The organism is Haloferax sp. Atlit-10N (assembly GCF_003586325.1).
Taxonomy (GTDB): Archaea; Halobacteriota; Halobacteria; order Halobacteriales; family Haloferacaceae; genus Haloferax; species Haloferax prahovense.
This window is the reverse complement of the sequence record NZ_PSYX01000004.1, coordinates 54,255-160,857: the sequence shown is the minus strand read 5'-3', so window position 1 is coordinate 160,857 and position 106,603 is coordinate 54,255. Positions and strand designations below refer to the sequence as shown.

Sequence of the window (106,603 nt, the reverse complement as noted above, 5' to 3'; positions counted from 1 at the left end):
GGTCGCTATTCGAGGTAGCCGAGGTCGCGCAGGCGGTCCTGCGTCTCGTCGTCCATCTGGTCCACTGAATCGTCCGATACGTCGGTATCGAGCGCGTCGGTCCACGCGCCGCCGATGGCGTCTTCGAACTCCGCGAGGGCGGCCTCCGTCTCGGCGACCGCCTCGTCGTCCGAATCGGCGACGTTCTCGGTCTCCTCGGGGTCGACGTCGATTCGGTAGGCCTCGTCGGGTATGCGGTCGATTCGGACGTACTTGGCGTCGGTCCGCCGCGCCGCCCGCATCCGCGAGTAGAACCGCGAGTCCTTGGGGAGTTCGATGCCGGCGCCCGCGGCCTTCTCCTCTAACTGCTTGAGTTCGACCACGGGACGAGAGTACTCGACGAAGGCGTACTCGCCGTCTCGCCGCTGGCCGGGGTCGTCGTTCGACGCCCGCGCGAACTCCCGGTAGTCGGCCGACAGGAGCGAGCGCGTACGGTCGAGGCCGACCGCGTCGTCGCCGGGGCTCGCGGGTTCGCCGCCCTCGACGCCGAGCGAGTCGAGGACCGTGTGATAGAGGTCGACCAGTTCGACCTGGTCGTCGCGTCGGTCCGCGCCGAGGTCGGGGTGTTTGACCATGAGCGGGACGTTGATGAGCGGGTCGTACAGGCAGAACTCGTGGCCGTAGAGGCCGTGTTCGCCGTGGAGTTCGCCGTGGTCGGCGCAGACGACGACCATGGTGTCGTCCCAGCGGCCGGTCTCTTTCAGGTGGTCGAACAGCCGGGTGAGTTGGTCGTCGATGTGGGCGATTTCGGCGTCGTAGAGCCCGCGGATGTCCTCCCACTCGTCGTCGTCGATCTCGTAGGCTCCGGCGTTGTACTCCTTGGAGTTCTGGCAGACCTCGGTCGAATCGACGCCGGGCGCGAAGCGCTCTTTGTACTCCTCGGGCGGGTGGTACGGCAGATGGGCGTCCATGAGGTTGACGAACGCGAAGAACTCCTCGGAGTCGTCGATGAAGTCGATGGTCTGGTCGATGACCGCGGGCGTCTTCGAGTCCGCGCCCTCGCCGCCGGCGAGGTACTCGTGGGCGGTGTTGCCGAGGCTGACGAGCTTATCGGCGAGCGTCCGGAGCGCGTCGCTGTCGTTCATCGTCTTCCACGCCTTCGCCAGCGGGCCAGACAGGAACTCGCCGGGCATGACTTCGAAGAAGTTGTCCTGGTCGGCGAAGCCGTCGGTCAGATGCGTGTACGGCGTTATCCACGCGTTCGAGGAGTAACAGGCGGTGTCGTAGCCGGCCGCCGAGAGCGTCTCGGCGAGGGTCGTTGCGCCTTCGAGGTAGGGGTTCTCCTGGTCGGCCCCGTGTTGGCTCGGGTACATCCCGGTGAAAAGCGAGGCGTGGACCGGGAGCGTCCACGGTGCGGGCGCGACGGCCTGCTCGAAGACGGTCGCCTCGTCGGCGAATCGGTCGAGCCCCGGCGTCGTCGGGCGGTCGTAGCCGTACGGCGTGAGGTGGTCCTTCCGGACCGTGTCCATGACGACGAAGAGGACGTTCTCGGGCGACTCGGCAGTCATACCCGAGGGTGGGGAGTAGTCGCCGATAAAACTCCTGTTCTCGGCCGACGACGGGACGAAAACGTCCGAAACGCCGACTTAGAACGGGGCCTGCGGGCCCTGGTCGTCTTCGATGTCGGTCGTGTCGTCGCTGGTGTCGCCGGGGAACGACGGACTGCCGCCGCGGCTGTCGCCGCCCATGCCGCCGTCGTCGCCCATGCCGGTGTCGGCGTGGACTTCGTTGATCTCGGGAATCTCCTTGACCATGCGGGTCTTGATGGCCTGGATGGTCATCGGGGAGATACCGCACCCGGAGCAAGCGCCACCGAGGAGAACGGTGACCTCGCCGGTCTCGCGGTTGAGGTCGCGGATGGCCGCGCTGCCGCCGTGCATCTGGATCTGCGGGAAGTTCCGACGGAGGAAGTTCACGACACGCTCTTTGAGGTCGTCCTCGCCGTCCTGCGTCTCCGTGCTCATGCACGCGGCTTCGAGGTGAACGTGCTTAGGCCTTTGGTTCGGGGTTACGCCTCGACGCCGAAGACCCGCCGAAGCTCGCCTTCTATCTCGTCGACGTAGCGGTCGAGGACGGCGTCGAGTTCGTCGTCGTCGATTTCGACCGCCGTCAGTCGCTCGGCGGGGTTCTCGGGGAGCCGCACGGAGAAGTCGCCGTCCTCGTAGAACGGCTCGGATTCGTTGAGAATCTGCTGGTCGACCCCGTGGATGAGCGACGAGTCGAACTCGTCGTTCATCGTCTCGAAGGCGTTCTTGTACGCGCGCTGGAGTTCGGGGAAGTAGTTGGCGTACTTGTCCTCGAACTTCTCGGGGTCGAAGTCGGTCATACCCGGAGCTTTCGGGCTCCCGGCAAAAAATCGGACGGTTGTTCGCTGGTGTTTCAGATTCTATATAGCAGAGTGTGATTTATCACGGGTAGTCTCTCGAACAGCGATTCCGCTCTCTGTGCGTCTCAAATGCGGAAAATCGAGCGACGCGGGGCGTCACTCGATGAGCGGGCTGTCCACGCGCGCGGCGGAGAGTTCGCTCGCCGCGAAGATGGACACGAGCTCGGTTATCAGTTCGTCGTACGACTCGTCGTCCTCGCGCAGCGCGTCGAGTCGCTCGACGGTTCGACGGTCCAGTTCGACCATCTCTGTCTGTACCTCCGGTTCGTAGCCGACCGGGTAGTCGTATTCGGCCTCGTTTGAGTTGGCAGTCGCCATCGTTCACCCCACTCCGGCATGCGTGCCGGTGCCATGTCATACACAAGCATCCGATATGAGGATTTCGTGGATTTCGTGCCCGAAACCGAACGCGAATCCGGTTTGGCGTCGGTTCGTCACTCTCCGATTCCGAGATGTAAATCATATTCTGCTATATCGAATAGTGTTCGAGAGCGAATCAGGGAGTCATAGCCAGAATATTGGGTTGTTTAAGGACAAACGGTTTTATACCCGAACGGTTGTCGAACACTAGATACATGGCCGAATATACACTCAAACACGAGTCAAATTTCTCCAAACGTGGACAGACTAGTAACTCTTCACTGTCGAGACGCCCGATTCGTCGCGATTGCGGGCCGCACGAGCCAGATCGGTCGCGCTCCCACGAGGTGTCCGCGCCCCCGTGACGTACGACCGCCGCATTCTCATCGACGCGCTGGCGCACAGGCCGTTGCTCCGGCGGATGGTCCGGCCGCTCGTCGCAGTCGCGGCGTTCGTCGTCGCCGGCGTCGGCGGATTCAGCGCCCTCGCCGGCGCGTCCCTCGTCGACGCGGCGTTCTGGCTTCTCGACCCGACCAGCATCGAACTCCACTACCAGACGCACGAGGGGCCGGCGACGCTGGTCAAGGCGTACGCCATCGTGATTCTCACCGGCCTCATTGGAACCGGACTGTGGGCCGGCGAGACGTTCGTCTCCGCGGCCTTCGGCGGGCAGATACGCGAGGAACTCGACCAGATGAAACTCCAACGAGAGATAGCGGAACTCGAATCGCACGTGGTCGTCTGCGGCTACGGAACCTTCGGTAAGACGGTGGCGGCGCGGCTCCGCGAGATGGGGCGCGACGTGGTCGTCGTCGAGAGCAAGGAGGCGCAGTACCAGCGCGCGCTCGACGCGGACCTGCTCGCGGTCGAAGGCGACGCCCGCCGCGAGGACAGGCTCATCGACGCGGGCGTCGAACGCGCCGCGACGGTCGTCGGGGCGATCGACGACTCCAAGGTGAACATCCAAATCGCCATCGCGGCGAGCCGGTTGTCCCCCGACGCCAAACTCGTCGTCCGCGCGGGCGACCAGATGGACGAGGCGCTCGCGCGCCGCGCCGGTGCCGACGAAGTCGTCGTCCCGGAGATCGTGAGCGGCGAGCAGGTCTGTTCGGACCTCTGAACCGCCGCGCCGACCCCATCTCTCCGCCTGCTATTTGTTCACAGCGCACGCAGTTCGCCTATGCCCACCGACAAACCTCGCTACAACGACGAGGGCGTCCTGAAGAAGAAACAGTACAAACGCGAGTTGAACCGCCTGCAGGAAGAACTGGTGAAACTCCAGTACTGGATAAAGGAACACGACCTCAGGGTCTGCGTCGTCTTCGAGGGGCGGGACGCCGCGGGCAAAGGTGGCGTCATCAAGCGCATCACCCGCCGGCTCAACCCGCGGGTGGCGCGGGTCGTCGCGCTCGGCAAACCCACGGAGCGAGAGCGCGGCCAGTGGTACTTCCAGCGGTACGTCGAACAGCTTCCGACCGAGGGCGAGATGGTGCTTTTCGACCGGAGTTGGTACAACCGCGCGGGCGTCGAGCGGGTGATGGGCTTCTGTACCGACGAGGAGTACGAGGAGTTCCTGCGAACCTGTCCCGAGTTCGAGCGGATGCTCGTCCGGTCGGGCATCGTCCTCGTCAAGTACTGGTTCTCCATCAGCGACGAGGAACAGGAACGGCGGTTCCAGAAGCGAAACGAGGACCCGAAGCGCCGCTGGAAGCTCAGTCCGATGGACCTCGAAGCGCGCTCGCGGTGGGCCGACTACTCGGAGGCCAAAGACCGGATGTTCGAACACACCGATACCGACGACGCTCCGTGGCACGTCGTCAACGCGGACGTGAAGCGCCACGCGCGACTCAACTGCATCTCGCACCTGCTGGAGCAAATCGACTACGAGGACCTCACGCCCGACCCCATCGAACTCCCGTCCCGACAGGACGACACCGGTCACGAGCGCCCGCCAATCGACAGTCAAAACTGGGTTCCGGCGAGGTTCGGGTCGAATCCGGTCGACGACTGAGCGCCGTCTTCCGTCGCCGGTGGGAGATTTTGTTTCAGTCGTCGCTGTCGTCGCTATCGGCGTCTCCCAACTGCTCGCCGACGATGCGGTCCGCCTCGGCGATGAACGCCTCGACTTTGCCCTTCGGAATCGTCGCGCCCGCGGCCACGTCGTGGCCGCCGCCGTCGCCGCCGACCGATCGAGACGCCTCGCGCATGACCGCCGAGAGGTCCAACCCGTCTCGGACCATCACGTACGACCCGCGCGAGGAGACTTTCACCTCGCCTTCCTCGGTGTCGGCGAACGCGAGGACCGGAATCCCGTTTCGGGTCGCGCCGGTGCCGACGGCCATCCCGGCGACGATGCCGACGATGGTTTCGCGTATCTCGTCGCCCGCGTCGAACCACTGGAGGTTGTCTTCGACGTGGACGCCGTGTTCTTTCACCCACTGGAGGCCGTTCGAGAGGTTCTTTCGGTGGTTCCGAAGGAGCCTGCGCGCCCGGTCGAGCGCCGCGTCGCGCTCGCCGAGACAGACCGCGAGGCCCACGTCGGCGCGGTCGTAGCGCGCGGTCGCGTTCAGGAGCGTCGAGAACTCGCTCACGTCGCGGAGTTCGGTTCCTTCTTGCTCCCGAGAGAGCACGTAGGTCGTCCCCACGAGGTCGTCGATGCGGGACGCGGGCACGCCGCTGGCGATGGCGCGGCGAATCAGGGCGCTGGCGAGCGTCTGGCGCTCGTCGCCGGTGAGGTCGACCCACCGCTTCCACTCGCCGTCGTCGTCGCGGCAGGCCACGTCGAGTTCGGTGAGGAACTCGATGGCTCCGGCCTCGTTGTTCGAGATGCCGGGGATGCGAACGTCGGTCGCGTACTGGAGGAGTTTGGGGAGCGCGCGGGTCTGGCGGCCGTAGATGCGGAGGTCGGTGCCCTCCTCGACGACGCCGGCCTCGACGCCCTCGTCGACGATGCCCGCGTTGGCCCCGCGGAGTTCGCCGTTCGTGTCCTGCATGTCGCCGACCGCGCCGACGACGGCGAGGGCGGCGAGGTCGCGGTTGTCGACGCCCTCGGGTTCGAGCGCCCGCGCGAGGACGTAGCTCGCGCCCGCGCCGGAGAGTTCGCTCGCGCCGTTGAGGCCGAACCGGAGCGGGTTGAGGTGGTGGTCGGTCTCGACGCCCTCGGCGGGCTGGTGGTGGTCGGCGATGACGGGGTGGAAGTCGCCCGCCGCCTCGTACTCGGCGACGATGTCGAGTTGGCCGCTCCCGAAGTCCGTGAACAGCACGGTGTCGTAGTCGGTCGCCGCGATATCGGCGACGGCGGCCTCGTCGAGTTGGCGGTAGAACACCGTCTCGAAGGGGATTTCGGTGCGTTCGAGTGCGGTCGAGGCGATGCCGGCGCTCGTCAACCCGTCGGCGTCGATGTGCGAGGCGAGGAGCACCCGGTCGGCGTCGCGGAGGCGGGCCGCGCAGGCCGCCGCGTGCTCGGCGAGTTCGGGGACGGGTCCGTCCATTGGTGTGGTACTCACGCCCTCTCCGGCATAAACGCTGGTAGTTCGGGCACGGAACCCCTTCGTTTCCACTCCAGTTCGGCGGCGAACATGTGTCGTGGTTGCCGCGGTTCGGTATAAGAAGCCTCGCCCGCGGGGCGGGGGATTGGTCGACCGCGACGCCGGTCAGATTCGCCGTCTGACGACGAACAGGAGGACGGTCGCGAGCACCGTCGAGCCGGCGACCAGCGCCCAGCCGGCCCCGTATCCCGTCGATTCCACGACGAAGCCGAAAAGCGGCGGGGCGACGAGGCCGCCGACGTTGAGCGCGGTCTGGCCGCCGGCGGTCGCCGCGCCGATGTCGCTGTCGTCGACGACGCCGCTCAGACAGGAGTAGAAGACGCCGGTCGAGCCGTGGATGGTGAGGCCGAGCGCGACGAAGACGGCGATGGTGAGCGCGAACGAGCCGCCGGTTCCGACGAGGAGCGAAAAGAGCGCGACCGCGCCGGCCAGTTGGACGAGCGCGACGGTGGCCGCGCCGCGGGCCCCGCCGAGTCGGTCCGCGAGGCTCCCCGCGCCGATGCGGCCGGCGCTTCCGGTCACCTGCGTCGCCGCGAGGACGCCCCCGGCGAGGGCGGGGCCGGTTCCGACCACGTCCTGCACGTACAGGACGGTGTAGCCGAGCATCGAGAAGATGGACGCGCCGATGAACAGTCCGGCGGCGACGAGCGCGACGTAGGCGCGGTTGTCGCCGAGGCCGGCGAGCCGGGGTCGTTCGAGCCGGCCGGTTCCCGGGTTCCCGCGGTAGCGCGTCGCGAAGACGAGCGCGTAGCCGGCGGCGAAGACGCCGATTGCCCAGAACCCCACCTGCCACGCCGCGACGACGGCGACGCCGGTGACGACGAGCGACGACGCTCCGCTACCGAGGGTGACGCCGACCTGTTTCAGCCCCATGGCGAGGTTCTTGCTCCCGGCGGGCGCGGCCGCGACGATGCCGCGGTTCGACGCCGGCATCGCGGTCGAGTACGCTGCCCCGAGGAGCGCTACCGTCACCAACAACAGGAGGTACGACGGCGGCGCGAACGTGACGCCGACCAGCGCGACTGCGAGCGCCAGCAGGCCGACGACCATGACGGGCTTTTCGCCGTAGCCGTCGACGGCCGCGCCGCTGGGGAAGAGAAACACCGTGTAGCCGAGCAGGCCGGCGGTCAGAAAGAGACCGACGAGCGACTCGGAGACCGAAAACGCCTCGCGGACGAAGCCGGTCGCCGCGAAGATGGCGTAGTAACAGAGGCTCGCGGCGGTCTGCCAGCCGGCGACCGAGCCGACGGCGCGCCACGAGCCGTCTCTCGTCTCGGCTCCCGCCTCGGTTCCCGTCACGTCACTCGTGATACGTCGGCGCGGCCGTCTCGACCGCGGCCACCGCGAGTGACTCGAACGTCGCCTCGTCGGGGACGACGGTCACGTCGATGCCGTGGGACGCCGCGGTGTCGCGGGTCGGCGGCCCGATTGTGCCGACGACGGCGTCGTTCAGGCCGGCGATGGCCTCCTCTCGGATACCCCGCTCCGCGGCGGCGTCGAGGAAGTGTTCGACCGTGAGCGACGAGGTAAAGAGGGCGGCTTCGAGGTCGCCGGCCGCGGCCAGTTCGGCCGACTTTCCCGCTCCCTCGGGGCGGACGAGGCGGTAGAGCACCGTTTCGTGGACGTCCGCGCCCGCGTCGCGCAGGCCGTCGGTGAGGACGGGACTGCCGTGGTCGCTCCGGGCGACTTCGACCGTCGCGCCGTCCACGTCGGGCGCGAGGTGGTCGACCAGTCCCGCCGAGGTGTACTCGTCGGGGACGCGGTCGACCGTCCAACCCGCGTCGCGGGCGGCGTCGGCGGTCGCGGGGCCGATGCAGCACAGCACCGCGTCGCCGGGTTCCCAGCCGTCGGCGGTGAGGAGTTCGACGCCGGTCTTGCTCGTTAGGACGACGAACTCGCCGGCCTCGGGCGTCGCGCCGGTCGGTTCGATTGCGAGCATCGGGTCGGGGACCGGGGTCGCGCCGAGCGAGTCGAGGAGTTCGACGGCGCGCTCGATGCGGTCGTCGTCGGGGCGGAAGACGGCCGCGCGGACCTGCTGGCTCATTCGTCTCCTCCCGAACCTCCCGCGGTCGCGTCAGTCTCGGCGATGGCGTCCGCGCCGCCGCCCTGCAGGAACTGCTTCACGCGGTCGCGAGTCGCGGCGACCTCGCCGATGACGGTGATTGCGGGCGGTTCGATGTCGGCCTCGTCGCGCACGTCGACGATGGTGTCGAGGGTGCCGGTGGCGACGCGCATGTCGGGCCACGTGGCCCGCTCGATGAGGGCGACGGGCGTGTCGCCGTCCATCTCCGCCTCGCGGAGTTCGGCGGTGTACAGCGGGAGTTTGCCGACGCCCATGAGCACGACGAGCGTCCCGCCGGTCGCGGCGAGCGCGTCCCAATCGACCGCTGACTCGTCTTTCGTCGGGTCCTCGTGGCCGGTGACGAACGACACCGACGAGACGTGGTCGCGATGGGTGACGGGGATACCCGCCGCACCGGCCCCGGCGACCGCCGAGGTGATGCCCGGCACGACTTCGAAGGGAATCCCGTTGTCGGCGAGGTGTTCCATCTCCTCGCCGCCGCGGCCGAAGACGAACGGGTCGCCGCCCTTCAGGCGCACCACGTCCTTGCCCTCGCGGGCGAGTTCGACCAGTCGGTTGTTCGTGTACTCCTGCGGGGTCCACTCGCCGCCGGCGCGCTTGCCCACGTCCTCGCGCTTGTCGGCCGGAATCATCCCGAGAATCTCCGGGCCGGGAAGCTTGTCGTGGAGGACCACGTCAGCCTCGTCGATGAGGCGGGCGGCCTTCATCGTCAGCAGTTCCGGGTCGCCCGGGCCGCTACCGACGAGGTGGACCGTGCCGACGCCGTCGCCGTCGGTCGCGTCGCCGGTCGACCGTTCCTCCGCCGTCCCGGGTTCCGCGTCGTCGGCCGTCATCTCACTCCTCGGCCTCCTCGCGGGCGGCGTCGACTAACTGGCCGGCACCACGGTCGCGCAGGGCCGCCGCGAACTCGCGGGCGGCGTTAGCGTGGTTGCCGACGGGGAGGTCCCGAGAGGTCTTGATGGACTCCGAGCCGTCCGTCGCGAGCACCTGCACGTCGACGTGGACGTGCTCGCCCTGCAGGAGGGCGTGGACCCCGACCGGGGCGATACAGCCGCCGCCGAGTTCGGCGAGAATGGTCCGCTCGACGGTCGTCTCGACGCGGGTCCGCGGGTGGTCGAGTTTGTCGCGGATGAGGTCGATGACCTCCGAGTCCGCGGCGGTCACGGCGATGGCCCCCTGTCCGGGCGCGGGGACGAACGTCGTCCGCGGCAGGCGCTCGTAATTCACCTTCTCCGAGAGCCCGCTGCGCTTGAGTCCCGCCTCTGCGAGGACGATGGCGTCGTACTCGGTTTCGACCTTCCGACCGAGCGCCTGCCGTTCGAGTTCGGTGAGCCCCTCGAACCACTCGTCTGCGGTCTCGTCGAACGCCTCTTCGTGGTCGGTCTTGCCCTTCTTCTCTTGCCGCTCTTTGTCGTTTTCGACGCGGGCCTCGTGTTCGCGCTGGAGGTGCGTCGCCAGCAGTTTCTCGATGCGGGTGTCGACGTTGCCCCGGAGCGGTTCGACTTCGAGGTCGTCGCGGTAGTTCAGCAGTTGGGCCTGCCGGCGGAGCGACGACGTGCCGACGACGGCTCCCTCCGGCAGGTCGTCGATGCCGTGGCCCTCTGCCGTGACGAGCACGTCGCCGGCGGGCGCGCGCTCGGGAACGCCCGCGACGACGAGGTCGGCGGGCTTCTCGGTCGGCATGTCCTTCATCGAGTGGACCGCGGCGTCGACCTCGCCGTCGAGGACGCGCTCGTCGAGCGCGCGGACGAACGCGCCGGTCTTGCCCAGTCGGTGGATGAGTTCGTCCTGAATCCGGTCGCCCGTGGTCTCGACTTCGACGAGTTCGACGTCGAGTCGGCGGCCCGCGAGCGCCCCCTGCACGCTCGCGGCCTGCGCGCGAGCGAGCGCCGACCCTCGCGTCGCCAAGCGAAGTGTTGTAGTCATACGCGTCAGTCCGGCCCCCGCGTTGAAAAGCCCTCCAGTTCGCTCCCGCGCGCCGGGTCGAATCCGAACGGAAGACCGATACAGTCCCCGTGCGACGACCCGGACGATGCCCTCCCTCGATTCGGTCGTCCGGCAGGCCGGCGACCTCGTCGTCGTCGCGCTCCTCCTGTTCGGCCTGACTTCGGTCGTCGCGCCCCTCGACCTGCTCCTCTCGGCGCTCGGCGTCGAACCCCCGTGGTTCGCCGGCCTCGCCGCGGCCGCGCTCGTCGCACTCGCGCTCCTCCTCGCGCGCCCGCTCCGCCTCCGCCTCGTCGCCCGCGTCTGGGGTATCGGCCTCGTCGTGACCGCCGTCTGGATTCCCCTGTTGGTCCTCTTCGAACTCCAGGGGAACCCGGTCGGCATCCTCGTCTCGTGGGCGGTCTGTCTCGGCGTCGGCGTCGCCCTGACCTATCCGCCGCTGTGGCGGGCGGCCGAGGCGCGACTGCGGGCCGAGTGACCGGGTTCGCGCCGGGTCGCAGTCACGGCGAGTGACTCTCGCTCGCACGGCCGAATCGCGCCCGTGTCGAAGTGCCGAACAGTTATGCGCCTCCGCGGCGACGCCTCCGACGTGAACAGGTCCGTCCGTCTCGCGCTCACCTTCGGCGTCGCGTTCGTCGTCGCGCTCCCGCTCGGATTCATCTTCGCGCCGGACCCGACGGGGGTCGTCCCGCTTTTCCTCACCGTCGGACTGGCCGCCGTCTTCGGACTCCCGGCGTACCTCGGGCTCTCTCGGGCGATCGCGTCGTAAAAAAGCTCCTTCGGCGGGTCGCAGGGCGGGACGCGCCTACAGCGCTTGCTTGTACGCTTCCAGCGTCTCCTCGATGTCCTCGTCGGTGTGGGCGTAGGAGACGAACTGCGACTCGAACTGGTTCGCCGTGAGGAACACGCCCTGGTCTTTCATCTCCTGCCAGAAGACGCGCTCCCAGCGGTCGGTCTCCGCTTTCGACACGTCCGCGCCGGTCTTCGGGCAGACGTCGTAGTTGGGACACGACTCGACCTGCGCGCAGCCGTCGGCGCAGGCGTCGGCGCGCTCGGCCGTCCCGTGGCGCGTGAACACCGTCTTGAACATCGAGTCCGTGCCGACGACGGTGTACTCGGGGGCCTGGTCTTCGAGGATGTCCGTGATGCCCGACCGAAGCTTCTCGCCGAGGCGGTCGACGTGTCCGTACACGTCGTTTTCCGCGGCGTACTTCAGGTACTCGTGGCCCGCGGCCATCGTGACCGGATGGCCCGAGAAGGTTCCCGACTGGAACACGTCGCCGCCGGGGGTGAACTGCTCGACGAGTTCGGCCTTCCCGCCGACCGCGCCGACGGGGAAGCCGCCGCCGATAATCTTTCCGAACGTCGTGAGGTCGGGCGTGACGCCGAACTTGCCTTGGGCGCACTGGAGGCCGCCGACGCGGAAGCCGGTGATGACCTCGTCGAAGATGAGGAGCGCGCCGTGCTCTTCGGTGACGTCGCGGAGGGCTTCGAGGTAGCCGTCGACGGGGTGGACGATACCCGTGTTCGCCAGAATCGGCTCGGTCAGCACCGCGGCGATGTCCTCGCCGTGTTCCTCGAACACCTCGCGGACCGTCTCCTCGTCGTTGAACGGGACGGGGATGGTGTGTTCGGCGAACGAGGAGGGGATGCCGGGCGTCGAGGGCTTCGCGTTCCCGGGGCCGCCCTCGACGAGCGTGGACTCCTGTGCGCCGTGGTAGCCGCCCTGCATGACGACGATTTTGTCGCGGCCGGTGACGCCGCGGGCGAGGCGGACCGCCGAGACGGTCGCCTCCGTGCCGGAGTTGACGAACCGCAGCATCTCGACGGAGGGGACGTGTCGCGCGACGAACTCGGCGTGTTCGACCTCGATTTCGGTCGGCGCGCCGTACATCGGCCCGGCCGCGGCGTGCTTCTGGACCGCCGACTGGACGGGTTCGGGGGCGTCGTGGCCGTAGAGGAGCGGCCCGTAGCCCAGCACGTAGTCGATGTAGCGGTTCCCGTCGGCGTCGATGACGTGCGCGCCGTCGCCGCGCTCGACGAAGAACGGGTACGGTTGCGTCGCCCGGACCGAGGAGTTCACGCCGCCCGCGAGCACGGACAGCGCGCGGTCGTACAGCGCCCTTGACTCGTCGTGGTTCATGCGCGCCGGTTCGACCGCTCGCGGGAAAGACCTTACTGGGTCGGCCGCACCTGCCACCGGCGAACCAGTAGACGACACGGCCGGCATGAACTGTCGGGTGTCGGGACTGCGGCGACCACCGAGACCTACCTCGCCGTCCCGTCGGCGGCGGCCTCAGCGCCGTCGGCGTCGTCGGCCTTCTCCACCGACCCGGCCAGGAGCAGTCCGACCGCGTCGTTGAGCGCGTGGATGCAGGCGAGCGCGACCACGTCGCGCACGAGGAGGTACACGACCGTCGTCAGGAGCGCGGGGACGGCGATTCTGGCGACCGCGCCGCGCTCCCAGCCGACGGCGTGGCTCGCGGTGAACGCGGCGAACGAGACGCCGCCCGCGAGAAGCGGGCTGCCGGTGAGTTCGAGGAGCCGCTCGACGGCGTAGCCGTGGAACAGCACTTGCTCCGTGACGCCGGCGGTCCCGGCCACGAAGAGCCGGTGTCTGACCGACAGCGAGGCCAGTCCGGTCATCCCCTCGTCGAGGCCGCCCACGCCGAGTCGGTCGAAGACGGGCGTCGTCACCGCGTTCGCGGCGAACAGGAGGAAGACGCCGCCGCCGACCACCGCGACGAACGCGAGGGGGTCCAGCGAGCGGCCGGTCATCGAGGACAGCGGTCGCCCCTCGACGACGAGGACGTAGCCGCACAGGAGGGCGAAGACGGCCCACTTGTTCGCGTCGCTGACGAGGAGGTCGGCGCGGAGGTCGTCGGGTTCGGAGAGGTACCGGTCAGCGAGCAGTCCGGCGACTGCCATTCCGAACAGCGCGACCGCGAGTCCGCCGAGGACCGCGACAGTCACCACGTGGAGCCACCGCTCATCGTCACGACGCTCGGTGCGGAGCGGAAAAACGGTTTCGCGTGGGTTCGGCTCTCGCCCCGCGAGGGGCCACCGGTACGTTCGACCGAACCGATATAACCCCGTCGCCGGTCGGAGCGACGGGCGTGGGGACGGTACGAGGACCGCCGACAGAGAACGAGCGGCTCAGACCGCGTCGCGTCCGGTCTTGCCGGTGCGGACTTGGACGGCGCTCTCGACGGGGAAGGTGAACACCTTCCCGTCGCCTTTCTCGCCCGTGTGGGCGGCGTCGGCGATGGCGTCGACCACGTCGTCGGCCGGGATGTCGGCGACGACGCACTCGACTTTGACCTTCTGGTGGAGGTCGACGGTGTACTCCTCGCCGCGCCACTGGCTCTTTTTCGCGGGCTGAGAGCCGCGGCCGGAGACGTTGGTGACGGTCAGCGACGGCGCGCCGATTTCGGCGAGCGCGGTCTTCACGTCGGAGAGCTTGTCGGGGCGGATAACGGCCATGACGAGCTTGATGTCGCCGTCGTTCGGAAGGTCGGAATCACTCATAACTCAGTCCTCCCGGCCCGTCGTCATGAATCCATCCCCGCTCGGGACGCCGGAGCCGTCGGTGCGGATGCCGGTGTCGGCGTCGGGCGAACCGAACTCGGGGTAGGTGTCGACGCCGTGTTCGGCGGTGTCGAGCCCCTCGCGTTCGTGGTCCGAGGAGACGCGGACCTGTCCGATGGCCCGGAAGCCGCCGAAGACGACTGCGGTCGCGGCGAACGTCCAGAGGGCGATGACGCCGACGCCGATGACCTGCGGGACGGCGAGCGAGACGAAGGACGCGCCGTCGTGCCACAGCGGGACGGCGAACACGGGGTAGAGGAGCGCACCGAGGATGCCCGCGGAGCCGTGGACGGGGAAGACGGCACACACGTCGTCGATGTGGAGGCGCTTTTCGACGAACTCGAAGACGACCGGGAGCTGTGCGCCGGCGAGGAGGCCGACGGCCAGCGCGCCCGGCCAGACGATGTCGTCCGCGATGGCGGTGACGCCGACGAGCCCGGCGAGGAGGCCGTTTGCGACGTAGAGCGTGTCGACCTTGCCGGTCTTGTACATGGCGACGCCGCCCGCGCCGATTGCGCCGGCGGCCATGCCGAGAGTCGTCACGAGGGCGACGCGGCCGACGTAGGCGAAGGAGCCGAGCGTGACCGCGCCGTCGGCGTACGCGAGGGGCGCGGCGGCGGTGCCGACGTTGAAGCCGTACCAGCCGAACGCGAGGATGAGCGTGCCGAGGACGGCGAACGTGATGGAGTGGCCGGGAATGACGTTCGCCGTGCCGTCGGGCTTGAAGCGGTTCATGCGCGGGCCGATAATCCACGCCGCGGTGAGGCCGGCGATACCGCCCATGCCGTGGACGATCATGCCGCCCGCGAAGTCGTGGAAGCCGAGGGCGTCGAGGAAGCCGCCGCCCCAGGTGAAGCCGACGACGACGGGGTAGATGACGCCCGCGATGAGGATGGTGTACGTGAGGTACGCCCGGAGCCGGGCGCGGCCCGCCACGGCACCGGAGACGATGGTGGCGGCGGTCATGGCGAAGACGGCTCCGAACAGCCAGTCAACCCACGCCGTCGTCGCCGAGGCGTCGGGCGCGTAGAGGCTCATGAACGCCCCAGAAATCGTCGTCGCGGGACCGCCGGTGAAGGCGGCGACGATGGACGACACCGCCGCGCCGAGCAGGAAGAACACGATGACGCCGATACTCCACGTCAGCAGGTTCTTGGTCAGTTGGTTGGCGACGTTCTTCGCGCGGACCTGCCCGGCTTCGAGCATGGCGAAGCCGGCGTGCATGAAGAAGATGAGGAACGTGACCGTGAGGACCCACACGAGGTTCACGCCCTCGACGACCGAAGCGAGGTCGGCCTGCAGGGGTGTCAACATACGATTCCTCCGGCGAACAGTTCGAGCTGTGAAGTTGGACAGTCGTTCATATTGGTGCTCGATTCGCGACCGAATGTCTCGCGAACCATGAGAGATGCTATCTACAGACGTTCATATAACGGTTCGCGTTGACAAATGACCACAAAAAGGCGTTCTGAGAGACGTATGTCCGATATAGGATGAAGTATGTGTTGTATAAGGACGTAAGGCTAGCACTCAGTAAACAAATGTTGCCACGTAATCCGACGAATGTAGTGTAGAATTAGTAATAGGAATAGTTCGGGGGCGTTCATCGAACCCCAGTCGGGTGCGCACTCGCGCGGGCCGCGGCGGGAGTGGCAAACAGAGACGTCGAGCCGGTTTCGGTCGCAGGTGCGCGCTCAGACTGCCGGGTTGCCCTCCTTGCCGGTGCGGACTTGGACGGCGCTCTCGACGGGGAGGACGAACACCTTTCCGTCGCCTTTCTCGCCCGTGTGGGCGGACTCAGCGATGGCCTCGACCACGTCGTCGACGGGAATATCGGCGACGACGCACTCGACTTTGACCTTCTGGTGGAGGTCCACGGTGTACTCCTCGCCGCGCCACTGGCCCTTCTTCGCGGGCTGAGAGCCGCGGCCGGAGACGTTGGTGACGGTCAGCGACGGCGCGCCCGCCTCGGCGAGCGCGGTCTTCACGTCGGAGAGCTTGTCGGGGCGGATGATGGCCATCACCATCTTGATTCCCTGTTCTTCGTCGCTCATTGGCTGTCACCTCCGTTGGCTTCGACAGCTTCGTCTTCCTCGACGCCGCCGTCGGTGCGCACGTCGCTGCCGCCGTCGGTCGCCGTGGGCGAGCCGAGTGCGCCGTCGGGACCGGCGTCGCCGACGAATTCGGGGTAGACCGAGACGCCGTGTTCGCCGACGTCGAGGCCTTCGACTTCCTCTTCTTCCGAGACGCGGAGGCCGAAGGCGGCGTCCGCGATGGCGAAGACGACCGCCGAGGCGAGGATGGTCCACGCGGCGATGACGACCACGCCGATGACCTGCATCGCGAGCTGGGTTCCGGAGAAGCCGCTCACCGCGAAGACGGGAATGAGTGCCGTGCCGACCGCGCCCGCGACGCCGTGGACGGCGAAGACGCCACACACGTCGTCGATTTTGAGCGAGTCGACGGTCCAGCGGTACGCCGGCAGGACGATTGCGCCGCCGAGCGCGCCGAGGATGAGACCGCCCCACCACGTGACGTGGGGGACGGCGCCGGTGACTGCGACGAGACCGGCGAGCAGGCCGTTGGCCATCCAGAGGGGGTCGGGCTTGCCCTGGTAGCTCGTCGAGACGATCATCGCGGCGACCGCGCCGGCGCCCATGCCGAGGGTCGTCACGAGGGCGACGCGACCGAGCGCGGCACCCATGAACTCCAGACCGCCGCTTTCGGTGGTCGCGAGGACCGTCGCCTGCGTGCCGACGTTGAAGCCGTACCAGCCGAACGCGAGGATGAGCGTGCCGAGGACGGCGAGCAGCATCGAGTGGCCCGGGATGGGCTGGCTGTCGCCGTTGGCGTCGAAGCGACCCTTACGCGGGCCGACCATCTTCGCGCCGACAAGGCCGGCGATGCCGCCGCACATGTGGACGACGGTCGCGCCGGCGAAGTCGAGGTAGCCGACGCCGAGGGCGGCACCGATGTAACCGCTCCCCGAGAGGAGGCCACCGGACCACGTCATGCCCTGCACGACGGGGTAGATGAGCCCGGTGATGGTGGCCGCGAAGACGATGTACGCGCGGAAGTCCATGCGTTCTGCGACCGCGCCGGAGACGATGGTGGCGGCGGTCATGGCGAAGACGGCTCCGAAGAGCCAGTCAATCCACGCGCCGGAGTCGCCGATGTACGAGAACGCGGCGGCGACATCGAAGCCGCCAGGCGACGTGAGGCCGCCGACGATTGTCGCGACCCCCGCGCCGACGAGGAAGTAGACGAGCACGCCGAGCGCCCAGTCGGTCATGTTCTTCATCAGTACGTTGCCCACGTTCTTCGCGCGTACCTGCCCTGCCTCTAAGAGCGCGAAGCCCGGCTGCATGAAGAAGATGAGGAACGAGACGACGAGGATCCAGACGTAGTTGACCCCCTGTGCGATAACGCTCGGGTCGACCTGTAGTGGAATCACGACTGCCCACCCCATGCGGCCACGAGTGACCGTTCAGCTACTTTTGCTCCGTATCCGTGTGGATTCTGGTGCTTCATCACGGTTCGGCTTCATGGTGAGTTAGTACATAAAGTGTGGGGTTGATTTTGTCAAATTTAGTGGGGCGTAATACCACAACTGCACAAAATAGGCTAGAATATTACGCATATAAGGTTGTATATCGTCCAAGGATTTTGAGATTCTCGGGTCTTCTGTGGACGAACGTTCAGGAAAATGTTGCCTGACAAGTGTGTTTTGGCCGTGCGCACCGCGGTATCGTGTCACGTAGTTCGGAGTTCGAATTGGCGGGTTCGGGGCGTTCGACTCGGCCGTCGACGCCTCAGTCGAGCTGCCGCGCCACGCGCTCTGCGAAGTACGTGATGATGAGGTCCGCGCCCGCCCGCTTCATCGACAGGAGCGACTCGTGAGCGACCCCGTCGAGGTCCAACCAGCCCTTCTCGGCGGCGGCGTGGAGCATCGCGTACTCGCCGGAGACGTTGTAGGCGGCGACCGGGTGGTCGTAGCCCTCGCGGATGGCGCGGACGATGTCGAGGTACGGCAGGCCCGGCTTGACCATCAGCACGTCCGCGCCCTGTTCCACGTCGAGCGCGACCTCGCGGAGCGCCTCGCGGGCGTTCGCGGGGTCCATCTGGTAGTGCCGCCGGTCGCCGAAGGCCGGCGCGCCGTCGGCCGCGTCGCGGAAGGGACCGTAGAAGGCGCTCTCGTACTTCGCGGCGTAGGACATGATGGGAACCTCGTCGCGGCCGGCGTCGTCGAGGGCGGCCCGAATCGCGCCGACCATCCCGTCCATCGAGGCCGAGGGGGCGACCATGTCAGCGCCCGCTTCGGCGTGGGAGACGGCCGTCTCCGCGAGCAGGTCGAGAGTCGGTCCGTTTTCGACGGTTAACGTCGGGTCGTCCTCGGCGTGGTCCTCCAGGACTCCGCAGTGGCCGTGGTCGGTGTACTCACAGAGACACACGTCGGTGATGACGTAGGCGTCGGTCTCGGCGGTGATGGCTCGAACTGCCTCCTGTACGACTCCGTCTTGCGCGTACGCGCGCGAACCCTCTGCGTCTTTCGACTCGGGGATGCCGAAGACGATGACGGCCTCGACGCCCGCCTCGCGGACCTCGGCGACGCGGTCGGCGGCCTCGTCGACCGGCACGCGCTCGTGACCCGGCATGGACTCGATGGGGACGCGCTCGTCAGTCGTCGCGTCCACGAAGACTGGCGCGACGAGGTCCGTCGCGTCGAGGGTCGTCTCCGAGACGAGCGGGCGAATCCCGTCGGTTCGAAGCCTGCGGGGACGGTCGGTGAACTCCATACACCGGGTTCGGCTGGCGGCGGCAAAATGCCGTCGCTCCCGTCGCTTCGCGCCGCATTATCCACCCCATAATGAACACAGTACCGTTCGAACCGCGCACACGACATGAGCGCCTTCACCGCCCAACTCCCCGACGTCCTTCGGGAGCTCCTCGCTTCCGACCTCGCTCTCGTCGCCCTCTTTTTCGTGTTCGTGCTGGAGGGTGCGATGCTCCTCTACGTCGCGCCGAGCGAACTCCTCGTGCCCGGGGCGCTGGTGCTGGTCGGCGAACGACTGTTGATTCCGATTCTCGCCGTCGCCGTTCTGGGCGCGACGCTCGGTCAGGTCGCGCTGTTCTCGGTCGCCAAACGGGGCGGCCGCGAGTACCTCCTCTCGCGGTCGTGGTTCCGCGTCGGCGAGGACTCGCTCGACCGGTTCGACGGCTGGTTCGACCGCTGGGGGCCGGTCGTCGTCCCGCTGAGCAACGCGATGCTGTTCACGCGCGGGATGCTCACCGTTCCGGCCGGTCTCTCGGATATGTCGACGAAGCGGTTCGTCGCCCTCTCGGCGGCCGGAACCGTCGTGTTCGAGAGCGCGCTCGCGGCGCTGTACGTGTTCGGCGGACAGGTCCTCGCGTAGACGGGTTCTCCGTCGCGGGCAACGCTCGGCGTCGCGGGGTAGGAAGGCGTTAGTGGAGGGACACCTGCTGACCGGCCGCTACTTTGTTCGATTAATGTCGAGTTTTTCCTTCAGGGCGGCGAGTTCCTCGGATTCGGCGAGTTCCTCGACCCGCTTGCGGAAGTGTCGCTCGCAGAGACCGACCTTAATGTGGTCCTTCTCCGCGGCGTATGCGGCCTCACGGTCGCAGTAGTGACACTGCATATCCCCCCTTCAGTTCCGATAGGATTTAACTCTACGCCCCACGGCACATTCGGAGTTATTCACGGACTAACACGGTTAGAGACCGTCTACCGCCGCGGCGAACCGAGCGAAGTCGGCCGCCGGCGGTCCGGCGCGGCCGAGGGTTTCGTCGTGGGCGTCGCTCCCGCCCGTGGCGAACAGGTCGTAGCGTTCGATGGCCTCGTCAACGAGGTCGCGGTCGACTGCGAAGCCGTAGGGGTAGTAGCGTTCCACGGCGTCGAGGTCGGCACAGAGGTCGAGCGCGCCCGCCGGGTCGCGGTAGCGGAACGGGTGCGCGAGGCCGACCACGTCGCAGGCGTCCCGGAGGGCCGCCACGCCATCGTCGAACGTCGGGAGTTCGCGCGGGACGTAACAGGGGCCGTCCGCGCCGATGAGCTCGTCGAACGCCCCTTGGTAGTCGTAGGGAGCGTCGCTGGCGTCGATAGCGCGGGCGACGTGCGGCCGACCGACGCCGTCGTGGATGTCGATGTCGAGGCTGACTCCGATCTCGGCTTCGACCGCCGCGACGATGTCGCTGGCGCGCTCCACGCGGTTCCGCTGGAGGCGCTCGACCGTCTCGACGAGGGCGGGTCGCTCTCTGAGCCCGTAGCCGAGGAGGTCGACCCGACGGTCGCCGGCGTCGACGCGCAGTTCGATGCCCCGAACGATAGTCACGCCGTCGCGTTCGATAACCGGGGCGTCGAGGTCCGGGTGGTAGCGGTCGTGGTCCGTCACGGCCACCACCTCGACCCCGCCCGCGCGGGCCGCGTCGGGGAGCGCGTCGATAGTGAGCCGGCCGTCCGAGGCGGTCGTGTGGAGATGGAGGTCCGCGACCGGCGGGCTGTCGTCCATGCCACGTGGTCGGGGCGAGGGAGGGACAAACGTTGCGCCCAGTATATCATTAAGGACGATTAAGGACTGCAAGGGCACTAATCAAATACATGGAAAATCATTAAGAATGATGACGACCCAGCTGTGGGTGTAATGCGCCTGAACGGACTCGGCGACGCCATCGATCGCCACGAATACCCGATTAGCTCGACCGACTTCGCCCAACGCCACGGCGACGAAGTAATCGAGCTCCAGAACGGTCAGGAGACTGTCGCACAGATCCTGGCCCGTCTCGGCGACGAGACGTACACGTGCCCGCAGGACGTGCGGGACGCCCTCTTCACCGGCGTCGGTCACGAGGCGATCGGTCGTCGATACTACAGCGACCGCGACCCGTCCCCGCTCGGTGAGAACGGGCCCGAGATGGTCTCGTTCTGAGGCAGGCTCTCGTCTCGTCTCGATTTTTTCTTTCTGACTGCGACCCGTGAGCCGTCGGCTCGGGGTCGGGTTCGGCGACTCGACCGCGCGCCCGCGATGCGCTCGGTCCACAACCGGTCAGAACGAACGTCAGTCAGCGAGCCACGGCAGGTCCACCGGGACCGACCCCTTCGAGTAGCCTTCGACCTGTCCCGACGGGCGGAGCCGGAAGACCACCGCGGGTCGGTGCCGCACGTCGGGCTTCTCGCCCATGATGGCGGACCAGTCGTCGTCGGGGAACGACGAGCAGTCGACGAACAGGGTCACGCCGCCGCCGTGTTCGGCGAGTTGGCCCTCGCCGTTAGTCTTGGTCTGTGCCGTGTCCCGAATCGCGGCGATTGGGTTGCTCACGGAGCGTCGGTTCGGCGGGAGCGGCCGCGTCACCTCGATGAGCGCGCCGCCCGCGGGGGTGTTCTCCGCGCGGAAGTCGATGGAGTGGCCGGTCGTCACGGCGATTTCGGGCGTGATGTCGTACCCCGCCTCGTCGAGGAGGTACGCCACGTCGAACTCGCCCATCGCCGCGGCCATCCGTATTGGGTCGAAGTACTCCGAGGTGCCGAGCTTTCCGGCCATGACCTCGCGGTACTCGTCGAGGACGCCCGTGGCGAAGAACGACTCGTAGAACTCCAGGGCCTCCTCACGGGTCGCGTCCGGGAAGCCCGCCGCGTGGTCGTAAAAGAACTCGCGGGTCGTCTCGCGGCCGTCCTTCGAGAGGAACACCGGGAGGAAGAACCACGAGAGGTGCGGATAGGGCTTCAGCCACGGCGACTGGTCGAACAGCTCGGCGATGAGTTCGCGCTGGGCCCACCGAGAAACCTCGAAGGGGGCTTCGTCGAAGCCCTCCTTGTCGGTCCGCCACAGCGAACTCGGCGTCTCGGTGTTGCCTATCCAGTAGGCGTGGTCGTCGGCCCACGCGAAGAGCGCGGTGTCGCCGTTGTCCATGTCGAACCGACGGGCCTCGTACCCCTCGGGCGGTGCGTACCACGGTGCACCCATCTCTGCGCCGAGGTTGGCGTCGAGCGGCTGGAAGATGTCGCGGGTGATGCGCGAGTCGTCCCAGCGTCCGGGGGCGTAACGAAAGCGAAGCGGGCGTGCCACACACGGTGTAGTTCGGCGATTGTTTTTACCCTTTCCTGCCGCGGGGCCTGTTTTCGGCCACTCCCTCCCCCTTCTGCCCTCGGTTACCTCCGGATATCCCCGAGTATCACGATTGTGAATCTCTCCGATAGCTATATGTGGCACACACCCACATGGTAAGTCGAACCATGTCAATGGGGGCATACGACGAAGCCGAACACGAACGCCGCGAGCGGATGACGAGCCAGGTCGAACCCGGGACCGACGACGACCGGAAGACCTACCGCGGGAGCGTCGAGTACGACTCCGGCGACTCGACCGATGCGCTGCTCGAACAGTTCAAGCGGATGAAGTCCGACGACTGACCCGTACCCTCTCTGTTCCTGCGTATCTCACGTCCTCGTCAGCGCCGCCGCCGTCACCGACACGACGGTCACGGCGACGACGTGCCCGCCGACCGCGAACAGGAGCACCGGCTGGTCTGCGACGAACGGCAGCAACAGCATCTGCGCGACCGCGAAGCCGACGTTCAGGAGGTTCACCCGCCTGACCGTCCCGGCGGTCGGACCGTCGAACCGATAGCGGACCGCCCCCCAGAGGCCGACGACGGCCGCCCACCACGACGTGCCGATTCGGTAACAGAGGTCCCAGAGGACGAGCAGCGTCAGGTAGACGACCACGACCGGCGGTTCGGGGCCGAACAGCGTCGTCATGAGCGCCGTCCCCGGCTGTTGCGGGTCGAAGACGAACAGGTGCGTCACGAGCGCGACGAACGCGAGCACGCCGAGGACGACCTCGATGCTCGACCCGAAAAGCAGGCGTCGATAGGGCGCGGGCACCCTCGCGGCGCGGGTCCACTCGCCCATGCGGAGCATCACGACGCTGCCCGCGGCCGCGACGACGATGGCCGCGGTGCCCGCGACCGCCGCGGCCCACAGGTCGTACACCCACGCGAAGACGAGCACGGCGACCTCGAAGACGGCGATTTGGAGTGCGATAGCGCCCGCCTCGCCGATTCTCACGCCCGGGAGCGCGCCGACGATGCTCTCGTACACCCACGTCTCGCCGTACTCCGGGGCGTCGTTCATATCCCGCCCCTACGGCCCCGCGGTATATCAATCGCTGCCGCGCTCGGGGCGCGCAGGCGGGCGGTTCGAGTCCCGTTCACGTCGGGGTCGTCGACGCCGGTTCGGCGGCTCGCTCCCGCAGCTCGCGCTCCTCACGGAGCGCCCGCTCGACCGCGGCGTCGAACGTCGTCTCGTCCACCTCGACGATGTCGCGGATGCGGTCGTCGCCGACGACGACGGGGTTTTTCAGCCCCTCGATGAGCGGTCGGGCGACCCCCGTGTCCACGTCGGTCACGAGGCCGATCCAGTACGACGAGAGCCGCGGCGTCAACACGGGCACGGCGACGATTCGGGGCGCGTGGCCCAACTGCGCGCCGACGCGCTGGAGCATCTCCCGGTAGGTGAGCACGTCCGGACCGCCGATTTCGTAGGTCTCGCCCGCCGTCTCGGGATGGTCGAGGACGCCCGCGAGGTAGGCGACAACGTCGGTGATGGCGATGGGTTGACACCGCGTTTCGACCCACTGCGGCGTCACCATGACCGGGAGGCGCTTGGCGAGTTGGCGCACCATCTCGAAGCTCGCGCTCCCCGCGCCGACGATGATGGCCGCCCGGAGGGTCGTCAGTTCGGGCGACCCCGACGCGAGGATGTGTTCGACCTCGCGGCGCGACCGAAGGTGCGGCGAGAGCTGGTCGCGGTCCTCGCCGAGACCGCCGAGGTAGACGATTCGTCCGACTCCGGCGGACTCGGCGGCGTCGACGAAGTTGCGGGCGGCGAGCCGGTCGCGCGCCTCGAAGTCGCCGCCGGAGTGCATCGAGTGGATGAGGTAGTACGCCGCGTCGACGCCCGCCATCGCGGGGGCGACCGTCGCCGGTTCGAAGATGTCGCCTTCGACCACGTCCACGCCCGGCGGACCGTCGTAGCGCGCCGCGTCACGGACGAAGACGACCACGTCGTGGCCGGCGTCGAGGAGGAGGGGAACGAGGTGCCGACCGACGAACCCGGTCGCACCGGTCACGAGCACTTTCATGATATACGGTAGCGCCGCTCACGATGTTAACGTATCGCTCGTTGACCCGACCGCGGTCCGTCCGCCCCCGTCGCTCGCCACCCGCGGTTCAGTCGTCGCGGCGAACCGCGTCCCAGCCGGGGGTTTCCGGCGCGCCGCGAGCGACTTCGACCTCGTCGGGGTCGGGTGCCTCGTCGGCCGCGCTCCCGAGACGACCAGCGACCGCGTCCCACGCCGCGACGGCTTCGTTCGCCCACGACTCGCTTTCGAGCGTCTTCGCACGCGCTCGCGAGGCGCGGTCGTCGTCGACCTCCGTCGACCCGGGGTGCGACCCGACCGCGACGCCGACGAACTCCGCGCGGTCCTCCGGGGTCAGGTCGCGAGTCTCGAGGTGCTCGATGGTTCCCGCCAACCGCTCGGGCTCCGGGTGGACGAACACCTTCGCGCCGAGGGCGTGTGGGCCGAGGAGCAGGCCGTGAAGGTCGTCCGGGGGTGCGTCGTCGAGCAGACGCTCGCCCCCGTGGTGTCGCTCGACGCGCTCGCACTCGGTCTCCTGTCCGAGGACGAGGTTGTGCCCCGGATACTCGGCGCACTCGTCCGGATAGAGCTCGGTGTCGTGGATGCGGCACTGGAGGGTCTCGGGGTCGAGAAACGCGCAGGCGCGGAGCCACGTCCGCTCCAGACCGAACGGCGCGACGGGCTTCGGCGGCTTGCGCATGCCGACGAAGAACGCCGGCTTCCCGGCGATTGCGGCGACTTCGACGCCGTCGATTTCGACGCCCTCGCCCGGCGACACTTCCCACAGCCGCGGGGTGAGGACGTCGCCCAGTCCGGCCTCGACGAAGTCCCGAATCTCGTCGCGGGTCAGCGGAACGAGGTTGTAGGTGTCGTCGAGCGGCGCGCGCGGCCCGCGGCGCTCGTGGTCGAGCGGGACCGGCGCGACCGGTCGCCAGTCGATACAGCAGCCCGCACAGCCTTCGCAGTCGACGCGCATGCCCCGAAAGTTATACGCCAGCCGACAAGAAGCTCCCGGCGGGTCGGTCGTGTCGGCCGATTACGCGCCCGGCGTCGCGGCGGGGCGCTTTTGCCGCCTCGGGCCCTCGGTTCTTCCATGACCTCCGAACCGTGCGACGCCTGCGGGAAGGGCGTCCGCATCGCCGGCGGCATCGGCGACCTCTGGAACTTCCCCACCTCCTCGTCCGGGGGAATGACGCTGGAACTCGTCGACGGCTCCGAGCACTTCCTCTGTTTCGACTGCATGGAGCGACTGCCGGGCGACCGCGAACCGACCGCTGAGGACGTCGCGGCGCTTTAGACCCGAATTCTACCGGTTTATCGACGCCACGACCGCACCCCGGAGCGGTGGATTTAGGCCCGTCCGAAGACTCCACCAACCGTGGATCCGTCGCGCATCATCGACTCGTTTCCGGCCCCCAGTTTCCGCGGCGCGCAGGAGCAGGCCCTGCGCGACATCCGGGACGCCTTCGCCGACGGCAACGACGTGGTCTTGGTCCGCGCGCCGACCGGGAGCGGCAAGTCGCTGCTCGCCCGCGCCATCGCGGGCTCGGCGGCGACCGTGGACGAGACCTCGCCCGCGCAGGCGACTGACGCCTACTACACGACCCCGCAGGTGTCGCAACTCGACGACGTGGCCGAGGACGACCTGCTTTCGGACCTCAAGATAATCCGCGGCAAGTCCAACTACAACTGCATCATCCGCGGCGAGGAAGACACCCCGGTCGACCGCGCTCCCTGCGCCCGCAAGCGCGGCTTCGACTGCTCGGTCCGGCACCGCTGTCCGTACTTCTCCGACCGCGCCATCGCCTCGAACCGCCAAATCGCGGCGATGACGCTCGCGTACTTCATGCAGACCGCCGGCTCCGACGTATTCAGAAAGCGCGACGTGGTCGTCGTCGACGAGGCCCACGGGCTGGCCGAATGGGCCGAGATGTACGCGACCATCGACCTGAAACCCCGGACCGTCCCGGTGTGGGACGACATCGGCGTGCCGGACGTCGCGGCCACGGGCGACCCCGTCGAGCGCGCCTCGCGCTTCGCGGAGACGCTCGTCGGCGTCTGCAAGCGCGAGAAAGACGAACTGCTCACGCAGTCCGAACTGACGCCCGAGGAGGCCGCCCGCCGCGACCGCCTACAGGAACTCATCGGCGAACTGAAGTGGTTCGTCGAGGACTACCGCGACCCCCAGAGCCCGACGACGTGGGTCGTCGACCAGCACGACGGCGAGGGGTCGCCCATCGCCATCAAGCCGCTCGACCCCGCGAAGTACCTCCAGCACACCGTCTGGGACCGCGGGAATAAGTTCGCGCTCCTGTCGGCGACCATCCTGAACAAGGCGGCGTTCTGCCGCTCTGTCGGCCTCGACCCCTCGAAGGTCGCGCTCGTGGACGTCGAACACACCTTCCCCGTCGAGAACCGACCGCTGTACGACGTGACGCAGGGGAAGATGACCTACGAGCACCGCGACGAGACGCTGCCGAAAATCGCTCGCCTCGCCGTCCGCCTGATGGCGAAACACCCCGACGAGAAGGGCCTGATTCACTGTCACTCCTACGCGATTCAGGCGGAGCTTCGCCGCCGCCTCGCCGAGATGGGCCTCGGCAACCGCGTCCGCGGCCACGACCGCGACGACCGAAACGTGGAACTGGAGACGTGGAAGGCGACCGACCGACCGGAGGTGTTCCTCTCCGTGAAGATGGAGGAGGCGCTGGACCTGAAAGGCGACCTCTGTCGCTGGCAGGTGCTCTGCAAAGCGCCCTATCTCAACACGAACGACTCCAGGGTCGCCCGCCGTCTCGAAGACGGCCAGTGGGCGTGGTACCGCCGCGCCGCCCTCCGGACTGTGATTCAGGCGTGCGGCCGGGTCGTGCGCGCGCCCGACGACTACGGCGACACCTACGTCGCCGACAGCAGCCTGCTCCAACTGTTCGACAAGACGCGGACCGACATGCCCGACTGGTTCGCGGCGCAGGTCGACCGGATGACGAAACCCGACCTCCCGGAGTTCGACCCCGTCGCGGCGGGCGGCCGCGGGGGCAACGCGGGCAACGCGCTCGGTGGGACCGCGAATCTCGGCGGCTCGACGAGTCGGTCGTCCGGAGCGTCAGGTGGTAGCGCTGGCTCGCGGGGCGGTTCGACTCGCGGGTCGGGTTCTTCGGGGAGTCAAGCGGGCGGTTCCGGCGGCACGTCGTCCGGCGGTTCCGGCGGTCGCAAGAGCGGTGGCTCGTCCGGCGGTTCGGACGACGGCGGCCGGAGCAACCACCCGCTTTCCGACGTGTGGGGCGAGTGATTACAGGAAGAGGCTAGCCCCAGAGAGCAGCGCCGACCCAATCATGAGCGCGACGAGCGTCAGTGCGATAACCTGCTGTCGGTCCATGGCTGTGGGTTGGGTGGCCGATAATTAACGCTTCTGCACCGGTTCGCACGAGTGATAACATCGTCTCCCGAGACTGCGCCATCTCGGCGGTGTCATGTCATCTCGTCCCGTTCGAACGGCAAAAATCGCCATAGTGTCCAAGAGAGTCGCCGCCTCCGACACATTTCCTCAATGATTGTTAATGTGTTTGGCCGTTTGGCGAACAAGATGCGGAAATAGAGTGAAGTTTGTAAAGCTATAGTTCTCCTAACTTTGTCTTTGACACGCTTTCTCACGAAATAGTTAACACCAATGCCATTGAATGATGGAGTATCGGCCATGCACACCAACGCACTCGCCACGGCGATGACACTGTATCGTAGTGGGACGCTCACACTCTCGCAGGCGGCCGCCCGCTCCGGCTACTCCGAGGACGACCTGCTCCTCGCTCTCCAGCGCCACGGTGTGCCCGTGCACGAAGACGACGCTCCGGCCGCGTCCCTCTCGACGGACCGGCCGGCCAGCGCCGACTGATTCTGCTCCGTCGTTCGATTATCTCCCGTTCCTGAGCGACCGCTTTTCGTGTTCAATTGCCGGTCGCCGACGATTCGTAAAAACGCAAACGCCGTCGCCACCGCGTTCCGTCTCTCTTCGCTGCGGTCTGCTTACTCCTCGTCCTCGTCGTCGACGGCCTCGTCCGGGAGGATGTGCAGTCCCGACTGGCTCTTGAGGACCGGCACCATCGCGGCGTCGGCGTCGAAGTAGTCCGGCCGAGGGATAGTCTTCGCCTCGTACGTCTCGGGGTCGAGCACCTGCACGGCGTGTTCGTCCTCGACGGTGACGACGGTGGTCTCCGCCGCATCCTCGACGGAGCCGAGGTCCTCGGCTTCGGGCCGCTCGCCCTCCTCGAACTCCGACTCGTAGGGGTCGCCCGAGGTGAGACGCGTCCCCTTGAGCCGACCGCGGTTGCTCCGCACGAGGACCGGCCCGTCGCCGTCTTCGGGGTCGATGACGTCGCCGGCGGTGAACCGCGGCAGGCGGGCGACGAACGTGACGCGGTAGACCTCGTTGCCGTCGCCGTCCTCCGTGACGAGCGTCGGGTGCTCCTCGATGGTGCCGCCGAAGCGCTCGCGAATCTGCTTGGCGACACCGCTTCCCATCTTGTTGGTCGAAATCTTGATGTTCGGGCCGTTGGGCGTCCGTTTGATACTCGAGATGAACGCGTCTCGGTCGCCTTTCTCCTCGCGCTCCGCGATGTAGGACTCGGCGATTTCGATGGCCGTCTCGGCCTCGTCCGTCGTCGGCGTGCGGTCGTCGGCGCGGACCTGCACGAGGCTGGCGAAGTAGCCGCCGGCGATGCGGCCACAGCGCTGGCACGTCTCGCGAGCGATGCTCACCGGGACGACGACGGACTCCTCCAGCGGCGTGCCGCGGACGACGCCCGAAAAGTGGCAGTGCATCCGGATGTTGTTCTCGTCGATCTGCTCGGGTTCGACGCCCCAGCGGACCTCCTCGGCGTTGAGGTGGACGCCGAGCGAGTTCGACACCTCCTCGATGGCGATGTCGGTGTAGTCTCGCGCGCCGACGTCGACCCACCGGTTGCCCCGGTGGATCGCGCCGCACTGCGCGCAGACGCGGACCTGCACCTCGTCGGGTGCGTCCACGAGGTCGAAGTCCTCGAAGTAACACGAGTCGCAGAGCACGTCGTCGCGCTCGCGCGGCATCCCGGGGAGCGGTTCCGGTCGCTCCGGAACCGGGTCACCGCACCGAGGGCAGAAGTCGCGGGATTCGCTCATTGACGGCTCTAGTCCGTTCGACCGCTTAAGTTCGGCGTCACGGCCGCGCCGGTGACTCCCGGCTGTCGTCGATATGTGCCTCGGCAGCCGTGAGCCGTCTCAGTCCCCGTCCGCCCCGTCGCGGAGGTACGACGCGGCCTCCTCGTCGGAGACCTGCGCGAAGTCACGGTAGAACGCGCCGACGGCCCCGAACGCCTCCGGCGACTCGACTGCGACGACCGCGTCGCACTCGGCTTCGAGGTCCGAGAGGGTGTGCGGGGGCCCGACCGGAACCGCGAGGACGACGCGCTCCGCGCCGCCGGCGACGACCTGCCGCAGGCACGCTCGGGCGGTCGCGCCCGTGGCGACGCCGTCGTCGACGACGACGACGCGCTTTCTGGCCACGTCGGGAAGCGGGTCGCCGCCGCGGTACAGCGACACCTTCTCTCTGGCCGCTCCGGCCTCGCGCTCGCGCTCGCGGTCGAGGTAGTCGTCGCCCACGTCGAGATACGAGAGCAGGTCGTCGTTCCACCACGCGCTCCCGTCGCCTGCGACCGCCCCCACGGCGAGTTCGGGGTTGTCGGGCGCGCCGACCTTGGACGCGACCACCACGTCGAGCGGCACTCTGAGGCGGTCTGCGACCTCCCTGCCGACGGGGAGCCCGCCCCGCGGGATGGCCAACACGAGGTCAGCCGCCTCTTCTCGCTCGTCGAGCAGGTCCGCAAGTCGGCGGCCCGCGTCTTCCCTATCGGCGAACATGTCACCCGGGACTACGCGCTCCCGCGGCAAAACGATATGTCCCGATTCTTCACGACCCGGGCGCTCGCGTGCGACACCTTCGCACTCCAACAGCGTTTATTAGCCGGATTACTAATCACGTGGTATGAACTGGAAACCGGACTGGGGACTTCGCGGGCGGATGGCGCTCACGATGTTCCTCCTGTTCGCCCTCTACATCGTCTTCGCGGGGGTGTTGTTCGCCTACTTCCAGAACCTCGCCGTCATGGCCGGGTTCATGGGCGTCTTCCTCTTCGCGCAGTTCTTCTTCAGCGACAAAATCGCGCTGTACAGCATGGGCGCGAGCGTCGTCGACGAGGACGACGGCCCGCAGGCGCGGAAGCTCCACGCGATGGTCGGTCGCCTCTCTCAGCAGGCGGACCTCCCGAAGCCGAAGGTCGCCATCGCAGACACGCGCGTCCCGAACGCCTTCGCGACGGGGCGCTCCCAGAAGAGCTCGGCCGTCTGCGTGACGACCGGCCTGATGGACACCCTCGACGACGACGAGTTAGAGGGCGTCATCGCCCACGAACTCGCGCACGTGAAGAACCGCGACGTGATGGTCATGACCATCGCGTCGTTCCTCTCCAGCATCGCCTTCCTCATCGTCCGCTGGGGCTGGTTCTTCGGCGGCGACGACAACCGACAGAACGCCCCGGTCATCGTCGCCATCCTCGCGTCGCTCGCCGTCTGGATAATCTCGTACCTCCTGATTCGGGCGCTCTCGCGGTACCGCGAGTACGCCGCCGACCGCGGGGCCGCCGTCATCACCGGCCGCCCCTCGGCGCTGGCGTCCGCGCTGCTCAAGATTTCGGGCCGGATGGACAGCGTCCCGAAGCGCGACATGCGCGACACCTCGGAGATGAACGCGTTCTTCATCATCCCCATCAAGTCGGACTTCATCGGTCGCCTGTTCAGCACGCATCCCTCCACCGAGAACCGCGTCGAGCGCCTCCGCGACATGGAGCGCGAGATGGAGACCGTCTAAGCGCCGATGGGACTGTTCGATTCATTCCGCGCCATGCTCGGCATCAGCGCCGAGTCCGATGCGACCACCAAAGCGGACCCCGAGGACCTCTTCGGGATGAGCACCGCCTACCTGACGATGGAGGCGGACCTCCGGTTCGACTCGGCCGACGAGGCGGCGCTGTGTTTCTCTTCCGTCGATAGCACCGACTTCGCCGACACCGTCGACGCCGTGGAGGACATCCTCACCGCCGGGGGCGAAGAGACCGGCACCGAGTTCCGCCGCCACACCGACGGCCACGGCTACAACTGGGTCGTCCTCGCCGACGACGACCCCGAGGACCTCGTGACGAGCGTCCACTTCGCCGCCGACGAGTTCATCGAGCGCGGCTACGGGTCGCGCCTGCTCGCCGCCCTGTTCGGCTTCGAGCGCGACGGCGACCGGGCCTACTGGATTTACTCGTTCCGCCGCGGGGCGTACTACCCCTTCGCCCCGCAGGGCACCTCGACGCGGAACCAGAGTCTGGAGTTCAAGCTCGAATCGGTCCTCGACGGCGAACTGACGATAGAGGACGACGAGAGCTACTGGTACCCGCTGTGGCCGTCGACGCGGAACGGCCACCCGTGGGAGTGACCACGAACTCGCGCTCCTGACTCGCTCCCGACACACTCCCGACCCACTCTTTCGATTCGGTTCTGGTTCTACCTCCGTACGAGCCCGTACTCTCAGTCGACTTTGGAACCCTTCCAGTCTCTCGTCCGTTCGTCTCCGCCTCCGCGACATCGCCCTTGAACCTCCGTGATGACCCGATAGCCGACCCCACCACGCCCCTCGATTTCACTTTCACCCTGCTGTTAACGAGGGTTTATGAGGGTATAGGCGGAACGACTGGGTATGGCAGAAGACGACCTCGAAAGTCTCCCCGGCGTCGGCCCCGCGACGGCCGACAAACTCACAGATACCGGCTACGACACCTACCAGTCCATCGCGGTCGCCAGCCCCGGCGAACTGTCGAACAAGGCCGATATCGGCTCCAGCACGGCCTCCGACATCATCAACGCGGCCCGCGACGCGGCCGACGTGGGCGGCTTCGAGACCGGCTCGATGGTCCTCGAACGACGCCAGCAGATCGGCAAGCTGAGCTGGCAGATCGACGAGGTGGACGAACTCCTCGGCGGCGGCCTCGAAACGCAGTCCATCACCGAGGTGTACGGCGAGTTCGGTGCCGGGAAGTCCCAGATCACCCACCAGCTCGCGGTCAACGTCCAGCTCCCGCCGGAACTCGGCGGCCTCGGTGGCGGCTGTATCTTCATCGACTCCGAGGACACGTTCCGCCCCGAACGTATCGACGACATGGTCCGCGGCCTCGAAGACGAGGCGCTCGAAGCGACGCTCGAGGACCGCGAGATGGAGGGCTCCATCGACGACGAGGAGACCATGAAGGCGCTCGTCGACGACTTCCTCGACAAGATTCACGTTGCGAAGGCGTTCAACTCCAACCACCAGATTCTCCTCGCCGAGAAGGCCAAGGAGCTCGCCGGCGAGCACGAGGACACCGAGTGGCCGGTGCGCCTCCTCTGTGTCGACTCGCTCACCGCTCACTTCCGCGCCGAGTACGTCGGCCGCGGCGAACTCGCGGAGCGCCAGCAGAAGCTCAACAAGCACCTCCACGACCTGATGCGCATCGGCGACCTGTTCAACACGGGCATTCTCGTCACCAACCAGGTCGCGTCGAACCCCGACTCCTACTTCGGCGACCCGACTCAGCCCATCGGTGGCAACATCCTCGGTCACACCTCGACGTTCCGTATCTACCTCCGCAAGTCCAAGGGCGACAAGCGTATCGTCCGCCTCGTGGACGCGCCGAACCTCGCCGACGGCGAGGCCATCATGCGCGTGCAGGACGCCGGTCTCAAGCCCGAGTAAGCCGACGTTAGCCCGCGAAGTTAGCCGGGCGACGTTACACGACTCCACGAACCCCGTTCCCCACACGCTCTCCGTTTTCACCACACTCTCCCTGCCTCCTCACCGCCCCGAGCGGCCGCGCCGTCCCTCGGTTCCCACAATGTTGGAAACAGCTCGCAATACTATCCCGTCGGCGCCCCACCGTTTAGGTAGGTGAACTCCATGACGAACCGAATCGTAGTCGTTGGCGGTGGCACGGGTGGGACGGTGGTTTCGAACCGTCTCGCCGAGGAACTCGCGTCGGAGATAGACGACGGCGACGTGGAGGTATCGCTCGTCTCCGACGACACGAAACACGTCTACAAGCCGGTGTTCTTGTACGTCCCGTTCGGAGCCGCGGAACCGGAGGACGGCGTTCGCGACCTGCGGGACCTCGTCGACGAGCGGGTGAACATCGTCACCAACCGCGTTCGCCGGGTCGACACCGACGAAAAGCGCCTCTACTGTCAGGACGGCGACGAGGTGCTCGACTACGACACGCTCGTCCTCGCGACCGGCGCGAAGCTCGACCCGGACGCAGTCCCCGGCTTTCGGGAGGGCGCACACCACTTCTACAGCGCCGAGGGGGCCGAACGGCTCCGCGACGCCCTCGCCGAGTTCGACGGCGGCCGCCTCGTCTTGAGCGTCGTCGGGACGCCCCACATGTGTCCGGCCGCGCCGCTCGAATTCACGTTCATCGTGGACGACTGGCTCCGGAGCCGGGGACTGCGCGAGGACACCGACCTCGTCTACACGTACCCGATGGCGCGGAGCCACGGGAAGCCCGAGGTCGCCGAGTGGGCCGACCCCATTCTGGCCGAGCGGGGCGTCCGCGTCGAGACCGACTTCGTCGTCGACGCCGTCGACCCGGACGAACGGGTCGTCTCGGCGAAGAACGGCGCGGAAGTGGGCTACGACCTGCTCGTCGGCATCCCGCCACACCGCGGTGATGAGCTAATCATCGATTCCGGCCTCGGCGACGCTGGCTGGGTCGACGTCGACCAGCGGACCCTCCGCGCGACCGCGGCCGAGGACGTGTACGCCATCGGCGACACGGCGGCGCTCCCCATCCCGAAAGCCGGGAGTGCGGCGCACTTCCAGGCGTTCACGGTCGCGGAGCGAATCGCCGCGGAAGTCCGGGGTCGCACGCCGACGAAGCGGTACGACGGCAAGACCGTCTGCTTCGTCGAGACCGGCCTCGACGAGGCGTCGTTCGTCTCGTTCGACTACGAGACGCCCGCGACGATGCGCCAGCCGTCGAAGCCCATCCACTGGGCGAAACACGCGTACAACGAATCGTACTGGCTGACCGCCAGGGGGATGCTCTGAGGTGAGACCAATGCAGGACCACGAATCAACCACAGCGACCGAACAGACGGTGCCCGACGAACTCGTGCGGGCCATCGAGAACAACCCGGAGGAGGTCGCGCTCCTCGTCGAGCGACTCGGCCTCGTCAACGACCTCATCGACGTGCTCGAACTCGGCGTCGGCGCGCTCGACGACGAGATGGTGCGGTCGCTCGCGCGGACCGGGACCTCCCTCGCCGAGGTCGCCGACGACGCCTCCGACCCCGACACCGTCGCCGGAATGAAGCGCCTGCTTCGCGCCGTCGGCGACGCGGAGGACGCGGAGGCGACGCCCGTGGGCGCGGTCGGCCTTCTGCGGGCCACCCGCGACCCCGAGGTCAAAGCGGGGCTCGGCTACCTCGTCGCGCTGGCGGCGGCGCTCGGCGCGGGGACGGACGAAGAATAGCTCGACTCGCGCTCGGTTCGGCGGGTCGCCGATTCACCGCTGGCGGGAGGCGGCTCAGTCGTCGTCGCCTTCGGTCTTCGTCTGCTCGATTTCTATTTCGCCGTCGTGAATCTTCGCGCCGTCCTGTGCGACCTGTCGCGCGAGGACGGCGCACTTGATGCGCATCGGCGAGATGTCGACGCCGAGCATCTCGGTGATGTCGTCGGTGTCCATCGCTTCCAGCTCCGAGAGCGTCGTGCCCGGCAGTCGCTGGGTGAGCATACTCGCGGACGCCTGACTGATGGCGCAGCCATCGCCGGAGAACGCGACGCGCTCTATGGTCTCGCCGTCGTCGGCGAGCTGCACGTCCATCGTAATCGTATCGCCGCAGGAGGGGTTCTCCCCGGTGTGGGTGAACGTCGGCGACTCCAGCCGACCGTGGTTCCGGGGGTTCTTGTAGTGGTCCATTATCTGCTGACGATACATGTCTGAGCCAATGCCCATTGGTGTTCGTCGGGGCTACGCCCGAGCGCCGTAAAAGGATTCCGGGGCCGGCGAATCGGCCGAATTCGTCGCTTACGTCGGACCCGCCGCCGACGCGTCCGCGGCCGCCTCCGCGTCGTACTTCGTCCACTTCTTTTCGACGTCACGATTCGCCACGACGACGGTGTCGCCCTCGTCGTTCTCGAAGCGCGTCTTGCGGAGTTCGATGGAGCTGACCGTCCCCGTCACCGGGTCCGATTTCACGCGGTCGCCGGGGTTGAAATCGGGGTCTCGAAGCAGGTAGACGCCCGCCACCGTGTCGGCTATCATGTTCGACAGCGCGTAGGAGACGCCCAGCGCGATGAAGCCGGTCGCGGTACCGAGGCTCGCCGCGATTTCCGTCATCCCGACGATGTTCAACAGCGCGAGCGCCGCGCCGAACCAGAGGAACACGCCCGCGACGGCGACCCCGAGTTCGACCACGAGGTCCTGCTCTTCGGGGTACAGCCCGTCGAGCACGCCGCGGACGACGAACAGTATCGCCTTGATGCCGACGTAGGCGAGCGCGAGGAAGACGACCGCGGTGAGCACCTTCGGCGCGGCGTCCTGCACCGCGGTCCCGAACTCCGCGACGGTTTCGCGGAGCGTCTCGACGAGGAAGCCGGTCAGCGATTGGAGCATACGCTCCGACGACGTGTCAACGGGACAAATGTATTGGGACGGTCGCGCTCCGACACCGCGAAAAACCGGGTACTCAGGCGAACAGTTCGCGAGCGGCGTCGATAGCGTCGACCAGTTTGTCGACTTCCTCTCTCGTGTTATAGATGTAGAAGGACGCTCGCGTCGAGGCCGCCACCCCGAGTTTGTCGTGGAGCGGCTGCGTACAGTGGTCTCCGGCGCGGATGGCGACGCCCTGCTCGTTGAGGATGCTCGAGAGGTCGTGGGCGTGGACGCTGTCGAGGTTGAACGCGACGAGGCCGCCGCGGTCGTCGCCCGGCGGGCCGTAAATCTCGATATCGTCGAACTCGCTGAGTTGGTCGTAGGCGTACTCCGCGAGCAGTTCCTCGTGGGCCTGGACGTTCTCCATGCCGATGTCGTCGAGGTAGTCCACGGCCGCGGCGAAGCCGACGCCCTGCGCGATGGGCGGCGTGCCCGCCTCGAACTTCCACGGGAGGTCCTCCCACGTGGAGTCCTCGTAGGTGACGCTCCGAATCATCTCGCCGCCGTAGAGATACGGCTGCATCTCCTCGAGGATGTCGCGCTTGCCGTAGAGCGCGCCGATGCCCGTCGGGCCGCACATCTTGTGACCCGAGAAGGCGAAGAAGTCGGCGTCGATGTCTTCCACGTCGACCGGGCGGGTCGGGACCGACTGCGCACCGTCGACGAAGATGTACGAACCGACCTCGTGAGCCATGTCCGCGAGTTCGGAAACCGGGTTGACGGTTCCGAGGGTGTTCGAGACGTGGACGACCGAGACCATCTTCGTGGAGTCGTCGATGAGTTCCTTCGCGTGCTCCATGTCGAGGCGGCCGTCGTCGTCGACGCGGATGTAGCGCACCTCGGCACCGGTCTTCTTGGCGATCTGCTGCCACGTGACCAGCGAGGCGTGGTGTTCCATCTCGGTCATGACGACCGAGTCGCCCGGCCCGAGTTCGTCGAGGCCCCACGCGTAGGCGACGAGGTTCATCGACTCGGTGGTGTTCTTCGTGAAGACGACCTCCTCGCGGCCGCCGGACGCGCCGATGAACTCCGCGACGCGGTCGTGGGCGTTCTCGTAGGCGACGGAGGCCTCCTGGCTCAGGTGGTGGATGCCGCGGTGGACGTTCGAGTTGTAGCCGTGGTAGTAGTCGACGATGGCGTCGACGACCTGCTCCGGCGTGTGGCTCGTCGCGGCGTTGTCGAGGTAGACGAGCGGCGTGTCGTCGTCGTCGTGCTCACCCGGCGTCGAGATGTCGCCGCCGACCTTCCGCTCGAGGATGGGGAAATCCGCGCGGATAGCGTCGACGTCGACGGGGTACGACTCCTGCACTCTCATTGAGTGTGAGTTGCCGCCGTAGGCACAACACGTCTTCGGTCCGCACGCGGCTCTGCAACCGATTTCGGTTTCGTCAGCCGGCAACTGTGGCCGGTGGCGGTGACGCAATCGCGATGCGGTGGCGACGTGTCGCTCACTCGCCCAAACGAATCAAGTAGCTCACGCCCGTTCATCCACCAATGTCGAACGCCACCTCGTCCTCGCTCGCGTTTTCGAGCCTCGACGCGCTTCCGACGCAGCTCGCGATTCTGGACGAGGACGGCGTCATCCTCTACACCAACCGCGCGTGGCGGGAGTTCGGAACCGAACACGACTATCAGGGCGACAGCAGTTCGGTCGGCACGAACTACCTCGGGGTCTGCGACCTCAGCACCACCGACGACGCGACGACGGCCAGCCAGGGTATCCGCGCCGTCATCGACGGCGAGAGAGACGAGTTCTCCTTCGAGTACCCCTGCGAAACGCCCGACGAGCGCCTCTGGTTCACGATGCGAGCGACCCGCTTCGTCGACGACGGCGACACCTACGTCCAGATTGTGCACCTCGACATCACCGACCGAAAGCGCGCGGAACTGGAGGCCGAAGAGAAGGCCGAACGCCTCCAGAACCTCGCCCGGATGCTCTCGCACGACCTCAGAAACCCGCTTTCGGTCGCGGCTGGGTACGTCGAATCGCTCCTCGACGAGACGGCCACCTCCGACCGACTCGAACGCGTCGCGGGCGCGCTCGACCGGATGGACGACATCATCACCGACGCGCTGGTGTTGGCCCGCCACGACACGGTCGAAGGGCTGTCGACTGTCGACCTCGAAACCCGCGCGGCGGCCGCGTGGGAACACGTCGAAACCGGCACGGCCACGCTCGTCGTCGCCGACTCCGTCGAGTTCCGGGCGGACTCGAACCTGCTGGGACACGTGTTCGAGAACCTGTTTCGGAACTCGGTCGAGCACGGCGCGAGCGACGACGACCTGACCGTGACGGTCGGCGCCCTCGATGGCGACGCGGCCGAAGCGGGCTTCTACGTCGAGGACGACGGCGTCGGCATCCCCGTTGAGACGCGCGACGAGGTGTTCGAAGCCGGTTACTCCACGGGTGAGGAGGGGACGGGTCTCGGCCTGTCAATCGTCGCGCAGGCGGTCCGCACCCACGACTGGGACGTCGCCGTCACCGAGGCCGAGGGCGGCGGCGCTCGATTCGAGATTACGGGTGTCGAGCGGCCGGCGTAACAGGCCGGAACCCCGAAGAAACTGGGTTTTCGACGGCGGCTCAGCGGAGCCAGAGCAGTTGCGCGTGGAGCGTGCCGCCGACTTCGAGGACGGCCTCCTCGTCCACGAGGCCGGCGTCGATGGCGACCGAGACGGACTCCTCGCCGACGATGTTGGCGACGGTCGCGCGGGTGAGGCTGTCCACGACGGCGTCTTCGTCGGCGGTCTCGGCCTCGTCGCCGCCGTAGAAGTCCTCCGTCACGTCCAGCGAGACGCCGTCGTCGGTGTAGGTCTCGCCGATGCAGTCGGGGTCGCAGACCGAGACGAGGAGCCCCTCGGGAGTCTCCCGCTCGCGGAGGAGCATCCTAGTACTCCTCGACGAGCTCCGCTTCTGCCTGCTCGCGGAGGTCGTCGGCCTGCTGCTGGGCCTGTTCTGCTTCCTCGTCGCGGCCGAGCTCTTCGAGCGCGCGCGCCTTCTCCTCGTGGACGCCCGGAGTGCGCATCCCGAGGCGGATGGCGTTGTCGAAGGCGTTGACGGCGTCCTCGTTGAGGCCGCGCTCGTGGAGGAAGAAGCCGCGGTTGTACCACGCCTGCGGGAAGCGCGGGTCGAGTTCGACGGCGCGCTCCGCGTGGTCGAGCGCGTCGGCCGTCTGGCCGGCCTCCCAGAGCGCGTACGCGAGGTTGGTGTGGGCCGTCGCGGCGTGCTCGCTGTCGTCGTCGAGTTTGAGCGCCTCTCGGTAGGAGCCGATGGCCTCGTCCCACTCTTCGAGTTGGCCGTGCGCCGCGCCCTTGTTGACCCACGCCTCCTGGGCGATGTTGTCGTCGTCGCCGGCGTACCGAGCGACGCGTTCGAACGCCCCCGTGGCCTCCTCGAAGCGGTTTATCTGCATGTACGAGAGCGCCACGTCGAGCAGTTTCTCGATGTCGACGTTCTCGGGGTCGATGTTCCGCTGGTCGAGGATGTCGGTCAGGACGCGCGAGTCGACCGGGTCGACCTTCGTCGGGTCCACCGAGAGTTCGGGCGGGTCGAGCGAGAAATCGGAGTAGTCCTCGTCGAACCCCTGCCCTTCCGAGAAGCGGTGGGGTCGCTTGCCGTCGTCGGTCATATAGCCGCGCTTGGGCGTCACGGCGGTTAAACGCTACGTCAGCGGGACGACACCGACCGCTTTTTAGCCTCCCGCGGGCGAGCGTCTCCGAATGCCCGCGCCCCCGACGACGGTCGTGTCGTTCGTCCGGCACGCCCACGCACCGTACGTCCCCGACGCCGAGCGCACCCGCGGCCTCTCGCGTCGCGGCCGCCGCGACGCCGCCCGCGTTACGGCCCGCCTCGCCGACCTCGCGGACGTGGTCGCGACCAGCCCGTACGAGCGCGCCCGCGCCACGGTTGAGGGCGTCGCCGACGCGGCGGACGCCCCGCTCATCGTCGACGAAGACCTCAGAGAGCGCGAACTCGCGGGGTCGCACGTCGACGACTTCGAGCAGGCGGTCGAACACCTCTGGGCGAACCCGAACGCGTCGCACCCCGGCGGCGAGTCCCACGCCGAGGCGCAGGCGCGGGGCGTCGCCGCCGTGGACCGACTCGTCGAGGCCTACCCCGACCGCCACGTCGTCGTCGGCACCCACGGGACGCTCATGGCGCTCGTGTTCAACGCCTACGACCCGCGCTACGGCCGCGAGTTCTGGTCGGGCCTGACGATGCCCGACGTGTACGAGGTGACGTTCGTCGACGGCGAGGCGTTCAGCATCGCCCGGACGTGGACGCCCGAGGGGGACGACCGCGCGGGCGACGCCGACCGCGACCCGGCGGAACGTTAACGTCCGATTCGGGTCAAACATCTGCCATGCGTTGCTTTCTCGCCGTCGACCTTCCGGACTCGCTCGCGGCGGGCGTCGCCGCGGTGCAAGACCGGCTTTCGGACGCGGACGGGCTTCGATTCACCGACCCCGCGGGGGCGCACGTCACCCTGAAATTCCTCGGAGAGCTGTCGTCGGACCGCGTCGGCGAGGTGGAAGACGCGGTCGAATCGGCTGTCGACGCCGCCGGGGTCGACCCCTTCGACGCCTCGGTCGGCGGACTCGGCGTCTTTCCCTCGCTGGACTACATTCGAGTCGTCTGGGCCGGCGTCGACGACGGCGCAGCCGAGCTGACGCGACTACACGAGGATATCGAGCGCGAGACGACGGCAATCGGTTTCGACCCCGAAGAACACGACTTCACGCCGCACGTCACGCTCGCCCGCATGGACGACGCCCGCGGGAAGGGCCTCGTCCGGCGCGTCGTCGAGGACGAGTCGCCGACGGTCGGAACGTTTCGGGTGCGCGAGGTGCGACTGAAGAAGAGCGAACTCGGTCCCGACGGTCCCGAGTACGAGACGGTGACGCGGTTCTCGCTGTGAGGCGCGTCAGTCGTCGGTCGACCGCCGCCCGCGACGGCGGTCCACGATACGCCGCAGTTCGCCCCGAATTACCTCGCGTTTGAACAGGAGGAAGCCGGCGAAGATGAGCGCGAAGCCGGCGACGGTGGCGCGCGTCGGCACGCGCCCGAGGACGGTCCAGTCGGCGAGGGCGGCGAAAAGCGGGATGACGTATTCGAGGAGGCTCACCTCGATTGGGCCGACTCGGTCGAGGAGCCAGAAGTAGAGCAGGAAGCCGCCCGCGCCGGCGACGACGGCGAGGTAACCCGTGGCGACGAGCGTCGTCTGGGTCCACGCCGCGTCGGCGGCGGACTCCCACGGGAGGGCGGCACTCGTGACGTGGAGCGTGACCGCGCCGACGAGCATCATCCACGCCTGCACGGAGAGCAGCGACATCTTCGTCTCGCTGTCGTGGGTCAGTACCGCGCCGAGGGCGAAGGCGATGGCCGACCCGAACACGAGCGCCGCGCCGACGAGATTCGACGACAGCAGGTTCTCCGGGTCCGGGTTGGCGATGACGACGAGCCCCAGAAAGCCGAGGACGAGCCCGACAATCTGATGCGCAGACACCCGCTCGCGGGTGGCCGTCAGGCGGGTGAGCGTCGGCGTCGCGAGCGGGATGATGCCGAGAAGGACCGAGGCCACGGACCCGGGGACGTACACCTGTCCAGAGAACAGGAGCGCGTGGTGGGCCCCGATGCTGAACACCCCGCCGGCGAGAATCGGTCGCCACTCGTCGCGTGCGGCGGGGCGGACCCGGTCACCGCGGGCGACGGCGACGGTGAACAACAGGAGCGCAGCCACGTCGAAGCGGACCGCGCCGAGAAACGCCGGCGGGACGGTCCGGAGGGCGATGTCGGTGGCGAGGAAGGCGCTCCCCCAGACGGCGGAGAGCGCGAGGAAGGCGACGGCGGTTCTGGCCCGACTCATTCGCGTCGGCTTTCGCGCCGACGGTACTGAATGAGTCGGTTCGGCCGCCCCGCAGCCGTGCCGCCGGCCCGGGAGAACACCGGGTTCTCGCCGATTCGGGCGTGCGGACGCCCCTCACACGTCTGAAACGCGAAGGAACAAGATTTTATGCGGAGGATGGAAAGTACAGCCCACTATGGGTAAGAAGTCGAAGTCTAAGAAGAAGCGTCTGGCGAAGCTCGAGCGCCAGAACAGTCGTGTCCCCGCGTGGGTCATGCTCAAGACGGACATGGAAGTCACGCGAAACCCCAAGCGTCGCAACTGGCGGCGAAGCAACACGGACGAGTAAGCAATGAGCGCAAACGACTTCGAGGAGCGCGTCGTCACCGTCCCGCTCCGAGACGTGCAGGCGGTTCCGGCACACGAACGCGCGGGCCGCTCGATGACGCTCATCCGCGAGCACCTCGCGAAGCACTTCAAGGTCGACGCCGAGAACGTGCGTCTCGACACGCAGATCAACGAGGACATCTGGGCGCACGGTCGGCAGAGCCCGCCGAGCAAGTTCCGCGTCCGCGCCGCGCGTTTCGACGAGGACGGCGAGTCGGTCGTCGAAGCGGAACCGGCCGAGTAAACGGTGCTTCGCGCCTCCTTCGCCGGTTCGTCCTACATCGGCGTCTTCGCTCGCGCGACCGACGACGCGCTGTTGGTCCGCCCGGACGCCGACGACTCGCTCGCCGAGCAGATGGCCGAAGAACTCGACGTGCCGCTGGTCAAGACGACCGTCGGCGGGTCGGGAACGGTCGGTGCGTTAGCGACGGGTAACGAGAACGGACTTCTCGTGTCGAGCCGCGCGACGTCCCGCGAGAAGGAGGCCCTCACCGACGCCGTGGACCTCCCGGTCTACGAGCTTCCCGGTCGCATCAACGCCGCCGGCAACGTCGTTCTCGCGAACGACTACGGCGCGTACGTCCACGCGGAACTCTCCGACGAGGCCGTCTCGGCCGTCGAGGAGGCCCTCGAGGTCCCCGTCGAACGCGGCGACCTCGCCGACGTTCGAACCGTCGGGATGGCGGCCGTCGCCAACAACCGCGGCGTCCTCTGCCACCCGAAGTCGCGCGAACCCGAACTCGAAGCGCTCGAAGCGCTCCTCGACGTTCGCGCCGACATCGGCACCATCAACTACGGCGGTCCGCTCGTCGGCTCCGGCCTCGTCGCCAACGACGAGGGCTACATCGTCGGCGAGGACACGACCGGCCCCGAACTGGGTCGCATCGAAGACGCCCTCGACTACATCGACTGAGGGCCTCGCGTCCCCCCGTTTCTCGCTTCAGTTTCGCTCCGAGTAGGAAGACCTTTCCCGCTCGCCACCCGACCGACGTGCATGAGCCAGTTCATTATCGCGGGTAGCTTCACGAGCCGTGGCGTCGTCCACGAGTTCACGAAGACTGTGGAAGCACCGAACGAGAACGTCGCACAGGAACGCGCCTTTTCGCTCATCGGGAGCGAGCACGGAATCAAGCGTACGAAGGTCGAACTCAACGAGGTGTCCGCAGCATGATGGGTGGCGGTCAGCAGCAACTTCAGCAGCTCTCCCAGGAACTGCAGGCCCTCGACGAGGAAATCGAATCCCTCGAAGGCGAGGTTTCGGACCTGAACGACGAGAAGGACGAGATCGACGAGGCCGTCGAGGCCATCGAGACGCTCGAGACGGGCTCGACGGTACAGGTCCCCCTCGGCGGCGACGCGTATCTCCGCGCCGAAGTCCAGGACATCGACGAAATCGTCGTCTCCCTCGGCGCGAGCTACGCCGCCGAACAGGAACAGGGTACGGCCATCGAGACCCTGCGACGCAAGCAGGACGCGCTCGACGAGGAAATCGCGAGCATCCGCGGCCAGATCGAGGAGCTCGAAGAGGAGAGCGACGAGATCGAAGAACAGGCGATGCAGGCCCAACAGCAGATGCAGCAACAGCAGATGCAGCAGATGCAGCAGATGCAGGGCGAGGGCGGCGACGGCGACGACGAGTAAGGTAACCCCCACCTCCTACTATTCAGATGTTCGACGGACTGAAGAAGAAACTCAACCGCTTCCGTAACGACGTTGAAGAGACCGCCGAAGAGAAGGCCGAAGCGGCGGCCGACGAGGCCGAGACCGAGGCCGACGCGGAAGCGGAATCAGCACCAGCAGACGCGGCGGTCGAACCCGAGGCGTCCGAACCCGCTGACACCGACTCCGTCGGCGACGCGGACGCCGATTCCGAAGCCGACGCGGTCGAGGACGCCTCCGCGGACGCCGAACCGGCGACCGACGCGGACTCCGCGCCCGAACAGGCCGCGGCGACCGCGGAGGGAGAAGTCGACGCCGAACCGGCGACGGCGACGGCCGACCAGCAGATGGCCGACGAACCGGCGGCAGGCGCGGACGAACCGGCGCCTGACGAGGCCGAGCAGCGCGAGTCGCTCGCTTCCGACGCTGCGAAGGCGGCGCTGACCGAGGAGGACGACGATTCGTCCGGTCCGGGTCGGCTCCGCCGCGCCGCCGCGTTCGCCACGGGGAAGGTCGTCATCGAGGAGGAAGACCTCGAAGACCCCCTCTGGGAACTCGAGATGGCGCTCCTCCAGAGTGACGTCGAGATGCAGGTCGCAGAGGAGATTCTCGAGACCATCCGCGAGAAGCTCATCGGCGAGACGCGAAAGCAGGTCCAGAGCACCGGGCAACTCGTCTCCGAGGCGCTTCACGACGCGCTCTACGAGGTCATCAGCGTCGGGCAGTTCGACTTCGACCAGCGCATCGCCGAGGCGGACAAGCCGGTCACGCTCATCTTCACCGGCATCAACGGCGTCGGGAAGACGACGACCATCGCCAAACTCGCCCGCTACTTCGAAAAGCAGGGCTACTCGACGGTGCTCGCCAACGGCGACACCTACCGCGCCGGCGCGAACGAGCAGATTCGCGAGCACGCGGAGGCGCTCGACAAGAAGCTCATCGCCCACGAGCAGGGCGGCGACCCGGCGGCGGTCATCTACGACGGCGTCGAGTACGCCGAGGCCCACGACATCGACATCGTCCTCGGCGACACGGCGGGTCGGCTCCACACCTCGAACGACCTGATGGCGCAGTTGGAGAAGATAGACCGCGTCGTCGGCCCCGACCTCACCCTCTTCGTGGACGAGGCGGTCGCCGGGCAGGACGCGGTCGAACGCGCCCGGCAGTTCAACGACGCGGCCGCCATCGACGGCGCGATTCTGACGAAGGCCGACGCCGACTCCAACGGCGGCGCGGCCATCTCCATCGCGTACGTGACGGGCAAGCCCATCCTGTTCCTCGGCGTGGGACAGGGCTACGACCACATCGAGAAGTTCGACCCCGAACAGATGGTCGAACGCCTGCTCGGCGAAGACGAGTAATCGGTCCGTCGTTCTTTTCTCGCGGACACCTCACTCCAGTACGAGCACGACCCCGAGCAGCAGCATCGTCCCCGCGCCGACGTAGTTCAGCGCGCTCGCGACCCGCGTCTCCGCGAGTCTCGACCCGAGTCGGTTCGCGCCGAGCGCGACGACCGAGAGGTACAGGGCCGTGAGGACGGCGTAGGTCGCGCCGAGACTCGCCATCCGTATCCCGTTTCCCGCGCCCTGTCCGGCGAAGCCGGGGAGGAACGCGAGGAAGAACAGCGCGACTTTCGGGTTGAGCGCGTTGACGAGGACGCCGCGCCGAAAACTCGCCCCGGCGTCGGTCTCGACCGAGGGGTCGAACTCGTCGTTCCGGAGGGCGGTGACACCGAGGTAGCCCAGATACGCCGCGCCGACGTACTTGAGCGCCGCGGCGGCCTCGGGGACGGTTCGAAAGAGCGCCGCCGCGCCGACCGTCGCGAGGAGCGTGTGAAAGAGGACGCCCGTGGCGATGCCGAGCGCCGACCGGACGCCCGGCCCGCGACCGTCGAGGCCGCGGGCGAGGACGTACATCGTGTCGGGGCCGGGCGCGAGGATGAGCGCGACCGCCGCGCCGCAGAAGGCGAGATAGGTCGCGGCGTCGAGGCCGAACGCGAGCGTCGTCATCGCCCGGGCCTACGATTCGTCGCGGGAAGTAGCTCAGGGGTTCGCGTCGGGGTTCGACGTCGAGTCCGAATCCGAGTCCGCGTCCGCGTCTGCGTTCGATTCCGGTGTCGGGACCACCTGATTGCGGAGCGTTGGTGTTTTGCCTTCCGACGCCGACGCCAGTCGCCCGACGTTCTCGGCGAGGATGTCGGCGACCCGCGTCCAGTAGTGCGGCGTGTGGCCGGAGACGTGCGGAGTGATGTAGACGTTCTCGAAGCCCCAAAGCGGGTGGTCTTCGGGCAACGGCTCCGGGTCGGTCACGTCGAGCGCGGCGGCGCGGAGTCGGTTGCTTCGGAGGTGCGAGACGAGGGCGTCGGTGTCGACGATACCGCCGCGGGCGACGTTGACGAGGATGGCGTGTTCGGGGAGCGCGCTCAGCGCCCGCCGGTCGATGAGATCGCGCGTCTCGTCGGTCAGCGGGCACGCGACCACGAGGAAGTCGGTGCGGACGAGCGCCGACTCGAGGTCGTCGAACCCGAGTACCTCGTCGGCCGGGCCGCCCTTCTCCGGCGTGTAGCGGACGCCGATGGTCTCGACGCCGAACGCGTCGAGTCGCTCGACGACCGCTTGGCCGATGGCACCGAGGCCGACCACGGTGGCCGTCGAGCCGCGCAACTCGCCGTGCGACTGGAAGTGTCGCCACTCGCGGCGTCGCTGGCGACGGAGGCCCTCGTCGAGTCGGCGGGTAATCATGAGCAGGGAGCCGAGGACGTGTTCGGCGATGTTGGGGCCGTGGACGCCGGAGGCGTTGGTGACGAGGACGCCGCGCTCGCGGAGTGTCCCCAGCGGGAGGTGGTCGTAGCCGGCGGCCGCGCCGGCGAACAGTCGGAGTTCGTCGGCGGCGGCGAGCACGTCGTCGGGGAGCGACGTGCTGGTGATGACGGTCGCGTCGCGCGCGGCGTCGAGCGTCTCGGCTGTCGTCTTCGGGTGGCGGACGGTCGCGTCGGGCAGGCGCTCGCGGAGGGCCGCGGCGTACTCCGACGCCGGGATTCCGTGCGTGGGGCGGTCGAGGACGAGAATCGTGGTCATCGAGTGCGTTGTCGGTGCCTCGCGCGAAAGGTCTTCGGCCCGCTCGCGCTCAACGCGACGGATAAAGCCTTTACCGACGCGACGGCGTAGGAAGGGACAATGGTACTCGACAATCTCGGGAGTTCCCTCCGCGGCAGTCTCGATAAACTGCGAGGGAAGTCCCGCCTCGACGAGGACGACGTTCAGGAGATCGTCAAGGAGATACAGCGCTCCTTGCTCTCCGCCGACGTCGACGTCAGCCTCGTCATGGACCTCTCGGACTCTATCAAGACCCGCGCGCTGGAAGAAGAGCCGCCGGGCGGCACGAGCGCGCGCGACCACGTCCTGAAAATCGTCTACGAGGAACTCGTCGGCCTCATCGGCGAGTCGACGGAGATTCCGCTCGAATCGCAGACGATTATGCTCGCCGGCCTCCAGGGGTCGGGGAAGACGACCACCTCCGCCAAGATGGCGTGGTGGTTCTCGAAGAAGGGACTTCGCCCCGCGGTCATCCAGACCGACACCTTCCGACCCGGCGCGTACGACCAGGCCAAGCAGATGTGCGAACGCGCCGAGGTCGACTTCTACGGCGACCCCGACTGCGACGACCCGGTCCAAATCGCCCGCGACGGCCTCGAAGCGACCGAGGACGCCGACGTGCACATCGTCGACACGGCCGGTCGCCACGCGCTCGAAGACGACCTCATCGCCGAAATCGAGGAGATAGAGGGCGTCGTCCAGCCCGACCTGAACCTGCTCGTCCTCGACGCGGCAATCGGCCAGGGCGCGAAAGAACAGGCCCAGCAGTTCGACGAGTCCATCGGTATCGGCGGCGTCGTCATCACCAAGCTCGACGGGACGGCGAAGGGTGGCGGCGCGCTGACCGCCGTCAACGAGACCGATTCGTCTATCGCCTTCCTCGGCATGGGCGAGACCGTTCAGGACATCGAGCGCTTCGAGCCGAACGGCTTCATCTCCCGCCTGCTCGGCATGGGCGACCTGAAACAGCTCTCCGAGCGCGTCGAACGCGCCATGTCCGAGACCCAGGCCGAAGACGAGGACTGGGACCCCGAGGAGATGATGAAGGGGAACTTCACCCTCAAGGACATGCAAAAGCAGATGGAGGCGATGAACAAGATGGGACCGCTCGACCAGGTGCTCGACATGATTCCGGGCTTCGGCGGCGGCATCAAAGACCAGCTTCCGGACGACGCGATGGACGTGACGAAAGACCGGATGCGCGCGTTCGAGGTCGTCATGGACTCGATGACCGAAGAGGAACTGGAGAACCCGCGTAAGGTCGGTGCCTCCCGCGTCAAGCGCATCGCGCAGGGGTCGGGACAGGACGAGGAGACGATTCAGGAACTCCTCGAACAGCACCGCATGATGGAACAGACCATCAAGCAGTTCCAGAACATGGGCGACGGCGACATGCAGCGCATGATGAAGAAGCTCCAGAATCAGGACGGCGGCGGCGGCATGGGCGGTCTCGGCGGCATGGGTCCGTTCTAACTTCGCAGTTCCCGTTCTATTCCCCGTTTTCTGCGATTCTAATTCTACGACGCCGCGACCGCGCGGTTCTCGCGGCTCGCCGTGATACCGCCGACTTTTAACGCTCGGGGCCGTCGCACCCCACAATGACCGTGCGAGACGTGGCGGTTGAGGCCTACAAGGAAGCCTTGCCCGCGCTCGCGGCCAGCCTCGTCGGCGGCCTCATCGCCGGTGTCGTCCTCGGCGGGATGCGGGCCGAACTCCGGGCCGTGCCGGGGCTTCTCGTGCTCGTCCCCGCGCTCTTGGCGACCCGCGGGAACGTCTACGGCTCGCTCGGCGCTCGCATCGCCACCGCACTCCACCAGGGGCTCATCGAACCCCGCGTCACCGGCGGCGACGAGCGCCTCCGGGCGGCCGCGACGGCCGCGCTCGCCAACGGCGTGCTCACGAGCACGTTCGCCGCCGTCGTGGCGTACTTCCTCCTCACGTTTCTCGGCAGTCGGGTCGCGCCGCTCCCGATTCTCGTCGGCGTCGCCATCGTCGCCGGGTTGCTCTCCGGCATCGTCCTGACCGTCGTCGTCGTCAGCGTCGTCTTCGCGGGTTATCGCCGCGGGCGCAACCCCGACACCATCGTCGGTCCGGTCGTGACGACCACCGGCGACGTGTTCGGCATCCTCTTTTTGCTCATCGCCGTCAGAACCGTCCTCGCCGTCGCGGGGGTGTTCTGAGTGCCGACGGAGTGGACCGTCCGCGCCATCACGCGGGCGATGCTCCCGGTGCTCCTCGTGCTCACGCTCGTCGAACTCGGCAGCGGCCTCGTCCTCGGGAGCTTCGAGGCACAGCTACTCCGCTACCCGTCGCTTCTCGTGCTCGTCCCCGTCACCATCGGGACCGCGGGGAACCTCGGGAGCGTCCTCGCGGCGCGGCTGTCCACGTCGTTCCACCTCGGGACGCTCTCGTTTTCGCCCCGCGACGACGAACTCGCGGGCAACGCCGTCGCCACGCTCGCCCTCGCGGTGACGGTCTTCCCCGTCATCGGCGCGGGCGCGTGGGCCGCCACGTTCCTCGTCTCCGGCGACACGTCGCTGGCCCTGCGGACGGTCGTCATCGTCGCCCTGTCGAGCGGAATTTCGCTCGCGGTCCTCGCGGTTCTGGTGACGTTTTCGGCGACCTACGTCGCCTACCGGTTCGGCCTCGACCCCGACGACGTGGTCATCCCCGTCGTCACCAACGTCTGCGACGTGCTGGGCGTTCTCGTCCTGTTCGGAGTGGCGCAGGTGCTCGTCTGACCCCGATGCTCGAACCGCCTCCCGCCGACCGACGCCGATTAGTTCGCTCGGAACCGACCCTCGCTCGTGCAGTCGTCGGCCGTCCTCCCGGTGCTGTTCGAGGTGCTCCCAAGAGTCGCGCGCATCGCCGCCTACATCGCCGTGGGCGTCTTCGCCGCGAACCTCGTCGTCGCCTTCGGCCTCGTCGAGCGCATCGCCGGGCTCTCCCGGTATCTGACGAGTCCCGCGAACCTCCCGGACGAGGTCGGGACGGCCATCGTCACCACCGCCGCCTCGACGACGGCGGGCTACGGCATGCTCGCGGAGTTCCGCGAGTCGGGCGTCCTCGACGACCGGGCGACCCTCGTCGCCGTCACCATCAACACGTTCTTCGGGTTCGTCCAGCACATCTTCACGTTCTACTGGCCGGTGCTCATCCCCATCCTCGGCCGCGAGGTCGGCTTCATGTACGTCGGCGCGCGGGCGGCCATCGCGCTCGCCATCACCGCGACCGGCGTCGTCGCCGGCGCAGTGCTCCTTTCTGACCGCAATACGACCCCGGTCGCCGTCGCCGAGACCGACGGCTCGGGCGGCGTGGTCGACGCGGCGGCCACTTCGGACGGCGAGACGACCGATTCAGCCGACGCGGACGACACCGACGACTCCCTCCGAGAGATGCTCGAAGACGCCGCGCGGAGCACGTGGACGAAACTGCGGCGCATCGTCCCGCGACTCGCCGTCGTCTACGTGGCCGTCACGCTCCTCCTGCGGACGACCGACCTCGAATCGTTCGCGGCGCTCGCCAGTCCGCTGACGAACCTCGTCGGCCTGCCGGGCGCGGCGGTTCCCGTCGTCGTCGCCTTCGCGTTCGACACGACGACGGGCGCGGCGACCATCGCGCCGGCCATCGGCGAGACGTTCACGCCGAAGCAGGCCGTGGCGACGATGCTCATCGGCGGCATCATCTCCTTCGCCGTCTCGACGTTCAAGCGGTCGATTCCCTTCCAGTACGGCATCTGGGGCCCCGAGTTCGGGTCGAAGGTCATCGCCGTCAACACGGGGCTGAAAATCGTCTTCATCGCCGTCGCGGTGGCGCTGCTGGTCGCCTGAGCGGCCGAGAAGACGTTGTCTGCGATTCAGCGGTCGTTCGGGTCGACCGGTCGCCCGTCTTCGGTCGGCGGCGCGATGTAGTCGATGACCTCGTCGACCGAGGGGTCGCGGACGGTCACGTGGACCTCGATGTCGCCGAGTTCGTCGGGGTTGCCGACGGAGAAGTTGACGACGCCCTTGAACGCGGCCTGCTTTTTCAGCGCGAACGAAAAGCCGTCGTCGTCGCGGCGCTTCGCGAACTCGCGGCGGGCGGTGTCGAGGATGGCCTGCTCGTGGAGGCGCTCGGAGAACCGCTCCAGTTCGTGGGTCTCTCCGACGAGCGTTCCGGGTTCGTGTTCGAGTTCGACGCCGGGGAAGATGTTCTCGACGGCGTCGCCGACACGGTCGGTGACCTCGGTGTCGCGGACGGGCACCTCGATGCGGACGTCGACGCTGTAAATCATGCTCACGCGTCGGCCTCCGCGACCGCCTCGGGCCCCTCTTCGAACAGTTTCGTGATGGTCTCGCGGTATTCCGCCAGCGTGCCGGTGTTCTGGATGACCACGTCGGCGCGGTCCATCGCGTCGCCCATGCCGAAGTCGAGTTCGCGGCGCTCGCGCTTTTTCAGCGCCTCCACGTCGGTGTCGCTGTCGTCGCGGTCGCGGTCGAGCAGGCGCGCGGCGCGCGTCTCGAACGGCGCTTCGACGCTCACGAGGACGAAGTCGTCGCCGAACGCCTCGCGGAAGCGGTCGAGTTCGACGCCCGATCGAAGCCCGTCGACGAGCACCGCGTCGTTCGATTCGAGGTGCTCTTCGACCATCGGCAGGGACCGCGCGGCGATGGCGTCGTCGCCGTCTTCCTCGCGGAGCGCGGTCGCTATCTTCCCGTGGTCCGTCGCGGGGTCGAGCCCGCGGCGGCGACACTCCTCGCGGATGACGTCGCCCATCGTCACCACGGGCACGCCCGCTTCGCGGGCCACCTCGGCGAGTTCGCCCTTGCCGCTTCCCGGCAGGCCGACCGTCCCGATGACTCTCATAGCCGGTGTTACCGCGTTGGCGCTGTTAAAGCCTCCCTTCACGTCGCTTCGGGTGGCGGGTTTCGCCGCTCTCTCGCCGCCGACTCGGCGCACCCCGGCACCCCGTCGCTTTTCGCCTCGGCCCGCGTACTACGCGTATGTCTCAGCGCTCGTTCGTCGTCCGCGCCATCTGGTTCGTCTTCGTCGGCTGGTGGGCGACGCCGGCCGTCGTCAACGTCGCGTGGTTCCTGAACGCGACCGTTATCGGTATCCCGCTCGGCGTCGCGCTCATCAACCTCGTTCCGACGGTGCTCTCGTTGAAAGAGCCGAAAACCCGACTCGACCCCGACTCGGGCCGCGGCCAGCGGTCGGTCGTCGTTCGAGCCGTCTACTTCGTCTTCGTCGGCTGGTGGCTGAGTTGGGTCTGGGCGAACGTGGCGGTGCTGTTCACGCTCACCATCATCGGCCTCCCGGTCGGCATCTGGATGCTCAACCGGCTCCCGGCGGTCACGTCGCTGTACCGGTTCGACGGGTAGGTCGGGACGGGTAGAACCCGATTCGTTTTTCTTGCAGGGCCGGTTTGTGGGCATCGAGGGCGCGTAGCTCAGTCGGACAGAGCGTCGGACTTCTAATCCGATGGTCGCGGGTTCGAATCCCGTCGCGCTCGCTCGTCGCCTTCGGCTCCTCGCTCGCGCGACGGACATCGCAAACGCTTCGCGTTTGCTCAATCCCGTCGCGCTCTTTTGGTTGGTCGTCGCGCTCTTTTGCTGTGACTGTCCGCCGAGCGACAGCGTCGGCGGTCTCGCCTTCTCCAGCCCTAAACTGTCTCTGTTCTCGGCGACTATCGGAGCCTGCTCCCGGGTAGTCGTTGGCCAGTCGAGTTAGAAAGACAACATTTTCTTGGTCGGGAGGTACGATACACTTCCCATGGACGTTCTCGGCATCGTCGCCGCGGCGGTCGTCTTCGGCGTCGCCGCCTACAATTTCGCGACGAGCCTCGACGGCCGATTCGCGAGACCCCTGTTCGGTAGTCTGGGACTCGTCGCCGCGACGCTCTACGTCATCGACAGATTCGGCATCGCGGCGTCGCTCGGACTGGACGTCTCCCGCGGCCTCCACCTCGTCGCGGCTCTGCTCGTGGTCTCGGCGCTAGTCGATTTCCTCGCTCGTCGTGCGGGTGCAGACGCTTCCGAGTCGTCGTGAACGCCGCGATTCGCCGTTATTCTCATTACGTGACGGCGAGTTGTCTCTTGTATGGTTTTCGCGTCCGACTCCCCGTTCGGAGGTCGGTTCGAACAGACGATAGACAGCGCGGTCGTCTACGGCAACGCCGAGATGGAGTCCGTGCTGCACGAGGGACCGGTCCGCGTGCTCGTCAACGGCTGGGTCGAGGTGCCGGGCGGCCGGTATCTCTCTCCGCACGCGGTCCACCACATCGACACGCGAGTGTCCGAGTGACGCCGTCGCCGTCTCTCAGACGAGCGACAGTTCCCGGCCGCACTCGGGACACTCGTCGTCGACGATAGTCACCGGCGCGTCGCAGTCCGGACAGAACTCGCGGTAACACGCCCTGTCTCCCATACGTACCGCTACCACGGGAGCGGTGGTGAACGTTGGGGCGAACCGGAGGACCGAGCGTCGGCCGGCCCGTCACTCGTCGTCGACGTCTTTTCCCGGGCCGGCGAAGTTCGCGCCGAGTTCGGTACCGTAGCGCCGGGCGTAGACGCCGGGGACCGCGAGGAGATCGCTCGGCGCGCCCGACTCCACGACGACGCCGCCGTCGGCGACGTGGACCCGGTCGGCGTCGCGGACGGCGGCCGCGCTATCGGTCGCTACGACGAGCGGGGCGTCGGCCCGCCGCATCGCGGCGAGGGTAGCGCGGAGGTTCGACGGGGAGGCACTACGGGGCGCGCGGACTACTAAGCCGACACCGGGGAGGAGCGTCGTCGCGAGCGCCGCCGCCTCGGAGAGCCGAGGCGCGACGACGGCGAGAAACGGCGGCCGATTCGTGGGTGTGGTCGCGTCCGAGGCGGCGGCGTCCGCCGAGGACTCGGGAGGGGACATACACCCTGACAGATGCCGTCGCGGGAGATAAGTATAGAGACGAACACCGGCGGTTCACGAACTATTCCGGACGTTTTATAGATATTTGTCAACTTCAGCAACGAATCGGTTGCCGATACACCCACCGTTTCGCGGTGTCTGGTGACGATGCGATGCGGGCGCTCGATTAACGGCGTCCCAATCGCCGCGCGAGCGGACAAAGCAGATGCTAACGGACGTGAATCCGCAAAAAACAGCGTGAATTCGGCCGACGATTCGAGTCGATGCGAAGGTCAGGGTGTGGGTGTGTAGTGGCCTACTGGGGCGCTCACATTGCGCCGCCCATGCCGCCCATGCCGCCCATGCCACCCATGCCGCCGCCCATGCCGCCGGGCGCGCCGCCTTCGTCGTCGTCGCCGCCGGTCTGGCCACCGGAGAGGTCGCCAGCGGCGATGACGTCGTCGATGCGGAGAATCATGACGGCGGCTTCGGTCGCGGACTCGATAGCCTGGGTCTTGACGCGGAGGGGCTCCACGACGCCCTCTTCTTCCATGTCGATGACCTCGCCCGTGTAGGCGTCGAGGCCGGCTGCGAACTCGCCGCCGTCGTGGCGCGAGCGCAGGTCGACGAGGGAGTCGATGGGGTCGAGACCGGCGTTCTCGGCGAGGGTGCGCGGGATGATGTCCAGCGCCTCGGCGAACGCCTCGACGGCGAGCTGCTCGCGGCCGCCGACGGAGTCGGCGAACTCGCGGAGCTGCAGGGAGAGCTCCGTCTCGGGAGCGCCGCCGCCGGGGAGAACCTTGCCGTCTTCGAGCGTCGTGCGGACGACGCCGAGGGAGTCCTCGATGGCGCGCTCGAGCTCGTCGACGACGTGTTCCGTGCCGCCGCGGAGGATGAGCGTGACGGATTTCGCGTCCTCGACGTCCTCGACGAAGATGCGCTCGTCGCCGCCGACGTCCTTCTGACCGACGGAGCCGGCGAAGCCGAGGTCGTCGGCCTCGATGTCGTCGAGACTGCTGACGACGCGGCCGCCCGTCGCGCGGGCGAGACGCTTGAGGTCGGAGGACTTCGTACGGCGGACCGCGAGGATGCCCTCCTTCGCGAGGTAGTGCTGCGCCATGTCGTCGATGCCGTCACCGACGAAGACGGCGTCAGCGCCGACCTCGACGAGTTGGTCGACCATCTCTTTCAGCTGCTTTTCTTCCTGGTCGAGGAACTGCTGAAGCTGGTCGGGGTCCGTGACGTTGACTTCCGCGTCGATTTCGGTCTCGCGGACTTCCAGCGCGTCGTCGAGGATGGCGATGTTCGCGTCCTCGACGGCGTAGGGCATGTTCTCGTCGACGCGTTCCTTGTCGACGATGACGCCCTCGACGAGTTCGGAGTTGTCGATGGTGCCGCCGACGACCTTCTCGATGGAGACGTTGTTCGTGTCGATGCCGTCGTCGTCCTTGACGGCCAGCACGGCGTCGACGACGAGTTCGGAGAGCAGGTCCTTCGCGGACTCCGCGCCCTTACCGGTCATCGCCGTTGCGGCGATCTTCGTGAGGGTCTCGCGGTCGTCCTCCGTGACCTCGATGGCGTTGTCCTCGAGGACTTCCTTGGCCTTCTCGGCGGCCTGGCGGTAGCCCTGCGCGATGGTCGTCGCGTGGACGTCCGATTCGAGGAGCTCCTCGGCCTGGTCGAGGAGTTCGCCGGCGATGATGACGGCCGTCGTCGTGCCGTCTCCGACCTCGTCCTCCTGGGTCTCGGAGACTTCGACGATCATGTTGGCCGCGGGGTGATCGATGTCCATCTCCTTGAGGATGGTGACGCCGTCGTTCGTGACGACGACCTGCCCGCCGGAGTCGACGAGCATCTTGTCCATCCCTTTGGGGCCGAGCGTCGTGCGTACGGCCTCTGCGACGGCCTTCCCGGCCGTGATGTTCATCGACTGCGCATCCTGACCGGATGTGCGCTGCGAGTCCTCGCCCAGAATGATCATGGGCTGACCCTGCTGCATTCGCTGGCTCATAGTCATCGCCTGATTGTTTGTGATTCTATAAAAAAGCTTCGTTTATTGGTATGACAAAACGCAACACGGTGGGGTGGTCGAGACTCGGGGACGGCGGACGATTACGCGGGTTTATGTGTGGTTCTCGGTGGGCGGTCTCGTCAGTCTCGAAGCGAGTGCGGTGAAAAGACGATGCGGGCGAGTGCCGTGTCGGCGGTGGACTCGTCGGCGGTGGCGTCTCAGTTGTTCTGCCGGACGTTGAAACCCTGGGTCAGGTCGTTGTGCTTCCGTTCGAGGAAGGAGTACACCGCGCCGTGGGGCGCGCCGTCGAGAATCATCTCGACGGCCCGGCGGACGACTTCGACCTCCTCGGGCTGGCCGATGATGCCGAGCGTCGAGCCGTAGATGACCACGTCCGCGCCGGTCAGTTCTTCCATGAGTTCGCGGGTGCGGCCGTTCTCGCCGATGAGGCGGCCCTTCTGCCGCCGCATGTCGTTTTTGTTTCGGGTGTGCCGGTCTATCTCGATGAGTTCGAACATCATCATGTCGTCGTTGAGGAGCGCCATCGCGTCCTCCGGGGCGAAGCCGCGGCCGACCGCTCGAACCACGTCGGGGGCGACCATGCCGAGTACGGGGTCGCCGACGCTGTCGATGGCGACGCTTCCGTTCTCCGAGTCCACGTCGAGTCGGACTTCCGCGCGACTCTCTATCTCTCGGAGCGTCGAGCCACCTTCGCCGATGAGAACACCGATACGGTCCTGCGGCACCTTGACGTGCTGCATATCTCCCGATACCCGTCGGAGTGGTTTAAGCGTTCGCTCGGCGGGTCGCCGCGTGTCTCGGTCGCACACCCCGCCTCGCGGCGGGTTCGCGTCTCTACTCGCTCTCGTCTTCGTCGGCCGTGACGAACTCGAACAGCGAGTCGCCGTCGGCGTCGGCACCCTGCCGCCGGAAGAAGTTGGCCACGTTGCGGCAGTCCCGCCGGAGGAATTCCTCGGCGTTGGGGTGGTGGACCGTCACCGCCTGTCCGAGGTCGATGACGACGAGTTCGCCCTCGTGGATGATGAGGTTGTACTCCGAGAGGTCGCCGTGGACGAGGCCGGCGCGGTGGAGTCGGCGCATGTACTCGCGGACGACCTCGTAGGCGGTCTGGGGGTTCTCGACGCGAACCTCCGAGAGGCGGCGCGCTCGGTCGTCGACGACGCCGACGAGTTCCATGACGAGGACGTTCCGCTGGACTGCGATAGGCTTCGGCACGCGCACGCCGGCGCGCTGGGCGCGTTCGAGGTTGGCGAACTCCTTTCTGACCCACGCGCGGACGACCTGCCCCTTGTCGTGGCCGATGTTCTCGAAGCGCGGGTCGCCTTCGAGATAGTCGCGCATGTGCCGGAAGTCGGAGGCGTTGATGCGGTATATCTTGACCGCCACGTCCGAGTCGTCGCCGCCGAGCGCCTCGAAGACGTTGGCCTCCTTCCCGGTCGAAATCGGCCCGCCGAACGCGTCGATGTACCCGTCTTGGACGAGTTTGTAGATGGCGGCGAAGGTCGCGTCGTCGAACACCGACTGTTCGACTTTGAACTGGTCGGCGTCCTTCAACCGTATCCGGAACTCGTCGAAGTCGCGGTCCTTGCGGCGCGCGATGCGGTCCGCCTCGTCGTCGGAGACGTCTATCTCCTCCCACTCGTCGCCGAACGCCTCGCCCTCTTGGGGTTCGACCATGCCGAACTCGTCAGTCATTGGACTAGGGCTACGAGAGGCGAGATGAAAAGGGCACAGGCTCCGGTTTCGGTGTCGCTCGCTAACCAATCGGCGCGCTCGAACGCGTTACTGGATGTGGCCTTCGCGGCGGAGTTGGTCGGCTTCGGACTTCTCGTAGCGCCAGCTCACGTCGGCCTTCTCGTCCTGCCAGTCCCACGGTTCGACGAGCACCACGTCGTCTTCTCGAATCCAGATTCGCTTCTGCATCCGTCCGGGAATGCGAGCGGTCCGCTCGACGCCGTCGGCACAGCGGACGCGAATACGATTGGCCCCGAGCATGTTCGTCACGACGGCGAACACTTCGTCGTCGTTCGGCATTCGAAGGTCTCGGCGGCTCTCGTTCTCGTCGTCGCTCATGCGCGAGCGTTCGACGTGAGCATGGTTAAATCCGCCGACGTTCGACCGGTAGGAAGCGTCGGACGGAACGACGCGTTTAGGGCGGTCCCGAAACGCCGTCGTGGTATGCTCGACAAACTCGGCACGAAGGGTATCGCCGGCGTCGTCTCGCTGCTCTTGGGTATCGGTATCGTCGCCTATCAGGCTCCCGTCGTCGCGGCGGGGCTCGCGTTCGTCGTCGCCGGCCTCGGTCTCGTCGCCAGCGGTCTCGCCGAGGGCGTGATGAAGATGTTCGGCATGGCCTGACGACCCGCCGAATCCCGACTCTGCTCACAGCGATTCGCGGAGGAACGAGAACACTCGCTTTCTGACTGCGGGATAGTGGTACGACGAGTGGAGGAAGACGTGGTCGGCCGCACTGACCCTGTCGTATTCGACCGTAGCCCCGACCGCGTCGAGCGCGTCCGCCAGTCGTGCACTCTGGTCCGGCGCGACGACCGAATCCTCGCTCCCGTGGAGCAACAGCGTCGGCGGCGCGTCGGCGTTGGGGGCGACCCCTGAGTCGGGGTCGCCATCGACATCGGTAATCGGCGAACACCGACGCAACTCGGCGGCCGACGGTCGGCCATCGAACAGCGGCAGCGACTCCCCGGCGCGCTCGTGGTCGTCGGCTCGGAGGTCGTAGACGCCGGAGACGCCGACAGCGGCGTCGATTCCGGTCCGCCGCCCGAACTCGTCACCGTCCGAAAGCGCCGCCAGCAACGCGAGGTGCGCCCCCGCGGAGTGGCCGACGACGGCGACGGCGTCCGGGTCGATACCGAACTCGTCGGCGCGGTCGACGACCCAGTCGATACCCTCGCACACGTCTTCGATTTGCGCGGGGAACGGCGCTTCGTGGCCCAGTCGGTACGACACCTCGGCCGCGACGAACCCCTCGTCGGCGGCGTCGAGCGCCCAGCGGGCGAACTGGCCGGTCGAGCCGGTCTCCCACGCGCCGCCGTAGACGAAGACGACGAGCGGGCGGGACGCCTCGGCCGCCGGCGACGCTGTCGTTTCGGCTATCTCGGTCGCTGCGGGCGATTCGGGGCAGTACACGTCCGCGGTCAGCGTGCGCTCCTCGCGGTCTGCGACGGTTCGGTTTCGATGAACGAGAACGTCGGAAGGGCGGGGCATACCAAGTCGTCGGGTCGGCAGCTTCTATCGGTTTGGGAGACGGCGAGTAGCGGGTCGTCGAGAAGGGGTGAACTACCGGCGGGGCGCGGCGATTACTCGGCTATCTTCGCGCGACCCGGCTCGATGAGTTCGTCGAGGTAGTTCGCGAGCGCGCCCTTCGCGTCGGCGGGGTGGAGTTCGCCGGATTCGAGGTCGGCCTCCAGCGTCTCGTAGTCGTCGTATTCGAGGTTCCCGCCGTACTGCTCGGGGCGCTCGACGACGACCCGCTGGAAGCGCGGGAAGACGTGGTACTCGAAGATTTGGAGGACGGGGTTCTCGCGTTCCTCGCCCTCCTCGGTCGGGTCGGGGTCGGCCGTCGGCGGGCAGAACGCGCCGTTGACCTTGTCTTCGATGTCCTCGGTGGAGTCCTCCATCGAGATGGTGACGCCCTCGGAGGAGGACATCTTGCCGATGCCCGTGCCGAGGTCCGCGATGAGCGGCGTGTGCATGCAGGTCGGCGACTCCTCGCCGATGCTCGGGAGCGTGTCGCGGGCGAGCATGTGGACCTTGCGCTGTTCCATCCCGCCGATGGCGAGGTCCACGTCGAGGTAGACGATGTCGAGCGCCTGCATGATGGGGTAGACCGCCTGCGCGACGGTGACGCCGTCGCCGCTTTTGATTTCGGCCATGGCGCGCTCGGCGCGCGAGAGAGTCGTCTCCAGTTCGAGCGCGTGCAGGTCGAGGACGTAGCTCTCGTCGAGCTGGTACTCCGAGCCGAGGACGAACTCCGTCTGGCTCTCGTCGAGGCCGTAGGCGATGAACTGCGCTTTCATCCGCTCGGCCGTCTCGCGAATCTCCTCGAAGGTGCCCTTGCCGTTGAGGTAGGCGTGTACGTCGGCCAGCAGCACGACTACCTCGAAGCCCGCCTCTTGGAGGTCGATGAGCTTGTTGGCGGTGAGCATGTGACCGATGTGGAGGACGCCGGAGGGCTCGTAGCCCACGTACGCTCGCTTGCCCTCGGGGTCGTCGGCCAGCGCGCGCACTTCGTCCTCCGTGACCACTTCGGAGGCGTTCCGAGTGATCAGGTCGTATGCGTCCATACCTGTTCGGTGTCGGGGATGTGGGATATGACTTCTGATAGGGATTACCGCAGAAACGTGTCGCGTCCCTCGTGAGAACCGCCCCCTCGCCACCCGGCGTCGCAAATCGGCCGGCCGGCTACGATACTCCCTCTGAAACGCCGCGCGCGGGCGAAACGGACAACACGTACCGGTCCCAACTCCGGGTGATGTCCGACTCAGGAAACACGACGCGTGCGCCCGTCATCATCTTCGCCGCGCTCATCCTCGTCGTCTTCGGTCTGCTCGCGTCCATGTGGGCGTCGGTCCGCGGCGGTGACCTCCTCCCGTACATCCTCGGCTTCGCGGTCTACTTCCTCGCGTTCCACATCTACCTCCCTTATCGGGTCCACAAGGACGCGACGTTCAAGGGGCGAAACGCGACGTTCTGGGCCGCCTTGGCTTTCTTCGTGCCGCTCGTCGGCGCGGCGCTGTACTTCGTGGTCGCCGTCGTCGTCGGCCACGACGCGACCGCGGAGTGACGACCCTCGGCGGCCGCGGCTCTCGTCACCGTCTTCAGTGGTGCCAGAACCGATTTACGAACAGCCGCGCATCCCGTCGGTATGCTCTCCGACGACGCGAACCCGATTCGTCGATGGCTCGTGGTCATCTCGCTGTTTCTCGCTCTCCTCACGTACCTCGTCTCCTCGAGTGTGTCCGGTGTCTACCTCGACAACGTCATCCGTCTCGTCTCGGGCGGCGCCGCGTTGGCTATCGGTTTCCTGTTGGTCGTCTCGCTCGTTCGAGCGTGACCGCGGGAGCGAAACCGCGAATGAGGTCCGCCCACGCGTCTCACTTTCGGCCGGTCACCGCCGGTTCTCGGCGCGGTGTTCGGAGATAATCTGGTCAACCATCTCCTCGCGCTGTTCCTTCTGTCGCTCTTCGGCGCGCTCCTTCCAGTCGTCGATGGCGGCGGCCACCTCGGACTCCTTCGCCACGGCGAGTTCGTCTATCTCCTGAATCGTCACGCCGTCGGCCGGTGCGACCGGAATATCGGCCTCGAACAGCACCTCGTCCGCGACCTCCGAGAGGTTGCCCGACCGGAGGACGACCTTGGGGTCGAACTCGGCGAGTCGCTCGGCGGTGGTTCGTCCGGCCCCGCTGGCGTCGCGGAGGTAGACCACGTCGCCCGCGGCGATGCCGTACTCCTCGACGGTGTGGTCGAGCGCGCCGTTGGTGAACTGTTCGACGATTTTGACGGGCACGAGGCTTCCGTCGGTGTTCACGTCCGCGAAGTTCGAGTGGTCGAGCTTCCACAGCGACTTGAGTTGGTCGAGCTTGTCTGCGAGCTCCGCCTTGTCGGATTCGAGCGATTCGACTTTCCGCTCTAACCGGCCGTTCTCGCGTTCCAGTCGGGTAACTTCGCGGCGCTCGCGGGCCTCGCGACGCTCCTCGCGGCGGGCGTCGGAGAGTTCCTCCTTGTACTCCTCGATGGTCTCGTCTTTCTCCTCGATGGTCGACTTCAGGTCCTCGACGTGCGATTCGAGGCGCTCGACCCGCGACCGCAACTCCCGAATCTCGCGTTCTTCGGGCGTGAGTTCGGGTTCCTCGTGAGCCTCCTCGTCGGCGTCGTCGGGGTCGCCCCCGTCGCCGTCGTCGGCCATCTCGCGGAGAACGGCCTCGACCGACTCCTCGCTGGCGAGGACGCGGGCGATGACCTCTTCTCTGTCCACGTCGGCGGGCACCTTCCGGGAGATGCGCTCGAACTGGTCTTCGTGGGCGTCGAAGGCGAACAGCGCCGCCGCGAGGGCGTCGCGCTCGTGGTCGTTGTCGTAGTCGATGTCGCGGGTCCGGTGGAGTTTTTCGTCGACGGGGATGTCGCTCGCGGGAGCCCAGCCGGCGGCGTCGAAGCTTCGCCGGAACTTCTCGACCGTCTCGGGCATCGGCTGCACGTCGGCGGCGACGAGACTCGGTCGCCCGCGCTCGATGAGCCACTCGATGACGGCGGCGGTATCGGCGGTTCGCGTCGAGTGCACGTCGAGGACGCGCCCGTCGAGGCCGACGACGGCGACGGCGGTGGTCGTGCCGGGGTCGATGCCGACGATGACGCGGTCGCGGCGCTTCACGAGCGGTTCGAACTCGATGCCGTCGCGGCGCTCGCGCTCGATTTCGACGCGGGTGTCGCCCGAGCGGTGGGTCGACACGGGGATGTCCTCGGGCCGCGCTTCGACGGTAAACAGCGCCTGCGAGTAGCCGCCGTACTTCTCGGTCACGTCCCGTTCGTAGTCGAGGTTGGCCTCCTTCAGCGAGGACTCGACCTCGCGGGACTGCTGTTTGACCGACCCGTGGATGCGGCGCGTGTAGCGGTCCTGACTCCACCCGCCCTTACCGGTCGAGCGGCCGCGAGAGACCTTCACGGTCGTCGTGTTCTCGAATGCGGCGACCTCGTAGCCGACGTTGGCGAGGGCGAGCCGGGCCGCGGCCTCGGCCTCCTTCATCGGGTCTTTGCCGTAGGGGACGCCGTGGCGCGAGGCGACCCGCGAGAGCGGTTCCGGTCGCTCCGCGCCGGTCACTTGCACCAACTGCGTCCCGTGGGGGAGCCACCGCAGGAAGCGGACTAAATCGTCCTTGTCGGTCGCCAACTCGTACATGTTGTCCGTGGCGACGACGCGCGGTTCGTCGCGCTCGATGAGGCGGCGTAACTTGCGGAAGGAGACCACGTCTCGTTCGATTCGGACCTCGTCTGACTCGGTGTCTCGGGTGTCCAACACGACCAGCGCGTACGACGGCGAGTCGCCGCGGATATCGCCGCTCTGGATGTCGACGCCGAAGACGACCGAGTCGAGCGCACTCGTCCGGTCGTTCACGACGGCGACTAGGGTCGCGCCGAATATATACTCCACGCCGGTTGCGGATACCGACTCGCCTCGGGTGTCGCGTTTGCCCGTCTCGGCCGACGACGCCGTTGCCACCGACGACACCGCCGCCGCGACCCGCGATTGACACGAAACAAACAAGTTTCGGCTATTTGAAAGTAGAGTGATGAGTTCTGACATCCCCGACCCGCCGTCGGTGACCTCCCGGTCGCTGACGCGCATCGCCCTCATCGGTGTCGTCGCCCTCCTCCTTATCGCCGCCCCAATCGCCGGGCTCCTCGCGTGGGAACCCGTCGAGGAAGGGAACGTCAAGGTGGTCAAGAAGTGGGGCGCGACCACCGGCACCGTCTTCGAACCCGGCGCGCACTTCGTCAACCCCGTCTCGCAGTCGACCTCGTCGCTGTCGGTGCGACCGCAGTCGTACACGATGTCGTCGTCGACGAGCGAAGGCGACAGGCGCGGCGACGACGCCATCACCGTCCTGACCGAGGACGGCCTCCGGACGGACATCGACGTGACCGTCCGCTACCGCATCGACGCCGGACAGGCGGTCGAGTTCTACCGCAACTACCGGACGCTCGCCACCGCCGAAGAGCGCCTGATTCGCCCGTCGATTCGGTCGGTGCTCCGGACCGAAGCGGGCCGACTGCCCGTCACCGTCATCTACACCGGCGAGGGTCAGACCCAGTTGAAGGCCGCCGCCGAGCGTGAACTCGCCGAGGAGTTCGCCGACGACGGCCTCATCCTCGAAGCGGTGCAGGTCCGCAACGTCGAACTCCCCGCCGAGTACGCGCAGGCGGTCGAACAGAAGGAAATCACCGAACAGCGCCGCCAGCAGAAGCAGGACGAACTCGCCGTCGAGGAACTCGAAGCCGAGCGCAAGCGCATCGAGGCGCAGGGGCAGGCGGACGCCAACCGCATCCTCGCGGAGTCGCTGTCCGACGAGGTGCTGGCCCAGAAGTACATCGAGAAACTCGACGAGACGGACACCGTCTACATCCCGGTCGGCGACGGCGGCTACCCGCAGTTCGTCCGGTCGCTCGATAGTGACGGGTCGTCCTCGTCGGGTTCGTCCGCCGGTTCGTCGTCGGACACTACCTCGGCGTCGTCGAGGTCGTCGACCTCGTCCGGCTCCGAAAACGAGACGAGCAACTGACGCCGTCGATGCGTCTCCTCCGTGAACTGGCCGCCGCGGTCGTGTTACTCGTCATCGTCGGCGTCCTCGCCCGCTCCGGTGTCGGCCGGTTCGTCCTGCCGGTCGTCGGCCTCGCGGTCGTCGCGGCGCTCGTGGCGCTCCTGTCCAAGCGCCCGGCGTATCCGCGGACGGCCGTCGGCCCGCGGACGAGAATCATCGAGTCGGCCGTCGAGTCCGCGGACGTCGCCTGCGTCGAGTGCGGGTCGCCCGCGACGGCGCGCCGGCGCTACGTCCGCGAGTGGGTCGTCCTCGGGGTCCCCGTCGTCCTCCTCGACGACGGCGAGAACCCGGTCTGCGACGCCCACCGCGACTGACCCGACCTCGCTTTTTGGCTCGACGGCCCGTTCAGCGGCCGCTCAGACGAGCCTGCCCGTCGAGACGAACTCGACGCGCCCGCCGACGCGGACCGCCACCTCGTCGCCGCGGTCCTCGGCTTCGAGGTGGAGGTGCGACGGCCGGCCCATCTCGTAGCCCTGCTCGACCGTGGTCTCGATTTCGTCGTCTCCGAAGTAGCGATGGCGGGCGAGATAGCCCGCGAAACAGCCGTTCGCGCTCCCGGTCGCGGGGTCCTCGGCGACGCCGTGGCCGGGCGCGTACATCCGCGCCGCGAAGTCGTTCGCGTCGTCGCGGGGGTCCGGACAGAACAGAAAGAGGTTCTCGACGCCCACGTCGTCGAAGAACGACCGGTACGCCGGGGTAAACACCTCGCTCCGAGCGAGCGCGTCGCGGTCGCAGAGCGGAATCATCACCGCCGGGAGACCGGTCGAGACGACCTGTATCGGCCAGTCGGCGTCGAAGTCGGCCGCGTCGAGCGACAGCACCTCGGCGAGCGTCTCGCGGTCGAGTTCCGCGCCGAACGTCGGCGCGTTCTGCGTCATCCAGTACTGCTCGCTGTCGCTTCCGTCGGACCGGACCTCGACCGAAATCGGACCGACGCCGAGGTTCAGCGTCACCCCGTCGCCCGCGCCGAAGTGTTCGCGGAGGACGGCGGCCGTCCCGAGCGTCGGGTGTCCGGCGAACGGAATCTCGCCATCCGGCGTGAAGATACGAACGTCGTAGCCATCGTCGGGCGACCCGCCCTCGATGAACGTCGTCTCCGAGTAGTTCATCTCGTTGGCGAGCGCGGCCATCTGGTCGGAACCGAGCGCGTCCGCCCCCTCGAAGACGGCGAGTTGGTTCCCGGCGTACTTCGCCGTGGCGAACACGTCGACGGTGTGGAAGGCGTTCTGCGGCACACCGGCGGATGCGCCCGGGCGGGAGAAAAGTGTACTGTGGCCCCTCGAACTACTCCCCGGTCTCGGCTCCGCCGCCGTCGCTGTCGGCGTACGGAACCTCCAGTTTCTGGCCGTCCTCGGCGACGAACGCCTCGCCGTCGTAGACCTCGCGGGCCTGTTCGAGAAGCGGGCTCGGGTCGGCGGCGTACCGGGCGGAGATGTGCGTCAGCGCGAACCGCCGAACGTCGGCGTCGCGGGCGATTCGGGCGGCCTCGCGGGCGGTCGAGTGCGCGGTCTGTTTCGCCCGCTCCGCCTCCTCGTCGGTGAACGTCGCGTCGTGGACGAGCAGGTCGGCGTCGCGGGCGACTTCGACGGTCGAATCGAGCGGGCGGGTGTCGCCGGTGTAGACGACGGTTCGCCCGGGTCGGGGGTCGCCGACGACCTGCTCGGAGCGCACGACCGTGCCGTCTTCGAGTTCCACGTCCTCGCCGGCGTGAAGGCGACCGAACGCCGGACCGACGGGAACGCCGAGTTCCTCGGCCTTCTCGCGGTCGAACCGGCCGGGGCGGTCGTCTTCGACGAGGGCGTAGCCGACGGAGGCGGTCCGGTGTTCGGTGTCGAACGCGCGGACCTCGTAGTCGTCGGCGCGGTAGGCGACGTTGCCGGGGCGGACCTCGTGGACGGAGACGTGGAAGCCGGGTTGATAGCCGCCCGCGTGGACGAGCTTTTCGAGGTGGCGCTTGCTCCCCGGCGGGCCGTGGATGGCCAGCGAGTCGTCGCGGTCGTTGAAGTCGAGCGTCTGAATCAGGCCGGGGATGCCGAGGATGTGGTCGCCGTGGAGGTGGGTGACGAACAGGTGGCTGACGCCGAATCCGGTCCCGTAGCGCATCATCTGGCGTTGGGTTCCCTCCCCGCAATCGAACAACAGGCGCTCGCCGTCGCGGTTCACGAGGAACGCGCTCGGCGCACGCGCCGTGGTGGGGACGGCCCCGCCGGTCCCGAGGAAGGTCGCGCGCATGGACATGCACCACAATGATAGCGGCGGGACTAAACGTGCGTCGAATCGGTCGCGGCCTCGGGTCTCGCCCGCGGGAAACCCGAGTCCGCCCGACGGCCCGGACCGACCGATTCTTACCCGACCGTCTGCTACCGGAGTCCAATGGACGCGCCGCTGTGGACCGAGACGCACGCGCCGGGGCTCGAAGACCTCCCACAGCCGGAGGTCCGCGAACGCCTCCGACGCGCCGTGGACGAACCGATGAACCTCGTCGTACAGGGCCCGCCGGGCGTCGGCAAGACCGCCGCCGTCCGCGCGCTGGCTCGCGAGGCGCATTCGGACCCCGAAAACGACCTCATCGAACTCAACGTCGCGGACTTCTTCAATCGGACGAAAAAGCAGATTCGCGCCGACCCGCGGTTCGAGCAGTTCCTTGACGGCCGCAGTCGCATGGCGAAACGCGACATGATAAACCGCGTGCTCAAGGAGTCCGCCAGCTACGCCCCGATGTCCGGCGAGTACAAGACCATCGTCCTCGACAACGCCGAATCCATCCGCGAGGACTTCCAGCAGGCGCTCCGCCGCGTGATGGAACAGCACCACCGGACCACGCAGTTCGTCATCACCACCCGCCAGCCCTCGAAGCTCATCCCGCCGATTCGCTCTCGGTGTTTCCCGGTTCCCATGCCCGCGCCGGACGACGACACCCTCGAAGCCCTCCTCGCGGACATCCTCGACGCGGAGGGCGTCGACTACGACGACGGCGGCCTCCAGTTCCTCGTGGACGCGTCCAACGGAAACATCCGAAAAGCCATCCTCTCGGCCCAGCGGACGGCCACCGAGGCCGACGAGGTCACCATGTCCACGGTCCACGCCGCCCTCGGCGACGTGGGCTTCGACGACGAACTGAAGACGCTCCTCATCAACGCCCGGGAGGGGGACATCAAAGACGCCCGCAAGACCCTCACGACGCTCCTCGACGACGAGGGCTACGAGGGACAGGAGCTCCTGGCTGACATCCTCCGCGTCGCCGACTCGACCCCCGAGCGCTTCGCCGACGGCGAACTCGCCCGCCTGCACGAACTCGCGGGGCAGGTCGACCTCGACATCTCGACGGGCATCGACGACCGACTGCACATCACCCACCTCCTCACGAGTTGGGGCGCGGACGTCCGCGGCGAGGCATAATGAAGTTCGCACCGGGCTACCGACGGTTCGCGCTCCCCGCCTTCGTCGGCGCGGCGCTCGCGTCGTTCGTCTTCCCGCCGCTCGGGGCCGTTCTCCTCGCCGTGGGAGCGTTCGTCCTCTGGTTCTTCCGTGACCCCGAACGCTCGCCGCCCGACGAACCGGGCGTCGTCTCTCCCGCCGACGGGCACGTCTCCGTGATTCGCGTCGAGGACGGCCGCGTCCGCGTGGGCGTATTCATGAACGTCACCGACGTGCACGTCAACCGCGCGCCCGTCTCCGGCGCGGTCCGAACCGTCACCCACCGCCCCGGCGCGCACAAGCCGGCGTTCTCGAAGGACTCCGACCGAAACGAGCGCGTCGACATCGAGGTTGCGGACGAACGTGATGGCGAGTACGAGGTGTCTCTCATCGCCGGGGCGTTCGCCCGGCGGATTCACTCGTACGTCGCACCCGGCGACGAACTCGTCCGCGGGCAGAAACTCGGCCACATCGACTTCGGCTCCCGGGCGGACGTGCTGTTACCCCCGGAATACGGCTCCGAGGACGTTGTCGTCGAGAAGGGCGAGTCGGTGCGGGCGGGCGAGACGGTACTGGCGCGGCGGGAGTGATGCACCGACTTCCCCCGCCTGAATGACAAGAAATTAACACGCAGACGGTGTTGCGGGCGGCATGTCCTCCACAGTCCACGAACCGTCCCAACCCTCCGCACGGACGCCGTCGCCGTGGTGGTACGGCGTCGCCCTGTTCCCGATTTCGGTCCTGCTTGGCGCACTCATGTTCCTGGCTACCTGGGGATTCGTGCCTCTCGGCCGACTCGGGTCCGAAGCGATGATGCTCAGTTTCTTCGCTATCGTAGTTATCGTGGACCTCATCGGCGTTCTCGTCGGTCTCTTGGTCACGATTTCGCTCGGTATCGACCTGCACGCAGTACGGGGGTCGGGTGTGTCGTGGCGACCGAGTTGGCTCTGGGTCGGCGCGGGACTGATCCACTTCGTCGGGGGCGTGTTCTCGCCCCTGTTCGTCGTCTCGGTGCCGCTTCTGTCGTACTACTTGTATCGACGGGGCAAGCGCACCGGGTCGCCGAGTTTCTGAGTCCGCGTTCCCGCACCTCGACGCCGACGGAATCGGACGCGCCGGTCTCATCGGGCAGACCGGACCGCACCCCACACAAGACACTTAACACAACAACTATTTGACAATCTATGCAGCGCAGAGGTGTCCTCGCGTCTCTCGGCTCGCTCGCCCTCCTCTCCGGGTGTCTCGGTGGCTCAGACGAGTCCTCGTCTGAAACGAAGACCGAGACGAAGACTGCAACGACGACCACCGCCAACCCGGAGACGACCGAGTCCGGGCAGGCCGCGACCACCACGGACGAGTGCGGGTGGCCGCAGTTCTGCGAAGGGTCGGAACTCGTTCGCGTGCGGGTCAGCGGCGGCTTCTCCGGCGAGGTCGTGTTGAAGCCCGCGTGCCGCGAGGACGACGTGGAACTCTCGCCGGGCGAGACGGAGACGCTCACCCGACAGACCGACGCCGAGACCTGCGACGTGACACTCCTCGTCGACGGCGAGGTGGCGTACGACGAACGAATTCAGGACTACGAGTTCGTGATGTTGCGTGTCGGCTCGGACGGCGACCTCACGCTCCAGAAGGAAGAGCTGTAGCGGCCTCGGTCGCCTCGACTACCGGAGCGTCTCGACGGCGAGCATCGCGACCGACACGACGAGCGAGAGGACCGCCACCACGAGACCGAACAGGTAGGACGGGTTCGACACGTCCGGGTTCGACAGGAGCGACACCAGCAGGAACGACGACCCCATCGCGACGATAGCCATCGCTCGCGGGTCGGGGTCGTACGCCTCGGCGAGGGTTTCTCGAACCGTGCGCGACATGCCTTCGCTTCGACGCGCCGGACGATAGTCCTGTCGCGCGATTGAATAGTGGGTCGTCGACCGCGACTACGACCGCGGTTGTGGCCGCGACCTGCGACCACCGGCACCGCCGTCGATTCCGACTACCGATGGAGCAGATGCACGTACCGCACCAGCGACCGGTGAACTCGCCGTTCGAACACCCGTTCGACCTCCCAGCCGGCGTCTTCCGCTTCCTCGGTCCACGACCGGTCGGCGACCATCACGCACTCGGGGGCGACCCGGCGGACCTCCGCCAGCGCCCCGCCGACGAGGTCCGAAAGCGAGTGGCGCGCGATTTTCGACTGCCGGCCGTAGGGGGCGTCGAACACCGCGCCGTCCATCGAGTCGTCGCGGAGGGGGAGCGCGGTGGCGTCGCCGCGGACCACGTCGCCGTCGCCGACGTAGTGGCGCAGGTTCTCACGCGCGCCGCCGACCATCTTCGCTTGGGCGTCGACGCCGACCACGTCGGCGCCGACGAGGCCCGCTTCGAGGAGGACGCCGCCGGTGCCGCACATCGGGTCCAGAATCCGGGCGTCGGGCTCCGCGCCGGCCATGTTGACGAAGGCGCGGGCGTCCACGGGGGCCATGCTCCCCGGCTGGAAGAACGGTCGGTCGGTCGGTTTCCGGTCGGCGAAGTCGCGGACGGTCTCGACGGCGGTCCAGCCGACGAGACAGGTGTCCTCGGAGAAGTAGACCCGAAGCACGTGGTCGGGGTCGTCCAAATCGACGCCGAAGCCGCGGTCGACGAGCGCCGACCCGAGTTCGCGCTCGGCGTCGGTCGTGCTGATGCCCGTGAGTCCTCGCACGTCGCGGGCGCGGACGGCGACGGTTCCTTCGCGGTCGATGTTCGCGGCCGCGACGACGGCGCGCGCGGCGTCGATGTCGGGGTCGCAGCGACCGACCAGTTCGACGACGCGCCGGGTGTAGGCGAGTCGCCTCGCGCGCTCCGGTTCGACGCCGCGGGCGGTGGCGAGGCCGGGGGCGACGACCGTCACGCCCGTCGCGGCCGACTCGGCCTCGCGGGCGGCGAAGGCGTCTTCCTCGCCGGCGAGTTCCAATCCGTACACGCTCGGACCTGACGGGCCGCGGAAATGAGGGTATCGGTCGTCGTCGCACCCGCGAGCGCGGTGACGCGCACTCCGACCGATGGCGACGCCGCCGAACGTGACAATCCGGCGACGGCGAGACTTATACTGGCCGCTCCGAATCCACCCGCATGGCCTCTCTCGACGCCATCCTCTGGGGTGCGGCGGCGCTCGCCTACGGCCTCGGCGACTACGTCACGACCGTCCTCGGTGTCAGGATGGCCGGCGTCCAGGAAGGAAATCCAGTCGTGCGACTCATCTCGGGCGGCGACCCCGGACCCGGCTCGTTCGCGGTGTTAAAACTCGTCTCCGTCGCCCTGTTCTTCGCCGCCTACTGGGTGCTCAGACCGGCCGTCGCACGGCTCGCAGTTCCCATTTCCTTGACACTTCTCGGTGCGGTCGTCACCGTTCGGAACGTCCGGATTATTCGTCGCCGCGCGTAAGCTGTCAATTCCTTGCACCAATCTTTTTAAACCTTAAATACGTGACTTAAATCGTTGTATGACCGACCCCAAGGACACAATCAACATCGAAAACGTCGTCGCCTCCACGGGAATCGGCCAAGAGCTCGACCTCCAGAGCGTGGCGATGGACCTCGAGGGCGCCGACTACGACCCCGAGCAGTTTCCGGGACTCGTCTACCGCACCCAAGATCCGAAGTCCGCGGCGCTCATCTTCCGGTCCGGAAAAATCGTCTGCACCGGCGCGAAGTCGACCGCCGACGTGCACGAGAGCCTCGAAATCGTCTTCGACAAGCTCCGCGAGCTTCAGATACCGGTCGACGACGATCCCGAAATCACCGTCCAGAACATCGTCACGAGCGCGGACCTCGGCGAGAACCTGAACCTCAACGCCATCGCCATCGGCCTCGGTCTCGAAAACATCGAGTACGAGCCCGAACAGTTCCCTGGACTCGTCTATCGCCTTGACGAACCGAGCGTCGTCGCGCTTCTCTTCGGGTCGGGCAAGCTCGTCATCACGGGTGGGAAGAAGCCGGAAGACGCCGAAGCAGCGGTCGACGTCATCATCTCGCGCCTCTCCGAACTCGGTCTCCTGAACGGGTCGTTCTAACCTCGTCGGGTCCTCCCGAGCGCGCCGCGTAACCGGGACCCGAATCGACCGAATCTAAGTCAGTCGCGTCCCTCGGACCGATATGGACGCGCTCACCTTGCAGACGGCCGCCGGTGCGCCGGTCACGGCCGTCGCCGGAACGTTCGCGCTGTTCGCGCTGTTCCTCTCTCTCACCGCCCACATCGCCGCGCGGAACGTCCTCGGCGACGTGGAACTCAAGAAGGCGTTCGCCGTCGGACCGGTTCCCGCGGCCATCGCCGTCGTCTTCACCACCTTCGGGTGGAACTCCTTCGTCGCGCTCGCGCTCGCAATCGGGCTCGACTTCGGCTTCGTCAAGTACCTCTACGGCCGGTCGAACCGCCTGTCGGCGTACGTGGTGACCATCCACTTCGTCGTCTCGGTGCTCCTCGGCCTCGTCCTGTTCGGTCTCACCGTCATCCTGACGAGCGCGCCCATCTGAGGTCGCGCTCGCCGTACTTTCTTGCCCGCGGCCGCTGAATCTCCCGTCGTGTCTCCCCGCCGTCTCCTCTGGAACGACATGGAACGCCGGCCGCGAGCCCCGTTTCGACTGCTCGCGACGCCCGTCGTCTTCGTCCTCGTCTCGCTCGTGGTCGCCCTCTCGCTCTCGGCCGCCCTCGGCGCTCTCGCCGAATCCAGTCGACTCGTCGCGCTCGTCGTCTCGCTCGTCTCTGTCGGGGCGAGCGGTCTCGCCGCCCTCGTCGTCGCGCGGTACGTCGACCGGCGGACCGTCACGGACCTCGGTCTCCGGTTCGACCGCGAGTGGGCGGTCGACCTCGCGTTCGGCCTCGCGCTCGGAACGGGGTTGATGACCGCCGTCTTCGTCGTCGGCGTCGCGGCGGACTGGATTGCGGTCTCCTCCGTCCCGCTCGGCGTCGACCGACTGCTCGGCGTCGGCTCGCTCCTCGCGTTCTTCGTCGTCGTCGGCATCGCCGAGGAACTCCTGCTTCGGGGCGTCGTCCTCACCGATGTCGCCGAGGGCCTCCGCTGGCGATTCGGCCCGGACGCGGCGGTCGCCGGCGGCCTCGCGGTCTCGTCGGCGGTGTTCGGCGTCGCTCACTACACGAACCCGAACGCGGGGTTCGCCAGCACGACCAGCATCACCCTCGCGGGCGTCATGCTCGGCCTCGGCTACGCGCTCACCGGCGACCTCGCCATCCCGACGGGCATCCACATCTCGTGGAACTTCGTCCAGGGCGGCGTCTTCGGCTTCGCGGTCAGCGGCCTCGACTTCGGCACGTCGCTCGTCGAGACGACGGAACGGGGTCCCGACGTGATTACCGGCGGCGCGTTCGGCCCAGAGGCCGGCCTGCTCGGCGTCGGCGCGATACTGCTCGGCGCGGTCTGTATCGCGGCCTACGTCCGGGCGCGCCGCGGCGAACTCGGGTTCGAGCCGTCGGTCACGGTGCCGGACCTGCGCTGGAAGGAATAACGGGCGCGACGGGCGCGTCGATTACTCGACTAACCGCTCGATTTCGGTGACGAGGATGCCGCTCGCGCCGACGTTCTTCAGGTCGCTGACGACCTCGAACACGTCGCGTTCGTTCACGACGGCGTGGACGGCGACCGTCGAGTCGCCGGCGACGTCCATCACGGTCGGGCCGCCGAGGCCGGGGATGACCTCCTTCACCTCGTCGAGTTTCTCGCGCGGCGCGTTCATCATCAGATAGCGCTTGCCCTCCGCGGAGCGGACGGATTCGAGCGCCATGAGCAACTGCTGGACCTTCGGGTCGTCGACCACGTCGGGGCGGGCGAACAGCCGGACCGACGACGACAGCACCTCGTCGATGACTGCGAGGCGGTTCACCCGGAGGGTCGTCCCGGTCGAGGTGATATCGATGATGGCGTCGGCCATCTCGACGTGCGGCGTCAGTTCGGTCGCGCCCGTGACCTCGACGACCTCGGCGTCGATGCCCTCCTCCTCGAAGTAGGTCCGCGCGATGTGCGGGAACTCGGTGGCGACGACCTTGCCCGACACGTCCGCGACGGTCTCGATGTCGCCGTCCTCGGGCGCGGCGAGGACGAGCCGACACTTCCCGTACTCCAAATCGAGCAGGTCTTCGAGTTCGTGGCCCGACTCGCGGACCTGGTCGAGTCCCGTGATGCCGACCTCGGCGGCCCCGTCGCGGACGTACTCGGGGATGTCGGCGGCGCGGGCGAACAGCACGGTCACGTCGGGGTCGACGGTCCCGGCGTAGAGTTTGCGCTCGGCACCGTTGTCGAGGTGCAGCCCCGCACGCTCCAGAAGTTCTATCGTCGGTTCGTGCAGGCGGCCCTTGTTGGGCACGGCGATTCGCATACCTCTCCGTCACGTCCCGGAGGTAATTGACTTTCGCAAGCCGGAACGGTTTTTGACACGTCTACGAAGTGTCACCTATGGCTCCCGTCTCCTTCGCCGGCGCGCTCGTCGGCGTCTCCCTCCTCGGTGCCGGCTGGTCGCGCCTCAGCGCCGGCCGCCTCGAACGCCGAGACGCGTCTGTCCAGCGGTTCAGACAGCGAGTGCGAAGCAACTGGCTCTACGCCGCCGTCCTGTTCGTCGGCGTCGTCTGGTGGACGAACGCGGACCGGGCGGTCCTCACCGCCGCCGGTCTCCCGGCCGACTGGCCGTGGACGGTTCTCGGCTGGGCGCTCATCGCCGTCGGTGCCGCAGTCGTGGCGACCGTCTCGTACTTGGGCGCGTTTCCCGTGGCGAGGCGCGTGCGGGGCGTCGATATGGGCGCGGGGACGGCCGCCGCGAAGATGTTCCGCTATCACCTCGTCATCGCGGCGCTCGTCTTCTGCGTGGTGACCGTTGTTCAGGCCGAACTTCGGTACGCGGAGACTAACGGCATACTCACGCTTTTCGCCCTCGGAACGGCCGCATACGTCTTTTCGACACCGCTCGTCGGCGTCTCGCAGACGACGACGGTTCCCGACGACACGACGCGCGAGCGACTCGACCGCCTGTGCGACCGCGCCGGTCTCTCGGTCGCTCGGATTCGACTCCTCGACGGCGGCGGTCACCGCTCGGACCACCTCACCCGCGGGCCGGTCGGTCGGCGGACGCTCTTTCTCACCGACTCGCTTCTCGACCGCTACGACGACGAGACGGTCGCGGCGCTCTTGGCGCTCGATGCCGCGCGTCTCGGCCGGTTCGTCTACGAACTCCGACTGTTCACCGTGACTGCGGTCGCCGGACTCGTCGTCTGGGGTGTCGGTCGGTCGCCGTTCGGGTTCGCCCTGTCGTTCTTGGCCTTCGCCGGTGTCGGCGTGATACTACTCGTGACCGGCGAGTACGCGAGCAAACGGCTCATCTACCGGGCTGACGAGGCGGCGGCAGAACGGGTCGGCCGCGCGGTCGTCGCCGACGCGCTCGACGCGACCGCGGACGAGGTTGACACCGGCCGCGCGGGGTCGCGCCTCTCGTTCGAGCCGTCGCTGGCGTCGCGCATCGAGCGACTCCGAGACGGCTCCGGCGCGGGCGAGGCGGGGGCGTAGAGACGCCGCTCCGCGGACCCGAAGTTATCCTTCGACGAGGTGGTCGAGCAGGCGGTCGAACCGGTCGACGAACCGCTCGGGGAGCGACGGCGACACGTCGTCTAAGAGCCGGGTCGTCCGCTCGGGGTGGGTGAGGACGAGCGTCACGCGGTTGTGTAGGTCGCGTTCCTTGCGGACTACGTCGCGCTCGACGAGGTGGTCGAGGTGCCACTCCAGCGTGCTGCGCGCGACGCCGATGTCGTCGGCCACGTCGTCGGGGCGGGCGTCGCCGTGTTCGAGGAGGTGGCCGAGGATGTCTCGGGCGGTCTCCCGGCGGACGAGCGCGAGCGCGCCGCGCTCCCACGCGTCGAACTCCGGCGGGAAGTAGTGCGTCCGCCCGTAGAACTCGGAGCGTCGAACCGTCTCGTCGGAGAGCAGTCTGCGGACGTGGTGTTGTACCTGGCCGGGAGCGAGGTCGAGCGCGCGAACGAGCTCGTTGAAGTGGACTCCCGGATTGTGCTTGATGTGGTCGGCGACGCGGGTTCGTGTCTCACTCATGGGTCGTTGACCCCCGCCTCGCGCTCGATGCTCCGGGCGTAGTAGATGGCCGCGAGGACGAGTCCGGCCATCACGAGGTCCAAGAGGTGTTCGACCACGTGGTGGTCGAACTCGGAGAGGACGCCGCCGAGCGTCAGCGCCGCGACGGCCGCCCGCGACGCAAACGCCAAGAGCGCCAGCGCGACGAGCAGGTGCGACCGCGTCCGTCGCCGGAGGAAGACGGCGACGCCGAGCGCAGCCAGCGTCACCGACGAGACTCCCGCGAGGACGACGACCGCGGTCATCCACGGACTGCCCGCTTGGACGTGCCCCGGAACGAGCGCGAGGTTCCACGGGGGCTCCATATCCCCTCATACTGGGGGTCCGAACCTAAGGGGGCGTGCTCGTTCTCGATTTTCGGGAATCGGACTACCGCCGGTATTCGGCCCGCTCAGCGGCGAAACCGACGGTCGCCTCTCGCGGCCGCGAGACGGTGGATTCACCACCCCGCCGGCCCGAACGAGCGACATGAACACGCTCCGAATCGCGGGCGGACAGGTGCTCCGCCCCGACGCGACGGTCGAGGACGCGGACGTACTCGTGGACCGAGACGAGGGGACTATCCTCGACATCGGCGCGGACCTCGACGCCGACGAGACGCTCGACGCCGAGGGCTGTCTCGTCACGCCCGGTCTGGTGAATGCTCACTGTCACGTGGCGATGACGCTCCTGCGCGGCTACGCCGACGACAAGCCGCTCGACGCGTGGCTCCGCGAGGACATCTGGCCCGCCGAGGCCGCGCTCACGCCCGAGGACGTGCGCGTCGGCGCGGAACTCGGCCTCGTGGAGATGATTAAGTCGGGGACCACCGCGTTCGCGGACATGTACTTCCACGTCCCCGAGGTCGCCGCCGCGGTCGACGAGGCCGGCCTCCGCGCCCGCCTCGGCCATGGCGTCGTCACGCTCGGGAAAGACGACGAGGACGCGCGGACCGACATCGACGAGAGCCTCGACGTGGCCCGCGAGTTCGACGGCGCGGCCGACGGCCGGATTCGGACCGCCGCGATGCCGCACTCGCTGACGACGGTCGCGGAGGACTACCTTCGCGAGTTCGTCGCCGACGCGCACGCCGAGGACATCCCGGTCCACTACCACGCCAACGAGACGACAGACGAGGTCGACCCCATCGTCGACGAGCGCGGCGAGCGCCCGCTGTCGTACGCGAAGGAACTCGGCATGCTCACCGCCGACGACTTCCTCGCCCACGGCGTCCACGTCGACGACGCGGAAATCGACCTCCTCGCCGACGCGGGCACCGGCGTCGTCCACTGCCCGGCGTCGAACATGAAACTTGCCTCCGGCATGGCTCCCGTCCAGAAACTGCTCGACGCGGGCGTCACGGTTGGTCTCGGAACCGACGGCGCGGCCTCGAACAACGACCTCGACATGTTCGACGAGATGCGCGACGCCGCGATGCTCGGGAAACTCGCCGCCGCCGACGCGAGCGCCGTCGCCGCCGGCGACGTGGTGCGGATGGCGACCGCCGGCTCGGCCGACGCCATCGACCTCCCCGGCGGCGCGCTCGAAGTCGGCGGCGCGGCCGACCTCGCCGTCGTCGACCTCGACGCACCGCACCTCACGCCCGCCAACGACCTCGTGAGTCACCTCGCGTACGCCGCCCGCGGCTCCGACGTTCGCCACACGGTCTGCGACGGCCGGGTGCTGATGCGGGACCGCGAGGTGCTGACGCTCGACGAGGACGCCGTGATGGCCCGTGCCAGCGAGGCGGTCGCGTCGCTCCGCGAGCGCGTCTGAATCGCCGCCGTCCGGTCCGCCGCCGCACCGCCCTCCGACCTCGCTACCCGGCCAACTCGATGCGCAGTCCGTCGTCGGTCACGCTGACCTCCATGCGCTCGAACGTCCGGTGGTACTGCGCGACGTGTCGGCCGTCGCTGTGGTCGACCATGATTGATTTCTCGAACAGCGACGCCTCGTGGAGCCGCTTGACCTCCCGGTAGGCGGTCGACAGCGGCACGTCGGCCCGACAGCTCAGCTCCTTGACCGTCAGCGGCTCGTCGGCGACGCGCAAGAGGTCGGGAACCGCGGGGGCGCTCATCAGGGCGAACAGCTCCTGCTCGGCGACCGTCTTGCCGTTATCTATGACGAGCATCGGCCCTCGGCGATACAATCTCCCCGTTGACACTTGTAGATTCGGGGGCGGCGACCGCCTTCGGTAGGGTTTTCGGACCCCTCTCCGAACCCACGGGTATGAGCGAACACTACGCTCCCGTCTCCGAGCACCTCGACGACGTCGAGGCCGCCCGGACCGAGGGACGACGCAAGATGGACTGGGCGCTCCAGCACATGCCCATCCTGCAGGAGCTCCGCGAGCAGTTCGAGTCGGAACAGCCGCTCGACGGCGAGGTCGTCGGCATGGCGATGCACGTCGAGGCGAAGACGGCGAACCTCGTCGAACTGCTGGCGCTCGGCGGCGCGGAAGTCGCCATCACCGGCTGCAATCCGCTTTCGACCCACGACGACGTGTCGGCGGCACTCGACGCCAACGACGACATCACCTCCTACGCCGTCCGCGGCGTCGACGAGGAGGGCTACTACGCGGCCATCGACGCCGTCATCGCCCACGAACCGACCGTCACGGTCGACGACGGCATGGACATGGTCTTCACCATCCACGAGGAGTACCCCGAACTCATCGAGACCATCGTCGGCGGGGCCGAAGAGACCACGACCGGCGTCCACCGACTCCGCGCGATGGACGAGGACGGCGAACTGAACTACCCCGTCTTCGCCGTCAACGACACGCCGATGAAGCGCCTGTTCGACAACGTCCACGGCACGGGCGAGTCGTCGCTGGCGACCATCGCCATGACGACGAACCTCTCGTACGCCGGCAAGAACGTCGTCGTCGGCGGCTACGGCTACTGCGGCAAGGGCGTCGCCAAGAAGGCGTCCGGCCAGAACGCGAACGTCATCGTCACCGAGGTCGACCCCCGCCGCGCGCTCGAAGCCCACATGGAGGGCTACGACGTGATGCCGATGGAGGAGGCCGCGAAGGTCGGCGACGTGTTCATCACGACCACCGGCAACCGCGACGTCATCACCCGCGAGGACTTCGAGAACATGAAAGACGGCGTCCTCCTCGCGAACGCCGGTCACTTCGACATCGAAATCGACCTCGACGCGCTGTCGGACCTCGCGGTCGACGAGTACGAGGCCCGCGACGGCGTCGACGCCTACGAACTCGAAGACGGCCGCCGGCTGAACGTCCTCGCCGAGGGCCGCCTCGTCAACCTCGCGTCGCCCATCGCGCTCGGTCACCCGGTCGAGGTCATGGACCAGTCGTTCGGCGTGCAGGCCGTCGTCGTCCGCGAACTCGTCGAGAACGGCGACGCCTACGACGCGGGTGTCCACGACGTGCCCGACGAACTGGACCGCGAAGTCGCCGAAATCAAGCTCGAAGCCGAGGGCATCGAGTTCGACTCGATGACCGACGAGCAGCGCGAGTACATGGGTAGCTGGGCCCACGGAACGTAATCCGACTCGCTCCCCCACACCCCGCGCGCTGACCGTTTTTCTACTGTTCTCGACCGCGCTCGGTCCACTCGCCGGCCCGCCAGACGCACGCGACGCCGCCTATCCACGCCGCGAGCCGCATCGCCTCGATAGCCGCGTCGGACGGCGTTTTCCACCCCCAGCCGGTCGGGACGCGTTCGCTTTCGACCGGCTCGACGACGTAGTACCGCCCCTCGGACTCGACGTAGTGCGTCTCCGTCTCGTACAGCTCCGACCCACTCACCGTGCTACTACCGTTTCGGACGGCGTCGCGGACGTACCGCGGCGACTCGTCGAGGTCCTCCGAGAGGTCGCGCTTGACCGTCTCGGTCGACACCGGGTGGAGCGAGAGCGTGAGCGTGCGCCCGTCGAGGGTCGCGTTCGGTTCGAAGTAGCGGCCGTCGGTCCGGACGTAGTCGAACGACCAGAACTCGGGATGGACGTCGCGGTCCGGGTCCAACTCGAGTTCGACCGGGTCGCCGCGGGCCATGTCGATGATGCTTGCGCACTCGGCCGACTGGAGGGGGTTCCACCCGCACGATTTGACCCGGTAGAACGCGTCTGCGGTGTGCGGGAGGTAGTCCACCGCCGACGCCTCGTAGGTGTACGTCTTCTCGGAGGAGACGCCGTCGGGATAGAGGTACAGCGGGTTCGCGAGGAGGGCGACCCCGAGAACGAGGAGGACGACGGCACGCCGGTTCTCGCGGTTCATACGGACAGTATCCGTCAGCCGATGGATAGCTCTGGTGGCGCGTCTCCTTCGACGCCGGCTTCAGTGCGCGGCCATCCCCGAGAGGACGTTGACGCAGTAGACGCCCGCGAGGATGAGAAGCAGGCCGACGACGCCAGTCAAGTCGACCGGTTCGTCGAACACGACGACGCCGATGGCCGCGACGCCGACGATGCCCAGCGCGGCCCACGTCCCGTACACCACGCCGATGGGGAGTTCTTCGAGCGTCAGCGAGACGAGGTAGAACGCGAGTCCGTAGCCGACCACCACGCCGAGGCTCGGGAGGGGCTTGGAAAAGCCCGCGGACAGTTTGAGCGCGGTCGTTCCGACCAACTCCGACGCGATTGCGCCGGCGAGTAACGCGTACGGGTTCATGCCTGTTGGTCACGACACGACCCCGATGAGCGTTCTGCAATCGCCCACCACTTGCGCTCCGTTGCTCGCCGCCGAACGAGAAATATCAAACTACTAACGTGTGGGCGAGAGAGCCCCGCCCATGACCGAACTCGGGGAACTCGGCCTGTCGAACTACGAGGAGAAGGCGTACCGGACGCTCCTCGTCACGGGTGCCGCGACAGCCGCGACCGTCTCGGACGCGAGCGGCGTCCCGAACGGCCGGGTTTACGACGTGCTCAACGGGCTTCGGGCGCGCCGGTTGGTCCGAGCGCAGTCGACCCAGCCGACGCGATACGTCGCCGTCGACCCGGCCGCGGCGGTCGAGCGACTGCTGGCCGAGCGCGCCGCGGAACTGCGCGAGGAGTGGACGCGGTACCGCGACGTGGCCGACGCGGTCCGGTCGAACCTCCTGCCGACGCCGCCGGCCGACGGGAGCGTCTGGCTCGGCCGCCTCGGCGGCGACGAGATGCGGACGGCGATGCACGAGCACGTGCGGGCGGCGACCGAGTCCGTCTCGGCCGCGGTCGGCCCGCCGTACGAGCGGGCCTCGTGGGAGACGCTCCGCACGGAGTTCGACGCGTTCTTCGAGGGCGCTCGCGACGACCTCGACGTGTCGCTGCTCCTCAGCGACCCCGTGCTCAACTCGCTCCCCGACGAGTTTCGGGAACTCGTGGCGTCGAAGCCGCAGACGGTTCGAGTCCGGTGCCTGCCAAGCCTGCCGGTCTCGTTCGACGTCGTCGACGGGACGGTCGCGTCGGTCGACATTCCGCACCCACAGTCCGCCGCCGACCGCCTCGGCGTCGTCGTGGTGACGGACGCGGCAGTCGTCGACGAGTTCGCTCGCCAGTTCCGAGCGCTGTGGCCCGACGCCGTCCCGCTTTTCGAGTGACGCCGGCGTTCCGGTGGCGCTCTCGGACGACGTTCGCCCCATTTATCACCGCCCGCGGCCGACTCCCGACCATGTCTTCGAACAGAAAGGGAGACCGACGCGAGCGCGAACTCGTCAACCGTCTCGACGAGGCCGGGTTCGCGGTCATGCGCGCGCCCGCCTCCGGGAGCGCGACGACGCGCGAACTCCCCGACGTGCTCGCGGGCAACGGCGAGGTGTTCTACGCCATCGAGGCGAAGGCCTCCAGCGGTCGCCCTATCTACCTCGACGGCGAGGAGGTCGAAGCGCTCATCTACTTCTCGCAGAACTTCGGCGCGAAGGCCCGAATCGCCGTCCGATTCGATCGCGAGGACTGGTACTTCTTCCACCCCGGCGACCTCTACGTGACCGACGGCGGGAACTACCGCGTCAAAAAGGAGACGGCGCTGGCGGAGGGCGAGGACTTCGAGTCCTTTACCGGCGGGCCGACACAGACCAAACTCGGCGACGACTGAGGTCGCGCCCCGAGTCTCTTCACCCTCCGCGTTCGCTCACGTCCGAGCGAGTCGCTCGCCGAGCGTGCGAGCGCCGACGAACCCGCGCTCGACGCGACTGAGCCGCGAGGCGGGGAACCGATAGGCGTGCAGTCCGCCGAGGTCCGAGAGGCCGGCGTTCACCGGCAGCGAGTCGAGGTAGACGGCCTCGAAGGTCGGTTCGTGGTCGCCGTAGTCGCGGTTGCTCTCGAACGCGGCGACGAGTTTCCCCGTCTCGGTCGGCGTCTCGTCGGCTCGGGTGCCGAGCGCCCGCGTGACGACGAGGAGACCGCCGCTCTCGCGGTCGCGGACGAGGTCGCCGGCGCGGTGTTCGTGGTCGCGGCAGAGTTGGGGCCCCGTCGCGTCCACCGGGACGAACGTCTCGTCGCCGCAGACGGCGCAGGTGGCGCTCCGGCGCCCCGGCGGCGGGACCTCGCCACGGGTGATTTCGATGGCGACCCGGCGGAGGTGCTTACAGCGGGCGTGTCGGATGGCGTTGTCGGGGCAGGTGCAGGTGCGGGCTTCCACGTCGACGACGTAGGTGCCGCCGTCGGTCTCGACGACGTAGCGACCGTCGCGGAGCGGTCGGACGGCCATCGGTTCGACGCGGGCGCGGCGGGCGCGACCGGCCAGTCCGTCGGACGGGAGCGTGGTCTTGCGGCGCACCGGGCGGCGAGTCGACGCGGGTGTGTGTGCGATGTGCGTCATGGTGGTGCGGGATTCCGACCCTACCAGCGGCTGTTCGGGGTCAGTTTCCGTCACCTGTGTATGGGTTCTCGAACGACCTAAACCCTCGTTTCACGTGGAAAATCGGGCGCGTGAGTGGCTCTCGTCGGACATCCGCCCATCGAAGACCTTTTAGAACGGCCGCGGATACGTCGTCGCATGGCTATCGAAGCGGAGATGCGGCGGAAGATTGCCGTCTCCATCGTCGCGGTCGGGGTGTTCATCGCCCTCATCGTCGGCATCGGTGCGACCTACAACCAGAGTGGACTCATCTCCACCGGCGGGTTCGCACTCGTCGGCGCCATCACGGCGTTCGTGCTCGTGATGGCTGGTATCGGCGTCTGGCTGTCGCGTTCTTCCTAATCCTCTCGGTCGGTTTCGGCGACCCGGTCGTCGCCACGCCAGCGCTCGACGCGCAGCCGCGGCGCTCGTGGGTTGGGTACGTCGTCAGCACGGACTCCGTCAGTCGGCGGCTTCGTCCGCAGCGACCGCGTCCGCGTCGTTCGTCGCCGTCTCGAAGTACTTCATCGGGTGCTTGATGGTGTCACAGCGGTCGTCGCGGTTCACACAGAGGTCGTACGCCTGCATCGTCTCGCAGGTCGGTGGCGCGTACTGCGACCCGCTCGAGTCCGCGAGGACCGTCGCCCGCTTTTCGAGTTCCTCGGCGTTCGCGTCGCCGACGACGCCACCGACTTCCTCGGGTTCGAGGCCGACGCCGACGAGGAACGCCGCGAGCGCGAACGCCGCCTCGTTCGGGAGGTCCTCGCCGTCCTGCGCCCGCGCCAACAGCGCCCCGACGCAGGGCGGGAAGTGGTCCGGGTCGACCGAGTCGACGTAGACGACGTTGACCGCGCCGCGGTCCGAAAGCAGGTTCCGCAGGCGCTCGACGTGGGGTTTGAGCGCGTCGGCGAGTCGGTCGCCCGCGTCGCTGCCGCGGACGGCGAAGGGAAGCCCCTCTGCGACCCGGCGGCGGACCGCCTCGCGGAGCAGTTCCGAGAGCTCCTCGCGGGTGACGCGGACCGCGCCGTCGGCCAGCGAGCGGTTGACGAGCCGCCAGTCCGCGCCCCAGTCGGTGTCGGAGTAGGTGAGGTACGGTCCCACGTCGACCCAGTAGTGGTCGGGCGCGCGTCGGCTGTTCCGGTTCCGGTTCGACTCGGCCCGCACCGCGCCGTCGAGGTCGAACTCGCGGAGGAAGTCGTCGAGGCTCGCGCGGGCCTCGCCGTGGACGTCGTCGTCGCCGGCGTCGAAGTCGGCGAGCATGCGCTCGTAGGCCGTGTCGGCCTCGGCGCGGGCGTACTTGTCCACCGCCGCGGGCGTCTCGACGAGCGAGACGATGATGCGGGAGATGGGGTACGAAAGCAGTTCCGTCTGGGTGTCCCACCCGTAGGCCTCGTCGGGGTCGGGCTCGACGGTGCCCTCCATGAGGGCGCGTTCGACGCGCTCGACGCCACGCTCGACGGCCGGGGCGTCCTCGGCGACGAGCGTCGCGATGGCGACGTCGGCCGATTCGACCGCCTCTCTGGCCGCGGCGAAGAACGGGTATCGGGCGTGGAGCGGGCGCATCCGCATACCGCCACGTTCCGGGTGCCCACCGATAAACGCGACGGATTCGGTGGTGGCGGGCGCGGGCCGTGCAGTCGAGTCCCGTGGCGGGGTGTCGCCGGCGACGGCGCATCACACAACCTATTACCGACCACTTCCTCAGGCTCTCACGTGCCGCACTTCGACTACCCGTGTCCGGACTGCCGCGCCACCACCAGTCTCCACGACGCCGACTGCCGCTTCGAGGGGACCCCGTGGGTCGAAGTCGAGCGCGCCTACGTCGACATCGTCTCGGTCCTCGCTGGCGGCCCGTGCGACGAGGAGACGCTTCGCCGCGAAGCGCCGGGCGAGTGGGGGCCGCTCCAGCAGGCCGCGCTCCGACGACTCAAGCGCGACGAGCGGGTGTCGGAAGCGAACTCGGGCGTCCTCCGCCTTCTCACCGCCGAGGAGTTCAGAGAGGAGGTGTCCGAGCCGACCCGGGAACCGATGCGGACGCTCCACCAGTACGGGAGCGTCCCCGGCTGTCACGACAACGCCGTCTTCGCCATGATCGCGTGGTACGAGATGGTCGGCCTGTCGTGGCCCGAGACGCGCGAAAACGTCGTCAACTGGCTCCGCGACACCGGCGCGTGGGACCGCGGCGGCTTCGAGGAGGCGACGCCCGCCGAACTCGTCGAGAAGAAGCGCCACGTCTACGACGCGGGCTACGGCTGGAAGGAAAAGGCCGTCTCGGCCAAGCGCGTCATCGACAGATACCGTTCCTGAGCGCCGACCCAGTTCGCCCTTCGACACAACGTTCCCTTCGATTCTCCCGCTAACCCGGCGTAACCGTTAGGCGTTTCTCGCGCGTTTGTGGTGTCGTGAGTGCCCCCGAGTCCGCCGTCTCTTCCGACGCCGAGTTCCCCGAGGAGTCGCGGGGAACGCGACGCGCCCTCGCGGTCGTCATCGCCGTCGTCTTCATCGACCTTCTCGGGTTCGGCGTCGTCATTCCCATCCTCCCGTTCTACGTCCGAAGCTTCGGCGTCAGCGACGTGTACATCGGGTTCTTGGCGGCGTCGTACTCGCTCATGCAGTTCCTCTTCGCGCCCGTCCTCGGCCGCATCTCCGACCAGCGGGGCCGCCGGCCGGTCATCATGCTGTCGCTCGTCGGGAGCGTCCTCGCGTGGACGGTCTTCGGCGTCGCCGGCGAAATCGGCCTGCTGTTCGGCACGACGCTCGCGGTGGCGACGCTGTTCGCCTCGCGGATGCTCGCGGGGGCGATGGGCGGCAACATCGCCACCGCGCAGGCGTACATCGCCGACATCACGCCCCCGGCGCGGCGGGCCGGCGCGCTCGGCCTCGTCGGCGCGTCGTTCAGCCTCGGGTTCATCTTCGGGCCGGCTCTCGGCGGTCTGATGGCCTCCGAACCGGTCGTCACCACCGCCCGCGACCTGCTCCCGTCGTTCGTGCCCGCGACGCGGTTCTCGCTGCCGAGTTTCACCGCGGCGGCGTTGAGCCTCGTTAGCCTCGGCTTCGCGTTCGTCTTCCTGCGCGAACCCGAGCGCACCCGCGCGCCGGCCGGCACGCCCGCGACGACGCTCGTCTCGCAGTTCCGCACCGCCCTCGCCGACGACGACCTCCGGGGACTCGTCGTCTCCTTTTTCGTCGTCTCGGTCGCCTTCTCGGGGATTCAGGTCATGTTCATCCCCTTCGCGGCCGACGTGTACGGCTACGGCGAGACCGAGACGGCGCTGTTTCTGACCTACATCGGCCTGCTCGGCACGCTGAATCAAGGGGTCGTCGTCGGCCGACTCGCCCGGCGGTACTCGGAGGCGAAACTGGCGGTCGTCGGCGCGGTCGGACTCCTGATCTCGCTCGCGTTGCTCCCCTTTTCGCCCGACATCGGGGCGGTGCTCCCCGCGGTCGGCGGCCCGCCGTGGCTCACCCGCGAACTCGTGGCGCTCCTCCTCGTCGGGGCGCTCCTGTCGTTCGGCAACGGGATGTTGAACGTCTCGCTGTCGACGCTCGTCTCCACGTCGGCGTCGGCCGACCAGCAGGGCAACGCCTTCGGGGTCACGCAGGGCGCGGGAAGCCTCGGCCGGACGCTCGGCCCGCCGTCGATGGCGGCGCTGTACGTCCTCGCGTACTGGTCGCCGTTCGTCGTCGGGGCCGCGCTCATCGTGCCCGTGGTCTACGTCCTCGCGTCCGTCGCGCGCCGGCCGCGGGCGGAAGCGCCCTGAGTGCCTGAGTGTCGCGGCCGCGATACGGGGAAACCGCCGCTCGAATTTCGCCGCGGCCCGCAAGTGTTACGAGCGCCGAGTCTGAGGTTTATCCGTGCCTTCGGTCGCCGCCGTCTCGCCGCTGGTCGTCCTCTGCCTCGTCGCGGCGCTCGTCTCCGTCTCCATCGCGGCCGTCGCCTGGCGCGAGGGCACCGAACCCGGTTCGAAGTCGCTGTCGGTCCTCCTGTTTTCGGCGGCGCTCTGGGCCGGTTCCTACGGCGTCGCGCTCACGGTGTTCGACCCCGCGCTGCGGTTTTGGTTCCAACTCCCCATCGACGTCGCACAGGCCGTCATCGCGCCCGCGTGGTTCGCCTTCTCACTTTCGTACACCGGCCGCGGTGAACTCCTCTCGCGGCGGCTCATCGCCGGCCTCCTCGTGTTCCCGGCTATCACCGTCGTCGCGCTCGCGACGAATCCGAGTCACGGCCTGCTGTGGACGAACTACCACATCGACCCGGTGTTCGGCGCGGCCACGGTGCGGTTCGACCCGAACCTCTGGTACTACCTCCACGCGGTGTACGGCTACGTCATCATCGGCTCCGGGCTCGTCCTCATCATCGAGATGCTGGTCGAACGGCTCTCGCACTACCGCGAGCAGGCGGTCACCCTCGCCATCGGCTCGACCGCGCCGACGGTCGCCCACGTCGCCCACACCTTCGGCATCGGCCCGCTTCAGATGGTGAACTTCACGCCCATCGCCCTCGCGGTGACGGGCGCGACGTTCGGCCACGCGCTCTACCGGTTCCAGCTGTTCGGGCTCTCGCCGGCGACCGGTCGGCTCGGCCGTCGCGCCGCCATCGACGACGTGGCCGTCGGCATTCTCGTCCTCGACCGCGAGCACCGCGTGGTCGACGCCAACGAGACCGCCTCGTCGCTCCTCGACCTCGACCCGGCGTCGGCGTTCGACCCGCTGTCGTCGGTGCTTCCGGGCGTCGACCTCGACGAGGACCGACAGCTCGTGGACGTGACGGTCGACCGCCGCCGCCGGACCTACGAGGTGACGCTCTCGCCGGTGACGGACCAGCACGGCCGCCGGCTCGGCCGGACCGTCACCGTCTCCGACGTGACGGGGCGGGTCCGCCGCCGCCAGCGCCTCGAAGTCCTCAACCGCGTCCTCCGGCACAACCTCAGAAACGACATGACGGTCGTCATCGGCTACGCCGACATGCTCGCAGAGCGGCTCCCGGCGGACCAGCGCGACCCCACCGACACGATACGAGCGCGGTCGAACAAGCTCCTCTCGCTCGGCGAGAAAGCCCGGACCGTCGAGCGGGTCATGGCCGGCATCGACGGCGGCAGCCGCTTCGACGTCGCCGCGACGGTCCGAACCTGCGTCGCCGAGGTCCGCGCGGAGTTCGACGCCGGCTCGGTCGACGTGGACGCCCCCGAGTCGCTGCCGGTCTCCGGGAGCGAATCGGCGGCGAAGCTCCTCGTCCGCGAACTCGTCGAGAACGCGCTCGAACACGGCGGCGACGACCCGACCGTCTCCGTGTCGATCCGGGCCGCCGACGCCGACCTCGTCCTCGTCGTCGAAGACGACGGCCCGGGCGTCCCCGACTACGAGCGCTCCGTGGTCGAGACCGGCGGCGAGTCGCCGCTCCAACACGGCAGCGGCCTCGGTCTCTGGGCGGTCCGGTGGACGGTCGACGCGCTCGGCGGCGACCTCACTTTCGACGTTCGGGGCGGGCGAGACGAGACGGACGGCGGAGCCGGAGACGCGACCGACGAGTCAGCGGGCCGCGGCGACACCGGCACGACGGCGACGGTTCGACTGCCGTACTGGTGTCGTGACGAGGCGGACGACGCCGCCGCTGGCGGGTGAGAATCGACAGAAACGAGTGGGACGGCTCGGGTGGTCGGTGAACGACGCGGTGGCCGAAACGTCCGCTCAGTCGCTCTGGATGCGCGGGGCGAGCATGTACGTGATGGTGCCCATCCCTTCTGCAATCTGGTAGTGAAGCTTGACCGGGAACTCCTCGCCGAGTTCGACGGTGACCTCGGCGTCGGTCGGAATCGCCTTGTTCATGTCCTTCAGGTAGTCCAGCGAGAACAGTGAGTCGGCCGCGCCGGCCTCGATGCTGATGAGGTCCGCCGGGGGAAGCGACAGATCCACGTCGTCGGTGTCGCCTTCTGCCTCGATGTGGAACGTCTCTTCCGCGGCGTCGACGCGGAGGCGGATGTGGTCGGAGACCATGTCGGCCGCCTTGATACCGCGGTCGAGGTGCGTCCCTTCGAGGACGATGTCCGCGGCGAGGTCGAGGTCCGGGATGTCGGGTTCCTGGCGAATCGAGTCGGGGTCGATGAGCGCGAGCGTGTACGACAGCCCGTCGATGCGGATGTTGAGCTTGCGCGTCTCCTCGTCGAGCGTGAGGTGGATGAGGTCGCCCGAGCCCGCCATCCCGGCGACCTCTTCGAGGCGAGAGAGGTTGACGCCGATGACGCCGCCGTCGGCTTCGTAGGATTCGAACGCCGCCGCGTCGAGCGTGAGGTCCACCATGCCGACGTTCGCGGGGTCGACGGCGCGGATGGAGAGACTCTCCTCGTTGAGTCGAATCTTACACTCGTCGACGAGGACGCTCACGGAGTCGAGCGCGTCCCGGAGCGTCGCGGCGCTCACGATGGCCTTGAACATATGTGCCGTCGTACGACAGCGGTCTTAAAAATACTCCTGATTTGGACTCACCGCAATATGATGTTCGCACGCTCTCCCGCGTGCGCGCTCCCGCGAGTGCCCCATCGCTCCCGTCGACTCCCCATGTGTGTTGTTGTCACTGTTCGGCTATGCAGCTAATCGACCGATTTCTGGAGTATCGGGCTTCAAAGCACTCAAATAGCTGATTGTGTAACTCCCGGCTATGGCGAACGACGAGACGAAGACAGCCGCCCGCCGACGAGGTGCCGAGAGATGAGCGACGCCGCCGACGCCGACGCGACTTCCACCCGCGTCGCCTTCGTCTGCGTCCAGAACGCCGGCCGGAGCCAGATGGCGACGGCCTTCGCCCGCCGGGAGCGCGACGAGCGCGGCGTCGGCGACCGAATCGAGGTCGTCACCGGTGGCACCGACCCCGCCGACCACGTCCACGACGAGGTCGTCGAGGTCATGGGCGAGCGGGGGTTCGACCTCGCCGACGAGACGCCCCGCGCAATCGAGCAGGACGAGATTATGCGCGTCGACATCGTCGTCACGATGGGCTGTTCGGCCGAGGGTATCTGTCCGATGACGTGGCGCGGCGACGCCCGCGACTGGGCCCTCGACGACCCCGACGGGCGGGACCTCGACGCGGTCCGGGCGATTCGCGACGACATCGAGGGGCGCGTTGCGGCGCTGTTCGACGAACTCGTCGGCGACGACTGAGCCCGACCGCCTCGACGCCGACGCCGCCGCATGTGGGACTGTTCCGCACGCTTCACGGCGCAAGCCGAAGCCGGTATACGGCCTGATACGCTACTGCTGTCAAGACCATGGCGCGCAAGGACCACTACTACAACAAGGCCAAACAGGAGGGCTACCGCGCCCGCTCGGCCTACAAGCTGAAACAACTCGACGGGGACGCGGGGCTGTTCGGCCCCGGTAACACCGTCGTCGACCTCGGTGCCGCCCCGGGCGGGTGGCTGCAGGTCGCCTCCGAGGCGGTCGGCGACCACGGCAAGGTCGTCGGCGTCGACCTCCAGCGAATCCGCGGCATCGACCGCGACAACGTTCAGACGATTCGCGGCGACATGACCGAAGACGAGACGAAAGAGGAGCTGACGGCCGTCATCGGCGAGCGCGGGGCCGACGCCGTCGTCTCCGACATGGCGCCGAACATGACCGGCGAGTACTCGCTGGACCACGCTCGCTCCGTCTACCTCGCCCGGCAGGCGTTCGAGGTCGCACAGGAACTGCTGGCGACCGGCGGCGACCTCGCCGTGAAGGTGTTCGACGGCCCGGACGTCGCGGACCTCCGCGCCGACATGGAACGGGAGTTCCAGTACGTCCGGTCGATGCGGCCCGACGCCTCCCGCGACAGCTCCTCAGAGCAGTACCTCGTCGGCAAGCACTTCCTCACCGCCCCGGTCCGCAAGGGCGACGAGCTCGAGGTCGAAATCGTCGACGTGGGCAGCGAGGGCGACGGCATCGCCAAGGTCGAGGACTTCACGCTCTTCGTCTCCGGGACGGAGGCGGGCGACACCCCGACGGTCCGCGTCACCGACGTGAAGCCGCGGTTCGCCTTCGCCGAGCCGATAGACGACTGAGCGCGCCGATTTCACGCTCATCGCGCCTGCGCGCCCCCGCATCGACGGCTCCGCGTGTTCCGTCCGATTTGTGCCTCACTTCGGGCAAAAATTATTATCCATTGACACAATTCTATTCGTGAGTCCCCCATGTCAGCAGACACCACGACCGCCGAGTCGCGACCGCTGTTCACCGGCCTCCCGTCGGGTATCGCCCCGTACGTCGCTCTCGTCGGGGCGCTGGCCTCGACGTACGTCCACCTATCGATGGCCCCGATGTTGCTCCAGTTCGACCAGACGCAGGCGGTGCTGTTCGTCCTCGCGGGCGTCGGCTTCCTCGCGGGCACCGCCGTCTACCTGAGTAAGTTCTGGCGGCGCGAATTCTACCTCGTCGCCATCGCGTTCGCACTCGCCCAAATCGTCGCCTGGGTCGCCATGAGCGGGCGGGTCAGCGACATGGCGATTCTCTCGAAGGGCGGCGAGACCGTTTTCGCCGTCGCGGCGGCGTACCTCTACCTGAACGACCCGTCGGACACTGACGCGGCGGCCTGAGCGCGCGCTATCGCTCTCGCCGGCCCCGCGTCCCAGCGTCTCGTCGCCCCGCCGTCTTTCTCAGTCGTACACCACGAGGTCGAGCCGGAGGCCCGTCCGGCATCCCTTCCAGCCGCCGCGGCAGGCTCCGGTGGCGAGGATGTCGCCGAACGACGTGTACGTCCCGCAGTTCGGACAGCGAACCCCCATCTCCATCCCGTCCCGCTCGGTGAGCCTGTGGCGGTGCTCGTCGGCCATACGTCGTGTGGTATGCTACCAAAAGAGATAAGCCGTCCGTCGTCCCGAGAACGCCTCAGTCCGCGACCCAGCCGTCGGCCGCGGACTCGTCGTCGTCGCGCAGGAGTGCGACGGTCCCGTAGACGAACGGGGTGTCCACGACTGCGATGAGGAGTTTCAGGAGGTACTGACCGACGGCGAGGCCGACGAGAACGTTCCACGGAAGCACGTCGCCGATGCCGAGGACCGTCGGCGCGACGTAGAACGCGACGCCGACGAAGATGACCGTGTCGATGGCCTGACTCGTCGCCGTCGAGACGATGTTGCGGAGCCAGAGGAACGCGCCGTCGGTCATGTCGCGGATGCCGTGGAAGACGACGACGTCCCAGTTCTGGCTCACGAGGTATGCCAGCAGGCTCCCGGCGACGACGTTCGTCCCCGACGACAGCACCGTGGCGAACTGCCCGGCGAACTCGGGGTTCGCGGCGGGCGCGGCGATGGTGCTCCAGACGAGTCCGAGGAGGACGAAGTTCATGACGAAGCCGACGTTCACCATGACCTGCGCCGCCCGGCGACCGTACAGTTCGGAGTAGCAGTCGGACGCGAAGAAGGTGAGCGCGTACGCCAGCGCTGCCCCCGGCATCAGGATGGCCGCGCCGACGTACGGGAGTTCGCCGATTGCGGCCGGCAGGGGAATCGCGAGCAGTTTCGACGCCGTCAACTGCGCCGTCGTCAGCGCGGTGACGAACAGGCCGACGAGCGCGACTTGCCCGACGGCCGACCGCCCCTCACTCATCTTCGACGAGGCGATTGTGTCGGTCGTCTATCTCGTCGAGGATGTCGAGCGTCTTCCGGATGGACGCCCGAACCGCATCGCTCCGGTTCACGAACTTCTTGTCGTCGCCGACGTGCTCGTCCAAGTCCGCGAGCAGTTCGTCGGGAATCTCGACGCTTATCTTGGCCATACTCTGCGATTCTCACGAGAATACTTAACGCCTTTTCAACGGTCTCAACGGCGATATTTGGCGCGTTTTTCGGGTCGGCGAGTCGGCGCGCCGGTCGCTGTGGTACCGGTCTTCACTCCGCTGCGCCGCGGGCGGGCGAGAGATCGCGCCGGCCGCCGACCGTCAGCACGAACAGGATGCCGAGACCGACGCCGTAGGCGGCCATCAGCGGGAGCGTTACCATGAACATCGTCGTGATGCTCGCGGGGGTGAACACCGCCGAGATGGCGAGGATGAACACCGTGACCTCGCGCCAGCGCTTCCGCATCATGCGGTAGCTGATGCCGGCGGTGTTGAGAAGCACCATCAGGATGGGGATGTCGGCGAGGAGGCCGATACCCGCGGTGGTGAAGAAGATGAGCCAGAAGAAGTTGGTGATGCGGTAGGAGATTATCATGTTCGCCGCGATGGCGTCCTCGACGAGGAACGTGATGACCGTCGGCGCGACGTAGCTGTAGCCGAGCGCGAAGCCGCCGAGGAGGCCGCCGACGAGCGCGCCGGTCCACAGGAAGACGGTCCGACGGCGCTTGCGGATGATGTTGCGTTCCCGGAGCGCGGGCCACGCGAAGTACGCGACGAGCGGCAGGGTCGCCAGCACGGCCAGAATCGTCGAGAACTTCACCTCGAAGATGAGCGCCTCCATCGGGTGGAGCGCGACGACGTTGAGGACTTCTTCCGGCGTCACCGCGGCGGGTAGTCGGCCGAGGAAGTCCTCGTAGACGTCCCTGATGCCGCCCGTGTAGAGCCAGCCGAACGTCGACGCGAGGACGAGCATGAACCAGCCGACGACCCAGAACGCCCGCGAGGTGACGGAGTCGACGATGAACGCGATGTCGGTGTAGTAGCCGCCGATGTCGTCCTCGTCGGTCTCGCCTCCGGTCAGTTCGGAGAAGAACGCGCCGCCCGCGCGGGTCGTCCGGTCTTCGAGTTCGCCCGGTTCGTCTTCGGCCGCGGCCGCCTCGGCTTCGCGGTCCGCTTCGGCCTCGTCGAACCGGTCGATGAGGGCCTGCGCTTTGGCCTTGTCGCCGTCGTCGATGGCGGCTGACGCGAGGCTCATAATCTCGTCTTCGTCGCGGTCGGCGAAGACCTCGGGCGGCGCGGCGCGGACGCCCGCCACGTCGAGCGCGGAGAGGTCGAGCTTCGAGGGGTCGCCGACGCCGACTTCGGTCCGTTCGAGCCGCTCGATGTCGCGGTAGACGAGGTAGGCGAGGCCGAACGCCAGGCCGACGACGCCGCCGGCGACGACGAACGCGCCCAGCACGAGCCCCGAACCGGGGTCGAGGAACACGTAGTCGCTTCCGACCGCGGCGAGTCCGTCGTTGACGAGACCGACGCCGCCGTACTCGTAGAAGGCGTAGACGAGGAGGCCGCCGACGACGCCGACGCCCGCGAGGAGGTTCCAGTGGTGAGTCGCCGTCGCCTTGACGTCCATCTTCTCGCTGCCGCGTTTGGCCGTGACGACCACGCGGGCGAGATAGAGGCTGAAGGCGTACAGCGTGATGACGGGTACCGCCCACATGATTTGGGTGAACGGGTCCGGCGGGGTGAACAGCGCGCCGAACGCGAAGATGCCGACGACGGCGTGCCGCCACTTGTCGCGGAACAGTTCGTAGGGGACGATTTCGGCGTAGGAGAGCGCGGTCATCGCGAGCGGAAGCTGGCTCGCGAGGCCGAACGAGAGCGTGAGCAGGAAGATAAACTGCGCCCACTTCACGATGGAGTAACTCGGCGTGAAGCCGGCCGACAGCGCGTTCTGCGCGAGGAACGCGAACGTGAACGGGAAGAAGACGAAGTAGCCGTAGGCGACGCCCGCGGCGAACAGCACGACCATCGTCAGCGCGATGAGCGCGAGTTTCCACGGCGCGACGGGCGATTTCGGCCACGCGCCCCGGGCTTTCAGCGCGTCCCGCGAGACGTAGATGAACGGCGGGAGCGCGAAGAGAACACCCACGACGAGACCGATTTTCGCCTGCAGGAGAATCACGTCGAACGGCGTCTGGGCGATGATGCTGACGTTGCCGGCGATGCTGGCGTCCATCTGTGCCTTGGTCACGCCCCGGAAGAACTCCCAGACGTAGAGTCGGAGCGCGTAGAACGTTCCGAGGAACCCGACGAGGAAGACGATGAAGACCTTCTGGAGGTCTTTTTGCGCCGCTCGGAGCATCGCACCGGCGGTCTCGCGGCCCGCCGCGATGGTCTGTTGGGTGTCCTCGTCGAGGGCGCTGGACATACGTACGTGGCGAAAGCAGTCTGGCGGTTATCAATCTTTTTCACCGCGGGCGTGATTTCGGCTCCCTCGACGCACCTCCTCGGCGCGATGCGAAAAGACCTATAACTGGCCGGAAGCGTAGGACACCTGAATGGCGGACGAGGAGCGCGACACAGGGCTCTCTGCGGCCGACGACGAGACGGACGCCTCGGACGACGCCGACCAGCGCTCGTCCGACGAGTCTAACGACGACGGGTCTTCGTCGTCTGACGGTCCGGTTTACGGTCGAGTCACCCCGCGAGACGAGACCGTTACCGACGGGTCTGCCGACGACGCTTCCGACGACGCCGATACCGACGAGACGGAAGACGACGCCGGCGACGCCGACACTGATGCGGCTCCCGAAGAGGACGCGGACGATTCTGCTTCCGAAGAGGACGCGGACGATTCCGATTCGGATGACGGCGTCGAGGACTCCGACGCTGATGCCGATTTTTCCGGAAGTACCGGTGATAGCGACGATGCCGACAACTCCGACGACGAACCGCGTCTCCTCGCCGACGACGAACACACCTCGCACGTGCCCGAGGGGACGTACGACGATTCGAGCGACGAGTCGTCCGACGACGCCGGACCGGACGCGGCGGCCGACGGCGCGAGCCCGGCGCTGACCGGCGAGGACGAGGTGGGCGGCGTGGCTCCGTCGTCCGTCTCCGTCGAGGACGCCGACTTCGACGACCCTGAGTTCGAGGGCGACGACTTCGACGACGAAGACGTTGGTGGCCTCGTCGGCGAGGCACCCGAGAGCGACCAGGAGATGCCGCTGACCGCCCACATCGAGGAGATGATTCGCCGGTTGGCGGTCGTCCTCGGCGTCGCCGGCGCGATTACGCTCGTGCTCTTCCCCGGCGCGGACATCCTCAACGCGCTCGTCGACACGCAGGCCGCCTTCGGCATCCACATCCCGAGCGCGACCGACGTTATCAACTTCCTCTGGAACTCCCACATCCCCGGCGCGGACACCATCGTGGACCGCCGGCCGCGGCTCTACGGTCCGCTCGAACTCATCCTCACCAAACTGAAGGTCGCCGGCCTCGCCGGCACCGTCATCGGCCTCCCCGTGTTCGTCTACGAGACGTACCTGTTCATGCGCCCCGGCCTCTACCCGAAAGAGCGCAAGTACTACCTCGCGGCCGTGCCGACGAGCCTCATCCTCGCGCTCGTCGGCGTCCTGTTCGCGCACTTCGTGGTGCTCCCGGCCATCTTCGCGTACTTCACCTCCTACACCGAGGGGACGGCCGTCGTCGCGTTCGGTCTCAAGGAGACGTTCAACCTCATCCTCATCCTGATGGGCTACATGGCGGTCGTCTTCCAGATTCCGCTGTTCGTGGAACTGGCCATCATGATGAACCTCGTCACTCGGCAGTGGCTCGAAGACCGCCGTCTGCTGTTTTGGGGCGCGTTCCTCGGCCTCGCGTTCCTCGTCAGCCCCGACCCGACGGGGATGGCACCCATCATCATCGGCGCCACGATGATTGTCCTGTTCGAGGGGACGCTCGCGGTCTTGCGTTGGACCGGAAACTGACACCGGTCTGCCCTTCGTTCCTTCCTCGTTCCTTCTTCGTTTCTTCCTCGTTTCTTCCTCGTTTCTTCCTCGTTCCTTCCTCGTTCCTCCGCCAGTTCTCTCCGTTTCTGCCGAACGCTGACCGGTCAGAAGACCTATTTCAAAATGGTTAGAAAACACGCACGATGGCCGACCTCGTCGCCCTGTCGGTGGTCGCCCTCCCGCTCTGGTTCCTCGTGAGCGTCTGGGCCGGCATCGACGCGACCAGACACAGTTCGCACAACGCCTTCCTCTGGGGTCTCTCCGTGTTCGTCGGGGGGATTCTGGGCTTGGCGCTGTACCTCAACCTCGGGCGCGACGAACCCGGGATGGGCCGCGGCACGCCCGGTCATTCGGGGTCGCCGAACGGCGTCCCGTCCGCCCGCACCGAGACCGTCTCCTGTCCGAACTGCCACTCGCTGGAGGAAGCCGCCCGGGACACCTGCCGTTTCTGCGGCGAGTCGCTGTAACGCGTCGAACATCCCGGAGAGCGCGAGGAATCACGCCGCGTTCGAGGACTCCGTACCCTCTCGCTCCTCGGCCGCGACCGCTCCCTCGACGCGCGTCTTCAGCCCCTCGTTCATGGCGACGAACCCCGCCCGGGTCTGCTCGCCGACGAACCGCAACAGGAGTCCGGCGAAGACGCCGGAGAACGTCTCCGCGTGCTCGAAGCGCGTGCGCTCGCCGCCGTCGAGCGGTTCGAGGCGGAACCGGTGTTCGCCGTCGAACAGCCCCGGGAAGACGAGGTGGCCGAGCCAACGCAGTTCGCGGTGGTTCTCGCAGCGGACCACGTCGGGTTCGAACTCCGACTCGCGGCCGCCCGGCGGCCGCAGGTGGACGGTGAGCGTCGCGCCCTCGTTCGGTCGCCCGGCGATTCGCATGAACGGGTTCCACTCGGGGTAGCGGTCGAAGTCGACGAGGGTTTCCCACACCCGTTCAGGTGGGGCGTCTATCTCGATGCTCGTCTCGATTTCGTGTGCCATACCTAACAGTTGGCGCGCCGAGACCGTGAATCTCGCGCGGAACGTTCATTGCCGATGGGGAGAGAGACGGACGTATGGCAACCCTCCTTCTCGCCAGACACGGCGAGACGACGTGGAACCGCGCCGGGCGCGTACAGGGGTGGGCCCCCGTGTCGCTCACCGAGCGCGGCCGCGCGCAGGCCGACGCCCTCGCGCGCCACGTCGCGGACTCCTACGAGGTCGACCGCCTCGTCTCCTCCGACATCGAACGCGCCCAAGAGACCGCCCGCCCCATCGCCCGCGAACTCGGCCTCGAACCCGTCCTCGACTCCGCGTGGCGCGAGCGCGACGTGGGCTCGCTGCAGGGACTGGAGTTCGACGAACTCACCGACCGCTACCCGCAGTACGCCCTCTCGGCGGTCGGCACGCCCGCCGCCCGCGAGCGTCCGCCGAGCGGTGAGAGCCTCGTCGAGGTCCGCCGACGCGTCCTCAACGCCCACGAGGGGCTCGCTGACTCGCTCGACGCCGACGAGACGGTGCTCGTCGTCAGCCACGGCGCGCCGATTCGGCTGTCGCTCGGTGAGGTGAAGGGCCTCGACATCGTCGAGGCGATGCTGTCGCAATCGCTCGACAACGGTGGCCTGTGTGAGTTCGAAGTCGAACTGAGCGACGACGGTGACGAACCGCCCATCCACGTCGTCGCCGAGAACGAGACGCGGTTTCTGACGACGTAGGTCGGTTCGGCGGTCTGGTCCGAGTTTCTGACTGTTATCTCTCAGCTACTTCCGCATCGGGTAGTCCTGCGCGAACACGTCGTCCACGAGGAGGTCGTCGCCCGAGTCGGCGTCCGCCTCGGCCGCGGGGCTGACGCTTCCCGTCCGGTAGCCGTGGAGGTCGAGCGTGACGTGGTCGAAGCCGGCGTCCTTCAGGTGGTCGCGGGCGGCGCGGACGAAGTCGGCGTCGAGGGCGCGGTCGAGTTCATCCGGCGCGACCTCGATGCGGGCGAGGCCGTCGTGGTCGCGGACGCGGAACTGCTCGAAGCCCCACGTGCGCAGAATCGTCTCGGCGCGTTCGACCCGCGAGAGCCGCTCTTCGGTGACTTCGAGGCCGGTCGGAATCCGCGAGGAGAGACAGGCCATGGAGGGCTTGTCGGCGACCGACAGGTCGTACTCGTCGGCGATGGCGCGGACCTCCTCTTTCGTGATGTCGTGGGCGAGAAGCGGCGATAGCACCTCCAACTCCTCGACGGCGCGGAGGCCGGGGCGATGGCCCTCGCCGGGGTCCGAGGCGTTCGTCCCGTCGCAGACGGCTTCGATGCCGCGGTCGCGGGCGGCCTCGTACATCCGGCCGAGGCGCATTGTCCGGCAGTGGTAACACCGGTCGTCGTCGTTGGCGACGAAGTCGGGGTTGTCCAACTCGGAGAACTCGACGGTCAGGTGTTCGATGCCGATTTCCTCGGCGACGCGCTTCGCGTCGTCCAACTCGGCGTCCGGGAGGGTCTCGCTTTTCGCGGTGCAGGCGACCGCGTTCTCGCCGAGCGCGTCGTGGGCGAGTGCGGCGACCACGCTGGAGTCCACGCCGCCCGAAAAGGCGATGAGGACGCTCTCGCGCTCCGCGAGCGCCTCGCGTACTGCGTCGGCCTTCGCCGCGGTATCTCGCTCGCTCATGGCCTCCCTTCCCGGCCGACGGTCAAAAGCCCCTCGTCCCCGGCGCGAACGACCGCGAAGGGCGCACGCGCCCCCGAATCGGACGAGACGAGCGCTCCCGCGGCGGCGCGACCGGCGCGTCGTCCCGGAGTCACCACCCCGCGACTTTTTGTCCTATGCCGCGATAGGTCCGGCCGAATGGACTTCGAGACCATCCCGGGCGTCGGCGAGAAGACCGCCGCCGCGCTCGCGGAACTCGACGACGCCGAGCGAGCGCTCACCGACGGCGACGTGGCGGCGCTCGCGCGGGCACCGGGGCTCACGGAGGGCAGGGCGGCGGCCATCGCCCGCGGGGCGATTCGCCGCGACCACGACGACCCCGGCGGCTTTCTCGCCACCGACCGCGCCTCGGAAATCTACCGCGACGCGCTCGGTCTCCTGCAGGCGCGGACGGTCACGACGTACGCCGAGAAGCGACTGGAGACGCTGTTTCCCACCGGGTCGGCCTCGCGTATCGAGGAGGTCCGGACGTTCGCGGCCGACGCGACCGACCTCGACCCCGACCCGGACGTGCTCGCGGCGCTGGCGGGCGTCGAACCCCTCGCGGACCCGAAGCCGCGTCGCGTCCGCGAGCGCTGTATCGCCACCGCCGACGCGGAGCGCTACGCCGCCGCCAAGGAGGCGTTCCCCGAACTCTCAATCGAGGTCGTCGAGGACGGCCGCGACATCGCCGAACTCGCGCGGTCGTACTCGACGGTGGTCGTCCTCGACGAGTCGTTCGCCGGCATCGACGTCGACGGCGACGTGCGCGTCCTCCCCGACGCCGCCGAGCGGACCGACGAGGTCGTCCCCGAGCGACTGCTCGCCTTCTTCGCCGCGAACCGCGAGGCGCTTTCGGCCGCCGCCGCGGTTCACGAGGCTGCCGGACTCTCTCCGCCCTGTGACCTCGCCGACCTCCGCGACGCCCTGTCCCGATTGGCCGACGACGGGACCGTCCTCGGCGACGACGAACTCGAACGCCTCTCGAACGCGGTCGACGACCTCGACACGGCCGTCTCGACCGCCGAATCGGTGGCCAACGACCGCCTCCGCGACGTGATTCGCGAGCGCGACGTGACCATCGAGGGGACCGACTTCCTCTCGCTCGTCGAGCAGGGCGCGCGCGTCGATTCCCTGCTGTCGCGCGAACTCGAAGACGAGTTCGACGAGGCGCTTTCGGCCGCCCGCGACCACCTCGTGGAGTCGCTGTCGCTCCGCCCCGGCGAGGCCGACTTGACAGAGCGCGTCTTCCCCGAGGACCCGTCGTTCCCGCTCGGCCACGACGAGGAGGCGGTCGGCCGGCTCCGGACCGAACTGAAGGCCGCCCGCGACCGCCGCGCCGCGAAGCTGAAAGCCGACCTCGCCGCCGACCTCGGCGACCTGCGCGACCCCGTCGAGACGCTGGTCCGCGACGCGCTCGAACTCGACGTGCGCCTCGCCGTCTCGCGGTTCGCCCGCGACTTCGACTGCGTCTTCCCCGAGTTCACCGGCGCGGCCGGCGACGACGGAGCCGGCTCGTTCGCCATCGAGGCCGGCCGCTCGCCCCTCCTCGACGTGGACTTCGCGGACGTCGACCCCGTGGACTACGAGGTGTCGGGCGTCACGCTCCTCTCAGGCGTCAACAGCGGTGGGAAGACCTCGACGCTCGACCTCGTGGGGCTCGTCGTCGTCCTCGCGCACATGGGGCTTCCCGTGCCCGCCGAGTCGGTCCGGCTCTCGCGTTTTTCCGAACTCCACTACTACGCCAAGTCGCAGGGCACCCTCGACGCCGGGGCCTTCGAGAGCACGCTCCGCGACTTCGCCGCGCTCACCGACGGCGCGGCCGACCGGCTCGTCCTCGTGGACGAACTGGAGAGCATCACCGAACCCGGCGCGTCGGCCAAAATCATCGCCGGCATCCTCGAAGAACTCGCGGAACAGGGCGCGGCGGCCGTGTTCGTCTCGCACCTCGCCGGCGGCATCCGCGAGGCCGCGGACGTGCCGGTCGCTGTGGACGGTATCGAGGCGGTCGGGCTGGAAGGCGGCGAACTCGTCGTCAACCGCTCGCCCGTGAAGGACCACCTCGCGCGGTCGACCCCGGAACTCATCGTGGAGAAACTGGCCGGCGAGAACGAGACCAGCTTCTACGGGCGACTGTTGGAGAAGTTCGACTGACGCGACCGTCTGTGGCGACGTTCGACTGACGCGGTCGCCCGCGTCGACGCACGATTTATATTGACTTGCCGACAACTTCGCCCGTGCCCTCCGATTCGCTCTCCCCCGAGGAACGACAGCAGTACGACCTCGTCTACCACGCCACGAAGAACGCCATCTGGGACGTGCTCGGGACCGCGGTCTACCTGTTATTTCTGGTGTTCGGCGGGTTCCTCGTGCTGTTCGTCTTCGTACTTCCGGCGCTTAGTGCGCTCTCGCAGACCGGCGGAACGCCGGTCGTCCTCGGCGTCGGCGCGGTCGGACTGATTCTGTTCGTCGCCATCGGCTACCGAATCGTCCGGCTCCTTCAGTAAGTGACGTATCGGCTCGCGACTTCCCACCGAACCGTGGCGACGACGCCGACCGCGCCGAGCAGTACGGCGACGAGCGAGCCGACCGTCGTCGGGGCGGTGTAGTCGGTGGTCGCGTCGAACTCGAACGCGTAGTAGTTCCCGTCACGCTCGACGAGTCCCGGGAGGTTTCCGGGGTCGTCTTCGAACCGAAGCACTTCGCCGGCGAGGGCGCGGTCCACGGCCCGCTGTTCCGACTGAGAGAGTTCGCTGTACAGCGGGGGAACCGTCTCCGGCGTCTCCGACAGTTGCCCCTCGTATCGATAGCTGTAGTCTTCGTCAGCGACGAAACCGAACCCGAGCACGCCGCCCCCGACGAGCGCAAGCGAGACGAGCAGCGCGGCGAGTTGTATGCGAGTTGCCATGACTGCGCATCCATTGTTGGAAAATTAACTATTGTGACTCGGGTTCCGGTGGTTGGCGGTTGAACGCGTTCGGGACGCGTCGAGACAACGCGTCCGTCCGCCCCCCGTCGGACGCCGCCGCGGTAAACGATTAAGTCCCCCGCGCGTGGTACTTCACTCGATGAGGGAGGACCCCGAAGAGGGGATGCTGTCGTGGGACGAGACCGTGTTCCGCGACGAACACGTCTTCGAAATCGACCACGTTCCGGAGACGTTCAACCACCGCGAGAGCCAACTGCGGAGCCTGAAGTACGCGCTCCGGCCCGCGGTCCGCGGCTCTCGCCCCCTGAACACGATGGTGCGTGGGCCGCCGGGGACGGGCAAGACCACTGCGGTCCAGAAACTGTTCGGCGAGTTGGGCACGCAGTCGGGCGTCCGGACCGTCCGGGTGAACTGCCAGGTCGACTCGACGCGCTACGCGGTGTTCTCGCGCGTCTTCGAGCACATCTTCGAGTACGAACCCCCGTCGTCGGGCATCTCGTTCAAGAAGCTGTTCGGCCAGATAACCGACCGCCTCGTCGAGGACGACGAGGTGCTCGTCGTCGCGCTCGACGACGTGAACTACCTGTTCTACGAGAACGAGGCGTCCGACACGCTCTACTCGTTGCTCCGCGCCCACGAGGCGCACTCCGGCGCGCGCATCGGCGTCATCATCATCTCGTCGGACCTCTCGCTCGACGTCATCGACGAACTCGACGGGCGCGTCCAGAGCGTCTTCCGGCCCGAGGAGGTGTTCTTCCCCCGCTACGACGTGGACGAAATCGTCGATATCCTCCGTGGTCGGTCGAAACGCGGCTTCCACGAGGACGTCATCGGCGCGCCCGAACTCGACCAAGTCGCGGAGTTCACCGCCGACAGCGGCGACCTGCGAGTCGGCATCGACCTGCTTCGGCGCGCCGGTCTCCACGCCGAGATGCGCGCCTCCCGCACGGTCGACATGGAGGACGTGGAGGCGGCCTACGACAAGTCGAAGTACGTCCACCTCTCGCGGTGTTTGCAGGGGCTTTCGGACCCCGAACGCGAGCTCGTCCGGGTCGTCGCCGAGTACGACGGCGAGCGCGCCGGTGCGGTGTACGACGCCTTCAACGAGGAGACCGGCCTCGGCTACACGCGCTACTCCGAACTCGTGAACAAACTGGACCAACTGGGCGTCATCGAGGCGCGCTACACCGAAATCGAGGGGCGCGGCCGGACCCGCGCCATCTCGCTGGCTTACGACGCGGACGCGGTCTTGGACCGCCTCTGACGCCGCCGCTTTCGGGACCATTTTTACTCGCCGGCCGAGTCGGCTGAGCCATGAAGACTACCGGCGGAACCGACGCGCAGAAGCGCCGCGCTGCGGAGGCGGCGGTCGAAGCGGTCGAAGACGGAACCGTCGTCGGCCTCGGCACCGGCAGCACCACCGCCTTCGCCATCCGCGCCATCGGCGACCGCGTCGCCGACGGCCTCGACGTTCGGGGCGTCCCGACCTCCTTCGCGTCCCGCGAACTCGCCCGCGAGTGCGGCATCCCTCTCGCCGACCTCGACGAAGTCGACGCGGTCGACCTCGCCATCGACGGGGCCGACCAGGTGGCGACGACCGACGGTGCGCTCGTCAAGGGCGGCGGCGCGGCCCACGCCCGCGAGAAGGTGGTCGACGCCTTCGCCGACCGATTCCTCGTCGTCGCCGACCCGTCGAAGACCGCGGAAACGCTCTCGCGGCCCGTCCCCATCGAGGTGCTCCCGTCGGCGCGGACGACCGTCGCCGCGGGCGTCTCCGACCTCGGCGGCGAGGCGACGCTCCGCCGCGCCGAGCGCAAGGACGGTCCCGTCGTCACCGACAACGGGAACCTCGTCCTCGACTGCGAGTTCGGCGCTATCGCCGACCCCGAGTCGCTCGCGGCCGACCTCGCGTCGCTTCCCGGCGCGGTCGAACACGGCATCTTCGTCGGCCTCGCGGACGCGGTCTACGTCGGCACCGACGACGGCGTCGAAGTCACCGAATACTGACTCGGTTGGTCCGGCGCTCGAACCGTTCTGAGGTGGACCGAGTGGTCCGGCGCTCGAACGGACGCCTTCGACCGGCGCGGCTCACGGGATGAGTCGACTCACTTCGCGGGACACAACCGGCGCTCACCGGCCGGCGATAAAAGAACGAGAGGTCTAAAGACCGAGTTTACAGGTCGCGGGGCTGGACCGTCTTACGGTCGTTCTGCTCAGCGCGGCGAGCAGCGTCTTCGAGAAGCTCCTTGACTTCCTCGTCGAGAGCGTCGTAGAAGTCCGAGGCCACGTTCTTGTCCTTGAGCGCTTCCTTGACGGCTGCCTTGACAATGAGGTCTGCCATACAGAATGTCCTACCGATTCTCCTTTAATAAACTTTCCTATATTGGACGTTAATACCGCCGGATTTGGGGGTTATGGCGCTTCTATGAGGACGGATTTATCGGGAACAATCTCCACTTATATATGCTTTATCCCCGCGAGGGCGGAACGACGGGTATGAGTACGCCTCGGGCCAACGTGCGGCCATATGCGCGACATCTTGGAGGCGGTCGCGGACGGTTCGCTCTCGCCCGCCGAGGCGGAGGTACGACTCTCCGGCTACGCGACGACCGACGCGGGACGGTTCGACGCCGCCCGAGAGACGCGGCGCGGCGTCCCCGAAGCGATTCTCGCGGAGGGGAAGACACCCGACGAGACGGCGACGCTGGCCGTCGCGGCGGTCGAAACGAGCGGTCGGGCGCTCGTCACCCGGGCCGACACCGCTCACGCGGAGGCCGTCGCCGACGCCCTCCCGGACGCCGACATCGACCGCGACGCCCGGGCGAAGACCGTCGTCGCGGCCGCGCCGGACTTCGAGCGCCCCGACCTCGACGCGACCGTCGCTATCGCCACCGGCGGCACCTCCGACGCCGAGGCCGCGGGAGAGGCGGCCGCGGTCCTTCGCGAGATGGGCGTGGACGTCGAACGCATCGAGGACGTGGGGGTCGCCCACCTCGGTCGCGTGCTCGACCACCTCGACACGCTCCGCGAGGCCGACGTGGTCGTCGTCGCCGCCGGCCGCGAGGGCGCGCTGCCGACCGTCGTCGCCGGACTCGTCGACACGCCCGTCATCGGCCTGCCCGTCTCGACGGGCTACGGCCACGGCGGCGACGGCGAGGCGGCCGTCCTCGGGATGCTCCAGTCGTGTACCGTGCTCTCCGCGGTGAACGTCGACGCCGGCTACATCGCCGGCGCGCAGGCCGGACTCATCGCCCGCGCGGTCTCGGACGCCCGCGACGACGACGCCTGACCGGGCGTTATTCTCCACCTCGTGGTCGTGCGCGATTTCGCGTGCGTACGCACACGCGCGAAGCCCTCATATGGGTGGGGTACCGTGTGTCATACACCGGCTTGGTGGCTGCCGGACCGCAACAATGCCAGTCTGTGACCACTGCGGGTCACACGTCTCCGAGCGCTTCGCACGCGTGTTCGCCGACAAGGACGGTCAGGTTCTCGCCTGTCCCAACTGCTCGGCGAACGCGGGTATCGCGGAGGTCGCTCGACAGCGTGCCCGCACCGCATGACCACTGAAGCGAGAAAAGACCACCACGCGAAGCCAACACCTCGTGCACGAGGTCGGGCGGTGGGTTCATACCCGCGCCCCTGAACCATTCTCTCGTGCACTTCGTCTACGTCATCGAGTGCAGCGACGGCTCGCTGTACACCGGGTACACGACCGACGTGGAGCGACGCGTCGCGGAACACGACGCCGGCGAGGGCGCGAAGTACACCCGCGGCCGGACGCCGGTCGAACTCGTCCACGTCGAGGAGTTCGACTCGAAGTCGGCGGCCATGTCCCGTGAGTACGAGATAAAACAGCTCCGCCGCCGGGAGAAACAGCGGCTCGTCGAGTCGTGAGCGCGTCCCCTCCCCGTCGGCTCGTAACGTAGTTTTTTGCCCCGCCGCGGAGTGGTGCGCGTATGGACGAAATCTCATTCGGGACCGACGGGTGGCGCGCCACGCTGGACACCTTCACCGACGACCGCGTCCGCATCGTCGGACAGGCCGTCGCCGACTACCTCGCCGACGAGGGCTTCACCGCCCCGGTGCTCGTCGGCTACGACGCCCGCGAGACCTCGCCCGGCTTCGCGGAGTCGCTCGCCGAGGTCGTCGCCGGCAACGGTTTCGACGTGCTCCTGCCCGAGCGGGACTGCCCGACCCCGCTCGTCGCCTACGCCATCGCCGAGCGCGGCCTCTCGGGGGCACTCATGGTCACGGCCTCGCACAACCCGCCGGAGTACAACGGCGTGAAGTTCATCCCCTCGGACGGCGCGCCGGCGCTCCCCGACGTGACCGACGCGGTCGCCGAGCGACTCGCCGAACCGGACCTCCTGCCAGAGTCCGAACGCGGGACCATCGAGCGCGTCGACGTGGTCTCCCCGCACGCCGACCACGCCATGGACCTCGTCGGCGACGACCTCTCGGACCTCACGGTCGTCTACGACGCCATGCACGGCAGCGGCCGCGGCGTCACCGACGCGCTGCTCGAAGCCGCCGGTGCGGAGGTCGTCCGCCTACGCTGCGAGCGCGACGCCGACTTCGGCGGCATCTCGCCGGAGCCCTCCGCGGAGAACCTCGAAGGTCTCGCCGAGGCGATGGCCGAACACGACGCGGACCTCGGGGTCGCCAACGACGGCGACGCCGACCGCATCGGCATCGCCACGCCCGACCGCGGCGTCCTCGACGAGAACCTCTTTTTCGCCGCCGTCTACGACTACCTGCTCGAATCCGACTCCGGGCCGGCTATCCGGACCGTCTCGACCACGTTCCTCATCGACCGCATCGCCGAGGCCCACGGCGAGGAGGTGTTCGAGACCGCGGTCGGCTTCAAGTGGGTCGCCGACGGCATGCGTGAGCACGACGCGCTCATGGGCGGCGAGGAGTCCGGCGGCTTCTCCGTCCGCGGGCACGTCCGCGAGAAGGACGGCGTTCTCATGGGCCTGCTCGCGGCGGCCGCGACCGCCGAAGAGGACTTCGACGCCCGCCTCGACCGCATCGAGGCCGAACACGGCGAAA

At 67.8% G+C, this 106,603-nt stretch carries 130 protein-coding genes and 1 tRNA gene (1 of these 131 running past the window's edge); 68 read left to right on the top strand and 63 right to left on the bottom strand.

What is annotated here, in order from left to right:
- Window positions 1-5: 5 nt before the first annotated feature.
- The 4 genes from C5B91_RS14005 to C5B91_RS13990 form a co-directional block, all read right to left on the bottom strand.
- Window positions 6-1,547, bottom strand: a complete 1,542-nt coding sequence (locus C5B91_RS14005; RefSeq protein ID WP_115819867.1) for a sulfatase — start codon at window positions 1,545-1,547, stop codon at window positions 6-8.
- A gap of 78 nt (window positions 1,548-1,625) precedes the next feature.
- On the bottom strand, window positions 1,626-2,003 hold the full coding sequence (locus tag C5B91_RS14000) for a NifU family protein (protein ID WP_008091056.1): 378 nt from the start codon (window positions 2,001-2,003) through the stop codon (window positions 1,626-1,628).
- A gap of 44 nt (window positions 2,004-2,047) precedes the next feature.
- Complete coding sequence (locus C5B91_RS13995) at window positions 2,048-2,365, bottom strand: DUF5783 family protein (RefSeq protein WP_004973973.1); 318 nt, start codon at window positions 2,363-2,365, stop codon at window positions 2,048-2,050.
- A 156-nt stretch (window positions 2,366-2,521) separates the two neighbouring features.
- On the bottom strand, window positions 2,522-2,743 hold the full coding sequence (locus C5B91_RS13990) for a hypothetical protein (RefSeq protein ID WP_008091059.1): 222 nt from the start codon (window positions 2,741-2,743) through the stop codon (window positions 2,522-2,524).
- A gap of 463 nt (window positions 2,744-3,206) precedes the next feature.
- Here C5B91_RS13990 and C5B91_RS13985 point away from each other — a divergent pair, with 463 nt between their 5' ends.
- Entirely contained in the window at window positions 3,207-3,905 is a 699-nt protein-coding gene (locus C5B91_RS13985; RefSeq protein WP_049913348.1) for a TrkA family potassium uptake protein, read from the top strand.
- Window positions 3,906-3,965: 60 nt separating this feature from the next.
- Window positions 3,966-4,796: a polyphosphate kinase 2 gene (gene ppk2 / locus C5B91_RS13980; RefSeq protein ID WP_008091063.1), complete on the top strand. Its 831-nt coding sequence runs from the start codon at window positions 3,966-3,968 to the stop codon at window positions 4,794-4,796.
- Between the two features lie 34 nt (window positions 4,797-4,830).
- Here ppk2 and C5B91_RS13975 read toward each other — a convergent pair whose 3' ends face one another.
- The 5 genes from C5B91_RS13975 to hemC all read right to left on the bottom strand — a co-directional run bounded on the left by C5B91_RS13975 (window position 4,831) and on the right by hemC (window position 10,324).
- Entirely contained in the window at window positions 4,831-6,276 is a 1,446-nt protein-coding gene (locus tag C5B91_RS13975) for a DHH family phosphoesterase (protein ID WP_115819866.1), read from the bottom strand.
- Between the two features lie 162 nt (window positions 6,277-6,438).
- Window positions 6,439-7,632, bottom strand: coding sequence for an MFS transporter (locus C5B91_RS13970; protein WP_115819865.1), 1,194 nt, complete (start codon window positions 7,630-7,632; stop codon window positions 6,439-6,441).
- Between the two features lies 1 nt (window position 7,633).
- Window positions 7,634-8,377, bottom strand: coding sequence for a uroporphyrinogen-III synthase (locus C5B91_RS13965; RefSeq protein WP_115819864.1), 744 nt, complete (start codon window positions 8,375-8,377; stop codon window positions 7,634-7,636).
- Window positions 8,374-9,249, bottom strand: coding sequence for a uroporphyrinogen-III C-methyltransferase (cobA, locus tag C5B91_RS13960; protein ID WP_115819863.1), 876 nt, complete (start codon window positions 9,247-9,249; stop codon window positions 8,374-8,376). Before cobA ends, C5B91_RS13965 begins: the two co-directional genes overlap by 4 nt.
- A gap of 1 nt (window position 9,250) precedes the next feature.
- The gene (hemC, locus tag C5B91_RS13955; protein WP_008091071.1) at window positions 9,251-10,324 is read right to left on the bottom strand and encodes a hydroxymethylbilane synthase; all 1,074 of its coding nucleotides are present in this window, start codon (window positions 10,322-10,324) and stop codon (window positions 9,251-9,253) included.
- Between the two features lie 124 nt (window positions 10,325-10,448).
- On the opposite strand from hemC, the gene C5B91_RS13950 reads away from it, so the two are divergent.
- Entirely contained in the window at window positions 10,449-10,838 is a 390-nt protein-coding gene (locus C5B91_RS13950) for a hypothetical protein (protein ID WP_115819862.1), read from the top strand.
- A gap of 111 nt (window positions 10,839-10,949) precedes the next feature.
- Window positions 10,950-11,129, top strand: coding sequence for a hypothetical protein (locus C5B91_RS13945; protein ID WP_233514260.1), 180 nt, complete (start codon window positions 10,950-10,952; stop codon window positions 11,127-11,129).
- 36 nt (window positions 11,130-11,165) lie between these two features.
- Here C5B91_RS13945 and C5B91_RS13940 read toward each other — a convergent pair whose 3' ends face one another.
- From C5B91_RS13940 to hemB, 7 genes are all read right to left on the bottom strand, one after another.
- Window positions 11,166-12,503 (bottom strand): glutamate-1-semialdehyde 2,1-aminomutase, encoded by a 1,338-nt coding sequence (locus tag C5B91_RS13940; protein ID WP_049967935.1) that lies wholly within the window; start codon window positions 12,501-12,503, stop codon window positions 11,166-11,168.
- Window positions 12,504-12,628: 125 nt separating this feature from the next.
- Window positions 12,629-13,336 (bottom strand): type II CAAX prenyl endopeptidase Rce1 family protein, encoded by a 708-nt coding sequence (locus C5B91_RS13935; protein ID WP_008091078.1) that lies wholly within the window; start codon window positions 13,334-13,336, stop codon window positions 12,629-12,631.
- Between the two features lie 180 nt (window positions 13,337-13,516).
- Complete coding sequence (locus C5B91_RS13930; protein WP_004973960.1) at window positions 13,517-13,888, bottom strand: P-II family nitrogen regulator; 372 nt, start codon at window positions 13,886-13,888, stop codon at window positions 13,517-13,519.
- Window positions 13,889-13,891: 3 nt separating this feature from the next.
- Window positions 13,892-15,262 (bottom strand): ammonium transporter, encoded by a 1,371-nt coding sequence (locus C5B91_RS13925; protein ID WP_049967936.1) that lies wholly within the window; start codon window positions 15,260-15,262, stop codon window positions 13,892-13,894.
- Window positions 15,263-15,642: 380 nt separating this feature from the next.
- Window positions 15,643-16,002, bottom strand: a complete 360-nt coding sequence (locus tag C5B91_RS13920) for a P-II family nitrogen regulator (RefSeq protein WP_004973958.1) — start codon at window positions 16,000-16,002, stop codon at window positions 15,643-15,645.
- Window positions 15,999-17,417 (bottom strand): ammonium transporter, encoded by a 1,419-nt coding sequence (locus tag C5B91_RS13915; RefSeq protein WP_008091084.1) that lies wholly within the window; start codon window positions 17,415-17,417, stop codon window positions 15,999-16,001. The genes C5B91_RS13920 and C5B91_RS13915 overlap by 4 nt, the downstream gene beginning before the upstream one ends.
- A gap of 343 nt (window positions 17,418-17,760) precedes the next feature.
- Window positions 17,761-18,744, bottom strand: coding sequence for a porphobilinogen synthase (hemB, locus tag C5B91_RS13910; protein WP_115819861.1), 984 nt, complete (start codon window positions 18,742-18,744; stop codon window positions 17,761-17,763).
- 105 nt (window positions 18,745-18,849) lie between these two features.
- On the opposite strand from hemB, the gene C5B91_RS13905 reads away from it, so the two are divergent.
- On the top strand, window positions 18,850-19,362 hold the full coding sequence (locus tag C5B91_RS13905) for a DedA family protein (RefSeq protein ID WP_008091088.1): 513 nt from the start codon (window positions 18,850-18,852) through the stop codon (window positions 19,360-19,362).
- A 78-nt stretch (window positions 19,363-19,440) separates the two neighbouring features.
- On the opposite strand, the gene C5B91_RS22485 is transcribed toward C5B91_RS13905, so the two are convergent.
- Both C5B91_RS22485 and C5B91_RS13900 read right to left on the bottom strand, forming a co-directional pair.
- A complete protein-coding gene (locus C5B91_RS22485; RefSeq protein ID WP_004045157.1) occupies window positions 19,441-19,605 on the bottom strand; it encodes a DUF6757 family protein in 165 nt (54 codons plus the stop codon).
- 75 nt (window positions 19,606-19,680) lie between these two features.
- Window positions 19,681-20,475 carry a PHP domain-containing protein gene (locus C5B91_RS13900; RefSeq protein WP_008091110.1) on the bottom strand — a complete coding sequence of 265 codons (795 nt, stop codon included), beginning with the start codon at window positions 20,473-20,475 and terminating at the stop codon, window positions 19,681-19,683.
- Window positions 20,476-20,607: 132 nt separating this feature from the next.
- On the opposite strand from C5B91_RS13900, the gene C5B91_RS13895 reads away from it, so the two are divergent.
- Entirely contained in the window at window positions 20,608-20,892 is a 285-nt protein-coding gene (locus C5B91_RS13895) for a hypothetical protein (protein WP_004973953.1), read from the top strand.
- Window positions 20,893-21,021: 129 nt separating this feature from the next.
- On the opposite strand, the gene C5B91_RS13890 is transcribed toward C5B91_RS13895, so the two are convergent.
- Complete coding sequence (locus C5B91_RS13890; protein ID WP_008091113.1) at window positions 21,022-22,029, bottom strand: DUF5784 family protein; 1,008 nt, start codon at window positions 22,027-22,029, stop codon at window positions 21,022-21,024.
- A gap of 167 nt (window positions 22,030-22,196) precedes the next feature.
- Between C5B91_RS13890 and C5B91_RS22480 the strand changes: the two genes are divergently transcribed.
- A complete protein-coding gene (locus C5B91_RS22480; RefSeq protein ID WP_004968847.1) occupies window positions 22,197-22,373 on the top strand; it encodes a DUF5786 family protein in 177 nt (58 codons plus the stop codon).
- Between the two features lie 27 nt (window positions 22,374-22,400).
- On the opposite strand, the gene C5B91_RS13885 is transcribed toward C5B91_RS22480, so the two are convergent.
- The 3 genes from C5B91_RS13885 to C5B91_RS13875 form a co-directional block, all read right to left on the bottom strand.
- Entirely contained in the window at window positions 22,401-23,096 is a 696-nt protein-coding gene (locus C5B91_RS13885; protein WP_008091117.1) for a hypothetical protein, read from the bottom strand.
- A 76-nt stretch (window positions 23,097-23,172) separates the two neighbouring features.
- Complete coding sequence (locus C5B91_RS13880; RefSeq protein WP_008091119.1) at window positions 23,173-24,105, bottom strand: NAD(P)H-binding protein; 933 nt, start codon at window positions 24,103-24,105, stop codon at window positions 23,173-23,175.
- Window positions 24,106-24,193: 88 nt separating this feature from the next.
- Entirely contained in the window at window positions 24,194-25,078 is an 885-nt protein-coding gene (locus C5B91_RS13875; protein WP_115819860.1) for a YkgJ family cysteine cluster protein, read from the bottom strand.
- Window positions 25,079-25,195: 117 nt separating this feature from the next.
- Here C5B91_RS13875 and C5B91_RS13870 point away from each other — a divergent pair, with 117 nt between their 5' ends.
- The 3 genes from C5B91_RS13870 (at window position 25,196) to C5B91_RS13860 (ending at window position 27,991) form a co-directional block, all read left to right on the top strand.
- Window positions 25,196-25,399 carry a hypothetical protein gene (locus C5B91_RS13870; RefSeq protein ID WP_004045177.1) on the top strand — a complete coding sequence of 68 codons (204 nt, stop codon included), beginning with the start codon at window positions 25,196-25,198 and terminating at the stop codon, window positions 25,397-25,399.
- An 81-nt stretch (window positions 25,400-25,480) separates the two neighbouring features.
- Window positions 25,481-27,391: a helicase C-terminal domain-containing protein gene (locus C5B91_RS13865; RefSeq protein ID WP_115819859.1), complete on the top strand. Its 1,911-nt coding sequence runs from the start codon at window positions 25,481-25,483 to the stop codon at window positions 27,389-27,391.
- Between the two features lie 405 nt (window positions 27,392-27,796).
- Complete coding sequence (locus C5B91_RS13860; protein ID WP_008091125.1) at window positions 27,797-27,991, top strand: UPF0175 family protein; 195 nt, start codon at window positions 27,797-27,799, stop codon at window positions 27,989-27,991.
- Between the two features lie 131 nt (window positions 27,992-28,122).
- Here the strand turns inward: C5B91_RS13860 and C5B91_RS13855 are convergent, their stop codons facing one another.
- Both C5B91_RS13855 and C5B91_RS13850 read right to left on the bottom strand, forming a co-directional pair.
- Window positions 28,123-29,253: a 60S ribosomal export protein NMD3 gene (locus C5B91_RS13855; protein WP_049913336.1), complete on the bottom strand. Its 1,131-nt coding sequence runs from the start codon at window positions 29,251-29,253 to the stop codon at window positions 28,123-28,125.
- Between the two features lie 99 nt (window positions 29,254-29,352).
- Window positions 29,353-29,991, bottom strand: a complete 639-nt coding sequence (locus tag C5B91_RS13850) for a phosphoribosyltransferase (RefSeq protein WP_008091127.1) — start codon at window positions 29,989-29,991, stop codon at window positions 29,353-29,355.
- 124 nt (window positions 29,992-30,115) lie between these two features.
- On the opposite strand from C5B91_RS13850, the gene htpX reads away from it, so the two are divergent.
- The 5 genes from htpX to C5B91_RS13825 all read left to right on the top strand — a co-directional run bounded on the left by htpX (window position 30,116) and on the right by C5B91_RS13825 (window position 34,673).
- The gene (gene htpX / locus C5B91_RS13845) at window positions 30,116-30,997 is read left to right on the top strand and encodes a zinc metalloprotease HtpX (RefSeq protein WP_049967938.1); all 882 of its coding nucleotides are present in this window, start codon (window positions 30,116-30,118) and stop codon (window positions 30,995-30,997) included.
- A gap of 6 nt (window positions 30,998-31,003) precedes the next feature.
- Entirely contained in the window at window positions 31,004-31,609 is a 606-nt protein-coding gene (locus C5B91_RS13840) for a hypothetical protein (RefSeq protein WP_008091129.1), read from the top strand.
- A gap of 261 nt (window positions 31,610-31,870) precedes the next feature.
- Entirely contained in the window at window positions 31,871-32,902 is a 1,032-nt protein-coding gene (gene radA / locus C5B91_RS13835) for a DNA repair and recombination protein RadA (RefSeq protein WP_008091130.1), read from the top strand.
- 201 nt (window positions 32,903-33,103) lie between these two features.
- On the top strand, window positions 33,104-34,249 hold the full coding sequence (locus tag C5B91_RS13830; RefSeq protein ID WP_115819911.1) for an NAD(P)/FAD-dependent oxidoreductase: 1,146 nt from the start codon (window positions 33,104-33,106) through the stop codon (window positions 34,247-34,249).
- 10 nt (window positions 34,250-34,259) lie between these two features.
- Window positions 34,260-34,673 (top strand): DUF1641 domain-containing protein, encoded by a 414-nt coding sequence (locus tag C5B91_RS13825; RefSeq protein ID WP_008091132.1) that lies wholly within the window; start codon window positions 34,260-34,262, stop codon window positions 34,671-34,673.
- A gap of 54 nt (window positions 34,674-34,727) precedes the next feature.
- Here the strand turns inward: C5B91_RS13825 and sufU are convergent, their stop codons facing one another.
- The 3 genes from sufU to sufS all read right to left on the bottom strand — a co-directional run bounded on the left by sufU (window position 34,728) and on the right by sufS (window position 37,164).
- Window positions 34,728-35,156 carry a Fe-S cluster assembly sulfur transfer protein SufU gene (sufU, locus tag C5B91_RS13820; RefSeq protein WP_008091133.1) on the bottom strand — a complete coding sequence of 143 codons (429 nt, stop codon included), beginning with the start codon at window positions 35,154-35,156 and terminating at the stop codon, window positions 34,728-34,730.
- Between the two features lie 72 nt (window positions 35,157-35,228).
- Window positions 35,229-35,816 carry a mechanosensitive ion channel domain-containing protein gene (locus C5B91_RS13815; RefSeq protein ID WP_004973938.1) on the bottom strand — a complete coding sequence of 196 codons (588 nt, stop codon included), beginning with the start codon at window positions 35,814-35,816 and terminating at the stop codon, window positions 35,229-35,231.
- Window positions 35,817-35,889: 73 nt separating this feature from the next.
- Window positions 35,890-37,164: a bifunctional cysteine desulfurase/selenocysteine lyase SufS gene (sufS, locus tag C5B91_RS13810; RefSeq protein ID WP_008091136.1), complete on the bottom strand. Its 1,275-nt coding sequence runs from the start codon at window positions 37,162-37,164 to the stop codon at window positions 35,890-35,892.
- A gap of 185 nt (window positions 37,165-37,349) precedes the next feature.
- On the opposite strand from sufS, the gene C5B91_RS13805 reads away from it, so the two are divergent.
- Window positions 37,350-38,396 (top strand): PAS domain-containing sensor histidine kinase, encoded by a 1,047-nt coding sequence (locus C5B91_RS13805; RefSeq protein WP_115819858.1) that lies wholly within the window; start codon window positions 37,350-37,352, stop codon window positions 38,394-38,396.
- Window positions 38,397-38,436: 40 nt separating this feature from the next.
- Here the strand turns inward: C5B91_RS13805 and C5B91_RS13800 are convergent, their stop codons facing one another.
- Together C5B91_RS13800 and C5B91_RS13795 are read right to left on the bottom strand one after the other, a co-directional pair.
- Entirely contained in the window at window positions 38,437-38,739 is a 303-nt protein-coding gene (locus tag C5B91_RS13800) for a DUF424 domain-containing protein (RefSeq protein ID WP_008091140.1), read from the bottom strand.
- Window position 38,740: 1 nt separating this feature from the next.
- Window positions 38,741-39,481 carry a tetratricopeptide repeat protein gene (locus C5B91_RS13795; RefSeq protein ID WP_008091141.1) on the bottom strand — a complete coding sequence of 247 codons (741 nt, stop codon included), beginning with the start codon at window positions 39,479-39,481 and terminating at the stop codon, window positions 38,741-38,743.
- A gap of 91 nt (window positions 39,482-39,572) precedes the next feature.
- Between C5B91_RS13795 and C5B91_RS13790 the strand changes: the two genes are divergently transcribed.
- Window positions 39,573-40,190 (top strand): histidine phosphatase family protein, encoded by a 618-nt coding sequence (locus tag C5B91_RS13790; RefSeq protein WP_049967939.1) that lies wholly within the window; start codon window positions 39,573-39,575, stop codon window positions 40,188-40,190.
- 26 nt (window positions 40,191-40,216) lie between these two features.
- Window positions 40,217-40,771: an RNA 2',3'-cyclic phosphodiesterase gene (thpR, locus tag C5B91_RS13785; RefSeq protein ID WP_115819857.1), complete on the top strand. Its 555-nt coding sequence runs from the start codon at window positions 40,217-40,219 to the stop codon at window positions 40,769-40,771.
- A gap of 6 nt (window positions 40,772-40,777) precedes the next feature.
- Here thpR and C5B91_RS13780 read toward each other — a convergent pair whose 3' ends face one another.
- Window positions 40,778-41,719, bottom strand: coding sequence for a DMT family transporter (locus C5B91_RS13780; RefSeq protein ID WP_115819856.1), 942 nt, complete (start codon window positions 41,717-41,719; stop codon window positions 40,778-40,780).
- A 175-nt stretch (window positions 41,720-41,894) separates the two neighbouring features.
- Here C5B91_RS13780 and C5B91_RS13775 point away from each other — a divergent pair, with 175 nt between their 5' ends.
- The 6 genes from C5B91_RS13775 (at window position 41,895) to ftsY (ending at window position 45,105) form a co-directional block, all read left to right on the top strand.
- A complete protein-coding gene (locus C5B91_RS13775) occupies window positions 41,895-42,047 on the top strand; it encodes a 50S ribosomal protein L39e (RefSeq protein WP_004045214.1) in 153 nt (50 codons plus the stop codon).
- Between the two features lie 3 nt (window positions 42,048-42,050).
- Window positions 42,051-42,329 carry a 50S ribosomal protein L31e gene (locus C5B91_RS13770; protein WP_004045216.1) on the top strand — a complete coding sequence of 93 codons (279 nt, stop codon included), beginning with the start codon at window positions 42,051-42,053 and terminating at the stop codon, window positions 42,327-42,329.
- 3 nt (window positions 42,330-42,332) lie between these two features.
- A complete protein-coding gene (locus C5B91_RS13765; protein ID WP_008091149.1) occupies window positions 42,333-42,998 on the top strand; it encodes a translation initiation factor IF-6 in 666 nt (221 codons plus the stop codon).
- Window positions 42,999-43,079: 81 nt separating this feature from the next.
- Window positions 43,080-43,256 carry a 50S ribosomal protein L18Ae gene (rpl18a, locus tag C5B91_RS13760; protein WP_004973929.1) on the top strand — a complete coding sequence of 59 codons (177 nt, stop codon included), beginning with the start codon at window positions 43,080-43,082 and terminating at the stop codon, window positions 43,254-43,256.
- Complete coding sequence (pfdA, locus tag C5B91_RS13755; protein WP_008091152.1) at window positions 43,256-43,726, top strand: prefoldin subunit alpha; 471 nt, start codon at window positions 43,256-43,258, stop codon at window positions 43,724-43,726. Before rpl18a ends, pfdA begins: the two co-directional genes overlap by 1 nt.
- 26 nt (window positions 43,727-43,752) lie before the next feature.
- Window positions 43,753-45,105 (top strand): signal recognition particle-docking protein FtsY, encoded by a 1,353-nt coding sequence (gene ftsY / locus C5B91_RS13750; protein WP_115819855.1) that lies wholly within the window; start codon window positions 43,753-43,755, stop codon window positions 45,103-45,105.
- Window positions 45,106-45,135: 30 nt separating this feature from the next.
- On the opposite strand, the gene C5B91_RS13745 is transcribed toward ftsY, so the two are convergent.
- Entirely contained in the window at window positions 45,136-45,753 is a 618-nt protein-coding gene (locus tag C5B91_RS13745; RefSeq protein ID WP_115819854.1) for a LysE family translocator, read from the bottom strand.
- Window positions 45,754-45,786: 33 nt separating this feature from the next.
- Window positions 45,787-46,821 (bottom strand): D-2-hydroxyacid dehydrogenase, encoded by a 1,035-nt coding sequence (locus C5B91_RS13740; protein WP_008091158.1) that lies wholly within the window; start codon window positions 46,819-46,821, stop codon window positions 45,787-45,789.
- A 99-nt stretch (window positions 46,822-46,920) separates the two neighbouring features.
- Here C5B91_RS13740 and C5B91_RS13735 point away from each other — a divergent pair, with 99 nt between their 5' ends.
- The 4 genes from C5B91_RS13735 (at window position 46,921) to C5B91_RS13720 (ending at window position 50,669) form a co-directional block, all read left to right on the top strand.
- The gene (locus C5B91_RS13735) at window positions 46,921-48,312 is read left to right on the top strand and encodes a signal recognition particle protein Srp54 (protein WP_004973923.1); all 1,392 of its coding nucleotides are present in this window, start codon (window positions 46,921-46,923) and stop codon (window positions 48,310-48,312) included.
- Window positions 48,313-48,437: 125 nt separating this feature from the next.
- On the top strand, window positions 48,438-49,019 hold the full coding sequence (locus C5B91_RS13730) for a magnesium transporter (protein WP_004973922.1): 582 nt from the start codon (window positions 48,438-48,440) through the stop codon (window positions 49,017-49,019).
- Window positions 49,020-49,580 (top strand): magnesium transporter, encoded by a 561-nt coding sequence (locus C5B91_RS13725; protein ID WP_008091162.1) that lies wholly within the window; start codon window positions 49,020-49,022, stop codon window positions 49,578-49,580. It abuts the gene before it with no gap.
- Between the two features lie 66 nt (window positions 49,581-49,646).
- A complete protein-coding gene (locus C5B91_RS13720; RefSeq protein ID WP_008091164.1) occupies window positions 49,647-50,669 on the top strand; it encodes a hypothetical protein in 1,023 nt (340 codons plus the stop codon).
- Window positions 50,670-50,695: 26 nt separating this feature from the next.
- On the opposite strand, the gene C5B91_RS13715 is transcribed toward C5B91_RS13720, so the two are convergent.
- Together C5B91_RS13715 and C5B91_RS13710 are read right to left on the bottom strand one after the other, a co-directional pair.
- Window positions 50,696-51,112 (bottom strand): RNA-binding domain-containing protein, encoded by a 417-nt coding sequence (locus C5B91_RS13715; protein WP_004973919.1) that lies wholly within the window; start codon window positions 51,110-51,112, stop codon window positions 50,696-50,698.
- A 2-nt stretch (window positions 51,113-51,114) separates the two neighbouring features.
- A complete protein-coding gene (locus C5B91_RS13710) occupies window positions 51,115-51,684 on the bottom strand; it encodes an AAA family ATPase (RefSeq protein WP_008091167.1) in 570 nt (189 codons plus the stop codon).
- Between the two features lie 137 nt (window positions 51,685-51,821).
- On the opposite strand from C5B91_RS13710, the gene C5B91_RS13705 reads away from it, so the two are divergent.
- The 4 genes from C5B91_RS13705 (at window position 51,822) to C5B91_RS13690 (ending at window position 53,121) form a co-directional block, all read left to right on the top strand.
- The gene (locus C5B91_RS13705) at window positions 51,822-52,199 is read left to right on the top strand and encodes a YccF domain-containing protein (protein WP_004973917.1); all 378 of its coding nucleotides are present in this window, start codon (window positions 51,822-51,824) and stop codon (window positions 52,197-52,199) included.
- A gap of 57 nt (window positions 52,200-52,256) precedes the next feature.
- Window positions 52,257-52,330 (top strand) — tRNA-Arg (locus tag C5B91_RS13700).
- Window positions 52,331-52,590: 260 nt separating this feature from the next.
- A complete protein-coding gene (locus C5B91_RS13695; protein ID WP_008091170.1) occupies window positions 52,591-52,866 on the top strand; it encodes a hypothetical protein in 276 nt (91 codons plus the stop codon).
- A gap of 51 nt (window positions 52,867-52,917) precedes the next feature.
- The gene (locus tag C5B91_RS13690; RefSeq protein ID WP_008091171.1) at window positions 52,918-53,121 is read left to right on the top strand and encodes a hypothetical protein; all 204 of its coding nucleotides are present in this window, start codon (window positions 52,918-52,920) and stop codon (window positions 53,119-53,121) included.
- Between the two features lie 192 nt (window positions 53,122-53,313).
- Here the strand turns inward: C5B91_RS13690 and C5B91_RS13685 are convergent, their stop codons facing one another.
- The 5 genes from C5B91_RS13685 to eif1A form a co-directional block, all read right to left on the bottom strand.
- Window positions 53,314-53,727, bottom strand: coding sequence for an ABC transporter ATP-binding protein/permease (locus C5B91_RS13685; RefSeq protein WP_008091173.1), 414 nt, complete (start codon window positions 53,725-53,727; stop codon window positions 53,314-53,316).
- Between the two features lie 307 nt (window positions 53,728-54,034).
- Complete coding sequence (thsA, locus tag C5B91_RS13680; RefSeq protein WP_004973912.1) at window positions 54,035-55,687, bottom strand: thermosome subunit alpha; 1,653 nt, start codon at window positions 55,685-55,687, stop codon at window positions 54,035-54,037.
- 248 nt (window positions 55,688-55,935) lie between these two features.
- Window positions 55,936-56,478: a KH domain-containing protein gene (locus C5B91_RS13675; RefSeq protein WP_115819853.1), complete on the bottom strand. Its 543-nt coding sequence runs from the start codon at window positions 56,476-56,478 to the stop codon at window positions 55,936-55,938.
- A 94-nt stretch (window positions 56,479-56,572) separates the two neighbouring features.
- Window positions 56,573-57,433 (bottom strand): serine/threonine-protein kinase Rio1, encoded by an 861-nt coding sequence (gene rio1 / locus C5B91_RS13670; protein ID WP_008091174.1) that lies wholly within the window; start codon window positions 57,431-57,433, stop codon window positions 56,573-56,575.
- 87 nt (window positions 57,434-57,520) lie between these two features.
- Entirely contained in the window at window positions 57,521-57,811 is a 291-nt protein-coding gene (eif1A, locus tag C5B91_RS13665) for a translation initiation factor eIF-1A (protein WP_004045248.1), read from the bottom strand.
- 105 nt (window positions 57,812-57,916) lie between these two features.
- On the opposite strand from eif1A, the gene C5B91_RS13660 reads away from it, so the two are divergent.
- Window positions 57,917-58,096, top strand: coding sequence for a hypothetical protein (locus tag C5B91_RS13660; RefSeq protein ID WP_004973908.1), 180 nt, complete (start codon window positions 57,917-57,919; stop codon window positions 58,094-58,096).
- 24 nt (window positions 58,097-58,120) lie between these two features.
- Here the strand turns inward: C5B91_RS13660 and C5B91_RS13655 are convergent, their stop codons facing one another.
- Window positions 58,121-58,963, bottom strand: coding sequence for an alpha/beta hydrolase (locus C5B91_RS13655; RefSeq protein WP_115819852.1), 843 nt, complete (start codon window positions 58,961-58,963; stop codon window positions 58,121-58,123).
- Between the two features lie 92 nt (window positions 58,964-59,055).
- Window positions 59,056-60,042, bottom strand: coding sequence for a tyrosine--tRNA ligase (locus C5B91_RS13650; protein ID WP_008091178.1), 987 nt, complete (start codon window positions 60,040-60,042; stop codon window positions 59,056-59,058).
- A 188-nt stretch (window positions 60,043-60,230) separates the two neighbouring features.
- On the opposite strand from C5B91_RS13650, the gene C5B91_RS13645 reads away from it, so the two are divergent.
- Window positions 60,231-60,542: an ATPase gene (locus C5B91_RS13645; RefSeq protein WP_115819851.1), complete on the top strand. Its 312-nt coding sequence runs from the start codon at window positions 60,231-60,233 to the stop codon at window positions 60,540-60,542.
- An 81-nt stretch (window positions 60,543-60,623) separates the two neighbouring features.
- Complete coding sequence (locus tag C5B91_RS13640; RefSeq protein ID WP_008091180.1) at window positions 60,624-60,812, top strand: hypothetical protein; 189 nt, start codon at window positions 60,624-60,626, stop codon at window positions 60,810-60,812.
- A gap of 54 nt (window positions 60,813-60,866) precedes the next feature.
- Here the strand turns inward: C5B91_RS13640 and C5B91_RS13635 are convergent, their stop codons facing one another.
- Window positions 60,867-62,867, bottom strand: a complete 2,001-nt coding sequence (locus C5B91_RS13635) for a DUF460 domain-containing protein (protein WP_049968591.1) — start codon at window positions 62,865-62,867, stop codon at window positions 60,867-60,869.
- A 175-nt stretch (window positions 62,868-63,042) separates the two neighbouring features.
- Between C5B91_RS13635 and C5B91_RS13630 the strand changes: the two genes are divergently transcribed.
- Both C5B91_RS13630 and C5B91_RS13625 read left to right on the top strand, forming a co-directional pair.
- Entirely contained in the window at window positions 63,043-64,032 is a 990-nt protein-coding gene (locus C5B91_RS13630) for a prohibitin family protein (RefSeq protein WP_008091184.1), read from the top strand.
- Window positions 64,033-64,040: 8 nt separating this feature from the next.
- On the top strand, window positions 64,041-64,385 hold the full coding sequence (locus tag C5B91_RS13625) for a hypothetical protein (RefSeq protein WP_008091186.1): 345 nt from the start codon (window positions 64,041-64,043) through the stop codon (window positions 64,383-64,385).
- Window positions 64,386-64,427: 42 nt separating this feature from the next.
- On the opposite strand, the gene C5B91_RS13620 is transcribed toward C5B91_RS13625, so the two are convergent.
- Window positions 64,428-65,306, bottom strand: a complete 879-nt coding sequence (locus tag C5B91_RS13620) for a PhzF family phenazine biosynthesis protein (RefSeq protein ID WP_049967943.1) — start codon at window positions 65,304-65,306, stop codon at window positions 64,428-64,430.
- A gap of 49 nt (window positions 65,307-65,355) precedes the next feature.
- Window positions 65,356-66,303: a ribonuclease Z gene (gene rnz, locus C5B91_RS13615; protein WP_008091190.1), complete on the bottom strand. Its 948-nt coding sequence runs from the start codon at window positions 66,301-66,303 to the stop codon at window positions 65,356-65,358.
- 141 nt (window positions 66,304-66,444) lie between these two features.
- Here rnz and C5B91_RS13610 point away from each other — a divergent pair, with 141 nt between their 5' ends.
- The 4 genes from C5B91_RS13610 (at window position 66,445) to C5B91_RS13595 (ending at window position 69,131) form a co-directional block, all read left to right on the top strand.
- A complete protein-coding gene (locus C5B91_RS13610; RefSeq protein ID WP_049967944.1) occupies window positions 66,445-67,470 on the top strand; it encodes an AAA family ATPase in 1,026 nt (341 codons plus the stop codon).
- Entirely contained in the window at window positions 67,470-68,078 is a 609-nt protein-coding gene (locus C5B91_RS13605; protein WP_115819850.1) for a protein sorting system archaetidylserine decarboxylase, read from the top strand. Before C5B91_RS13610 ends, C5B91_RS13605 begins: the two co-directional genes overlap by 1 nt.
- A 61-nt stretch (window positions 68,079-68,139) precedes the next feature.
- Entirely contained in the window at window positions 68,140-68,562 is a 423-nt protein-coding gene (locus C5B91_RS13600) for a hypothetical protein (RefSeq protein ID WP_115819849.1), read from the top strand.
- Between the two features lie 110 nt (window positions 68,563-68,672).
- Window positions 68,673-69,131 carry a hypothetical protein gene (locus tag C5B91_RS13595; RefSeq protein WP_115819848.1) on the top strand — a complete coding sequence of 153 codons (459 nt, stop codon included), beginning with the start codon at window positions 68,673-68,675 and terminating at the stop codon, window positions 69,129-69,131.
- 18 nt (window positions 69,132-69,149) lie between these two features.
- Here C5B91_RS13595 and C5B91_RS13590 read toward each other — a convergent pair whose 3' ends face one another.
- Together C5B91_RS13590 and C5B91_RS13585 are read right to left on the bottom strand one after the other, a co-directional pair.
- Window positions 69,150-69,359, bottom strand: coding sequence for a hypothetical protein (locus C5B91_RS13590; protein WP_049967945.1), 210 nt, complete (start codon window positions 69,357-69,359; stop codon window positions 69,150-69,152).
- 122 nt (window positions 69,360-69,481) lie between these two features.
- Window positions 69,482-70,438 carry a methyltransferase domain-containing protein gene (locus C5B91_RS13585; RefSeq protein ID WP_115819847.1) on the bottom strand — a complete coding sequence of 319 codons (957 nt, stop codon included), beginning with the start codon at window positions 70,436-70,438 and terminating at the stop codon, window positions 69,482-69,484.
- Window positions 70,439-70,596: 158 nt separating this feature from the next.
- Between C5B91_RS13585 and C5B91_RS13580 the strand changes: the two genes are divergently transcribed.
- From C5B91_RS13580 to C5B91_RS13565, 4 genes are all read left to right on the top strand, one after another.
- Window positions 70,597-70,908 carry a DUF5658 family protein gene (locus C5B91_RS13580; RefSeq protein ID WP_008091202.1) on the top strand — a complete coding sequence of 104 codons (312 nt, stop codon included), beginning with the start codon at window positions 70,597-70,599 and terminating at the stop codon, window positions 70,906-70,908.
- Between the two features lie 58 nt (window positions 70,909-70,966).
- Entirely contained in the window at window positions 70,967-71,536 is a 570-nt protein-coding gene (locus C5B91_RS13575; protein ID WP_049967947.1) for a TATA-box-binding protein, read from the top strand.
- Between the two features lie 82 nt (window positions 71,537-71,618).
- The gene (locus C5B91_RS13570) at window positions 71,619-71,996 is read left to right on the top strand and encodes a hypothetical protein (RefSeq protein WP_004973890.1); all 378 of its coding nucleotides are present in this window, start codon (window positions 71,619-71,621) and stop codon (window positions 71,994-71,996) included.
- A 21-nt stretch (window positions 71,997-72,017) separates the two neighbouring features.
- Window positions 72,018-72,986, top strand: a complete 969-nt coding sequence (locus tag C5B91_RS13565; RefSeq protein WP_049913339.1) for a CPBP family intramembrane glutamic endopeptidase — start codon at window positions 72,018-72,020, stop codon at window positions 72,984-72,986.
- Between the two features lie 21 nt (window positions 72,987-73,007).
- Here C5B91_RS13565 and hisG read toward each other — a convergent pair whose 3' ends face one another.
- Window positions 73,008-73,853: an ATP phosphoribosyltransferase gene (hisG, locus tag C5B91_RS13560; protein ID WP_004045274.1), complete on the bottom strand. Its 846-nt coding sequence runs from the start codon at window positions 73,851-73,853 to the stop codon at window positions 73,008-73,010.
- 77 nt (window positions 73,854-73,930) lie between these two features.
- On the opposite strand from hisG, the gene C5B91_RS13555 reads away from it, so the two are divergent.
- Window positions 73,931-75,031 carry a hypothetical protein gene (locus C5B91_RS13555; RefSeq protein WP_008091209.1) on the top strand — a complete coding sequence of 367 codons (1,101 nt, stop codon included), beginning with the start codon at window positions 73,931-73,933 and terminating at the stop codon, window positions 75,029-75,031.
- Between the two features lie 24 nt (window positions 75,032-75,055).
- Here the strand turns inward: C5B91_RS13555 and C5B91_RS13550 are convergent, their stop codons facing one another.
- Together C5B91_RS13550 and C5B91_RS13545 are read right to left on the bottom strand one after the other, a co-directional pair.
- Window positions 75,056-75,568 carry a winged helix-turn-helix transcriptional regulator gene (locus tag C5B91_RS13550; RefSeq protein ID WP_004045277.1) on the bottom strand — a complete coding sequence of 171 codons (513 nt, stop codon included), beginning with the start codon at window positions 75,566-75,568 and terminating at the stop codon, window positions 75,056-75,058.
- Complete coding sequence (locus tag C5B91_RS13545) at window positions 75,565-75,912, bottom strand: hypothetical protein (protein WP_008091217.1); 348 nt, start codon at window positions 75,910-75,912, stop codon at window positions 75,565-75,567. The genes C5B91_RS13550 and C5B91_RS13545 overlap by 4 nt, the downstream gene beginning before the upstream one ends.
- 163 nt (window positions 75,913-76,075) lie before the next feature.
- Here C5B91_RS13545 and C5B91_RS13540 point away from each other — a divergent pair, with 163 nt between their 5' ends.
- The gene (locus C5B91_RS13540) at window positions 76,076-77,362 is read left to right on the top strand and encodes an amidohydrolase (protein WP_115819846.1); all 1,287 of its coding nucleotides are present in this window, start codon (window positions 76,076-76,078) and stop codon (window positions 77,360-77,362) included.
- Window positions 77,363-77,405: 43 nt separating this feature from the next.
- Here the strand turns inward: C5B91_RS13540 and C5B91_RS13535 are convergent, their stop codons facing one another.
- A complete protein-coding gene (locus tag C5B91_RS13535) occupies window positions 77,406-77,717 on the bottom strand; it encodes a helix-turn-helix transcriptional regulator (RefSeq protein ID WP_004973886.1) in 312 nt (103 codons plus the stop codon).
- Window positions 77,718-77,815: 98 nt separating this feature from the next.
- On the opposite strand from C5B91_RS13535, the gene C5B91_RS13530 reads away from it, so the two are divergent.
- Entirely contained in the window at window positions 77,816-79,102 is a 1,287-nt protein-coding gene (locus tag C5B91_RS13530) for an adenosylhomocysteinase (protein WP_008091222.1), read from the top strand.
- 40 nt (window positions 79,103-79,142) lie between these two features.
- On the opposite strand, the gene C5B91_RS13525 is transcribed toward C5B91_RS13530, so the two are convergent.
- Window positions 79,143-79,832, bottom strand: coding sequence for a hypothetical protein (locus C5B91_RS13525; protein WP_115819845.1), 690 nt, complete (start codon window positions 79,830-79,832; stop codon window positions 79,143-79,145).
- A gap of 60 nt (window positions 79,833-79,892) precedes the next feature.
- Complete coding sequence (locus C5B91_RS13520) at window positions 79,893-80,225, bottom strand: multidrug efflux SMR transporter (RefSeq protein WP_008091226.1); 333 nt, start codon at window positions 80,223-80,225, stop codon at window positions 79,893-79,895.
- A gap of 121 nt (window positions 80,226-80,346) precedes the next feature.
- Between C5B91_RS13520 and C5B91_RS13515 the strand changes: the two genes are divergently transcribed.
- Both C5B91_RS13515 and hjc read left to right on the top strand, forming a co-directional pair.
- Window positions 80,347-81,135, top strand: a complete 789-nt coding sequence (locus C5B91_RS13515; protein ID WP_115819844.1) for a TrmB family transcriptional regulator — start codon at window positions 80,347-80,349, stop codon at window positions 81,133-81,135.
- A gap of 71 nt (window positions 81,136-81,206) precedes the next feature.
- Window positions 81,207-81,629 carry a Holliday junction resolvase Hjc gene (gene hjc, locus C5B91_RS13510; RefSeq protein ID WP_004973874.1) on the top strand — a complete coding sequence of 141 codons (423 nt, stop codon included), beginning with the start codon at window positions 81,207-81,209 and terminating at the stop codon, window positions 81,627-81,629.
- A 36-nt stretch (window positions 81,630-81,665) separates the two neighbouring features.
- Here hjc and C5B91_RS13505 read toward each other — a convergent pair whose 3' ends face one another.
- On the bottom strand, window positions 81,666-82,313 hold the full coding sequence (locus C5B91_RS13505; RefSeq protein WP_115819910.1) for an SWIM zinc finger family protein: 648 nt from the start codon (window positions 82,311-82,313) through the stop codon (window positions 81,666-81,668).
- Between the two features lie 219 nt (window positions 82,314-82,532).
- Between C5B91_RS13505 and C5B91_RS13500 the strand changes: the two genes are divergently transcribed.
- Window positions 82,533-82,736, top strand: a complete 204-nt coding sequence (locus C5B91_RS13500; protein WP_004973872.1) for a hypothetical protein — start codon at window positions 82,533-82,535, stop codon at window positions 82,734-82,736.
- 99 nt (window positions 82,737-82,835) lie between these two features.
- On the opposite strand, the gene C5B91_RS13495 is transcribed toward C5B91_RS13500, so the two are convergent.
- Entirely contained in the window at window positions 82,836-83,936 is a 1,101-nt protein-coding gene (locus C5B91_RS13495; protein ID WP_115819909.1) for a DNA primase, read from the bottom strand.
- Between the two features lie 150 nt (window positions 83,937-84,086).
- On the opposite strand from C5B91_RS13495, the gene C5B91_RS13490 reads away from it, so the two are divergent.
- From C5B91_RS13490 to C5B91_RS13480, 3 genes are all read left to right on the top strand, one after another.
- The gene (locus tag C5B91_RS13490) at window positions 84,087-84,680 is read left to right on the top strand and encodes a hypothetical protein (RefSeq protein ID WP_004973869.1); all 594 of its coding nucleotides are present in this window, start codon (window positions 84,087-84,089) and stop codon (window positions 84,678-84,680) included.
- A 95-nt stretch (window positions 84,681-84,775) separates the two neighbouring features.
- On the top strand, window positions 84,776-86,134 hold the full coding sequence (locus tag C5B91_RS13485; protein ID WP_008091233.1) for an MFS transporter: 1,359 nt from the start codon (window positions 84,776-84,778) through the stop codon (window positions 86,132-86,134).
- Window positions 86,135-86,228: 94 nt separating this feature from the next.
- Window positions 86,229-87,995, top strand: coding sequence for a histidine kinase N-terminal 7TM domain-containing protein (locus tag C5B91_RS13480; protein WP_008091234.1), 1,767 nt, complete (start codon window positions 86,229-86,231; stop codon window positions 87,993-87,995).
- Window positions 87,996-88,061: 66 nt separating this feature from the next.
- On the opposite strand, the gene C5B91_RS13475 is transcribed toward C5B91_RS13480, so the two are convergent.
- Window positions 88,062-88,805, bottom strand: a complete 744-nt coding sequence (locus tag C5B91_RS13475; RefSeq protein ID WP_008091235.1) for a DNA polymerase sliding clamp — start codon at window positions 88,803-88,805, stop codon at window positions 88,062-88,064.
- Window positions 88,806-89,078: 273 nt separating this feature from the next.
- Here C5B91_RS13475 and C5B91_RS13470 point away from each other — a divergent pair, with 273 nt between their 5' ends.
- From C5B91_RS13470 to C5B91_RS13460, 3 genes are all read left to right on the top strand, one after another.
- Entirely contained in the window at window positions 89,079-89,528 is a 450-nt protein-coding gene (locus C5B91_RS13470) for a low molecular weight phosphatase family protein (protein WP_008091236.1), read from the top strand.
- Window positions 89,529-89,635: 107 nt separating this feature from the next.
- Window positions 89,636-90,409: a 23S rRNA (uridine(2552)-2'-O)-methyltransferase gene (locus C5B91_RS13465; RefSeq protein WP_049967952.1), complete on the top strand. Its 774-nt coding sequence runs from the start codon at window positions 89,636-89,638 to the stop codon at window positions 90,407-90,409.
- 129 nt (window positions 90,410-90,538) lie between these two features.
- Window positions 90,539-90,940 carry a hypothetical protein gene (locus tag C5B91_RS13460; RefSeq protein WP_008091238.1) on the top strand — a complete coding sequence of 134 codons (402 nt, stop codon included), beginning with the start codon at window positions 90,539-90,541 and terminating at the stop codon, window positions 90,938-90,940.
- Between the two features lie 60 nt (window positions 90,941-91,000).
- Here C5B91_RS13460 and C5B91_RS22475 read toward each other — a convergent pair whose 3' ends face one another.
- The 4 genes from C5B91_RS22475 to C5B91_RS13445 form a co-directional block, all read right to left on the bottom strand.
- Window positions 91,001-91,177, bottom strand: a complete 177-nt coding sequence (locus C5B91_RS22475; RefSeq protein WP_004968931.1) for a hypothetical protein — start codon at window positions 91,175-91,177, stop codon at window positions 91,001-91,003.
- Between the two features lie 55 nt (window positions 91,178-91,232).
- Window positions 91,233-91,952: a queuosine precursor transporter gene (locus C5B91_RS13455; protein ID WP_049967953.1), complete on the bottom strand. Its 720-nt coding sequence runs from the start codon at window positions 91,950-91,952 to the stop codon at window positions 91,233-91,235.
- Window positions 91,945-92,121: a ribbon-helix-helix domain-containing protein gene (locus C5B91_RS13450; protein ID WP_004045298.1), complete on the bottom strand. Its 177-nt coding sequence runs from the start codon at window positions 92,119-92,121 to the stop codon at window positions 91,945-91,947. Before C5B91_RS13450 ends, C5B91_RS13455 begins: the two co-directional genes overlap by 8 nt.
- A 112-nt stretch (window positions 92,122-92,233) precedes the next feature.
- Window positions 92,234-94,390, bottom strand: coding sequence for a twin-arginine translocase subunit TatC (locus C5B91_RS13445; protein ID WP_115819843.1), 2,157 nt, complete (start codon window positions 94,388-94,390; stop codon window positions 92,234-92,236).
- A 130-nt stretch (window positions 94,391-94,520) separates the two neighbouring features.
- Between C5B91_RS13445 and C5B91_RS13440 the strand changes: the two genes are divergently transcribed.
- Window positions 94,521-95,954, top strand: a complete 1,434-nt coding sequence (locus C5B91_RS13440) for a twin-arginine translocase subunit TatC (RefSeq protein ID WP_115819842.1) — start codon at window positions 94,521-94,523, stop codon at window positions 95,952-95,954.
- Window positions 95,955-96,118: 164 nt separating this feature from the next.
- Window positions 96,119-96,442 (top strand): hypothetical protein, encoded by a 324-nt coding sequence (locus C5B91_RS13435; RefSeq protein WP_115819841.1) that lies wholly within the window; start codon window positions 96,119-96,121, stop codon window positions 96,440-96,442.
- A 30-nt stretch (window positions 96,443-96,472) separates the two neighbouring features.
- On the opposite strand, the gene C5B91_RS13430 is transcribed toward C5B91_RS13435, so the two are convergent.
- The gene (locus C5B91_RS13430) at window positions 96,473-96,955 is read right to left on the bottom strand and encodes an SRPBCC domain-containing protein (RefSeq protein WP_008091251.1); all 483 of its coding nucleotides are present in this window, start codon (window positions 96,953-96,955) and stop codon (window positions 96,473-96,475) included.
- A gap of 74 nt (window positions 96,956-97,029) precedes the next feature.
- On the opposite strand from C5B91_RS13430, the gene C5B91_RS13425 reads away from it, so the two are divergent.
- Window positions 97,030-97,668 (top strand): histidine phosphatase family protein, encoded by a 639-nt coding sequence (locus tag C5B91_RS13425; protein ID WP_008091253.1) that lies wholly within the window; start codon window positions 97,030-97,032, stop codon window positions 97,666-97,668.
- Window positions 97,669-97,713: 45 nt separating this feature from the next.
- Here C5B91_RS13425 and larE read toward each other — a convergent pair whose 3' ends face one another.
- Complete coding sequence (larE, locus tag C5B91_RS13420; RefSeq protein WP_008091255.1) at window positions 97,714-98,601, bottom strand: ATP-dependent sacrificial sulfur transferase LarE; 888 nt, start codon at window positions 98,599-98,601, stop codon at window positions 97,714-97,716.
- A gap of 177 nt (window positions 98,602-98,778) precedes the next feature.
- Between larE and C5B91_RS13415 the strand changes: the two genes are divergently transcribed.
- Window positions 98,779-100,773, top strand: coding sequence for an endonuclease MutS2 (locus C5B91_RS13415; RefSeq protein WP_115819840.1), 1,995 nt, complete (start codon window positions 98,779-98,781; stop codon window positions 100,771-100,773).
- An 83-nt stretch (window positions 100,774-100,856) separates the two neighbouring features.
- Entirely contained in the window at window positions 100,857-101,126 is a 270-nt protein-coding gene (locus C5B91_RS13410; protein WP_008091260.1) for a hypothetical protein, read from the top strand.
- Here the strand turns inward: C5B91_RS13410 and C5B91_RS13405 are convergent.
- Window positions 101,120-101,527 carry a hypothetical protein gene (locus C5B91_RS13405; RefSeq protein ID WP_115819839.1) on the bottom strand — a complete coding sequence of 136 codons (408 nt, stop codon included), beginning with the start codon at window positions 101,525-101,527 and terminating at the stop codon, window positions 101,120-101,122. The genes C5B91_RS13410 and C5B91_RS13405 overlap by 7 nt on opposite strands.
- A 160-nt stretch (window positions 101,528-101,687) precedes the next feature.
- On the opposite strand from C5B91_RS13405, the gene C5B91_RS13400 reads away from it, so the two are divergent.
- Window positions 101,688-102,812: an ORC1-type DNA replication protein gene (locus tag C5B91_RS13400; RefSeq protein WP_004973842.1), complete on the top strand. Its 1,125-nt coding sequence runs from the start codon at window positions 101,688-101,690 to the stop codon at window positions 102,810-102,812.
- Between the two features lie 50 nt (window positions 102,813-102,862).
- Window positions 102,863-103,555: a ribose-5-phosphate isomerase RpiA gene (gene rpiA / locus C5B91_RS13395; protein WP_049967957.1), complete on the top strand. Its 693-nt coding sequence runs from the start codon at window positions 102,863-102,865 to the stop codon at window positions 103,553-103,555.
- Window positions 103,556-103,721: 166 nt separating this feature from the next.
- Here rpiA and C5B91_RS13390 read toward each other — a convergent pair whose 3' ends face one another.
- Window positions 103,722-103,889 carry a DUF1931 family protein gene (locus tag C5B91_RS13390; protein WP_004045310.1) on the bottom strand — a complete coding sequence of 56 codons (168 nt, stop codon included), beginning with the start codon at window positions 103,887-103,889 and terminating at the stop codon, window positions 103,722-103,724.
- A gap of 186 nt (window positions 103,890-104,075) precedes the next feature.
- Here C5B91_RS13390 and larB point away from each other — a divergent pair, with 186 nt between their 5' ends.
- The 4 genes from larB to C5B91_RS13375 all read left to right on the top strand — a co-directional run.
- The gene (gene larB, locus C5B91_RS13385; RefSeq protein WP_115819838.1) at window positions 104,076-104,837 is read left to right on the top strand and encodes a nickel pincer cofactor biosynthesis protein LarB; all 762 of its coding nucleotides are present in this window, start codon (window positions 104,076-104,078) and stop codon (window positions 104,835-104,837) included.
- A gap of 124 nt (window positions 104,838-104,961) precedes the next feature.
- Window positions 104,962-105,111 (top strand): hypothetical protein, encoded by a 150-nt coding sequence (locus tag C5B91_RS22470; RefSeq protein WP_187367346.1) that lies wholly within the window; start codon window positions 104,962-104,964, stop codon window positions 105,109-105,111.
- Between the two features lie 94 nt (window positions 105,112-105,205).
- On the top strand, window positions 105,206-105,445 hold the full coding sequence (locus tag C5B91_RS13380; RefSeq protein WP_004973837.1) for a GIY-YIG nuclease family protein: 240 nt from the start codon (window positions 105,206-105,208) through the stop codon (window positions 105,443-105,445).
- Window positions 105,446-105,507: 62 nt separating this feature from the next.
- A protein-coding gene (locus C5B91_RS13375) for a phosphoglucomutase/phosphomannomutase family protein (protein WP_115819837.1) crosses the window boundary here: on the top strand, window positions 105,508-106,603 show its 5' portion. It continues 278 nt past the right edge of the window; only the first 1,096 of its 1,374 coding nucleotides appear in the window; its start codon is at window positions 105,508-105,510; the stop codon falls past the right edge of the window.

Coding starts and splice junctions, on each gene's coding strand:
- C5B91_RS14005 (WP_115819867.1), bottom strand. CDS start 1,547: ATGACTGCCGAGTCGCCCGAGAACGTCCTCTTCGTCGTCATGGACACG.
- C5B91_RS14000 (WP_008091056.1), bottom strand. CDS start 2,003: ATGAGCACGGAGACGCAGGACGGCGAGGACGACCTCAAAGAGCGTGTC.
- C5B91_RS13995 (WP_004973973.1), bottom strand. CDS start 2,365: ATGACCGACTTCGACCCCGAGAAGTTCGAGGACAAGTACGCCAACTAC.
- C5B91_RS13990 (WP_008091059.1), bottom strand. CDS start 2,743: ATGGCGACTGCCAACTCAAACGAGGCCGAATACGACTACCCGGTCGGC.
- C5B91_RS13985 (WP_049913348.1), top strand. CDS start 3,207: ATGGTCCGGCCGCTCGTCGCAGTCGCGGCGTTCGTCGTCGCCGGCGTC.
- ppk2 (WP_008091063.1), top strand. CDS start 3,966: ATGCCCACCGACAAACCTCGCTACAACGACGAGGGCGTCCTGAAGAAG.
- C5B91_RS13975 (WP_115819866.1), bottom strand. CDS start 6,276: ATGGACGGACCCGTCCCCGAACTCGCCGAGCACGCGGCGGCCTGCGCG.
- C5B91_RS13965 (WP_115819864.1), bottom strand. CDS start 8,377: ATGAGCCAGCAGGTCCGCGCGGCCGTCTTCCGCCCCGACGACGACCGC.
- cobA (WP_115819863.1), bottom strand. CDS start 9,249: ATGACGGCCGACGACGCGGAACCCGGGACGGCGGAGGAACGGTCGACC.
- C5B91_RS13950 (WP_115819862.1), top strand. CDS start 10,449: ATGCCCTCCCTCGATTCGGTCGTCCGGCAGGCCGGCGACCTCGTCGTC.
- C5B91_RS13940 (WP_049967935.1), bottom strand. CDS start 12,503: ATGAACCACGACGAGTCAAGGGCGCTGTACGACCGCGCGCTGTCCGTG.
- C5B91_RS13930 (WP_004973960.1), bottom strand. CDS start 13,888: ATGAGTGATTCCGACCTTCCGAACGACGGCGACATCAAGCTCGTCATG.
- C5B91_RS13925 (WP_049967936.1), bottom strand. CDS start 15,262: ATGTTGACACCCCTGCAGGCCGACCTCGCTTCGGTCGTCGAGGGCGTG.
- C5B91_RS13920 (WP_004973958.1), bottom strand. CDS start 16,002: ATGAGCGACGAAGAACAGGGAATCAAGATGGTGATGGCCATCATCCGC.
- C5B91_RS13915 (WP_008091084.1), bottom strand. CDS start 17,417: ATGGGGTGGGCAGTCGTGATTCCACTACAGGTCGACCCGAGCGTTATC.
- hemB (WP_115819861.1), bottom strand. CDS start 18,744: ATGGAGTTCACCGACCGTCCCCGCAGGCTTCGAACCGACGGGATTCGC.
- C5B91_RS13905 (WP_008091088.1), top strand. CDS start 18,850: ATGAGCGCCTTCACCGCCCAACTCCCCGACGTCCTTCGGGAGCTCCTC.
- C5B91_RS22485 (WP_004045157.1), bottom strand. CDS start 19,605: ATGCAGTGTCACTACTGCGACCGTGAGGCCGCATACGCCGCGGAGAAG.
- C5B91_RS13900 (WP_008091110.1), bottom strand. CDS start 20,475: ATGGACGACAGCCCGCCGGTCGCGGACCTCCATCTCCACACGACCGCC.
- C5B91_RS13895 (WP_004973953.1), top strand. CDS start 20,608: ATGCGCCTGAACGGACTCGGCGACGCCATCGATCGCCACGAATACCCG.
- C5B91_RS22480 (WP_004968847.1), top strand. CDS start 22,197: ATGTCAATGGGGGCATACGACGAAGCCGAACACGAACGCCGCGAGCGG.
- C5B91_RS13885 (WP_008091117.1), bottom strand. CDS start 23,096: ATGAACGACGCCCCGGAGTACGGCGAGACGTGGGTGTACGAGAGCATC.
- C5B91_RS13880 (WP_008091119.1), bottom strand. CDS start 24,105: ATGAAAGTGCTCGTGACCGGTGCGACCGGGTTCGTCGGTCGGCACCTC.
- C5B91_RS13875 (WP_115819860.1), bottom strand. CDS start 25,078: ATGCGCGTCGACTGCGAAGGCTGTGCGGGCTGCTGTATCGACTGGCGA.
- C5B91_RS13870 (WP_004045177.1), top strand. CDS start 25,196: ATGACCTCCGAACCGTGCGACGCCTGCGGGAAGGGCGTCCGCATCGCC.
- C5B91_RS13860 (WP_008091125.1), top strand. CDS start 27,797: ATGCACACCAACGCACTCGCCACGGCGATGACACTGTATCGTAGTGGG.
- C5B91_RS13855 (WP_049913336.1), bottom strand. CDS start 29,253: ATGAGCGAATCCCGCGACTTCTGCCCTCGGTGCGGTGACCCGGTTCCG.
- C5B91_RS13850 (WP_008091127.1), bottom strand. CDS start 29,991: ATGTTCGCCGATAGGGAAGACGCGGGCCGCCGACTTGCGGACCTGCTC.
- htpX (WP_049967938.1), top strand. CDS start 30,116: ATGAACTGGAAACCGGACTGGGGACTTCGCGGGCGGATGGCGCTCACG.
- C5B91_RS13840 (WP_008091129.1), top strand. CDS start 31,004: ATGGGACTGTTCGATTCATTCCGCGCCATGCTCGGCATCAGCGCCGAG.
- radA (WP_008091130.1), top strand. CDS start 31,871: ATGGCAGAAGACGACCTCGAAAGTCTCCCCGGCGTCGGCCCCGCGACG.
- C5B91_RS13830 (WP_115819911.1), top strand. CDS start 33,104: ATGACGAACCGAATCGTAGTCGTTGGCGGTGGCACGGGTGGGACGGTG.
- C5B91_RS13825 (WP_008091132.1), top strand. CDS start 34,260: ATGCAGGACCACGAATCAACCACAGCGACCGAACAGACGGTGCCCGAC.
- sufU (WP_008091133.1), bottom strand. CDS start 35,156: ATGGGCATTGGCTCAGACATGTATCGTCAGCAGATAATGGACCACTAC.
- C5B91_RS13815 (WP_004973938.1), bottom strand. CDS start 35,816: ATGCTCCAATCGCTGACCGGCTTCCTCGTCGAGACGCTCCGCGAAACC.
- C5B91_RS13805 (WP_115819858.1), top strand. CDS start 37,350: ATGTCGAACGCCACCTCGTCCTCGCTCGCGTTTTCGAGCCTCGACGCG.
- C5B91_RS13800 (WP_008091140.1), bottom strand. CDS start 38,739: ATGCTCCTCCGCGAGCGGGAGACTCCCGAGGGGCTCCTCGTCTCGGTC.
- C5B91_RS13795 (WP_008091141.1), bottom strand. CDS start 39,481: ATGACCGACGACGGCAAGCGACCCCACCGCTTCTCGGAAGGGCAGGGG.
- C5B91_RS13790 (WP_049967939.1), top strand. CDS start 39,573: ATGCCCGCGCCCCCGACGACGGTCGTGTCGTTCGTCCGGCACGCCCAC.
- thpR (WP_115819857.1), top strand. CDS start 40,217: ATGCGTTGCTTTCTCGCCGTCGACCTTCCGGACTCGCTCGCGGCGGGC.
- C5B91_RS13780 (WP_115819856.1), bottom strand. CDS start 41,719: ATGAGTCGGGCCAGAACCGCCGTCGCCTTCCTCGCGCTCTCCGCCGTC.
- C5B91_RS13775 (WP_004045214.1), top strand. CDS start 41,895: ATGGGTAAGAAGTCGAAGTCTAAGAAGAAGCGTCTGGCGAAGCTCGAG.
- C5B91_RS13770 (WP_004045216.1), top strand. CDS start 42,051: ATGAGCGCAAACGACTTCGAGGAGCGCGTCGTCACCGTCCCGCTCCGA.
- rpl18a (WP_004973929.1), top strand. CDS start 43,080: ATGAGCCAGTTCATTATCGCGGGTAGCTTCACGAGCCGTGGCGTCGTC.
- pfdA (WP_008091152.1), top strand. CDS start 43,256: ATGGGTGGCGGTCAGCAGCAACTTCAGCAGCTCTCCCAGGAACTGCAG.
- ftsY (WP_115819855.1), top strand. CDS start 43,753: ATGTTCGACGGACTGAAGAAGAAACTCAACCGCTTCCGTAACGACGTT.
- C5B91_RS13745 (WP_115819854.1), bottom strand. CDS start 45,753: ATGACGACGCTCGCGTTCGGCCTCGACGCCGCGACCTATCTCGCCTTC.
- C5B91_RS13740 (WP_008091158.1), bottom strand. CDS start 46,821: ATGACCACGATTCTCGTCCTCGACCGCCCCACGCACGGAATCCCGGCG.
- C5B91_RS13735 (WP_004973923.1), top strand. CDS start 46,921: ATGGTACTCGACAATCTCGGGAGTTCCCTCCGCGGCAGTCTCGATAAA.
- C5B91_RS13730 (WP_004973922.1), top strand. CDS start 48,438: ATGACCGTGCGAGACGTGGCGGTTGAGGCCTACAAGGAAGCCTTGCCC.
- C5B91_RS13715 (WP_004973919.1), bottom strand. CDS start 51,112: ATGATTTACAGCGTCGACGTCCGCATCGAGGTGCCCGTCCGCGACACC.
- C5B91_RS13710 (WP_008091167.1), bottom strand. CDS start 51,684: ATGAGAGTCATCGGGACGGTCGGCCTGCCGGGAAGCGGCAAGGGCGAA.
- C5B91_RS13705 (WP_004973917.1), top strand. CDS start 51,822: ATGTCTCAGCGCTCGTTCGTCGTCCGCGCCATCTGGTTCGTCTTCGTC.
- C5B91_RS13695 (WP_008091170.1), top strand. CDS start 52,591: ATGGACGTTCTCGGCATCGTCGCCGCGGCGGTCGTCTTCGGCGTCGCC.
- C5B91_RS13690 (WP_008091171.1), top strand. CDS start 52,918: ATGGTTTTCGCGTCCGACTCCCCGTTCGGAGGTCGGTTCGAACAGACG.
- C5B91_RS13685 (WP_008091173.1), bottom strand. CDS start 53,727: ATGTCCCCTCCCGAGTCCTCGGCGGACGCCGCCGCCTCGGACGCGACC.
- thsA (WP_004973912.1), bottom strand. CDS start 55,687: ATGATCATTCTGGGCGAGGACTCGCAGCGCACATCCGGTCAGGATGCG.
- C5B91_RS13675 (WP_115819853.1), bottom strand. CDS start 56,478: ATGCAGCACGTCAAGGTGCCGCAGGACCGTATCGGTGTTCTCATCGGC.
- rio1 (WP_008091174.1), bottom strand. CDS start 57,433: ATGACTGACGAGTTCGGCATGGTCGAACCCCAAGAGGGCGAGGCGTTC.
- eif1A (WP_004045248.1), bottom strand. CDS start 57,811: ATGAGCGACGACGAGAACGAGAGCCGCCGAGACCTTCGAATGCCGAAC.
- C5B91_RS13660 (WP_004973908.1), top strand. CDS start 57,917: ATGCTCGACAAACTCGGCACGAAGGGTATCGCCGGCGTCGTCTCGCTG.
- C5B91_RS13655 (WP_115819852.1), bottom strand. CDS start 58,963: ATGCCCCGCCCTTCCGACGTTCTCGTTCATCGAAACCGAACCGTCGCA.
- C5B91_RS13650 (WP_008091178.1), bottom strand. CDS start 60,042: ATGGACGCATACGACCTGATCACTCGGAACGCCTCCGAAGTGGTCACG.
- C5B91_RS13645 (WP_115819851.1), top strand. CDS start 60,231: ATGTCCGACTCAGGAAACACGACGCGTGCGCCCGTCATCATCTTCGCC.
- C5B91_RS13640 (WP_008091180.1), top strand. CDS start 60,624: ATGCTCTCCGACGACGCGAACCCGATTCGTCGATGGCTCGTGGTCATC.
- C5B91_RS13630 (WP_008091184.1), top strand. CDS start 63,043: ATGAGTTCTGACATCCCCGACCCGCCGTCGGTGACCTCCCGGTCGCTG.
- C5B91_RS13625 (WP_008091186.1), top strand. CDS start 64,041: ATGCGTCTCCTCCGTGAACTGGCCGCCGCGGTCGTGTTACTCGTCATC.
- rnz (WP_008091190.1), bottom strand. CDS start 66,303: ATGCGCGCGACCTTCCTCGGGACCGGCGGGGCCGTCCCCACCACGGCG.
- C5B91_RS13610 (WP_049967944.1), top strand. CDS start 66,445: ATGGACGCGCCGCTGTGGACCGAGACGCACGCGCCGGGGCTCGAAGAC.
- C5B91_RS13605 (WP_115819850.1), top strand. CDS start 67,470: ATGAAGTTCGCACCGGGCTACCGACGGTTCGCGCTCCCCGCCTTCGTC.
- C5B91_RS13600 (WP_115819849.1), top strand. CDS start 68,140: ATGTCCTCCACAGTCCACGAACCGTCCCAACCCTCCGCACGGACGCCG.
- C5B91_RS13595 (WP_115819848.1), top strand. CDS start 68,673: ATGCAGCGCAGAGGTGTCCTCGCGTCTCTCGGCTCGCTCGCCCTCCTC.
- C5B91_RS13590 (WP_049967945.1), bottom strand. CDS start 69,359: ATGTCGCGCACGGTTCGAGAAACCCTCGCCGAGGCGTACGACCCCGAC.
- C5B91_RS13580 (WP_008091202.1), top strand. CDS start 70,597: ATGGCCTCTCTCGACGCCATCCTCTGGGGTGCGGCGGCGCTCGCCTAC.
- C5B91_RS13575 (WP_049967947.1), top strand. CDS start 70,967: ATGACCGACCCCAAGGACACAATCAACATCGAAAACGTCGTCGCCTCC.
- C5B91_RS13570 (WP_004973890.1), top strand. CDS start 71,619: ATGGACGCGCTCACCTTGCAGACGGCCGCCGGTGCGCCGGTCACGGCC.
- hisG (WP_004045274.1), bottom strand. CDS start 73,853: ATGCGAATCGCCGTGCCCAACAAGGGCCGCCTGCACGAACCGACGATA.
- C5B91_RS13555 (WP_008091209.1), top strand. CDS start 73,931: ATGGCTCCCGTCTCCTTCGCCGGCGCGCTCGTCGGCGTCTCCCTCCTC.
- C5B91_RS13550 (WP_004045277.1), bottom strand. CDS start 75,568: ATGAGTGAGACACGAACCCGCGTCGCCGACCACATCAAGCACAATCCG.
- C5B91_RS13545 (WP_008091217.1), bottom strand. CDS start 75,912: ATGGAGCCCCCGTGGAACCTCGCGCTCGTTCCGGGGCACGTCCAAGCG.
- C5B91_RS13540 (WP_115819846.1), top strand. CDS start 76,076: ATGAACACGCTCCGAATCGCGGGCGGACAGGTGCTCCGCCCCGACGCG.
- C5B91_RS13535 (WP_004973886.1), bottom strand. CDS start 77,717: ATGCTCGTCATAGATAACGGCAAGACGGTCGCCGAGCAGGAGCTGTTC.
- C5B91_RS13530 (WP_008091222.1), top strand. CDS start 77,816: ATGAGCGAACACTACGCTCCCGTCTCCGAGCACCTCGACGACGTCGAG.
- C5B91_RS13525 (WP_115819845.1), bottom strand. CDS start 79,832: ATGAACCGCGAGAACCGGCGTGCCGTCGTCCTCCTCGTTCTCGGGGTC.
- C5B91_RS13520 (WP_008091226.1), bottom strand. CDS start 80,225: ATGAACCCGTACGCGTTACTCGCCGGCGCAATCGCGTCGGAGTTGGTC.
- C5B91_RS13515 (WP_115819844.1), top strand. CDS start 80,347: ATGACCGAACTCGGGGAACTCGGCCTGTCGAACTACGAGGAGAAGGCG.
- hjc (WP_004973874.1), top strand. CDS start 81,207: ATGTCTTCGAACAGAAAGGGAGACCGACGCGAGCGCGAACTCGTCAAC.
- C5B91_RS13500 (WP_004973872.1), top strand. CDS start 82,533: ATGGCTATCGAAGCGGAGATGCGGCGGAAGATTGCCGTCTCCATCGTC.
- C5B91_RS13495 (WP_115819909.1), bottom strand. CDS start 83,936: ATGCGCCCGCTCCACGCCCGATACCCGTTCTTCGCCGCGGCCAGAGAG.
- C5B91_RS13475 (WP_008091235.1), bottom strand. CDS start 88,805: ATGTTCAAGGCCATCGTGAGCGCCGCGACGCTCCGGGACGCGCTCGAC.
- C5B91_RS13470 (WP_008091236.1), top strand. CDS start 89,079: ATGAGCGACGCCGCCGACGCCGACGCGACTTCCACCCGCGTCGCCTTC.
- C5B91_RS13465 (WP_049967952.1), top strand. CDS start 89,636: ATGGCGCGCAAGGACCACTACTACAACAAGGCCAAACAGGAGGGCTAC.
- C5B91_RS13460 (WP_008091238.1), top strand. CDS start 90,539: ATGTCAGCAGACACCACGACCGCCGAGTCGCGACCGCTGTTCACCGGC.
- C5B91_RS22475 (WP_004968931.1), bottom strand. CDS start 91,177: ATGGCCGACGAGCACCGCCACAGGCTCACCGAGCGGGACGGGATGGAG.
- C5B91_RS13455 (WP_049967953.1), bottom strand. CDS start 91,952: ATGAGTGAGGGGCGGTCGGCCGTCGGGCAAGTCGCGCTCGTCGGCCTG.
- C5B91_RS13450 (WP_004045298.1), bottom strand. CDS start 92,121: ATGGCCAAGATAAGCGTCGAGATTCCCGACGAACTGCTCGCGGACTTG.
- C5B91_RS13445 (WP_115819843.1), bottom strand. CDS start 94,390: ATGTCCAGCGCCCTCGACGAGGACACCCAACAGACCATCGCGGCGGGC.
- C5B91_RS13440 (WP_115819842.1), top strand. CDS start 94,521: ATGGCGGACGAGGAGCGCGACACAGGGCTCTCTGCGGCCGACGACGAG.
- C5B91_RS13435 (WP_115819841.1), top strand. CDS start 96,119: ATGGCCGACCTCGTCGCCCTGTCGGTGGTCGCCCTCCCGCTCTGGTTC.
- C5B91_RS13430 (WP_008091251.1), bottom strand. CDS start 96,955: ATGGCACACGAAATCGAGACGAGCATCGAGATAGACGCCCCACCTGAA.
- C5B91_RS13425 (WP_008091253.1), top strand. CDS start 97,030: ATGGCAACCCTCCTTCTCGCCAGACACGGCGAGACGACGTGGAACCGC.
- larE (WP_008091255.1), bottom strand. CDS start 98,601: ATGAGCGAGCGAGATACCGCGGCGAAGGCCGACGCAGTACGCGAGGCG.
- C5B91_RS13415 (WP_115819840.1), top strand. CDS start 98,779: ATGGACTTCGAGACCATCCCGGGCGTCGGCGAGAAGACCGCCGCCGCG.
- C5B91_RS13405 (WP_115819839.1), bottom strand. CDS start 101,527: ATGGCAACTCGCATACAACTCGCCGCGCTGCTCGTCTCGCTTGCGCTC.
- C5B91_RS13400 (WP_004973842.1), top strand. CDS start 101,688: ATGAGGGAGGACCCCGAAGAGGGGATGCTGTCGTGGGACGAGACCGTG.
- rpiA (WP_049967957.1), top strand. CDS start 102,863: ATGAAGACTACCGGCGGAACCGACGCGCAGAAGCGCCGCGCTGCGGAG.
- C5B91_RS13390 (WP_004045310.1), bottom strand. CDS start 103,889: ATGGCAGACCTCATTGTCAAGGCAGCCGTCAAGGAAGCGCTCAAGGAC.
- larB (WP_115819838.1), top strand. CDS start 104,076: ATGCGCGACATCTTGGAGGCGGTCGCGGACGGTTCGCTCTCGCCCGCC.
- C5B91_RS22470 (WP_187367346.1), top strand. CDS start 104,962: ATGCCAGTCTGTGACCACTGCGGGTCACACGTCTCCGAGCGCTTCGCA.